General features: G+C 59.8%; 92 protein-coding genes and 10 pseudogenes. 50 read left to right on the forward strand and 52 right to left on the reverse strand.

Annotated elements, in window-relative coordinates; translation table 11 throughout:
- Positions 1-364: 364 nt before the first annotated feature.
- Positions 365-700: a hypothetical protein gene (locus F8N21_RS08400; protein WP_150641680.1), complete on the forward strand. Its 336-nt coding sequence runs from the start codon at positions 365-367 to the stop codon at positions 698-700.
- Between the two features lie 269 nt (positions 701-969).
- The gene (locus F8N21_RS08405) at positions 970-1,524 is read left to right on the forward strand and encodes a magnesium transporter (protein ID WP_150641681.1); all 555 of its coding nucleotides are present in this window, start codon (positions 970-972) and stop codon (positions 1,522-1,524) included.
- Between the two features lie 57 nt (positions 1,525-1,581).
- Here the strand turns inward: F8N21_RS08405 and F8N21_RS08410 are convergent, their stop codons facing one another.
- The 5 genes from F8N21_RS08410 to F8N21_RS08430 are packed head-to-tail and all read right to left on the reverse strand — an operon-like array spanning position 1,582 to position 6,644.
- A complete protein-coding gene (locus tag F8N21_RS08410; protein ID WP_150641768.1) occupies positions 1,582-1,899 on the reverse strand; it encodes a cytochrome C oxidase subunit IV family protein in 318 nt (105 codons plus the stop codon).
- Positions 1,900-1,937: 38 nt separating this feature from the next.
- Positions 1,938-2,651, reverse strand: a complete 714-nt coding sequence (locus F8N21_RS08415; RefSeq protein WP_150641682.1) for a heme-copper oxidase subunit III family protein — start codon at positions 2,649-2,651, stop codon at positions 1,938-1,940.
- A 6-nt stretch (positions 2,652-2,657) separates the two neighbouring features.
- Entirely contained in the window at positions 2,658-3,350 is a 693-nt protein-coding gene (locus F8N21_RS08420; RefSeq protein WP_150641683.1) for a cytochrome c oxidase subunit 3, read from the reverse strand.
- On the reverse strand, positions 3,347-5,122 hold the full coding sequence (gene ctaD / locus F8N21_RS08425; protein ID WP_150641769.1) for a cytochrome c oxidase subunit I: 1,776 nt from the start codon (positions 5,120-5,122) through the stop codon (positions 3,347-3,349). Before ctaD ends, F8N21_RS08420 begins: the two co-directional genes overlap by 4 nt.
- A gap of 49 nt (positions 5,123-5,171) precedes the next feature.
- A complete protein-coding gene (locus F8N21_RS08430; protein ID WP_150641684.1) occupies positions 5,172-6,644 on the reverse strand; it encodes a cytochrome c oxidase subunit II in 1,473 nt (490 codons plus the stop codon).
- 851 nt (positions 6,645-7,495) lie between these two features.
- Between F8N21_RS08430 and F8N21_RS08435 the strand changes: the two genes are divergently transcribed.
- From F8N21_RS08435 to F8N21_RS08445, 3 genes are read left to right on the forward strand one after another with little or no spacing between them, the layout of a single operon-like run.
- Positions 7,496-8,794 carry a sialidase family protein gene (locus F8N21_RS08435; protein WP_150641685.1) on the forward strand — a complete coding sequence of 433 codons (1,299 nt, stop codon included), beginning with the start codon at positions 7,496-7,498 and terminating at the stop codon, positions 8,792-8,794.
- The gene (locus F8N21_RS08440) at positions 8,791-9,402 is read left to right on the forward strand and encodes a hypothetical protein (RefSeq protein WP_150641686.1); all 612 of its coding nucleotides are present in this window, start codon (positions 8,791-8,793) and stop codon (positions 9,400-9,402) included. The genes F8N21_RS08435 and F8N21_RS08440 overlap by 4 nt, the downstream gene beginning before the upstream one ends.
- Positions 9,403-9,437: 35 nt before the next feature.
- On the forward strand, positions 9,438-11,474 hold the full coding sequence (locus F8N21_RS08445; protein WP_150641687.1) for an LTA synthase family protein: 2,037 nt from the start codon (positions 9,438-9,440) through the stop codon (positions 11,472-11,474).
- 126 nt (positions 11,475-11,600) lie between these two features.
- Here the strand turns inward: F8N21_RS08445 and F8N21_RS08450 are convergent.
- Positions 11,601-12,367 (reverse strand): annotated as a pseudogene (locus F8N21_RS08450) (ABC transporter ATP-binding protein).
- A 21-nt stretch (positions 12,368-12,388) separates the two neighbouring features.
- A pseudogene (locus F8N21_RS30790) lies at positions 12,389-12,526 on the reverse strand (amino acid ABC transporter permease); the annotation flags it as partial.
- 12 nt (positions 12,527-12,538) lie between these two features.
- On the opposite strand from F8N21_RS30790, the pseudogene F8N21_RS08460 reads away from it, so the two are divergent.
- Positions 12,539-13,156 (forward strand): annotated as a pseudogene (locus F8N21_RS08460) (LysR substrate-binding domain-containing protein); the annotation flags it as partial.
- A 42-nt stretch (positions 13,157-13,198) separates the two neighbouring features.
- Here F8N21_RS08460 and F8N21_RS08465 read toward each other — a convergent pair.
- Complete coding sequence (locus F8N21_RS08465; RefSeq protein ID WP_150641688.1) at positions 13,199-13,732, reverse strand: DUF3087 domain-containing protein; 534 nt, start codon at positions 13,730-13,732, stop codon at positions 13,199-13,201.
- Positions 13,733-14,194: 462 nt separating this feature from the next.
- Between F8N21_RS08465 and ppnN the strand changes: the two genes are divergently transcribed.
- The 4 genes from ppnN to F8N21_RS08485 all read left to right on the forward strand — a co-directional run bounded on the left by ppnN (position 14,195) and on the right by F8N21_RS08485 (position 18,628).
- A complete protein-coding gene (ppnN, locus tag F8N21_RS08470; RefSeq protein ID WP_150641689.1) occupies positions 14,195-15,571 on the forward strand; it encodes a nucleotide 5'-monophosphate nucleosidase PpnN in 1,377 nt (458 codons plus the stop codon).
- Positions 15,572-16,055: 484 nt separating this feature from the next.
- Positions 16,056-17,102: a class I SAM-dependent methyltransferase gene (locus F8N21_RS08475; protein ID WP_150641690.1), complete on the forward strand. Its 1,047-nt coding sequence runs from the start codon at positions 16,056-16,058 to the stop codon at positions 17,100-17,102.
- Between the two features lie 199 nt (positions 17,103-17,301).
- Positions 17,302-17,742 carry a CBS domain-containing protein gene (locus tag F8N21_RS08480; RefSeq protein WP_150641691.1) on the forward strand — a complete coding sequence of 147 codons (441 nt, stop codon included), beginning with the start codon at positions 17,302-17,304 and terminating at the stop codon, positions 17,740-17,742.
- Positions 17,743-17,788: 46 nt separating this feature from the next.
- Complete coding sequence (locus F8N21_RS08485; RefSeq protein WP_150641692.1) at positions 17,789-18,628, forward strand: NAD-dependent protein deacetylase; 840 nt, start codon at positions 17,789-17,791, stop codon at positions 18,626-18,628.
- A 6-nt stretch (positions 18,629-18,634) separates the two neighbouring features.
- On the opposite strand, the gene F8N21_RS08490 is transcribed toward F8N21_RS08485, so the two are convergent.
- A complete protein-coding gene (locus tag F8N21_RS08490; RefSeq protein ID WP_150641693.1) occupies positions 18,635-19,537 on the reverse strand; it encodes a LysR family transcriptional regulator in 903 nt (300 codons plus the stop codon).
- Between the two features lie 182 nt (positions 19,538-19,719).
- On the opposite strand from F8N21_RS08490, the gene F8N21_RS08495 reads away from it, so the two are divergent.
- The 3 genes from F8N21_RS08495 to F8N21_RS08505 are packed head-to-tail and all read left to right on the forward strand — an operon-like array spanning position 19,720 to position 22,328.
- Complete coding sequence (locus F8N21_RS08495; protein ID WP_150641694.1) at positions 19,720-20,418, forward strand: CoA transferase subunit A; 699 nt, start codon at positions 19,720-19,722, stop codon at positions 20,416-20,418.
- A gap of 51 nt (positions 20,419-20,469) precedes the next feature.
- The gene (locus F8N21_RS08500) at positions 20,470-21,132 is read left to right on the forward strand and encodes a CoA transferase subunit B (RefSeq protein ID WP_150641695.1); all 663 of its coding nucleotides are present in this window, start codon (positions 20,470-20,472) and stop codon (positions 21,130-21,132) included.
- 14 nt (positions 21,133-21,146) lie between these two features.
- On the forward strand, positions 21,147-22,328 hold the full coding sequence (locus F8N21_RS08505) for an acetyl-CoA C-acetyltransferase (RefSeq protein WP_150641696.1): 1,182 nt from the start codon (positions 21,147-21,149) through the stop codon (positions 22,326-22,328).
- A 225-nt stretch (positions 22,329-22,553) separates the two neighbouring features.
- On the opposite strand, the pseudogene F8N21_RS08510 reads toward F8N21_RS08505, so the two are convergent.
- Positions 22,554-22,931, reverse strand: a pseudogene (locus F8N21_RS08510) (LysR substrate-binding domain-containing protein); the annotation flags it as partial.
- A pseudogene (locus tag F8N21_RS08515) lies at positions 22,904-23,056 on the reverse strand (hotdog domain-containing protein); the annotation flags it as partial. The pseudogenes F8N21_RS08515 and F8N21_RS08510, both read right to left, overlap by 28 nt.
- A gap of 577 nt (positions 23,057-23,633) precedes the next feature.
- Here F8N21_RS08515 and F8N21_RS08520 point away from each other — a divergent pair.
- A pseudogene (locus F8N21_RS08520) lies at positions 23,634-23,909 on the forward strand (hypothetical protein); the annotation flags it as partial.
- A 90-nt stretch (positions 23,910-23,999) separates the two neighbouring features.
- Here F8N21_RS08520 and F8N21_RS08525 read toward each other — a convergent pair.
- Positions 24,000-25,094: a DUF1615 domain-containing protein gene (locus F8N21_RS08525; protein ID WP_150641699.1), complete on the reverse strand. Its 1,095-nt coding sequence runs from the start codon at positions 25,092-25,094 to the stop codon at positions 24,000-24,002.
- A gap of 491 nt (positions 25,095-25,585) precedes the next feature.
- Between F8N21_RS08525 and F8N21_RS08530 the strand changes: the two genes are divergently transcribed.
- Positions 25,586-27,106, forward strand: a complete 1,521-nt coding sequence (locus F8N21_RS08530; protein WP_150641700.1) for an FAD-dependent oxidoreductase — start codon at positions 25,586-25,588, stop codon at positions 27,104-27,106.
- 156 nt (positions 27,107-27,262) lie between these two features.
- On the opposite strand, the gene F8N21_RS08540 is transcribed toward F8N21_RS08530, so the two are convergent.
- Positions 27,263-27,967, reverse strand: coding sequence for a glutathione S-transferase N-terminal domain-containing protein (locus tag F8N21_RS08540; RefSeq protein WP_150641701.1), 705 nt, complete (start codon positions 27,965-27,967; stop codon positions 27,263-27,265).
- Positions 27,968-28,325: 358 nt separating this feature from the next.
- Between F8N21_RS08540 and F8N21_RS08545 the strand changes: the two genes are divergently transcribed.
- A complete protein-coding gene (locus F8N21_RS08545) occupies positions 28,326-29,000 on the forward strand; it encodes a histidine phosphatase family protein (RefSeq protein ID WP_150641702.1) in 675 nt (224 codons plus the stop codon).
- A 200-nt stretch (positions 29,001-29,200) separates the two neighbouring features.
- On the opposite strand, the gene mnmH is transcribed toward F8N21_RS08545, so the two are convergent.
- Positions 29,201-30,295, reverse strand: coding sequence for a tRNA 2-selenouridine(34) synthase MnmH (gene mnmH, locus F8N21_RS08550; RefSeq protein WP_150641703.1), 1,095 nt, complete (start codon positions 30,293-30,295; stop codon positions 29,201-29,203).
- Positions 30,295-31,329 carry a selenide, water dikinase SelD gene (gene selD, locus F8N21_RS08555; RefSeq protein WP_150641704.1) on the reverse strand — a complete coding sequence of 345 codons (1,035 nt, stop codon included), beginning with the start codon at positions 31,327-31,329 and terminating at the stop codon, positions 30,295-30,297. The genes mnmH and selD overlap by 1 nt, the downstream gene beginning before the upstream one ends.
- Before the next feature lie 572 nt (positions 31,330-31,901).
- Here selD and F8N21_RS08560 point away from each other — a divergent pair.
- Both F8N21_RS08560 and F8N21_RS08565 read left to right on the forward strand, forming a co-directional pair.
- Positions 31,902-32,288, forward strand: a complete 387-nt coding sequence (locus F8N21_RS08560) for a DUF6124 family protein (protein ID WP_150641770.1) — start codon at positions 31,902-31,904, stop codon at positions 32,286-32,288.
- A 331-nt stretch (positions 32,289-32,619) separates the two neighbouring features.
- Complete coding sequence (locus tag F8N21_RS08565; RefSeq protein WP_150641705.1) at positions 32,620-32,847, forward strand: DUF6555 family protein; 228 nt, start codon at positions 32,620-32,622, stop codon at positions 32,845-32,847.
- An 80-nt stretch (positions 32,848-32,927) separates the two neighbouring features.
- On the opposite strand, the gene F8N21_RS08570 is transcribed toward F8N21_RS08565, so the two are convergent.
- From F8N21_RS08570 to glcC, 7 genes and pseudogenes are all read right to left on the reverse strand, one after another.
- Complete coding sequence (locus tag F8N21_RS08570; RefSeq protein WP_150641706.1) at positions 32,928-33,095, reverse strand: metallothionein; 168 nt, start codon at positions 33,093-33,095, stop codon at positions 32,928-32,930.
- Positions 33,096-33,206: 111 nt separating this feature from the next.
- Positions 33,207-34,463, reverse strand: coding sequence for an OprD family porin (locus tag F8N21_RS08575; protein ID WP_150641707.1), 1,257 nt, complete (start codon positions 34,461-34,463; stop codon positions 33,207-33,209).
- On the reverse strand, positions 34,448-34,960 hold the full coding sequence (locus F8N21_RS08580; protein ID WP_150641708.1) for a gamma carbonic anhydrase family protein: 513 nt from the start codon (positions 34,958-34,960) through the stop codon (positions 34,448-34,450). Before F8N21_RS08580 ends, F8N21_RS08575 begins: the two co-directional genes overlap by 16 nt.
- Before the next feature lie 25 nt (positions 34,961-34,985).
- Positions 34,986-36,170: a CaiB/BaiF CoA transferase family protein gene (locus tag F8N21_RS08585; RefSeq protein ID WP_150641709.1), complete on the reverse strand. Its 1,185-nt coding sequence runs from the start codon at positions 36,168-36,170 to the stop codon at positions 34,986-34,988.
- 38 nt (positions 36,171-36,208) lie between these two features.
- A pseudogene (locus F8N21_RS08590) lies at positions 36,209-37,138 on the reverse strand (hydroxymethylglutaryl-CoA lyase).
- Between the two features lie 270 nt (positions 37,139-37,408).
- Complete coding sequence (locus F8N21_RS08595; protein ID WP_150641771.1) at positions 37,409-38,308, reverse strand: LysR substrate-binding domain-containing protein; 900 nt, start codon at positions 38,306-38,308, stop codon at positions 37,409-37,411.
- 2 nt (positions 38,309-38,310) lie between these two features.
- Positions 38,311-39,078 carry a transcriptional regulator GlcC gene (glcC, locus tag F8N21_RS08600; RefSeq protein WP_150641710.1) on the reverse strand — a complete coding sequence of 256 codons (768 nt, stop codon included), beginning with the start codon at positions 39,076-39,078 and terminating at the stop codon, positions 38,311-38,313.
- 243 nt (positions 39,079-39,321) lie between these two features.
- Between glcC and glcD the strand changes: the two genes are divergently transcribed.
- From glcD to F8N21_RS08640, 8 genes are all read left to right on the forward strand, one after another.
- Complete coding sequence (gene glcD / locus F8N21_RS08605) at positions 39,322-40,821, forward strand: glycolate oxidase subunit GlcD (protein WP_150641711.1); 1,500 nt, start codon at positions 39,322-39,324, stop codon at positions 40,819-40,821.
- A complete protein-coding gene (gene glcE, locus F8N21_RS08610; protein ID WP_150641712.1) occupies positions 40,821-41,885 on the forward strand; it encodes a glycolate oxidase subunit GlcE in 1,065 nt (354 codons plus the stop codon). The genes glcD and glcE overlap by 1 nt, the downstream gene beginning before the upstream one ends.
- A 3-nt stretch (positions 41,886-41,888) precedes the next feature.
- Positions 41,889-43,106: a glycolate oxidase subunit GlcF gene (glcF, locus tag F8N21_RS08615; protein ID WP_150641713.1), complete on the forward strand. Its 1,218-nt coding sequence runs from the start codon at positions 41,889-41,891 to the stop codon at positions 43,104-43,106.
- 21 nt (positions 43,107-43,127) lie between these two features.
- Positions 43,128-43,529: a heme-binding protein gene (locus F8N21_RS08620; protein ID WP_150641714.1), complete on the forward strand. Its 402-nt coding sequence runs from the start codon at positions 43,128-43,130 to the stop codon at positions 43,527-43,529.
- Positions 43,530-43,595: 66 nt separating this feature from the next.
- Positions 43,596-45,776: a malate synthase G gene (locus tag F8N21_RS08625; RefSeq protein WP_150641715.1), complete on the forward strand. Its 2,181-nt coding sequence runs from the start codon at positions 43,596-43,598 to the stop codon at positions 45,774-45,776.
- A 365-nt stretch (positions 45,777-46,141) separates the two neighbouring features.
- Positions 46,142-46,579: a thiol-disulfide oxidoreductase DCC family protein gene (locus F8N21_RS08630; protein WP_150641716.1), complete on the forward strand. Its 438-nt coding sequence runs from the start codon at positions 46,142-46,144 to the stop codon at positions 46,577-46,579.
- A gap of 91 nt (positions 46,580-46,670) precedes the next feature.
- Positions 46,671-47,468, forward strand: coding sequence for a hypothetical protein (locus F8N21_RS08635; RefSeq protein ID WP_150641717.1), 798 nt, complete (start codon positions 46,671-46,673; stop codon positions 47,466-47,468).
- Positions 47,469-47,590: 122 nt separating this feature from the next.
- Positions 47,591-48,172 carry a hypothetical protein gene (locus tag F8N21_RS08640; RefSeq protein WP_150641718.1) on the forward strand — a complete coding sequence of 194 codons (582 nt, stop codon included), beginning with the start codon at positions 47,591-47,593 and terminating at the stop codon, positions 48,170-48,172.
- Positions 48,173-48,204: 32 nt separating this feature from the next.
- Here F8N21_RS08640 and F8N21_RS08645 read toward each other — a convergent pair whose 3' ends face one another.
- Positions 48,205-48,921 carry an alpha/beta hydrolase gene (locus tag F8N21_RS08645; protein ID WP_150641719.1) on the reverse strand — a complete coding sequence of 239 codons (717 nt, stop codon included), beginning with the start codon at positions 48,919-48,921 and terminating at the stop codon, positions 48,205-48,207.
- Positions 48,922-49,205: 284 nt separating this feature from the next.
- Entirely contained in the window at positions 49,206-49,985 is a 780-nt protein-coding gene (locus F8N21_RS08650) for an ABC transporter substrate-binding protein (protein WP_150641720.1), read from the reverse strand.
- 165 nt (positions 49,986-50,150) lie between these two features.
- On the opposite strand from F8N21_RS08650, the gene F8N21_RS08655 reads away from it, so the two are divergent.
- Positions 50,151-50,807 (forward strand): type 1 glutamine amidotransferase, encoded by a 657-nt coding sequence (locus tag F8N21_RS08655; RefSeq protein ID WP_150641721.1) that lies wholly within the window; start codon positions 50,151-50,153, stop codon positions 50,805-50,807.
- A gap of 403 nt (positions 50,808-51,210) precedes the next feature.
- On the opposite strand, the gene cobF is transcribed toward F8N21_RS08655, so the two are convergent.
- Entirely contained in the window at positions 51,211-51,972 is a 762-nt protein-coding gene (cobF, locus tag F8N21_RS08660; RefSeq protein WP_150641722.1) for a precorrin-6A synthase (deacetylating), read from the reverse strand.
- Positions 51,969-52,556 (reverse strand): histidine phosphatase family protein, encoded by a 588-nt coding sequence (locus F8N21_RS08665; RefSeq protein WP_150641723.1) that lies wholly within the window; start codon positions 52,554-52,556, stop codon positions 51,969-51,971. The genes cobF and F8N21_RS08665 overlap by 4 nt, the downstream gene beginning before the upstream one ends.
- Before the next feature lie 205 nt (positions 52,557-52,761).
- Here F8N21_RS08665 and F8N21_RS08670 point away from each other — a divergent pair, with 205 nt between their 5' ends.
- Positions 52,762-54,159, forward strand: coding sequence for a VOC family protein (locus F8N21_RS08670; protein WP_191624250.1), 1,398 nt, complete (start codon positions 52,762-52,764; stop codon positions 54,157-54,159).
- 185 nt (positions 54,160-54,344) lie between these two features.
- On the opposite strand, the gene F8N21_RS08675 is transcribed toward F8N21_RS08670, so the two are convergent.
- From F8N21_RS08675 to F8N21_RS08690, 4 genes and pseudogenes are all read right to left on the reverse strand, one after another.
- On the reverse strand, positions 54,345-55,430 hold the full coding sequence (locus F8N21_RS08675; protein ID WP_150641725.1) for a lipocalin-like domain-containing protein: 1,086 nt from the start codon (positions 55,428-55,430) through the stop codon (positions 54,345-54,347).
- Positions 55,420-57,900: an FtsX-like permease family protein gene (locus F8N21_RS08680; RefSeq protein ID WP_150641726.1), complete on the reverse strand. Its 2,481-nt coding sequence runs from the start codon at positions 57,898-57,900 to the stop codon at positions 55,420-55,422. Before F8N21_RS08680 ends, F8N21_RS08675 begins: the two co-directional genes overlap by 11 nt.
- Before the next feature lies 1 nt (position 57,901).
- Positions 57,902-58,570, reverse strand: a complete 669-nt coding sequence (locus F8N21_RS08685; protein WP_150641727.1) for an ABC transporter ATP-binding protein — start codon at positions 58,568-58,570, stop codon at positions 57,902-57,904.
- Between the two features lie 229 nt (positions 58,571-58,799).
- Positions 58,800-60,353, reverse strand: a pseudogene (locus tag F8N21_RS08690) (RHS repeat-associated core domain-containing protein); the annotation flags it as partial.
- A 551-nt stretch (positions 60,354-60,904) separates the two neighbouring features.
- Between F8N21_RS08690 and F8N21_RS08695 the strand changes: the two are divergent.
- The 7 genes and pseudogenes from F8N21_RS08695 to F8N21_RS08725 form a co-directional block, all read left to right on the forward strand.
- Positions 60,905-61,034, forward strand: a pseudogene (locus F8N21_RS08695) (glycosyltransferase family 2 protein); the annotation flags it as partial.
- Between the two features lie 12 nt (positions 61,035-61,046).
- Positions 61,047-62,066, forward strand: a complete 1,020-nt coding sequence (locus F8N21_RS08700) for a polysaccharide deacetylase family protein (RefSeq protein ID WP_150641729.1) — start codon at positions 61,047-61,049, stop codon at positions 62,064-62,066.
- Positions 62,067-62,146: 80 nt separating this feature from the next.
- Complete coding sequence (locus F8N21_RS08705) at positions 62,147-62,953, forward strand: carbohydrate deacetylase (RefSeq protein ID WP_150641730.1); 807 nt, start codon at positions 62,147-62,149, stop codon at positions 62,951-62,953.
- A gap of 134 nt (positions 62,954-63,087) precedes the next feature.
- The gene (locus F8N21_RS08710; protein ID WP_150641731.1) at positions 63,088-63,618 is read left to right on the forward strand and encodes an iron transporter; all 531 of its coding nucleotides are present in this window, start codon (positions 63,088-63,090) and stop codon (positions 63,616-63,618) included.
- Positions 63,619-63,981 (forward strand): cupredoxin domain-containing protein, encoded by a 363-nt coding sequence (locus F8N21_RS08715; protein WP_150641732.1) that lies wholly within the window; start codon positions 63,619-63,621, stop codon positions 63,979-63,981.
- A 38-nt stretch (positions 63,982-64,019) separates the two neighbouring features.
- Positions 64,020-64,874 (forward strand): FTR1 family iron permease, encoded by an 855-nt coding sequence (locus F8N21_RS08720; protein ID WP_150641733.1) that lies wholly within the window; start codon positions 64,020-64,022, stop codon positions 64,872-64,874.
- Positions 64,862-66,238, forward strand: coding sequence for a 4Fe-4S binding protein (locus F8N21_RS08725; RefSeq protein ID WP_150641734.1), 1,377 nt, complete (start codon positions 64,862-64,864; stop codon positions 66,236-66,238). The genes F8N21_RS08720 and F8N21_RS08725 overlap by 13 nt, the downstream gene beginning before the upstream one ends.
- Positions 66,239-66,492: 254 nt before the next feature.
- Here the strand turns inward: F8N21_RS08725 and F8N21_RS08730 are convergent, their stop codons facing one another.
- The 12 genes from F8N21_RS08730 to F8N21_RS08785 form a co-directional block, all read right to left on the reverse strand.
- Positions 66,493-68,112: a methyl-accepting chemotaxis protein gene (locus F8N21_RS08730; protein ID WP_150641735.1), complete on the reverse strand. Its 1,620-nt coding sequence runs from the start codon at positions 68,110-68,112 to the stop codon at positions 66,493-66,495.
- Between the two features lie 47 nt (positions 68,113-68,159).
- Positions 68,160-68,855 (reverse strand): anaerobic ribonucleoside-triphosphate reductase activating protein, encoded by a 696-nt coding sequence (locus F8N21_RS08735; RefSeq protein ID WP_224788186.1) that lies wholly within the window; start codon positions 68,853-68,855, stop codon positions 68,160-68,162.
- On the reverse strand, positions 68,852-69,019 hold the full coding sequence (nrdD, locus tag F8N21_RS31275; RefSeq protein ID WP_150641736.1) for an anaerobic ribonucleoside-triphosphate reductase: 168 nt from the start codon (positions 69,017-69,019) through the stop codon (positions 68,852-68,854). Before nrdD ends, F8N21_RS08735 begins: the two co-directional genes overlap by 4 nt.
- Before the next feature lie 31 nt (positions 69,020-69,050).
- A complete protein-coding gene (locus F8N21_RS08745; RefSeq protein ID WP_150641737.1) occupies positions 69,051-71,066 on the reverse strand; it encodes a ribonucleoside triphosphate reductase in 2,016 nt (671 codons plus the stop codon).
- Between the two features lie 338 nt (positions 71,067-71,404).
- Positions 71,405-72,397: a GTP 3',8-cyclase MoaA gene (moaA, locus tag F8N21_RS08750; protein WP_150641738.1), complete on the reverse strand. Its 993-nt coding sequence runs from the start codon at positions 72,395-72,397 to the stop codon at positions 71,405-71,407.
- A 25-nt stretch (positions 72,398-72,422) separates the two neighbouring features.
- On the reverse strand, positions 72,423-73,397 hold the full coding sequence (locus F8N21_RS08755) for a peptidylprolyl isomerase (RefSeq protein WP_150641739.1): 975 nt from the start codon (positions 73,395-73,397) through the stop codon (positions 72,423-72,425).
- A gap of 10 nt (positions 73,398-73,407) precedes the next feature.
- The gene (gene narI / locus F8N21_RS08760; protein WP_150641740.1) at positions 73,408-74,088 is read right to left on the reverse strand and encodes a respiratory nitrate reductase subunit gamma; all 681 of its coding nucleotides are present in this window, start codon (positions 74,086-74,088) and stop codon (positions 73,408-73,410) included.
- Complete coding sequence (narJ, locus tag F8N21_RS08765) at positions 74,081-74,836, reverse strand: nitrate reductase molybdenum cofactor assembly chaperone (RefSeq protein ID WP_150641741.1); 756 nt, start codon at positions 74,834-74,836, stop codon at positions 74,081-74,083. Before narJ ends, narI begins: the two co-directional genes overlap by 8 nt.
- Before the next feature lie 2 nt (positions 74,837-74,838).
- A complete protein-coding gene (narH, locus tag F8N21_RS08770; RefSeq protein WP_150641742.1) occupies positions 74,839-76,377 on the reverse strand; it encodes a nitrate reductase subunit beta in 1,539 nt (512 codons plus the stop codon).
- 11 nt (positions 76,378-76,388) lie between these two features.
- Positions 76,389-80,156 (reverse strand): nitrate reductase subunit alpha, encoded by a 3,768-nt coding sequence (locus F8N21_RS08775; protein ID WP_150641743.1) that lies wholly within the window; start codon positions 80,154-80,156, stop codon positions 76,389-76,391.
- A 69-nt stretch (positions 80,157-80,225) separates the two neighbouring features.
- The gene (locus F8N21_RS08780; RefSeq protein ID WP_150641744.1) at positions 80,226-81,623 is read right to left on the reverse strand and encodes a NarK family nitrate/nitrite MFS transporter; all 1,398 of its coding nucleotides are present in this window, start codon (positions 81,621-81,623) and stop codon (positions 80,226-80,228) included.
- Complete coding sequence (locus F8N21_RS08785; RefSeq protein WP_150641745.1) at positions 81,601-82,905, reverse strand: MFS transporter; 1,305 nt, start codon at positions 82,903-82,905, stop codon at positions 81,601-81,603. Before F8N21_RS08785 ends, F8N21_RS08780 begins: the two co-directional genes overlap by 23 nt.
- 326 nt (positions 82,906-83,231) lie before the next feature.
- Here F8N21_RS08785 and F8N21_RS08790 point away from each other — a divergent pair, with 326 nt between their 5' ends.
- From F8N21_RS08790 to F8N21_RS08805, 4 genes are all read left to right on the forward strand, one after another.
- Positions 83,232-85,034 carry a HAMP domain-containing protein gene (locus tag F8N21_RS08790; RefSeq protein WP_150641746.1) on the forward strand — a complete coding sequence of 601 codons (1,803 nt, stop codon included), beginning with the start codon at positions 83,232-83,234 and terminating at the stop codon, positions 85,032-85,034.
- Complete coding sequence (gene narL, locus F8N21_RS08795; protein ID WP_150641747.1) at positions 85,031-85,678, forward strand: two-component system response regulator NarL; 648 nt, start codon at positions 85,031-85,033, stop codon at positions 85,676-85,678. The genes F8N21_RS08790 and narL overlap by 4 nt, the downstream gene beginning before the upstream one ends.
- An 86-nt stretch (positions 85,679-85,764) precedes the next feature.
- A complete protein-coding gene (locus F8N21_RS08800; protein ID WP_150641748.1) occupies positions 85,765-86,442 on the forward strand; it encodes a Crp/Fnr family transcriptional regulator in 678 nt (225 codons plus the stop codon).
- An 86-nt stretch (positions 86,443-86,528) separates the two neighbouring features.
- Positions 86,529-86,939: a putative zinc-binding protein gene (locus tag F8N21_RS08805; RefSeq protein WP_150641749.1), complete on the forward strand. Its 411-nt coding sequence runs from the start codon at positions 86,529-86,531 to the stop codon at positions 86,937-86,939.
- A gap of 233 nt (positions 86,940-87,172) precedes the next feature.
- Here the strand turns inward: F8N21_RS08805 and F8N21_RS08815 are convergent.
- Positions 87,173-87,607 (reverse strand): annotated as a pseudogene (locus F8N21_RS08815) (phosphomethylpyrimidine synthase ThiC); the annotation flags it as partial.
- A 557-nt stretch (positions 87,608-88,164) separates the two neighbouring features.
- Here F8N21_RS08815 and F8N21_RS30415 point away from each other — a divergent pair.
- From F8N21_RS30415 to F8N21_RS08850, 8 genes are all read left to right on the forward strand, one after another.
- A complete protein-coding gene (locus F8N21_RS30415) occupies positions 88,165-88,341 on the forward strand; it encodes a hypothetical protein (protein WP_191624252.1) in 177 nt (58 codons plus the stop codon).
- A 479-nt stretch (positions 88,342-88,820) separates the two neighbouring features.
- Complete coding sequence (locus tag F8N21_RS08820) at positions 88,821-89,648, forward strand: YcaO-like family protein (protein ID WP_191624254.1); 828 nt, start codon at positions 88,821-88,823, stop codon at positions 89,646-89,648.
- Entirely contained in the window at positions 89,629-90,330 is a 702-nt protein-coding gene (locus tag F8N21_RS08825) for a TfuA-like protein (RefSeq protein WP_150641751.1), read from the forward strand. Before F8N21_RS08820 ends, F8N21_RS08825 begins: the two co-directional genes overlap by 20 nt.
- Positions 90,305-91,075, forward strand: a complete 771-nt coding sequence (locus F8N21_RS08830; protein WP_150641752.1) for a hypothetical protein — start codon at positions 90,305-90,307, stop codon at positions 91,073-91,075. Before F8N21_RS08825 ends, F8N21_RS08830 begins: the two co-directional genes overlap by 26 nt.
- A 3-nt stretch (positions 91,076-91,078) precedes the next feature.
- Positions 91,079-91,351, forward strand: coding sequence for a MoaD/ThiS family protein (locus tag F8N21_RS08835; protein WP_150641753.1), 273 nt, complete (start codon positions 91,079-91,081; stop codon positions 91,349-91,351).
- A 1-nt stretch (position 91,352) separates the two neighbouring features.
- Complete coding sequence (gene moeB / locus F8N21_RS08840; protein WP_150641754.1) at positions 91,353-92,489, forward strand: HesA/MoeB/ThiF family protein; 1,137 nt, start codon at positions 91,353-91,355, stop codon at positions 92,487-92,489.
- A 36-nt stretch (positions 92,490-92,525) separates the two neighbouring features.
- The gene (locus F8N21_RS08845) at positions 92,526-93,830 is read left to right on the forward strand and encodes an MFS transporter (RefSeq protein WP_150641755.1); all 1,305 of its coding nucleotides are present in this window, start codon (positions 92,526-92,528) and stop codon (positions 93,828-93,830) included.
- Positions 93,831-93,878: 48 nt separating this feature from the next.
- A complete protein-coding gene (locus F8N21_RS08850; RefSeq protein WP_150641756.1) occupies positions 93,879-95,078 on the forward strand; it encodes a spermidine synthase in 1,200 nt (399 codons plus the stop codon).
- 304 nt (positions 95,079-95,382) lie between these two features.
- Here F8N21_RS08850 and ubiT read toward each other — a convergent pair whose 3' ends face one another.
- The 7 genes from ubiT to norR form a co-directional block, all read right to left on the reverse strand.
- The gene (gene ubiT / locus F8N21_RS08855; protein WP_150641757.1) at positions 95,383-95,853 is read right to left on the reverse strand and encodes a ubiquinone anaerobic biosynthesis accessory factor UbiT; all 471 of its coding nucleotides are present in this window, start codon (positions 95,851-95,853) and stop codon (positions 95,383-95,385) included.
- A complete protein-coding gene (locus tag F8N21_RS08860) occupies positions 95,847-96,737 on the reverse strand; it encodes a U32 family peptidase (RefSeq protein WP_150641758.1) in 891 nt (296 codons plus the stop codon). Before F8N21_RS08860 ends, ubiT begins: the two co-directional genes overlap by 7 nt.
- Before the next feature lie 10 nt (positions 96,738-96,747).
- Positions 96,748-97,743: a ubiquinone anaerobic biosynthesis protein UbiU gene (gene ubiU, locus F8N21_RS08865; RefSeq protein ID WP_150641759.1), complete on the reverse strand. Its 996-nt coding sequence runs from the start codon at positions 97,741-97,743 to the stop codon at positions 96,748-96,750.
- Positions 97,744-97,874: 131 nt separating this feature from the next.
- On the reverse strand, positions 97,875-99,110 hold the full coding sequence (gene glp / locus F8N21_RS08870; RefSeq protein ID WP_150641760.1) for a gephyrin-like molybdotransferase Glp: 1,236 nt from the start codon (positions 99,108-99,110) through the stop codon (positions 97,875-97,877).
- Positions 99,107-99,661, reverse strand: a complete 555-nt coding sequence (moaB, locus tag F8N21_RS08875; RefSeq protein WP_150641761.1) for a molybdenum cofactor biosynthesis protein B — start codon at positions 99,659-99,661, stop codon at positions 99,107-99,109. Before moaB ends, glp begins: the two co-directional genes overlap by 4 nt.
- A gap of 376 nt (positions 99,662-100,037) precedes the next feature.
- Complete coding sequence (gene pdxH / locus F8N21_RS08880; RefSeq protein WP_150641762.1) at positions 100,038-100,685, reverse strand: pyridoxamine 5'-phosphate oxidase; 648 nt, start codon at positions 100,683-100,685, stop codon at positions 100,038-100,040.
- Positions 100,686-100,785: 100 nt separating this feature from the next.
- Positions 100,786-102,315, reverse strand: a complete 1,530-nt coding sequence (norR, locus tag F8N21_RS08885; protein ID WP_150641763.1) for a nitric oxide reductase transcriptional regulator NorR — start codon at positions 102,313-102,315, stop codon at positions 100,786-100,788.
- Between the two features lie 152 nt (positions 102,316-102,467).
- Between norR and ytfE the strand changes: the two genes are divergently transcribed.
- Entirely contained in the window at positions 102,468-103,142 is a 675-nt protein-coding gene (ytfE, locus tag F8N21_RS08890; protein WP_150641764.1) for an iron-sulfur cluster repair protein YtfE, read from the forward strand.
- Positions 103,143-103,219: 77 nt separating this feature from the next.
- On the opposite strand, the gene F8N21_RS08895 is transcribed toward ytfE, so the two are convergent.
- Both F8N21_RS08895 and F8N21_RS08900 read right to left on the reverse strand, forming a co-directional pair.
- Positions 103,220-103,660: a hypothetical protein gene (locus F8N21_RS08895; RefSeq protein WP_150641765.1), complete on the reverse strand. Its 441-nt coding sequence runs from the start codon at positions 103,658-103,660 to the stop codon at positions 103,220-103,222.
- Positions 103,661-103,685: 25 nt separating this feature from the next.
- Entirely contained in the window at positions 103,686-104,876 is a 1,191-nt protein-coding gene (locus tag F8N21_RS08900; RefSeq protein ID WP_150641766.1) for an NnrS family protein, read from the reverse strand.
- A 729-nt stretch (positions 104,877-105,605) separates the two neighbouring features.
- Here F8N21_RS08900 and F8N21_RS08905 point away from each other — a divergent pair.
- Entirely contained in the window at positions 105,606-106,289 is a 684-nt protein-coding gene (locus F8N21_RS08905) for a Crp/Fnr family transcriptional regulator (protein ID WP_150641767.1), read from the forward strand.
- 5 nt (positions 106,290-106,294) lie between these two features.
- The gene (locus F8N21_RS08910; protein ID WP_150641773.1) at positions 106,295-106,486 is read left to right on the forward strand and encodes a protein DnrP; all 192 of its coding nucleotides are present in this window, start codon (positions 106,295-106,297) and stop codon (positions 106,484-106,486) included.
- Positions 106,487-106,719: the final 233 nt, after the last annotated feature.

The raw sequence follows: 106,719 nt of genomic DNA on the forward strand, positions 1-106,719 counted from the left end.
GCCTGCGAGGCTGCGTCCGGCCGCGAAGCGGTCGTAAAATCAGGCAACACGCTTTTTCAGGTAAACCGCGGGCACAGGATTTGCGACGACTGCGTCCTCGAACGCAGCCTCGCAGGCTCGGCAGCTGCTACGGATTCAGCCCTACGCCGTATTTCAAAGTTGTGTAGATACCTGTGCCGAGATGAGATGGGATGGGATGGGATGGGATGGGAGCTTCTCTGATAACGGATGGACAGGCAAGCGAGTCAGAGACTTGCTGTATCGATTTCCCGTGCGGCATTGACCAGTCAGTTGAACATTCAGGTCTAGAATTGAGTAGGCGCTGGTGTTACAGCGTCCAACAGTCCACATCAGAGGTTCCCCCATGAGTACCCTGACGATCGAAGGCTGGTGCAAAGCCAGCGGTGCGCAAAAGTCCACCCCGGTGGGCGAAATCCATTTTTACGTCGATGGCGATCTCCATCTGCGTCTGGAGCAGGCCGAAGAACACCTGGAAAAGACCCACGACTCTGAAGTCATGGTCGATGTCGATATGAATACACTGGACTTGAAACTGCCGGAGGGATACGGCCCTCTATCCGACTGCCAGATGCGTGTCTATTTGCATGAGGAGCGTGGCCATTTCCATCTGGTCGGGCATCAGGCGAGTGATAGCAGCTTGATCTATACCAACGCGGTTCTGGTTGCTCAGCTAATTTAGCCGTTACTCGGTCCAGGTGCACGGACGCGCCAGTCGTGACAGGCAGGAATCGGCCCAGAGTGTGTAAAAGCGTTCGTCGGGGTGCGCCAGGCCCTAATGCTGTTTTTAGACCTTGACGCCGCCAACCCTGCATGCCGGGGGTGCTATACTTCTTTCGGATTGCATGAAGTGTGCAACGTTGCCCACGGGTACAGATACCAACTGCAAATCTCAGTCAAGGGCTGCAAGACAGAGGAGGTCTACAGCAAACACGAGATGGGAGGTGTGGCATGAATCGACACTATTACATCAGTGACAATCTCGACGATCTTGAAACCGTTGAAAATGAATTGGAAGCCAACGGCATCAATTCCGAACAGATTCATGTGCTCAGTGAACAAGTTGCTGATGTTGAACAACATCACCTCCACGAAGTTAACTCGTTAATGAAACAGGATGTTGTTCGCGATGGCGAGATTGGTGCGGTGATCGGTGTGCCACTCGCGGCGCTGGTCCTTGGCGGCGCCTGGTGGATGGGTTGGACCGAATCCGCCGCAGGCTGGGTGCCTTTTATATTCCTGGCCATTGTTGTATTGGGCTTCTGCATCTGGGAAGGCGGCTTTTTGGGGATCCAGGTGCCGAACACTCACTTCCGCAGTTTTAAACAGGTGGTAGACGAGGGCAAACATATCTTCTTCGTGGATGTCGACCCCGATCAGGAACCGGTATTGGACCGGGTAATCGAACATCATCCAATGCTGAAGATCGCCGGCACGGGAACGGCAGCCCCCCACTGGACAGTCGCCTGGCTGCAGAGATGGCATCAGTTCAAGCGAACGATATAAAGCCATTTCACTTGTTGCGCGCTAGCCCCTGGAGACTCAAGGCCATCCGGAAGTTTCCTATTGGCCGAAGAAAACTACCCGGCTGAGGAAAACATAGTCCGCCTCGGAGACCATCAGTCCGACGAGCACCAGTAAACACAATGGTGGCATCAATATGGCGTAGACCAAGCTCAACCGTTCCCAGGCCATATGCATGAAGATGGAGACAATCAAACCGGCCTTCAACAACATGAAAGTGATAATCAGGGACCACCTGAGGTAGCCCTGGAAGTGAAAATAGTCGACAAGATACGACATCGTGCTGAGGACGAATAACAGCCCCCAGATTTTAAGGTACAAACTGATTGGATGTTGCTGACCCTGAGCATGCGCCATCATCAGTGCTCCTCTTCAGAACCTGTTGCCTCTCAGACCTACCATAAATAGAAGAATGCAAAAATAAACACCCACACCAAGTCCACGAAGTGCCAGTAAAGCCCGGCTATCTCGACGATCTGATAGTTTCCGGAGCGCTCATAATCACCCCGCAATACTTTCAGCGCCACAATGCTGAGGTAGACGACGCCGAGTGACACATGCAGCCCGTGGAAACCGGTAATCATGAAAAAGCTGGCACCGAATTGCGCCGCCCCCATGGGGTTCCCCCAGGGACGCACCCCTTCTGCGATGAGCTTGCTCCATTCAAATGCCTGCATGCCGACGAAGGTCGCACCCAAGGCTGCGGTCGCCAGCATCAGCGCAGTGGTTTTCGCGCGATCACGGCGATAGGCGAAATTAACTGCCATGGCCATGGTGCCACTGCTGCTGATCAGCACAAAGGTCATGATGGCGATCAGAATAAGCGGGATGTCTTTACCGCCGATCGTCAATGCGAACACTTCACTGGGATTCGGCCAGGGGGTGGTGATGGTCATGCGTACCGACATGTAGCCGATTAAAAAACAGGTGAATATAAACGTATCGCTGAGCAGGAATATCCACATCATCGCCTTGCCCCAGGGGACCTGCTTGAAAGCCTCCCTATCCGAGGACCAGTCGCTGGCGATGCCCTGCCATCCCGGTGCAGGCAGCGAGCTTGATGGATTGGCTGAACTGGACTCGTCTGGGACTGGAGGGTGCGATGCCATGGCTCTTCACCTCAGGCCGCAGAATCTGGCGATGGCTTCATAGGTTTGCGGTGTGCTGGTCAGCAGAGCGAATAGCACAAACCAAAGACCCAACAAGTAATGCCAATAGATGGCACAGAGCTCTACGCTGGCGCTGAGTTGCGGCAGCGGCACACGATGCAGGAATTTAGCGAAGGTTCTGCTCCAGGCTATCAGCCCGCCCAGCAGGTGGAGCCCATGCAGGCCGGTCAACAGGTAGAAGAAACTGTTGGCCGGATTGCTGGCGACAAAGTAGCCCCAGGCGACAAACTGCTGCCAGACCCAGACTTGTCCCGCCAGAAAGGCAATTGCAAAGACGCCCCCCAATGCAAAGCCAATGACAGTTGCGCCCATTCGATCCCGTCGGGCGGCCATACGCGACCACTGCAGTGCGATGCAACTGAATACCAGAAAAGCCGAATTCAGCCATAGCTGCCGTGGATTGGCTAACGGCGCCAGGGGCTCTGTCAGGGGTAGCCAGTCGGCCATTTGCGAGCGGGCGATAAAGGCGATCAGGAAGAGAAAGAATAACGAGCTCACCACGCCCAGAAACAAGCGCAGGCCTATCTTTGCGGTTTGGCGCCTATCGGCACCCTCGGCGGCCTGAATACCTTCAGGATCGCGATTCCAGCTGCCGCCGGGGTCAGCGCCGTCGGCGTTTCTCAATAGCAGTCTGTTCATGTTTTTACGTCCGCTATCCTGGTTCCGGCATTGAGTTGCCGCATATGCTCCAGCTCCTCGGCGGAGACTGTTTGTGCAACGAAATCCTGTTCTATCCCCGGCACACTGTAGTCATAGGCCCAGCGATGCACGACTGGCAGCTCGGTTCCCCAGTTACCGTGTATCGGCGGGGTATTCGGCGTTTGCCATTCCAGACTGGCCGCGCCCCAAGGGTTACTGCCCGCAGGCTTGCCTTTAAATACACTCCAGGCCAGGTTGAACAGGAACAGCAGTTGGGAAACGGCAACGGTCAATGCGACCACCGTAATGAAGGCATTCAAATCTTGCGCCGACTGCGGGATGAACTCGTAGTTTTCAAAGGCGTAGTAGCGGCGTGGCATGCCCTGGAAACCCAGGTAGTGCATGGGGAAGAAGATGGCGTAGGTGCCCAGAAAGGTAATCCAGAAATGCAGCTTGCCCAGGGTCTCGTTCGTCATGCGCCCGGTTACTTTCGGGAACCAATGATAAATGCCGCCGAACACCACCAGTACCGGTGCGACTCCCATGACCATATGAAAATGGGCTACGACGAAATAGGTGTCCGAGAGCGGAATATCCACGATCACATTGCCGAGAAACAACCCGGTCAGACCGCCCACCAGAAAGGTGACGATAAAGCCCAGGGCAAACAGCATCGGCACGGTCAGATGGATGTCGCCCTGCCACAGGGTCAGCACCCAGTTGTAGACTTTCAGTGCGGTCGGCACCGCGATGATCAAGGTGGTGACGGCGAAGAAAAACCCAAAGTAGGGGTTCATTCCGCTGACATACATATGGTGCGCCCAGACCACAAAGCTGAGCACGCCAATCGCAATAATGGCCCACACCATCATTCGATAGCCGAAGATATTTTTACGCGCATGCGTGCTGATCAAGTCGGAGACCAGACCAAACGCGGGGAGAGCAACGATGTAGACTTCCGGGTGGCCGAAGAACCAGAATAGATGCTGGAATAATATCGGGCTGCCACCTTGGTGATCGAGCTGCTGCCCCAGCGAGATCATCGCCGGCATAAAGAAGCTGGTGCCCAACAGTTTGTCAAACAGCATCATGACCGCACTGACCAACAACGCCGGAAAGGCCAGCAAGGCCATGATCGAGGCCATGAAGATTCCCCATACGGAGAGCGGCATGCGAAACAATGTCATGCCGTGCGTGCGCGCCTGCAACACCGTGGTTACATAGTTCAACCCGCCCATGGTGGTTGCGACAATAAAAATCGCCAGTGAGACGAGCATCAGTACGATGCCCCACTCGGTCCCCGGTGTCCCCTGAGAAATCACCTGTGGCGGATAGAGCGTCCAGCCCCCACCGGTGGGGCCGCCAGGGACGAAGAAACTGGAGAGCAACACCAGTACCGCCAGCAGGTAGAACCAGTAACTCAGCATGTTGACATAGGGGAAAACCATGTCGCGGGCACCCACCATCAGTGGGATCAGATAGTTGCCGAAGCCACCCAGAAACAAAGCCGTCAGCAAATAAATGACCATGATCATGCCGTGCATGGTCATCGCCTGATAGTAAGCACTGGCGTCCATGAACTCCAGACTACCGGGGAAGCCTATCTGCATGCGCATCAAGCCGGACAACACCACGGCTATAATCCCCACGAAGATAGCCGTCAGGGAATATTGAACGGCTATGACCTTGTGGTCCTGACTCCAGATATATTTGGTCAGGAAACTCTTGGGTTCGTGCAGTACGTCTGTTTCGGCATGCTCCGCATAGGCCATCACGTCATCCTCCTGCTGAAGTTTCAGTGTGTTTCTGGCTGCTTTACGGCTACTTCCCTGGCTCCGCCTTGCTCGCATCAGCGTCGGCATTCGCTTTGGATTTGATAAAAGCGATCAGTGCGTTCAACTCCTCATCGCTCGGAGTAAAGGCCGGCATGACGGCTGCATAGCCCTTGACGATTTTTGCACTCGGATGAAGAACCGAATCTTTTATGTAGCCCTCATCGGCCTTTATCGTCGTACCGTCGGCAAGGGTTTGTGTATTGCCATACAGGCCCTGCCAGCTGGGGCCGACGCCCTTACTGCCATCGACACTGTGACAGGCCAGACAACCGAGCGACTCGGCCAGCCGCTGGCCCTGCGCCGCCAAGTCGTCACCTGGGCCCGACGCTTCGTTGGCAGAAGGCTCATCGTCTTGCCGCGCAGCACCCTGTGATTTGATCAGGGCGACGAGAGCACCCAATTCATCTCCAGTGAGAGTATAGGCCACCATGACCGGCGGGTAACCCTGTACCAGTCGGGCCTTCGGATCGAGGATCGACTCTTTCAGGTAGGCCTCATCGACCAGCACACTGGTGCCATCGGCAAGCTGTTCAGTGCGGCCGTACAGGCCCTTCCATCCCGGGCCGAGACTGGCGCTGCCATCCTGGCTATGGCAGGCACTGCAGCCGAGGTTTTCGACCAACAGACGGCCTTTTTCCAGCACGCTGTCCCGACTGGGCTTGGCCGCTGTCGTTAATGTCTGCGCAAAAGTCGGTTGGCTGTTCAGCCATTGATCGAAGACGTTCTGTTCTTCCACGATCATATGACCGCGCATGTTGAAATGGCCTACGCCACAATATTCAGCGCAAAGGACTTCATATTTCCCGGTTTTAGTCGGGGTAAACCAAAAGTGCGACACCATCCCTGGCACCATATCCATCTTGCTGCGAATTTGCGGTACATAGAAATTGTGCAGCACATCTTTAGAACGCAGTAAAACTTTCACCGGCTGATCGAGCGGAAGGCGAACTTCATTATTTTTTATAAGCACATCGTCCTGCCCGGCAGGATCCTTGGGATCAAGGCCGAGGGGATTGGCGGAATCAACAAACCTGATATCCGATTTGCCCAGCTTCCCGTCCTGGCCGGAAAAGCGAAAGGCCCACTGCCACTGCTGGGCGACCACTTCAAGTTCATACGCATTTTTCGGCACCCGGATGAAATCACTGTAAACAACCAGACCTGGCGCCAACATCGCGGCAATACCTACCGAGGTCACGATAATCAACCATAATTCCAACTTTTTATTTTCTGGCTGGTAAGCCGCCCTGGAACCCTCCTTGTGACGATAACGCACCACGGCTACTGCCATAAATACCGTGATGGCAATGAAGAATATCCCGCTAATGATCAGGGTAATGAACAGGGTGGTGTCTATTGACCCCCAGTTGGAAGCTGCCGGTGTCGCATGCCAAGGCGCGAGTATGTGGAACAGCACTGACGCAACAATGATTAGAATCAAGATAATTGCTATTGCCATTTTCTCTTCATCCTATTCCTGTTACTCAATGACGCCCAAGCAGGATAGACAAGTACCACCGATCCTGACGACAAAGTCAGCAAGAAGTATAGTGCATGGACGGAACACGCGCTTTTTCTGAAAAAGCTGAGGCCCGGATATTCCAATTCCAGCGTAAAGCTTATCGTTTAAAATCTATTCGCTATCTATAACTGTAAATATTCAGCATCACGTCTACCGGAACTAAATGGGGCTGATGACTTGTTTCCGATCAGTCAAAATGATTAGGGAGTCTCTGAAAAAGACGGTCCGGCTGAACTACCGGATCGCATCCTCATCCACCTCAAGCTGCTCGAGGGTGACTTCGGTGTGCCAGTCAGTTAAGCATTGGAGATGGCAAAACCGTGTTGACGGAAAGCTCAGGGTGTGAAGCCGACCGGAGGCAATGGCCCTGATGAATGCCTGAGCACCGCAGGAATGGGGATATACACCGACCAAACGCCAAGATCAAAAGATCGCAGCCTTCGGCAGCTCCTACAGGGGGATTTTGTACATCCGCGAGCGACAGGCCGGCTGCCAGGCCGTCTGCATTGCGAGCAAGTCGGATCGGCGCACCGTCGCCTCTCACAAGATCAAAATCGGCATAAAAAATCGCAGATCACCGCCCGTCGAAACTCAGTTTTGGATCAACGGTCAGCCGCCTTCTGAAAGCTACAAGCTGTTGATTTACAAATAATTTCTGCTGCAGACTGGGGTGAGCCAGGTCCTCACAAACATTTACTTACAAAGCCGGAGCTCGTTAAAGACCGAGTCTGTAACTTCAAGTGTTAGGTTGCGGGGCTAATCGGGCCAAGAGATGCTCAGCTTTAATTATGCGCATCAAACTACCCAGCCTTACTGCCTTCTGTGCTTACCTTGCGCTTTCTTGCCTGTTTGCGGGCGCATGGTTTACCCATCCTGCTGCTACGCATTCTTCCTTTGCCCTGATGAATCCGGCGATGGCTGTGGCTGAACAAGTGGCCAAGCCCATTTATACCAGCCGTTTCGCCTCGTCCGGGCTGGTGGACTTCGTGCATTCCTCGGCGGTAACAGCCTTGCCTGACGGTAGCCTGATGGCGGTCTGGTTCGCCGGTTCTCGCGAAGGCTCAGCCGACGTGCAGGTGCGCTCTGCCCTTTTCAACGCGAAAACCAGCGAGTGGGGTGCGGAACAGGTATTGGCGACTCGGGATTCGACTCAACAAGGCACTCGAAAATACATTCGAAAACTGGGCAACCCGATCATTGCACTGGCGCCGGACAAGCGCCTCTGGTTGTTCTACGTGTCCGTGTCCATGGGTGGCTGGGCTGGCAGTGCGGTTAATGTGATGGTCTCGGACGACTATGGTCGCCAATGGTCCGCGCCACGCCAATTGATCACTTCACCCTTTCTGAATATCAGCACCCTGGTCCGGTCGGCACCGGTGTTTCATGCCGACGGCTCCATCGGTTTACCGGTCTACCACGAATTTCTGGGCAAGTTTGCCGAGTACCTCTACTTGAGCGCAGACGGGGATGTGATCGATAAATTCCGCATCAGCCGCGGCAATAATTCATTGCAGCCGACGGTAGTTCCGCTGGATGGACAGCGCGGCATCGCCTTGTTGCGCTATGCCGGCGACACCCACCACCGTGTGCTGGCGACCCGCACTGATGATGCCGGACAAACCTGGAGTGAGCCTTATCCCCTCGATCCATCGAATCCGAATTCCTCGTTGGCGGCCGTCGCGACTCCCGAACATGGCTTGCTGGTGGCGCTCAATGACCTGCAGGAGGGGCGCTTCAAGTTGAGTCTTTACGGTACCGACGCAAAAATGGACGATTGGCGCTCATTGCGCGACCTGGACAAATCACCTGATTCACAGGGTGCTCCTTTTTCACCCGAGGCTTACAAGGAAATCATTGGCAATGAGTTTCGCGGCTCCAGTGGCGCGCTTCGCCAGCCGCTGGAGGCCCAGTTCCTGAATAACCTCGACGACCGGGTATGTACTGATCAAGAGTGCAAGTTCGAATATGAATACCCGTACTTCATCCGAAGTCCCGACGGTCTGTATCACTTGGTGTATTCCTGGAACAACACCTTCATCAAGCACGTCACCTTCAATGAGGCGTGGCTGTCCGAGCGTCTCAAATGATTAACCTGTGGCAAGCCCATATCAGCTTCGCAATGATCATCTTCCTGTTGCTGCCTTCTTTGGGTTTAAACAAGGCTTGGCGTATCGCGCTGTTGGTCGCATTGCTGGCAGCCAGCTTCATACCGCTGGACGGGTTGTCGCTGGCCGCTTACTTGCGCAGCCACATCGATGACCTTGCGATCACGTCACTGGTGTTCATGGGGTGGGGCTGTTTGCGTCGACTGGGTTTCTTGCCGCCTGCGCAACAGGGTCAAACCAGTGTATTGATCCTCTTTGCCGCGATGGCCTTGGCCCTGTACCCGGCAACCCTGGGTTTGAGTTATCTGGACCCCTATCGGTTTGGCTACAGCCCGCGCCCCATGTTGATCTTCGTCGCACTGCTGACGTTAAGCCTGTTTTACCTGCGCAACGGCCTGGCAGTCGTGATGCTGGCCAGCGCGACCCTGGCCTTCGTCGCCGGGATAAAACCTTCGCAAAACTACTGGGATTACCTGGTTGATCCGCTGCTGGGTCTGTATTGCTGCGCGGCACTGCTGATGCTTGCTACGCGCGGGACCTATGGTTCGCTGATCAAGCGGCGCGGCTCAGTGCGAAACGTATCCGTTTGAGATTCAACGGCATTTTTTTTCACAGGGGAACATGGATGGGTTGGCTGCAATCGAGACGTTTGCATTACTGGCTAGGCGCAACAGCGATAATGTTTGCGCTGTTTGCACTGCTACGGGTGGTGTTCTTTTTCGGCTTTTCCGGTTTCGACGCCAAAGCCCTGATCGGCGAAGATGCCGTCCTGGAAACCTTGGGCATCGGCTTTCGTTTCGATCTGCGCCTGGCCATTCTGGTGATGCTGCCGCTGGCGTTGCCGGCCTGGATTCCTCGCTGGAATCTTGTCGGCAGCCGCCTGCTTCGCCGGATCGCACGCACGTATCTATTGGCATCCCTGAGCGTCCTGCTGCTGATCTATATCATCGATTTTGGCCATTACGCGTACCTGGGCGTGAGGATCAACGCCACCGTGCTGCGCTTCATCGAGGATGCGCAAATATCCCGTGACATGGTCTGGCAAACCTACCCGGTTATCTGGATCTCACTGGGCTGGCTGGCAACGGTCGCGCTGGTGACCCTGGCCCTGGTGCGTCTGGAACGCGTGACGCTGGACCGCCCCCGCAAGCCCATTCACCCGATCTCCGCCATTTGGGGTGGCGCGGTGATGGTCGTGCTGGTGCTGCTGGGTATTTTGGGCCGTGTCGAAAACATGAACCTCGAAAACCCTGTCCCGTTGCGCTGGAGCGATGCGTTCTACTCGGGCAATGATCGGATCGCTGCGTTGGGCCTGAACCCGGTGATTTTCCTCTACGACACGGTCAAGGTCGGCCAGTCGCGCTATGACGAAGCGCAGGTGCGCGAACACTATACGGTCATGGCCAAGTACCTGGGGGTCGACCAGCCCGACCCGCAAACCCTTGATTTCGTCCGTCACCAGACGCCACAACCCTACAAAATACCGGGCTCCCGGCCACCGAACGTGATGTTCGTCATGCTTGAGTCGCTGGGTACCAGCGCCGTCGGGGCCTATGGCAACCCGATCAATCCGACGCCCAATCTCGATCGCCTGGCCACCCAGAGCTGGTTCTTCGAGCACTTCTATGTTCCGGTCACCGGGACCGCAAAAACCGTCTGGGCCAGCATTACCGGGGTGCCTGACGTAACGCGTCAGCAAACCGCGACGCGTAATCCGCTGATCACCAAGCAGCACACACTGATCAATGCCTTCACCGGTTATGAGAAGATCTACACCATCGGCGGCAACTCCGGCTGGGCCAATATGAATGCCTTGATTCAGCAAAGCATCGACGGAGTTCGTTTGTTCCAGGAGCGGGACTGGAAATCCCCAGTGGTGGATGTCTGGGGAATTTCAGATCTGGATCTGTTCAAGGAAACCGACAAGATCCTGCAAGCACTGCCCAAGGACAAACCGTTCTTTGCGTATGTACAGACTGCCGGTAACCATCGTCCCTTCACGATTCCCAAAAGCAATGATGGATTCGAGGTCAAGCACCCTACCCTGGCGCAAGTACAGGCCGCAGGATCGCGCAGTGTCGAGCAGTACAATGCAGTGCGCTTGCTGGACTTCAACATCGGACGCTTGATGGAAATCGCCAAAGAAGGCGGCTACTACGACAACACCATTTTCGTGCTGTTTGGCGACCATAACACCCGTATCGCCGAGATCCCGTTCCTGGCACCGGCTTATGAGCAACTGGGCCTGGAAAGCAATGCGGTGCCGATGATCATCCACGCGCCTGGCTTGCTCGGGACGCGTAACGTCAAGGAAGCGGTCGGCCTGGTGGACTTGCTGCCAACCGTGGCGGGCATGGCCGGCCTTGAGTTTCGCAACAGCGGCATGGGTCGTGATATACAGCAGCCCGCGCCCGAGGGTGAACGCGTGGTGCCGTTGGTATTACATGAGGGCACGTTCCCGGTAATTGCCGGCGTTACTCAACACTATATGCTGCAGATGCAGCACGACGGCAGCTCGCCGACGCTCCACGACCTGGCCTCGCTGACGCCGATGGACGACGTGGCTCGGCAAAACCCTGAAGAGTTCAAACGCCTGGAGCAGCTGACCCGCGCCATGCATGAAACCTCAAGGTTGATGTTGTACCAGAACGTGCGACAGTGACTGCGAGTGCCAGCCAACCCGCGCCCGCAGTCTGCGGCAGCTCAGTGGATCGATGCAGGGTTGGGACGGTCTGGTATTCACCCCTGTTTTCGCCAAAGTGCCGGGTACCGAAGATTGGCTGCACAGTCACTTGAGGCTACCCGCCAAAAACTGCTTCAGTCGCTCACTCCTGGGTTATCAAGCACGCTGCTCGGTGATCCCTGCTCTTCAACCCGCCCCTGATGCAAAAAGATCACGTGGTTGGAGACATGCCTGGCGAAGGCCATTTCGTGGGTCACCACCACCATGGTCCGGCCCTCCTCCGCCAGTTGTTGCATCACCTTGAGCACCTCGCCCACCAGTTCGGGGTCCAGCGCTGAAGTCGGCTCGTCGAACAGCATTACCTGAGGCTCCATCGCCAGTGCTCGCGCAATAGCAACGCGTTGTTGCTGTCCGCCGGACAGGTGCGCGGGGTATTGACCGGCAACCTTGTCGGTCAAACCGACCTTGGACAAATAGTGGCGTGCGCGCTCCAGTGCTTCGCTGCGGCTGATGCCCAACACGTGCATCGGGCACTCGATGATGTTTTCCAGCACCGTCATGTGGCTCCACAGATTGAAGTGCTGAAACACCATCGCCAGCTTGCTGCGCATCGCCTGCAGCTGTTTCGGATCGGCGATACACAGCTCGCCCCTGGAATTCTTGCGGGTGCGCAGCTCTTCGGCGTTGACAATAGTGCGTCCGGCCGAGGGCTGTTCGAGGTGGTTGATACAGCGCAAAAAGGTACTTTTACCGGAGCCGGAAGAACCAATGATGCTGATCACATCGCCGGCCCTGGCTTTGAGCGACACACCCTTGAGCACTTCGTGTCTGCCATAGTTCTTGTAAATATCTTCGACCACCAATGGATACATCCGGGCAACTCCAGTCAGGGATCAATAGGTACGAGGCTTGAGGTAAGCCAGCCAATGCTGTTCGCCGCGACGGAACAGCCAGATGAAAAAGAACGCGCTGCAGGCGTAGAGCACCCCGGCAATCCCGAATGCGCTGAACGAGGCATAGGTCGCCGAGTTGTGGTATTGGACTTTCGAGAGCGTATGCCTGAAGTCCGGCTGGAGTTGTTCGAAAGCCTGATGGCGGTTGCCCAGCCACTGCTGCGCGATGGCAGCATGGATTTTGCGATTGGCCAGCTGCACCCTTCCCAAGCGACCCGGGAATTTGCCTGCGAAACATTGCTCGATTACCAGACCTCGGTTCTGGTCCGCCAGGGTCATCCACGCCAGGGCTGTCGCTCGATCCATGAGCTGCTGGAGCAGAACTGGACCTTGAACTATGCGCCGGATGGCCACGATGCGCTGATGCAGGAACTGTTCTGGAAGCATGGCGCGCACATCGATGAGCAACGCATCGTTCGGGCCCATTCATTGGCGATCTTGCAGATGATGGTCGAGCGGGCCGACATGTGCACCTGGGGGCCATCGATTGTGAGTATTGCCCCGCCATTTCTGGGGCGGGTGGTGTCCTTGTCACTGGCCGAACAGTTCGAGCCCAGACAACTGAGCATCGTCACTCGGCGCAATGGCGCATTGAGCAATGCGGCGATCTGTTTCACCGAATGCCTGTTGCAGGTCATTCGGCGCCATGCCCGCTCTGCCAGAAAGGAAGATCGACAACTCTTTGAAACGCTGCGCCTGCTGGTTTGAGCCCTATCGGGATCAGCGACAGCAGACGCTGTAGCGCAGTATTTACCGGGTCGCAGGGATCTTCTTCACCGCATCAATCCAGTCAGGATCCAGTCGAGACTGTTCGGTATCGATGGCTAGCGCCTCCATGCGCGCCTTGTGCTGGTCGATCTCGCGCACCATCTGGCTGAGGGAGCTGGAGTTGCCATCCAGCTGGTGCATCTGCGTGATACCCAGATGATAAAAGCGCAGCAGTTTCATCGCCGCCGGATCATCGACCAGCGCGCCGGCAGTCACGTGATGCATGACATTAGTGATGCGCATCAGGCTACGCTTGAGTTGCCAGCCATAGACGGCCGCTGCCATCCACGGCTGCGCCCAGAATCTGACCCGCATCAGCATCACACCCAGCAGCAGCGCGGCGATCACCCCACCCAGGTTCAAATGGAAATTATCGCCGCCGGGTTCGCCGAACAGCATCACCGCCAGGGTCGACAGGACCATCGCCAGCAGCACAAAGCCCAGGGCAATGAACAGCGTGCTGCGTCGGGTCTGGCGTCGATAGGTTTCAGGATTCCACTGTTTGATCTCGAACATCACGCCTGCTGGACCCCTTTGTCGAGTTGATAATACGATTGCCGGGCATTATCCCCTGTAGGGACGCACATAGACACGCTTAATGATTTGGCATAGTTTTCAAAGACCTTGCCCTGGGTGCTGGAGTGCTCAGGCAAAGTTTTTTTTGCCATGACACAGGCTTGCCCACGCCAAAGCCGGGAGCGTTACCGTAGGATGATCTGCGCAGAGCGAAGTAGCAGGCACCATCAGGATCAGCTATAGAGTGAGGGACACTGTGCGAATTGGGGAAAGTCCATATGCAACCAGCCAATCGAGCGGCACCCTCCGGATAGCAGCGACCACCGGAACTCACCCCGTTTTTTGCTTTCCCATCCTGTCGTCAAAAAGAATATCTCGCTACGCGCGACCGCGTTTGCTGCCCACTATCTTCATGTCACTGAGCTGCACTGGCTCAGTGGCATTGTTCACAGGGAATCTAGAATGCCCCAAAGACAAGTAATCAATGCATCGGTAAGCCCTAAAGGCAGCCTGGAAACGCTGTCCCAACGTGAAGTCCAACAACTGAGCGAAGCTGGCTCAGGCAGTATCTACAAGCTGTTTCGCCAATGCGCCCTGGCCATCCTCAACACGGGCACCCACATCGACAACGCCAAGACCATTCTCGAGGCCTATGAGGACTTCGAGGTGCGCATCCACCAGCAGGATCGTGGAGTTCGCCTGGAGCTGCTCAACGCGCCCGCGGACGCCTTCGTCGATGGCGAGATGATCGCCAGCACCCGGGAAATGCTGTTCAGCGCGCTGCGCGACATCGTCTATACCGAAAACGAACTGGACAGCCCGCGCATTGATCTGAGCTGCTCCCAAGGCATCACAGACTACGTCTTCCACCTGCTGCGCAACGCCCGCACCCTGCGTCCAGGTGTCGAGCCGAAATTGGTAGTGTGCTGGGGCGGGCACTCAATCAACACCGAAGAATACAAGTACACCAAGAAGGTCGGTCACGAACTCGGCCTGCGCCGCCTGGATGTCTGCACCGGCTGTGGACCTGGCGTGATGAAGGGGCCGATGAAAGGCGCCACCATCGCCCACGCCAAGCAGCGCATGACCGGTGGCCGATACCTGGGCCTGACTGAACCTGGCATCATCGCCGCCGAGGCGCCTAATCCGATCGTCAACGAACTGGTGATCCTTCCGGACATCGAGAAGCGCCTTGAAGCATTCGTTCGAGTGGGTCACGGCGTCATCATTTTCCCGGGTGGCGCCGGCACCGCCGAGGAATTCCTTTACCTGCTCGGCATCCTGATGCATCCGGACAACCGCGATCTGCCCTTCCCTGTCATCCTGACCGGGCCGAAGAATGCGGCGCCCTATCTCGAGCAATTGCACGCTTTCGTCGGCGCTACCCTGGGCGAAGAAGCACAGAGTCACTACCAGGTCATCATCGACGATCCGGCTGAAGTTGCCCGGCAAATGACCGAGGGGCTAAAGGCAGTCAAACAGTTCCGCCGAGAGCGCAACGATGCCTTCCATTTCAACTGGCTGTTGAAGATCGAGGAAGGCTTCCAGCGCCCGTTCGACCCGACACACGCCAATATGGCCAACCTTGCGCTCAAACGCGACCTGCCGCCCCACGAACTGGCGGCCAACCTGCGCCGGGCCTTTTCCGGGATCGTTGCCGGCAATGTGAAAGACAAAGGCATTCGTCTTATCGAGCAGCATGGCCCCTACAAGATCCATGGCGATGCGGCCGTCCTGCAGCCTCTGGACCACTTGCTGCAGGCCTTCGTGCGACAGCACCGGATGAAGCTGCCGGGCGGCGCGGCGTATGTGCCTTGCTATCGGGTGGTTACCGGATAAACGGCGGGGGATATGATTGGCTTGGCCCCGTAGCAGCTGCCGAGCCCGCGAGGCTGCGTTCGAGGACGCAGTCCTCGCAAAATCCTCCGCCTCCAGTTTCCTTAGAAAGACTTCATCGCCTGATTTAACGCCCGCTTCGCGGTCGAACGCAGCCTCGCGGGGCTCGGCAGCTGCTACGAGCCAGACATCCGGCACGACGCAGACAAGCCCCCGCTACTACACTGAAACTGCCCTACACAAGAAGTGCTCAGGAGCTTATCGCCGTTCGCAATGGACCTGTGAGGGTTTGAGTTCACAGTGACATCGGACAGGACGACGCTATGGCGTCCCACTCGTCCCGGACCTGCATTGGGTCCGGGAGCTCGCGCAGCAGACGGTTTCCCGACCCTGCGCTGTCGCCCTGATCATCTATCCAGCCACCGCCGAGCAGGTTGTTGATCAAACAACTCCAGTGGACAGTGGCGCGCTGCAGGAGGACAGGCAAATGGACGAGGCCAAACTTAATGATTTCATGGGCAAACTAGTATCAGATATGGGCGGCGCGGCGATGCTCGCCAACATGATTCTTGGCGAAGAACTCGGACTGTACCGGGCCATGGCCGACAGCCAACCCATCACCCCAGAAACGCTCGCCGACCGTACCGGTTGCAATGCACGACTGCTCCGTGAGTGGCTCAGCGCCCATGCAGCTTCCGGTTACATGGAGCACAAAGACGGGCAGTTCCGCCTGCCCGAGGAGCAAGCCCTGGCATTGGCGATCGAGGATTCTCCAGTCTATGCAGCGGGTGGCGCCTCGGTGATCGCCGCGTTGTTCCATGACAAGGACAAACTGGTCACCGCCATGCGCGGCAATGGCGCCCTTTCCTGGGGTGATCACCATCCGTGTATGTTCAACGGTACGGAACGCTTCTTCCGGCCTGGCTATCGGGCGCACCTGATAGCCGAGTGGTTGCCGGCCCTGAACGGAGTGGTCGACAAGCTCAAGGCCGGGGCCAAGGTCGCAGACATCGGCTGCGGGCACGGCGCATCGACAGTGATCATGGCCCAGGCCTTCCCCGCATCACGTTTCGTCGGCGTCGACTTCCACGCACCCTCCATCAGCACCGCGAAGCAACGTGCGCAAGAAGGCGGCGTCGCGGATCGCACCAGCTTCATTCAGGGCACCGCCAAGGACTACCCTGACAACGATTACGATCTGATCTGCTACTTCGATTGCCTGCACGACATGGGCGACCCGGTCGGCGCTGCCCGGCATGCGTCGAGAGCACTCAAGCCGGACGGTACGGTGCTGCTGGTGGAACCGTTCGCCAACGATACCCTCGACGAAAACATGACCCCGGTGGGGCGTTTGTTCTACGCCGCGTCGACCTTTATCTGCACGCCGAACTCGCTGTCCCAGGAAGTCGGCCTGGGTCTGGGTGCGCAAGCCGGAGAGGCGCGCTTGCGCGAGGTATTCACCGAGGCCGGGTTCAAGCATTTCCGCCGGGCTACGCAAACCCCGTTCAACCTGATCCTCGAGGCGCGCAAGTAACCGGAGGTTCCACATCCGTGGCATGGCGCTGATGACGGGCGGCACCATGCCCGGGTGTCCGCGGGAAAACCGCTCGATGACGTTTTTCTAGCTGATGGGTGCCGCTTTGGTCCTTGCCCTGCCGGCTCATCTCTAGGATTCTGTATAAACCATCAGGGCGGTTCGCGGCCGCCCCATGTACCGCACTGGAGAGGCCTGCATGAAAACCGTAGCCGAACTACTGAAGTTGAAGGTCAAGCACAACCAGCAAGTCCATACCATCCCCCCGCATCACACGGTGCTGGAAGCGCTGATGGTCATGGCCGAAAAAAACGTCGGTGCCCTGCCGGTGGTGGAAGAAGGCCTGGTGGTCGGCATGATCAGCGAGCGCGACTATGCCCGCAAGCTGGTCCTGCATGGACTGTCTTCGGTCCGCACGCCGGTCAGCACCATCATGAGCGCCCCCGTCATCACGGTGGATTCCCACCAGACTGTCGAGAGCTGCATGGGGATCATGACCGACAGCCACTTGCGCCACTTGCCGGTGGTGGAAAACGGCCAACTGCTCGGCTTGCTGTCCATCGGTGACCTGGTCAAGGAAGCCATTGCCGAACAGGCCGACCTGATCCGACAGCTGGAGCAGTACATTCGCGGGGAATAGGCTGCGCGAAAGTGCTTCAACTCCGGTATTGGCAGCGGTGCTCAATATGACCGATAGACTTGACTGCGAGCCTCTCGAAAAACTTTGCCACTTGATGGCGGAACAACCCTTCCTGATTCTCACCGGCGCCGGCATCAGCACGTCTTCGGGAATCCCGGACTACCGCGACACCGAGGGCGTGCGTCGCGGCAAAGCGCCAATGATGTATCAAGAGTTCCTCAGCGCGCCCGCGGCGCGACGGCGTTATTGGGCGCGGGCGATGCTCGGCTGGCCGCGGATCCGCCAGGCTCGACCCAATGCCGCCCACCAGGCGCTGGCCAGTTTGCAGTCCCGGCAACGGATCGCCGGGCTGATCACGCAAAACGTCGACACCTTGCATGATCAAGCCGGCAGCCAGGATGTGATCGAGTTGCACGGCAGTCTGCATCGAGTGGTGTGCCTGGACTGCGCGCAGCGTACCGATCGCCATGCCATCCAGCTCCTTATGGAAGCCCGCAACCCTTATCTGGCTGGCGTCGACGCCGTTCAGGCACCTGACGGCGATACCCTGCTCGACCCGGCTTTCGAAGCCCGCTTCCAGGTTCCCCGTTGCCCCCGCTGCGACGGCGGACGGCTTAAGCCAGACGTGGTGTTTTTTGGCGAAAACGTCGCCCAGGCGACTGCCGCCATGGCCATACAGTGTGTCGAACAGGCCGCCGGGTTGTTGGTGGTAGGTTCCTCGCTGATGGCTTACTCGGCGTTTCGCCTGTGCCGGGCAATCGTCGAGCAACATAAGCCGCTGATCGCCATCAACCTGGGCAAGACCCGCGCCGACGATCTGCTGGACCTGAAAATCGAAGCGTCATGCGAACAGCTGTTGCCACTGATCGCTGAACGCCTGGCGTGACCCGTCTCAAACCAGACCGGGAAAGCGCTCCCCCAACCGTTCATCCTGCAAGATATCAAACAGCGCCTGGGCCGCCGCCGACAACTCATGCCCCGGTTTGGTCAGCACGCCGATGGCTCTGGTCAGCGGGTCGCGCAGAGTGATGCAGCGCGCGCCCAGTTCGTGCATCTGCCCGGCACACAAGGCCGGCACCGCGCTCACACCCAGGCCACTGGCAACCATCCGCCCGACCGTCGCCAACTGGTGACTCTCCAGTTCCACCGGCAGTTTCATGTTGCGTGCCTGCAGATGCTCCTCGAGCATGACCCGTACCGTCGAGGGCCTTTGCAAGGTAATGAACGGCAGTTTCAGCAAGGATTGCCAGTCGGTTTCACCGCAGTCGGCCAACGGCGAATCACTCGGCACCACGGCCACGAAGCGATCGATATACAAGGGCGTGAACGCCAGCGAGGAGCTCTGCTGCGGTTCGAAGGCCACCCCCAACTCCACCTGTCGGTCGCGGACCATTTCCAGCACCTGCTCGTTGATCACGTCGTTGACCGTGACGTTGACGTGGGGGTAACGCGAACGAAAGGTTTTCAGGATCGACGGCAACAGATTGCCGGCAAAGGAAGGCATCGCGGCGAGGGTCACGCGGCCCCGCTGCAGGGTAAAGCGTTGGCGCAGTTCGTCCTCGGCATTGTCCCAATCGGCAATCAGCCGCCGGGCCAGCGGCAGTAGCGCCTCGCCTTCCGGGGTCAGTGCGACATTGCGCGTGGTTCGGCTGAACAACCGCCCACCCAGCCCTTCTTCCAATGCCTTGATCGTCAGACTCAGGGCTGACTGGGACAGGTGCAGGCGCTCGCAGGCCACGGCAAAGCTGAGGCTGTGGGCCACGGCAAGAAATGCTCGGATCTGTTTAACCGTCATATCGATATCCCAACGCTTTTGTCTTGAGGCTTGCAGCTTGCAGCTTGCAGCTTGCAGCTGATTATTCTATTTTATCTATTAATCACACTTAAAAATCAACTTAACAAATGAATTTCGCAGAGCAACACTCTTTGCCATACGGCTAGCCAGCCGCCCACAAAGAATAAAAGAGGATGGTGCATATGGCAGGTTTCGATAAGCGCGTGGCTTCCTACGAGGAAGCATTGGCCGGTCTGGAAGACGGCATGACCGTGATTTCCGGTGGATTCGGTCTGTGTGGCATCCCGGAAAACCTGATCGCCGAGATCAAGCGCAAAGGCACTCGCGATCTCACCGTGGTCTCGAACAACTGCGGCGTCGACGGCTTTGGTCTCGGTGTGCTGCTGGAAGACCGGCAGATCCGCAAAGTGGTCGCCTCCTACGTCGGTGAAAACGCCCTGTTCGAGAAGCAACTGCTCAGCGGCGAAATCGAAGTCGTCCTGACCCCCCAAGGCACCCTGGCGGAAAAAATGCGCGCTGGCGGCGCTGGCATCCCGGCGTTCTTTACCGCCACCGGCTACGGCACTCCGGTTGCCGACGGCAAGGAAACCCGCGAATTCAAGGGTCGCCCGTACCTGATGGAAGAATCCATCACCGGTGACTTCGCCATCGTCAAAGGCTGGAAAGCCGATCACTTCGGCAACGTCATCTATCGCCACACCGCACAGAACTTCAACCCGCTGGCCGCCACCGCCGGCAAGATCACCGTGGTCGAAGTCGAAGAAATCGTCGAACCGGGCGAGCTGGACCCAACGCAGATTCACACCCCTGGCATCTACGTTGACCGGGTCATTTGCGGAACCTTCGAGAAGCGCATCGAACAGCGCACCGTACGTTCCTGATCCCTGCCCATCCAGCCCGAAGCTCTTGATAACAGAGCATGGAGAACAATAATGGCTCTTACCCGCGAACAAATGGCTCAGCGCGTCGCCCGCGAAATGCAGGACGGCTACTACGTGAACCTCGGCATCGGCATCCCGACCCTGGTCGCCAACTACATCCCCGAAGGCATGGAAGTCATGCTGCAATCGGAAAACGGCCTGCTCGGCATGGGTTCATTCCCACGGGAAAATGAAGTCGACGCCGACATGATCAACGCCGGCAAACAGACCGTCACCGCGCGGATCGGCGCGTCGATCTTCTCTTCCGCCGAGTCCTTCGCGATGATTCGCGGCGGCCATATCGATCTCACCGTGCTCGGTGCCTTTGAAGTCGACGTGCAAGGTAACATCGCCTCCTGGATGATCCCCGGAAAACTGGTCAAGGGCATGGGCGGCGCGATGGACCTGGTGGCCGGTGCCGACAACATCATCGTCACCATGACCCACGCTTCCAAGGACGGCGAGTCGAAACTGCTGTCGCGTTGCAGCCTGCCGCTGACTGGCGCCAACTGCATCAAACGCGTGCTGACCGACCTGGCCTATCTGGAAATCCATGACGGCGCGTTCATCCTCAAGGAACGCGCGCCCGGCGTCAGCGTCGAGGAAATCGTCAGCAAGACCGCCGGCAAACTGATCGTGCCTGAGCACGTTCCAGAAATGCAATTCAGCGCCTGATGAGGAGTGATTCGATGCAAGAAGTCGTGATTGTCGCCGCAACCCGTACTGCCGTCGGCAGCTTTCAGGGTTCGCTGGCCAGCATTCCCGCTCCGGAGCTCGGCGCGGCGGTGATCCGCCGTCTGCTGGAGCAGACCGGTTTGAACCCCAGCGAAGTGGATGAAGTCATCCTCGGCCAGGTACTCACCGCCGGCAGCGGCCAGAACCCTGCACGCCAGGCCGTGATCCTGGCCGGCCTGCCCCACGCCGTGCCCGCGCTGACCCTGAACAAAGTCTGCGGCTCGGGCCTCAAGGCCCTGCACCTGGGCGCCCAGGCGATCCGTTGCGGCGATGCGCAAGTGGTCATCGCCGGCGGCATGGAAAACATGAGCCTGGCGCCGTACGTCTTGCCGGCTGCCCGCACCGGCCTGCGCATGGGCCACGCCAAGATGATCGACAGCATGATCAGCGACGGCCTGTGGGATGCGTTCAACGACTACCACATGGGCATCACCGCCGAGAACATCGTCGACAAATACAGCATCAGCCGTGAAGAGCAGGATGCCTTCGCCGCCGCTTCGCAGCAAAAGGCTACGGCCGCCATCGAAGCCGGTCGCTTCGCTGACGAAATCACCCCGATCCTGATCCCGCAACGCAAAGGCGATCCAGTGTCCTTCGCGGTCGACGAACAACCCCGCGCCGAGACCACCGCCGCCTCCCTGGCCAAGCTCAAACCGGCGTTCAAGAAAGACGGCAGCGTCACCGCCGGCAACGCCTCCAGCCTCAACGATGGCGCCGCTGCCGTACTGCTGATGAGCGCCGACAAAGCCAAGGAACTGGGCCTGCCGGTTCTGGCGCGGATCGCCAGCTACGCCAACGCCGGCGTCGACCCGGCGATCATGGGCATCGGCCCGGTATCGGCCACCCGTCTGTGCCTGAAAAAGGCCGGCTGGAGCCTCGGCGAGCTGGACTTGATCGAAGCCAACGAAGCCTTTGCCGCCCAGGCACTGGCAGTCGGCAAGGAGCTGGAGTGGGACGCGAGCAAGGTCAACGTCAATGGCGGCGCGATTGCTCTGGGTCACCCGATCGGTGCATCGGGATGCCGGATTCTGGTGTCCCTGCTGCATGAAATGATCAAGCGGGATGCCAAGAAAGGCCTCGCCACCTTGTGCATCGGTGGCGGCCAGGGTGTAGCGCTGGCGATCGAGCGGGCGTAAGCCTGCAAGGGTTCAACAGGTAAAGTCAGGATCCACGAAATCCGGCTTTGCCTGGCAAGAAACCAGGCGCGACTCCGGTCGCGCCTGGCCTGGATGCCCTCCGAGCCTATTGGCTCAACGACAGCCCTCGATCTTCCTGGCCCATAGGTATCTACACATCTTTTTGGTCTAGCTCCCGTAGCAGCTGCCGAGCCTGCGAGGCTGCGTTCGACCGCGAAGCGGTCGTTAAATCAGGCAACGGGGGTTCTGCTCAGCAATTCCCCGCTCGTCATCAAGTTCAAACTCAGCCTGCAGCATCGCAACAAACGCATCGCGAGCAGGATGGTGCGTCGAATGCTCGTGCCAGTAAAACAGGTTATCGATGGCCGTGAGTTCTTGAAATTCATAACCGGCCCAGCCGGAACTCTGTCCGTATTGCTCAAAGATGCCTCGGGGAACCAGGGCGACACCCGCGCCTGCACTGACACATCCGGCGATGGCCCCATAGCTGGCGATGCTGACGATAGGCTGATCTTGACCCCGCCGGGCCAGCCAGCGCTCCAGCGCCGCTCGATAGGGACATCCCGTTGGCCACATGAAGATGGCCTTGCCCTGCATGTCCGCCCCACCTGCAGGCTGACAGTGGCAAAGGCCATCTGGCGGCCGCGTTTGGAATGTTCGAGGCGTACTTCCAGCCACTCGCCAACGTGCGCCGCGCCGAGGTAATCCAAAGTCATACTGGCGGTAATATGAATTGATGTGTAGTGCAAATCTGCGGAGGCGGCCATTGAGATCAGTAATGTAAATCCAGGGGTATAAGCCAAGGCTCGAAATACAAGCCCTTGCCCGAATGCCGGTCAGTTAACCGTCTTTTTTTGAGCGTACGGTTTCGGATGTTCGTCAGGCTCTGAATCCACCCCTCACCCCCGAAACGTCGGACCGCCCCAAGGGGGCGAGGGGACTGATCTTCAGTGTTTTCCAAGCTGCTGCGACCTGTAAGACCGTGTCGATTATGGATTCAATGTATTACTTTCAGGTCGCAGCAGGTCCTCAGAAACCCACGGACTGTTCCCTCGCCCCCTTGGGGCGGTCCGACGTTTCGGGAGGGTTAGGGTGAGGGGTGGATTTCAGATTAGAACACAGCGTCCGGATCTAACTTTTCCTTAGCTAACTGACATTGGCCACTGCCTGATTTAAAGACCGTCCCCCTCGCTCACTCCCATCACTCCCGTCGATGTTCACCATCGACCCAATGAAGTTCTCATAAAAATCCTGTCGCGTAACATCAGCTCCATACCCACTTATGACACCCCGGAGCACACCACCATGAAACGCCAAATCCTTCTCAGCATCGCTTTCTCGGTACTTGCAGCCAACGCTTTTGCCGCGTCCTCGGTTCAGCCAGTCATCGCTGAAGGTGGCTCCGATCGCCTGATCGAAAACCGCGTTGCCGAAGGTGGCTCCGATCGCCTGATCGAAAACCGCGTTGCCGAAGGTGGTTCCGATCGCCTGATCGAAAACCGCGTTGCTGAAGGTGGTTCCGATCGCCTGATCGAAAACCGCGTTGCTGAAGGTGGTTCGGATCGTCTGACTCAGAATCAAAACCATGCATGAATAGCCTTACTGCAATACTCAACCCAAAAGCCCGGCTTGCTCAGCCGGGCTTTTTTTATGGATGATCCGTTCGCCCGGTCAACGCCCCGCAGCCCTTTTCATGCAGCGTTGATGACGCTCATCAACCCGTTTGGCGAACCAGGCGGTGGTGAGTTTGCGGGTGATTTTCGGGCTTTGCAGGACGATACCCGGCAGCACCGCACGCGGCAGGGGTTTGCCTTCGGCTTGCTCGGCCAGGGCGAAGACTCGCCGGTAGAGCGTGCTGTCTTCGAATTCCAGGCTGTCGCCCTGCTCCAGCTGGCGCCTGATCGTCGGGTTGCGCAGGCCCAATTGCTTGCCCAGGGTGCGCACCGCCAGTTCCGTGGTGCCAGGCATGATTGAACCGTGGCGAATCAGGTCGCCATCGAGTGCCAGGGGGATGCCCGTGGCGCGAGTGACGGCATTCTGGAACGCGGCGTTGCGGCTGGCGTACCAACCGGCATTGAAATCAGCGAAGCGGTACAGTGGTTTGGTGTAACTCACCGGATAACCCAGCAGGTGCGCGACACCGAAGTACATACCACCGCGCCGGCTGAACACTTCACGGCGTATCGAGCCTTCCATGGGATAGGGATAGTCCTGGGCCTGGCTTTCGGCAAAGTCGATACTGACTTGCATCGGCCCGCCGGTATGCACCGGATTGAAACTGCCGAAAAGGGTGCGCCCCATTGGCACCATGCCGATGAAGTCGTCGAAAATGCCGCTGAGTTCCTTTTCGGTACGGGCGGCATTCAGGCGCTCGCTGTAGCTCTTGCCGTTTGACGAGCGAGCCATCAAGGCACCATTGACCAATAAACCGGGGACATGCACCGCTGTCGCTCGGCGATCGATTTCCTCCCGGGCGATTTTCCCCAAGCCCGGCACCGCGGGATCGACCTGGAAAGTCGACTCCTGTTCGGTGACTGCCAGCACCGAACAGAGGTTTTCCGTGGTCGGCGGGATGCCTTGCGCGGCGAAGGCTGCATAGATGTCGGTGGCCCAGCCCTCGCGGTCAACAGTCTTCGCCGGTAAGAGCCGAACAATCTTCGCCTTCACTTCGGCCGGTCGCGCCGGCGGCTCCTGGGTGCGCTGGCTGCCGCAGCCGGCCAGCACCAGCAAGGTGGCGATACCCATGATTAATCGATTTGCGCGCATGTTTCCCCGAATAAGCTGTTGGGCCAATGGGGCGACTATGAACAAAGCCGCCGCGGATATCGACCCTGGAGTCGAACGGCTGTTCAATATCAGGTGTCTGCTCCATGCCCTGGCAGTGGAAAAGAAGATGCTGTTGTACTTCAATTGAGTTTCTGAGGACTGCGCGCACTGCCTCCCGGTTAACGCTATGACAAGCCAGACACGAGACCTTTGTGGCGAGGGGGCTTGCCCCCGCTCGGCTGCGAAGCAGTCGCAAAGCCTGCGGATGCGGTCTACCTGAAAAACCGAAATTGCAGATTTTAGGGCCGCTTCGCAACCCCGCGGGGGCAAGCCCCCTCGCCACAGTTCAGCGCTCGGCTCTTCTTTCTTAAACTATCTGATATTCACTCTTTCTCCCGTAGACCCTTTTACACTGGGGGTGAGCTGCTCAACGGACAACATAGGCAACACAATCCACCCCACGGAATTGATCTCAACCCGAGAACAACGACATGAACCGCTGCGACGTTCTGATCATTGGCGCCGGGCCGACCGGTCTGGTTCTGGCACTCTGGCTCAGCAAGCTGGGGATCAAGGTGCGAATCCTCGACAAGACCTCGGCGCCCGGCACCACATCGCGCGCCCTGGCGGTGCAAGCGCGAACCCTCGAACTCTACCGCCAGCTCGACCTTACAGATGCCATCCAGCAAGCCGGCCACAAAGTGCTGGCGGCGAATTTCTGGGTCAAGGGCAAACAGACTGCGCGCCTGCCCCTCGAAACCATCGGCAAGGGCCTGACACCCTATTCGTTCCTCGAAATATATCCTCAGGATCAACACGAACAGCTGCTGATCGAACGCCTGGAGAGGTTCGGCGTTTCGGTCGAGCGCGAAACCGAGCTCAAGGGTTTCACCGAGGCCGACGGTTGCGTCATGGCCCACATGCTCAACGCCCAAGGGCTGGAAGAAACCTGCGAGGCCCGTTACCTGGCCGGCTGCGACGGCGCCCGCTCGACCGTGCGCAAGACCCTCAATACCGGCTTCCCCGGCGGCACCTATCAGCAGGTGTTCTACGTGGCCGACGTGGACGCGCAAGGTCCGGCAATCAATGGCGAACTGCATGTGGATCTCGACGAAGCGGACTTCCTTGCCGTCTTCCCCCTGGCCGGCTCTGGACGTGCGCGGCTGATCGGCACGGTCCGCGACGAGCGTGCCGAACACGCCGAGACTCTCAAGTTCGAGGACGTCAGTCGCCGGGCGATCGAGCATCTGCAGGTCCAGGTGCTCAAGGTGAACTGGTTCTCGACTTATCGCGTGCATCATCGGGTGGCCGAGCACTTCCGCACGGGCCGAGCGTTCCTGCTCGGCGACGCGGCGCATGTCCACAGCCCGGCTGGCGGCCAGGGCATGAACACCGGGATTGGCGACGCAATCAATCTCGCCTGGAAACTCGCCGCGGTGCTGACCGGCAAAGCCTCGGACAGTCTGCTCGACACCTATGAAACCGAGCGCATCGGATTTGCCCGACGGCTGGTGGCAACCACCGACCGGGTGTTCAGTTTCGTCACCGCCGATGGGCCGATTGCCGGTCTGGTGCGGACCCGCCTTGCGCCGCTGCTGATCCCCAAAGTCACTTCACTGGAAGCGGTGCGCGAGTATCTGTTCCGGACGATTTCGCAGATCACCCTGAACTATCGAGAAATGCCTCTGAGCAGCGGCAGCGCTGGCGAGGTGCATAGCGGTGATCGGTTGCCCTGGGTGCCGGATAACGATTGCGATAACTTCCACTCGCTGACGAGCTTGTCCTGGCAGGTCCATGTGTATGGGCTTGCCAGTGACCCACTGGTTGCCTGGTGCCTGGATCACGGCGTGGCGCTGCACATCTTTCAGTGGAAAGAGGCCCATGAAGCGGCCGGCCTTGCGCGCAACGCCTACTATCTGCTGCGGCCCGACACCTACGTAGCGCTCGCGGAACTGTCCAGCGATCCAAAGGTTCTCGACCGTTACTTCAGCGAACGCGGGATTCAACCATAAGCGCTTGAAGATCGCTGAGCGTACCGTCCACAGTCACCGCCGAACGCTTCTATTCGAATCTCGGCTTCAGGGCGGTACGCGACAGTTACCACGCAGATGAACGTACCATCATCATGGAGCGGGAGCTGGATAACGGAGATCGCCCCTCTCTCATGATTAAAGTTGTCTGGGGATTTCCAGACCGCGCACAACCGCCGGCCGCGCCACGAAGCGCTCCAGCACCCGCAATACGTTGGGGTAGTTGTTGATCCCCACCAGATCCCCCGCTTCATAAAACCCGATCAGATTACGCACCCAGGGAAAGGTGGCGATATCGGCGATGGTGTAGCGATCGCCCATGATCCAGTTGCGCCCGGTGAGTTGCTGTTCAAGCACATTCAGCAAGCGCTGGCTCTGCGTGACAAAACGGTCGCGGGGGCGCTTGTCTTCGAAAGACTGGCCGGCGAATTTATGGAAGAAGCCGACCTGGCCGAACATCGGGCCGATACCCGACATCTGGAACATCAGCCACTGGATCGTCTCGTAGCGCGCCGCCGACTCTTGCGCCAGCAGTTGCCCGCTCTTGTCGGCGAGGTAGATCAGAATCGCCCCGGACTCGAACAATGCCAGCGGTTGATCACCGGGGCCGTGGGGGTCGATGATTGCCGGGATCTTGTTGTTGGGGTTGAGCGAGAGAAACTCGGGGGACAGCTGGTCATTGCTGTCGAAAGCCACATGGTGCGGCTCGTAGGGCAGGCCGATCTCTTCGAGCATGATCGACACCTTGACGCCATTGGGAGTCGGCAAGGAATACAGCTGGATCCATTCAGGATACTGCGCGGGCCATTTCTGTGTGATGGGAAAAGCAGAAAGATCGGTCATGGTGTACTTCCCCTGACAGTAAGGATTGCTGAGGGCAGGCCCTCGCGGTGAAGTGATAATAGGTCGACATTTATTGCAATAACCCACCGGACCGTCAACCACGGGCCATTGCGCCTGCCCCCTTCTTAATTCCGACACATATTGTCGATAACCTTGCTATCCACCACGCTCCAGCCCGGATAAAGTGCTGTAGATTGGCGGAAATCGAACCAAAAGGCTTCAACGGACTCTGAAAAGTATCCTTTTGGTCATCGAACCGAACAACACCCTCAACGACATGGAAAACCACGCAGAGCCGGGAGCTCGCAGTGGACAGGTTTGTCAACCTCAATCGAAAGCGCTGAAGATCAACAATTCAATGAAGATCCCCCCGAATTTCGTCAAACGCCTGAAAAACCGACCCTATATAGCGTTGTCCGCGCTACTGGTGGCCGGTGCGTTGTTCCTGGCGCTGGAGGCCCGCGAAAGCCGTGCCCAACCGGCAGACGGAGTTCAGACCCTGGTATTCCTGCGCCATGCGGAAAAACCCGCCGGTGGCCTCGGGCAGCTCAACTGCCAGGGGCTGAACCGTGCCATTGGTCTGGCCACCCTGCTCCCGGAAAAGTTCGGCAAGGCCAATTATGTGTTTGCCGCCAACCCGACCCGCAACGTCGAGGAAGGCGAACAGGACAATTCCTACAGCTATATCAGACCGCTGATGACCATCAGTCCCAGCGCGATAAAGCTCGGGCTGCCGGTAAACATCAACTTCTCGGCCAACGACACCAGCGATCTGGCTGACGAATTGCTGGAAGACAAGTACCACAACTCGACCATCTACACCGCCTGGTCCCACGGCTACCTGCCCGAACTGATCAACAAAGTCGCTGAAGAAGCCATCGGCAAAAAACAGACCATCACCGATGACTGGAAATCCAGCGATTTCGACTCGTTGTACGTACTGACGCTGACCTGGCACAACGGCAAGGCGACTTTGCTCAGCCACAGCTACAAGCAAGGCCTGGACGACGGGGCAAAGGATTGCCCGACCTGATCGGTCGGCGGGGTTGAGCGCGATGATTGCATCGCGCTTGAGGGCCAATCGCGAGCAAGCTCGCTCCTACAGTGGACCGAGTCCAGCCGCCAGCTTGGCGATCAACACTCGATCTAATGTGGGAGCGACGGTGCGGCGATCCGACCTGCTCGCGATGGAGCCGGAAGCCCCCAACACCTGCCCGCATTCAATCACCCAGATCATCTACGACGCTCACGCAGATACTCGAGCACGGCCGCCTGCCCGCCGACGAACTCGATCCGCTCGCCTTTGCTCTCACGCTGAAAGGCATACATCGGGTCGTAGTACTCACTCAGCAAGCCTTCGATCCAGGCGCGGTGCTGATCCACCGCCCCACTACTGGCCTGCAGCGCCAATGCCGCTTCCATGAGCGCCAGCATTCGCTGGTGACGCTCGCCGCCCAGACGCTTGTGGATGTTGTTCAAGCTCGCCAGCAAGCGTTCGGAAAACAGTGCAAAACCCTGTTCGCCATGCACCGCGATAAACTCGGCACTCAGGTCGATCACGTAATCGCGCAGGATCCGCTCGACCCGCCCTTGCAGGCTGTCTTCGAGCCAGACCATGGGGAAGCGCTGCATGCCCTGATACAGCGGCAGGGGCAAGGCGCAGCTGCCGACCATGCGACTCTCATCTTCCAGCACGAACTGCTCGATGCCCCTGGCGCGCTTCTTCAGCACATCCACAGCCAAGCGGTTTTCAAAATCGATGTTTGAGGGTTGACCTGTTGCGCGCTTGCCGAAGCTGGAGCCGCGATGATTAGCGTAGCCTTCCAGGTCCAGGCCGCTCCTCAACTGCGTGAGCAGTTCGGTCTTGCCGGTGCCGGTCATGCCGCCGAGCAAAATAAAATCGCACTGCGCGACCGCTTGATCCACCGTCTCCAGCAAGAAAGTGCGCATTGCCTTGTAGCCACCGGCAACTCGCGGGTAGTCGATGCCGGCCTCGTCCTTGAGCCATTGCTGGGCGATCTGTGAACGCATGCCACCGCGAAAACAATACAAGTAACCATCGGGATGGGCCCGGGCAAAATCAGCCCAGGCCTGGATGCGTTCGGCCTTGATGTCGCCGGACACCAACTGATGACCGAGGACGATGGCCGCCTGCTGACCATGCTCTTTGTAACAAGTACCCACCCGCTGCCGTTCGTTGTCGGTCATCAGCGGCAGGTTGATCACCCCGGGAAAGGCGCCCTTGGCGAACTCGACCGGGGCACGGGTATCCATCATTGGCCGGTCGTTGAGAAAGATGTCGCGGTAATCAGTGGTGTCTATGGGCATCAGAACACCTCTACCGCGTTAGTCTGTCGGGCAACCAGTTCACCGATCGGCTCAAGGCTCAGGCCCAGCTCGGCGGCAACCGCGAGGAACTGCTGGTTGCCCTCGGGAGTCACCGCCACCAGCAAACCGCCACTGGTCTGCGGATCGCACAATACCCGCTTGTGCAACTCTTGAAGGCGCCCGACCTTGCCGGCATAGCTGTCGAAGTTGCGCAGGGTTCCGCCTGGCACACAGCCCAGATCGAGATAGTACTCGACCCCTGGCAGGCGCGGCACGCGTTCGTATTCGATGCGTGCGGTCACGCCACTGCCATCGGCCATTTCCACCAGGTGCCCGAGCAGGCCAAAACCGGTGACATCAGTCATGGCTGTCACGCCCGCCAGCTTGCCAAAGCGGCTGCCGGGTTTGTTCAGGGTGCACATCCAGTCGCGAGCCAGTCCGACATCGGCATCGCGTAGCTTGCCCTTCTTCTCTGCCGTGGTGAGGACGCCGATGCCCAGGGGTTTGGTCAGGTACAACAGGCAACCGGCGGTGGCGGTGTCGTTGCGCTTCATATGGCGTTTTTCCACCAGACCGGTGACGGCCAGGCCGAAGATCGGCTCCGGCGCATCGATCGAATGCCCGCCGGCCAGCGGGATCCCCGCCTCGTCGCAGATCGAACGGCCGCCACGTATCACTTCCCGAGCAATTTCCGGCGCCAGCACGTTGACCGGCCAACCCAGGATCGCAATCGCCATCAACGGATCACCGCCCATGGCATAGATGTCGCTGATGGCATTGGTCGCGGCAATACGTCCGAAATCGAACGGATCGTCGACGATCGGCATAAAGAAGTCAGTGGTCGACACCACACCGCGTTCTTCGTCGATGGCATACACCGCCGCATCATCGCGGGAGGCATTGCCGACCCAGAGCTGCGGATCGAGATTCTGTGCACCACTGCCGGCCAGAATCACCTCCAATACCTGGGGCGAAATCTTGCAGCCGCAGCCTGCGCCATGGCTGTACTGGGTCAGGCGAATCGGCTCGTTCATGGGGTGCACCTCGTTAAGTCAAGGTGAGTGATTCTACAGCAACGTCGTCCTGCAGGAGTTGCTGCAAGCCGGGATGTTGGGTGGTTAGCCGGGGGAGCCAGGATCAAAATCAAAAGATCGCAGGCTTCGCCAGCTCCTACGCCAACCGCGTACAACCGTGATTGCTCGGGTGTACGCAAATCCCCGTGTAGGAGCTGCCGCAGGCTGCGATCTTTTGATCTTGCTCTTCGACGGCCTTCAAAATCGCCAAAAGATCGCAGGCTTCGCCAGCTCCTACGCCACCTTGCATAGCTGCCTACAACTGCGCCAGAATCCGCCGGCTTGTGCGCCGTGCTGCCCGTCTCTATCGTTTCCCTGTCACTGTCAATGCAGCGACCGGGTTTGGTAGCCCGAGTTTATCAAGGCGCACAGCGCCGACGTTTCCAATCAGTTGGCGCTTTTCTGTCGTCTGCTGTTTTGTTATGGCGGCTGTGCGTAGGGCGCCCTCGGGCGCGCTGGGTTCCTTGATACCTGGTCTATCAACCTGCGTACAGTCGCCACCCTATCGTTTGGTAGCAATAGGCCGCGACTCCATTCATCAAGGAGCGTCTCCATGTTCAAAGTACCCCCCCAATCCCCCTGAAACCGAAAGCACCTCGCCCTACACTTCCCTCGATCCAAAAAAGCTCCACCAAGCCGCTGAGCGCGCCCTCGATTTCCACCTGCTGCCGCATTGCGAATCCAAACAAAAACCCATCCCGCCATCGCCGAACATCTTCACCGTGGTCGACGGCATCGATACCGAGCGCCTGTTGGTCAACCTCAGCGAAACCCTGGCCTCGGCCAATGTGATGGTCAGCGACCTGGCATTCGAACTGGAGGGCTCGCGCCGGCATTTCGCGCTGGGTGTTCAGCAGATGATCGAGCTGAGTGAGTTATTGGCGAATCGGGCACTGGATAAGGTCGATCCACGGATATAGTGAAGTAGCAGGTCAGACCCGGCCACTTCGCCTGGCACTGATCCTGTGGGAGCGGGCTTGCTCGCGATGACGGTTTAACATTCAAAAATCATGTGACTGCCGGTCCGCTATCGCGAGCAAGCTCGCTCCCACATTGGGTCTGTGGTGTTTTGTAGATCATTTTCCCTTGCATGCGAAAAAACCCAAACGGATACCCATCGAATAAAAACAAACCCGTTTGGAAACCCATGAACAACGACATCTAACAAGATGTTTCCATCCGCCATTTCGAGTGAATTTTCCGTGGCACCAAGGATCACTTGATTTAACAATAGGGAGGAATAGCGGATCTATGAACAACGCAAAACTTTTCATCATCGAATACACACTGCACGGCACGCCAAAGTCTTTCATCATCCGCCTGGACAAAATGGACAATGCAGAGGCCTGGCACTGGGCGAGTTGTGATGCGGGGGTCGGCCGGATCGGTCGGTTCGGCCTGGAGAAAGTGAAAAAAACCAGCAAACCGGTGGCCGAGAAATTCGGCATCGAAAACGTCACGTGGCGACCGACCAGTTGATTGTCGATTCCGCACGCCGGACGGCAGGCCAATCAGCGCCTGCCGTACCAGGCTCCCTTTTCAAGCAGCAATCAGCAGCGTCAGCCGTGAGCACCCTTGGCACACTTGCAGCCGGTTGAAGCGCACGCTTCTCCATTGGGGTGATGATCGGCACACGCCTGGCAGCAATAGTGTTTGCCGTGGCGGACGATGGAATGCTCGCCGATTTTGCAGTTGCAGTCTTTGCAGGCACAGATGTCATTTGCCATGAGTTCGACTCCATGGTTGTGGTCGTCAAGGCAAGCTTAGCAGTCGCCTCTTAATCAGCGACCACCCTTTGGCGAACCAGGTCCCTGACGATTCTACTCCTGCTGATCGACTCAAAAATTCAAGGCGTAGGTCAGAATCACTCGATGCTCATCGGCGCTATCGGCGTAATTGGAGCGGTTGGTTGCATAACGCCAACGCACTCCCAGGTTTTTCAAAGGCCCGCCCTGAACCACATACCCAAGGTCAGTAGCCCGCTCCCATTCATGACCCGTTTCGCCGCTGGCGCGCAGGCCGACCGCCTTTGTGGTGCGGATACGGCTGGCATCGACATCGTCACCCTTGACGTAACGCAGGCCGGAGGTCAGACCCGGAACGCCGAGCGTGGCGAAGTCATAGTCGTAACGCGCGTGCCAGACCCGTTCATTGGCCATGGCGAAGGTGCTGACCTGCATTTCACTGAATAGATAGGTATCGCTGCCACCCACATAGGCATACGCGGTATCGCCGGAGACCTTCTGATAGCCACCACTGAGGGTGTGGCCAGCCACGGAATAACCCAGGTTGCTGCTGATAGTCCGATTATCCACCTCGCCGACCAGTTGCCGGCCGGCTTCCCTGGCATCGAAATAGCGCAATTCGACAAATGCCTTGCCCGGGCCGAGCGCCTGGCTGAATTTCAAGCCGTAGAAGTCCCGGCGAAAGAAATCTTCCAGAACGCTGGAATGAAAACTGAGGCTCAGGTTCGGCAGCACTTGATAATCGGCGCCAGCGTAAACAAGGCGATCGCTGTTGACGCTGGTCGAATAAGCCCCTTGCTGGCTCATGATGGTCAGCTCTTCGGAGTTGGAAGAGTCGCGTTGCTTTACCGAATCGACTTCACCCAGGGTCAATGTCAGCGAATCAATATCCTTCGATACCCACTGCGCGCCGTTAAATATCTGTGGAAACAAACGGCTGGTGTTGGAGGCCAACAGCGGTAACTGCGGGCTCAAGCCACCGACTTGCAGCAGGCTGTCGGCAAACCTGGCCTTGGCTGTCACCGCCGCTTTTGAATACTCATCTTCGGCGCGCCTGTTCGAGTCTCTGGGCAACAGGCCCGAACCGCTACGGTCAGGACTGGAGTCGAGTTTCAGGCCCAACATGCCGATGGCATCGATACCAAAGCCCACGGGACCCTCGGTGAAACCGGATTGCAATCGCAGGATAAAGCCCTGCGCCCACTCTTCACGCTTCGATTGCGGAGCACCACTGTCACGAAAATCCCGGCTGAAATAGAAGTTTCGAAGTTCCAGGCTGCCCTTGCCCTCTTCGATAAAACCGGCAAAGGCTCCACCGGTAAAACTGCACAGCGTTAAAGCAACGGACAGGCTGTTTGCGCTCGCGCGATGTAGTCACGGGCGTTTTCACGGAACCTGCCGATATCCGCCGCGCTCAGCTCGCGTACGACCTTGGCCGGCGTCCCGAGAATCAACGAGTTGTCCGGGAACACCTTGCCTTCGGTCACCAGGGCACCGGCGCCGACCAGGCAGTTCTTGCCAATCACCGCACCGTTAAGCACCACCGCCTGAATACCGATCAGGCTGCCATCGCCCACGCTACAACCATGGAGCATGGCCTGATGACCGATGGTCACTTCCACACCAATGGTCAGCGCGAATCCCGGATCGCTGTGCAGCACCGCGCCTTCCTGGACATTGCTGCCGGCGCCGATGGCGATGATTTCGTTGTCACCGCGCAGCACCGCTTGCGGCCAGACGCTGGAACCTTCGGCGAGTACCACCTTGCCAATCACTGTCGCCGCCTCGGCGACGTAAACGCTGGGGTGGATGTCCGGTTGGTGGTCGTCATACTGATAAATAGCCATGTGCAATCCCCCGCTGAGTCAGCGTTCAGTCATCGGTCTTGAATACGCCAGCGGCGCGTAATTCTTCGATCTGGCTCGCGCTGTAGCCCAGCTCCAGCATCACCTGGCGGGTGTGTTCGCCGATTCGCGGAATCGAGCAACGGGGTTGCAGGCGCTGCCCGTCCAGTGACAGCGGCAGCAACGGCATCTCGGTATGGGAACCGTCTTCCAGCTCCAGGCTGGCCAGGCCGCCGCTCTCTTTGAGGTGCTCATCGTCGAATAGCTCTTCGGGTCGGCGAATGGGCGCGAAGGGAATGCCATTGGCTTCCAGCAGCAGCGCGAAAGGTTGCGCCTCCATCGTCGCGAACACCTCGCCCAGATGGGCCAGCAGTCGTGGCCGCTGCAGGACCCGATCATTGTTGGTAGCCAGGCTCGGGTCATCGAGCAAGGCCTGCTGACCGAGCAGATTGCATAACATGGTCCACTGCCCTTCGCCGGTCGCAGCGACGAACATCTGCTCCTGGCCGGCGAACTCGAACACATCGTAGATGGCCCAGGCGCTGATACGGTTGGGCATGGGCGCGGCGGCTTCGCCGGTGACCACGAACTGCTGCATATGCTGGGCCGAGAGCAGCACGCAGTTTTCGTAAAGCGCGCTCTGTACCTCCTTGCCGACTCCGGTCTTGTGCCGTTCGATGATCGCCGCCAGAACCCCGATGGCACCAAACATGCCACCCATGATGTCGTTCACCGAACTGCCAGCACGTAATGGCCGGCCTACCGGCCCGGTCATATAGGCCAGGCCGGCCATCATCTGCACCACTTCATCCAGCGCCAGGCGCTTATCGTAGGGGCCGTTGAGAAAGCCTTTATGGGAGGCGTAGATGAGTTTCGGATTGCGCGCGCGCAACGACTCATAATCCAGGCCCAGGTCCTTCATGCGGCCAGGCTTGAAGTTCTCGATGAACACATCGGCGGTGTCGATCAGACCTAGCGCCGCTTCACGGCCGTTGGGGTCGTTGACGTCGATGAAGATGCTTTTCTTGTTGCGGTTGAAGGTGCGGAAGAACCCGGCACCGGCCCCCAGCAAACGCCGGGTGCCGTCGCCGCGCAAAGGTTCGATCTTGATCACTTCGGCACCGAGGTCGCCGAGGATCATGCCGCAGGTCGGCCCCATGACCATATGGGAAATTTCAACGACGCGGATTCCGTCGAGAGGGAGTGTCGACATGATGCTTGTCTCCATAAGAGAGGCTTGAACAAGGGGCGTCAGGCGCTGGCGTGAGCCGGGGCAAAGTTCTTTGGCAAACCGGCACGGGCGATATAGCCGTAGAGCGGTTCACCCGGCAGGGAGTGCTCAAGCAAGGCGCGCGTGGCGATCAGCTGTTCGAGATCGATGCCGGTGTCGTAACCCATGCTGGCGAGCATGAAGATCAGGTCTTCAGTGACCGTATTGCCCGACGCGCCTGGAGCAAACGGGCAACCGCCAAGGCCGGCCAGGGAGGAGTCCAGCTCGCGGATACCGTTTTGCACCGCCACCAGACTATTGGCCAGGGCCAGCCCGCGGGTGTCATGGAAGTGCGCGGCCAACAACTTGTCGCCGGCGATTTCACGGATGGCGATCAGCGTCTCCGCCACTTGGCCGGGCGTGGCGTACCCGGTGGTGTCACCGAGGGACACCGCATCGCAACCGGTCTGCAGCACATGCCGGGTCAGCGCGCACAGGTCGGCAAGCGGCACGGCACCCTGCCGCGTGCAGCCGAACGCCACAGACATGCCGGCGATCATTTGAACCTGGTGCTGGCCTGACTGGCTGCGCAGTTCACACATACGGGCAAACTCCTCGACCATCTACAATGGCGTACGCCGCACGTTGGCCAGGCTGTGGGCAGCGCTCACTGAAATTGGCGCGACGATCCGGTGGGCACCGGATTCCAGGGCGTTTTCAGCACCGCGAAGGTTGGGCGCGAGAACGCTGACAATCAAATCGGGAAAACTCAGGGCATGGCGGACCACTTCACTGGCATCAGCCATTTGCGGGAGCAGTTTGGCGGGTACGAACGAGGCGACTTCCATATACCGCACGCCAGCGGTATAAGCGGCGTCGATCCATTTGCACTTGTCGATGGTCGGCATGACCTGTTGCAGGCTTTGCAAGCCATCGCGCATGCCGACTTCGTTGATTATTATTTTGGTCATCAGGCGTCTCTCAAGGCTGTGTTGCGTTGAGGGCAGACTAGGCAGACACCGGCATTGGGAAAAGACGTTATTCACGGGTTGATCCATCGTGAAGCGCGATGGATCGGAGGGAGGGCATGGGACGCCAGACTTTCGGCGCCGACGAGACCGCCAAGATCGCAGCCTGCGGCAGCTCCTACGGGTTTTTGCGTACACCTGATATTTTTCGCGTGTACTGAATCGGCGTAGGAGCTGCCGCAGGCTGCGATCTTTTGGGGGGCACTCGGTGCTTCAGGGAGCCGGCACCCGCGCCAACAAATGATTCAACAACCGCCGCGCCGACAAGGACAAGGCATCCACATCGCGAACGCAGATGACAAACTCACCATGAGCCCAGTCATCTTCCAGGGGAATCACCTGCAAGTTGAACAACTCGGCATATCGCTCGACCGCCTCCAGGGGAAACACTCCCAGCGCAAGCCCGAACTGGACCAGCCGGTACGCGGCATCGAAGGTTGAAACGTGGGTGCGAAACCGCAGCTCGCGCCCCTCCTGGGCTGCGGTGCGCTGCATGTAGGTGTTCAGGGTGGCGAAGGACGACAACCCCAGATGGTCGTAATCGAGGGTTTCATGAAAGGCGATGCTGCTGCGCCCGGCCAGCGGATGGCTGGCATTGACCACCACCGCCAGATGGTCGGTGCGGAAGGGAATGAACTGCAGATCGCCGACAGCCATGGACTTGCGACAGATCCCCAGGTCCGCATTGCCCTCCAGCACCCCGCGCACCACATCCGGGCTGAAGCGCTCTTCTATATCGACCTGAATGTGTTCGTTGGCCGCCAGAAACTCGGAGAGTTCTTCCGGGAGGAACTCCATGATCGCCGAGATATTGGCCAGGATGCGCACATGCCCACGCCCGCCCTCGGCATATTCGCTCAGTTCGCCCTGGAGTTTTTCCAGGCCACGCATCAATTGCCGGGCATGGCGCAGCAGCGCCTGCCCCGCTGGCGTTGGCACCACGCCGCGCTTGCTGCGCAGCAGCATTGGCGTGCCGACAGTCGCCTCGAGATCGGCGATGCGCTTGCTCACGGCCGAAGGAGCAATGAACTCGCGTTCGCTGGCCTTGGCGATGGTGCCTTCTTCACAGACCGCAATGAACAGCCGCAGTGACACCGGATCGATATGCCACATGCTCATGCCCACCCCTCAAGCCGCAGCGTCGCTCGAACCAGGCGCTGCTCTTCGTTTTCGATTTCCTTGAGGTTCTCGCAAATGCTCTGGATATGGGCGATGGCCGCCTTGCGCGCCTGCTCGGGCAAGCGCCCGGTGACCGCGTTGTAGAGCCGCGCATGCTGGCGGTCGATCTGGCGTTTTTGCGGTTCGCGGTGATAGAGGTTGTTGACCGAGGCGAACACCGAATTGAGCAGCAGGTCGGTCAATGAGCGCAGGGTCTGCACCAGTACCGGATTGTGCGAGGCCTCGCAGATCGCCAGGTGGAAAGCATGATCCAGCCGGGCATGAGCCGAGGCATCGAGCGACTGCGTGTGGGCCTCGACCAGGGCCTGGTAGCTGCGGGTGATCAACACGAAGTCCGCCTCGGTGCCGCGCAAGGCGGCCAGTCGAGCGGACTCGCCTTCCAGCAGGCTGCGCACTTCGAACAGATCGTAGAGGGTGCGTGGCTGTGAGCTGAACAAGTGCATCAAGGGCGACGTCGGGGTGTGCCCCGACAGCTGGGCGACAAACGAGCCCTTGCCCTGCTCGGTCTCGATGATCCCTCTGGCGCGCAGCAACTTGAGGCCCTCGCGCAGCGCGGTACGCGACACCCCGAGCTTTTCCGTCAACCGGCGTTCGGAAGGCAGCAGCTGACCGGTCTTGAGCACCCCGTCGACAATCAAGCGCTCGATACGCTCGCACACCACATCCGCGACTTGCGGGGAACGACCGGATTCACTGCTGCTCATGCCACCTCCAACTGGTATGACCAGTGATATCGCTAAAACCAACTATGTTGATCAAGGCCTTTAAGTATCTGAAATCATTGGGCTTTAATCGAAACTATTAAATTAACCTGAAGAAAAACTGGTTCGACCAGCTCCACAACACATGGACAGTAATTCCCCCGAGGCCAATGATGCAAGTCTGCCGTTCCCATGAACGGGTCTAAAATAGACCTTATAAAAACAACTCAGGGTCATCAGCCACCCATGAACATTCTCTACGACGAACGCGTCGACGGCGCACTGCCTGACGTTGACAAGGGTGCCCTGCTGCAGGCGCTGCAAGAGCGCTTGCCCGATCTGGATATCCTGCACCGCGAGGAGGAACTCAAGCCTTACGAGTGCGACGGTCTGTCCGCCTACCGCACCACGCCAATGCTGGTGGTGCTGCCACGCACTATCGAACAGGTAGAAGGCCTGCTCAAGCTGTGTCATGAGCGCCGGGTACCGGTGGTCGCACGCGGCGCCGGCACCGGGCTTTCCGGTGGTGCGCTGCCGTTGGAGAAAGGCGTGCTGCTGGTAATGGCGCGCTTCAACTGCATTGTGCACATCGACCCCGCCGCCCGCAGCGCCCGCGTGCAACCCGGCGTACGCAACCTGGCGATCTCCCAGGCCGCGGCGCCCTTCGGTTTGTATTACGCGCCGGACCCCTCCTCGCAGATCGCTTGCTCCATTGGCGGCAATGTGGCGGAGAACGCCGGTGGCGTGCACTGCCTGAAGTACGGGCTGACCGTGCATAACCTGCTCAAGGTCGAAATCCTCACGGTCGAAGGCGAACGGTTGACCCTGGGCAGCGACGCCCTGGACTCACCGGGTTTTGATTTGCTGGCGCTGTTCACCGGCTCCGAAGGCATGCTCGGGATCATCACCGAAGTCACGGTCAAACTGCTGCCCAAACCGCAAATCGCCAAAGTGCTGCTGGCCGCCTTCGACTCCGTGGAAAAAGCCGGCCGCGCGGTCGGCGACATCATTGCTGCGGGCATCATTCCCGGTGGCCTGGAGATGATGGACAACCTGGCGATTCGCGCCGCTGAAGACTTCATTCATGCCGGTTACCCGGTCGAAGCCGAGGCCATTCTGCTCTGTGAACTGGATGGGGTCGAAGCGGATGTCCACGACGATTGCGACCGAGTGCGTGCGGTACTTGAAAACGCTGGCGCCACCGAAGTCCGTCAGGCCCGCGACGAAGCCGAACGGGTGCGCTTCTGGGCCGGACGCAAGAACGCCTTTCCGGCGGTGGGACGGCTGTCGCCGGACTACTACTGCATGGACGGCACCATCCCGCGGCGCGAACTCCCCGGGGTGCTCAGAGGCATCGCCGCATTGGCCGCCGAATACAACTTGCGAGTCGCCAACGTGTTTCATGCCGGTGACGGCAACATGCACCCGCTGATTCTGTTCGATGCCAATCAGCCTGGCGAACTGGATCGCACCGAAGCCCTCGGCGGCAAGATCCTCGAACTGTGCGTCAAGGTCGGCGGCAGCATCACCGGCGAGCACGGAGTCGGCCGGGAAAAAATCAACCAGATGTGCGCCCAGTTCAACAGCGATGAGCTGACCCTGTTTCATGCGGTCAAGGCCGCCTTTGACCCCAGCGGTCTGCTCAATCCCGGCAAGAACATTCCGACCCTGCACCGCTGCGCCGAATTCGGCGCCATGCACGTGCACATGGGCAAACTGCCCTTCCCCGAGCTGGAGCGCTTCTGATGGGTGCCGAACAGAATATCGATGGCAGTGCGGCACTGCTGGAGCAGGTCAATCAGGCGTTCGCCAGCGCCACGCCGTTGCTGATCCAGGGCTCCAACAGCAAGGCCTTCCTCGGCCGCCCGGTCGCCGGCGAAATACTCGACACTCGCGGGCATAACGGCATCGTCAGCTACGACCCGACCGAACTGGTGATCACCGCCCGCGCCGGTACCACGCTGAGTGAACTATCCGCCGCGCTGGAAGCCGCCGGGCAGATGCTGCCCTGCGAACCGCCGTCTTTCGGCGAGGGTGCGACCCTCGGCGGCATGGTCGCCGCCGGTTTGTCCGGCCCGCGCCGGCCCTGGTCCGGCTCGGTGCGTGATTTCGTCCTCGGCACCCGGGTGATCACCGGTTTGGGCAAGCACCTGCGCTTCGGCGGCGAGGTGATGAAAAACGTCGCCGGCTACGATCTGTCGCGCTTGCTGGTGGGCAGCTATGGCTGCCTGGGACTGCTGACCGAAGTGTCGCTCAAGGTCCTGCCCAAGCCGCGCCTGTGCGCCAGCTTCTCTCTGGAAATGGACAGCGCCCGGGCCTTGGCCAAGCTTGCCGAATGGGGTCAGCAGCCGCTGCCCATCAGCGCCGCCAGCCATGACGGCGAGCGTCTGCATCTGCGCCTGGAAGGGGGCGAAGGTTCGGTGGCGGCTGCCCATGATCGCCTCGGTGGCGAGCCGCTCGACCCCGGATACTGGAACGAATTGAATGAACAGCGCCTGGGCTTTTTCGACGAAGGCCAGCCGCTGTGGCGTCTGTCAGTGCCCAACAACACCGGTCTGCTCGACCTGCCCGGCGATCAGCTGATCGATTGGGGCGGCGCCCAGCGCTGGTTGAAATCCGACGCCGATGCCAGCGTTATCCGCTCGATCGCCCAAGAGGCCGGCGGCCACGCGACCTGCTACAGCCACGCGCTCATCGACAGCCCGTTTCAGCCGTTGCCCCCGGCGTTGCTGCGCTACCACCGGCAACTCAAGGCGCAACTCGACCCGCAAGGGATCTTCAACCCGGGCCGAATGTACGCGGAGCTCTGAACCATGCAGACCACCTTGAGCGAACAGGCCAAGCGCCTGCCCCGCGCCGAAGAAGCCGAAAGCATTCTGCGCACCTGCGTGCACTGCGGCTTCTGCAATGCCACCTGCCCGACTTATCAACTGCTTGGCGATGAACTGGACGGCCCGCGGGGACGGATCTACCTGATCAAGCAGGTGCTGGAAGGCCATGAGCCGACCGCGAAGACTCAACTGCACCTGGATCGCTGCCTGTCGTGCCGCAACTGTGAAACCACCTGCCCCTCCGGCGTGGACTACCACAACCTGCTGGACATCGGCCGCGCGGTGGTCGACGCCGCCGTGCCGCGCCCTCTCGGCCAGACGCTGCTGCGCGAGAGCCTGCGCGCGGTGGTGCCCAACCCGGGCCTGTTCAAGTCGTTGATCAACACCGGATCAGCCTTTCGCCCGCTGCTGCCCGAGGTACTCCAGGTCAAGTTGCCGCGCACCGTGCACCCGCCCAAGCCGCGGCCAATCACCCGACATGCACGGCAGGTACTGATGCTCGAAGGCTGCGTGCAACCGAGCCTGTCGCCCAATACCAATGCCGCCACGGCGCGAGTCCTCGACCGTCTTGGCATCAGCGTCACACCCATCAGCCAGGCCGGATGCTGCGGCGCCGTGGACTACCACTTGAATGCGCAAAAGGCCGGGCTCGATCGCGCCCGGCGCAACATCGACGCCTGGTGGCCGAGCATCGAAAACGGTGCCGAAGCCATAGTGCAGACAGCCAGTGGTTGTGGCGCTTTCGTCAAGGATTACGGCCATCTGCTGGAACAGGATCCGGCCTATGCGGCCAAGGCCAAGCGGGTCAGCACCCTGGCCAGGGATCTGGTGGAGGTGCTGCGTGACGAGCCACTGGAGCAACTCCAGGTCAACGCGGCAACCCGGATCGCCTTCCATTGCCCCTGCACCCTGCAACACGCGCAAAAGCTCGGCGGTGCGGTGGAAGAGCTGCTGACTCGGCTGGGCTTCAACCTCACCCAGGTGCCCGACAGCCATTTGTGCTGCGGCTCGGCGGGCACCTATTCGCTGACCCAGCCGGAGCTGTCCCGACAGCTGCGCGACAACAAGCTCAACGCCCTGGAAAGCGGCAAACCCGAGGTGATCGTCACCGCCAACATCGGCTGCCAGACCCACCTCGACGGTGCCGGCCGAACCCCTGTCAGGCACTGGATCGAACTGGTCGAAGCTGCCCTGCCTTAATCGAACCCCTGGAGCATCCCCATGAAAACTAAAGCCGTATTGAGCCAGACCGAAGTCAGTCAGATCCTCGCCGCCGCCCGCAGCGAAGCCCAGAACAATCAGTGGGCGGTGACCATCGTCATCGTCGACGACGGCGGCCACCCACTGGCCCTTGAGCGTCTCGATGGCTGCGCAGCGATTGGCGCCTACATCGCCACGGAAAAAGCCCGCACCTCGGCCCTCGGCCGGCGCGAGTCCAAGGGCTACGAAGACATGGTCAACGGTGGCCGCAGCGCCTTTCTTTCGGCACCTCTGCTGACCTCGCTGGAAGGCGGCGTGCCGATCATCGTCGATGGCCAGGTGATCGGCGCGGTCGGGGTGTCCGGGGTCAAGGCCGAGCAGGACGCCCAAGTGGCCAAGGCCGGCGCCCAAGCCCTGAATTGACCGCTTATTCACCAAGCCAGCAGCGCCTTGTGCGCTGAATCGACCACGACTGATGGAGACTCTGTGATGCCCGCTTTCGTCAACTGCCAGCGCCTTAGGGTGGCGGCGACCCTGCAACGCTTCATCGATGATGAAGTCCTCCCAGGTACCGGCCTCGATCAACCAACCTTCTGGAGCGGCTTCGATGCGCTGGTGCATGAGCTGGCTCCGCAAAACCGCGCCTTGCTCGCCGAGCGCGATCGGCTGCAGAGCGAACTGGACACCTGGCACCGTGCTCATCCGGGACCGGTGAGCGACATGCCGGCCTATCGCAGTTTTCTCGACAGCATCGGCTACTTGCAGCCGCAACCCGCTCAAGTGCTGGTCAGCACGGCCAATGTCGATAGCGAAATCAGCAGCCAGGCCGGGCCGCAGCTTGTGGTCCCGGCGGTGAACGCCCGTTATGCGCTGAATGCGGCCAATGCCCGCTGGGGTTCGCTGTATGACGCGTTGTACGGCACCGATGTGCTGTCCAATGAAGGCGGCGCAGCGCCAGGCGCGACTTATAACCCGGTGCGCGGGACGAAAGTCATCGCCTTTGGGCGGGCTTTTCTCGATGAGATCGCGCCTTTGACCACTGGCTCCCATGCCGATGCGAGCAGCTACCGGATTGAGTCCGGCCAGCTGCAAGTGATCCTCAAAGACGCCAGTCAAACCACTCTGCTGCAGCCTGAAAAATATGTCGGCTATCAGGGCCAGGCAGCGCAACCCACTGCCATCCTGCTGAAGAACCATGGCCTGCACGTGGAAATCCAGATCGACCCGGCCAGCACCATCGGCCGTGCCGACAACGCCGGGGTGAAAGACCTGCTGATCGAGGCGGCGCTGTCGACCATCATCGATTGCGAAGACTCGGTCGCCGCGGTCGACGCCGACGACAAAGTGCAGGTGTATCGCAACTGGCTGGGTCTGATGAAGGGTGACCTGAAGGAGGATCTGGAAAAGAACGGCAAAACCATCACTCGCCGCCTCAATCCGGATCGAGAGTACAGCACTGCCGATGGCAGCTCCCTGACGCTGCACGGGCGCTCGCTGCTGTTCATTCGTAACGTGGGCCATCTGATGACCAGCCCGGCGATTCTTGACAGCGAAGGCCTTGAGATTCCGGAGGGCATCCTCGACGGCGTGGTCACCAGCTTGATTGCCGTGCATGACCTCAAGCGTCGCGGCAACTCGCGCAGTGGCAGCGTCTATATCGTCAAACCGAAGATGCATGGCCCTGCCGAAGTGACGTTTGCCGAGCAGCTGTTCAGTCGCATTGAGGACCTGCTGAATCTGCCACGGCACACCCTAAAGATGGGGATCATGGACGAAGAGCGCCGCACCAGCATCAACCTCAAGGCCTGCATCGCCGCCGCCTCGTCGCGGGTGGCCTTTATCAATACCGGTTTCCTCGACCGTACCGGTGACGAGCTGCATAGCGCCATGGAAGCCGGCGCCATGCTGCGCAAGGGCGACATGAAGAACAGCGCCTGGATCCAGGCCTACGAACGCAACAATGTGCTGGTGGGTTTGAACTGCGGCCTGCGCGGCCGGGCGCAGATCGGCAAAGGCATGTGGGCCATGCCCGACCGGATGGCCGACATGCTCGAACAGAAAATCGCCCACCCCAAGGCCGGAGCCAATATTGCCTGGGTGCCGTCGCCCACGGCAGCCACCCTGCACGCCCTGCATTATCACAAGGTCGATGTCCGCGCGGTGCAAGAAGCCCTGGAACAAATCGATCTGGCGGCCGTCAGCGAGGAAATTCTCAACGACCTGCTCACTGTTCCGGTGGCCACTTCGAGCCAATGGTCAGCCGAGGAGATTCGCGAGGAAGTCGAGAACAACGCCCAGGGCCTGCTCGGCTATGTGGTGCGCTGGGTCGAGCAAGGTATCGGCTGCTCCAAGGTGCCGGACATTCATGATGTCGGGCTGATGGAAGACCGCGCGACCCTGCGCATTTCCAGCCAGCACATCGCCAACTGGCTGCGGCATGGGGTGATCGACCAGACACAGACCCTGGAGATCCTGCATCGCATGGCCCGGGTGGTCGATCAGCAGAATGCCGGGGATCCGCTTTACCACCCCATGGCCGCCGACTTCGACGGATCACTGGCCTTTCAAGCGGCCTGCGCGCTGGTGTTCCAGGGTTGTGAACAACCCAATGGCTACACCGAGCCGATGCTGCACAAGTTCCGGGCGGCGTTCAAGGGGGCTCGGCGCTGAGACAGTTGAGAGCATCAAGCACCGCTAAAAGATCGCAGCCTGCGGCAGCTCCTACGCCGACCGAGTACACCCGCGAGGTTGGGGGTGTACGCAATCCCTGTAGGAGCTGCCGCAGGCTGCGATCTTTTGCCGATCTGACATGCACCGAAAATCTCGGGTTTACCGCGTCATCGTTCATCGCGAGCAGGCTCGCGATGAGGCCCTCGCAGGCAACACATTTCCTGGCGAACGCATCTGGACATATAGACAGCCACGCCCAAGGGTGAAATACCGTGCCTAAGCCGAGTATGCTGTGACGACGCCACTACCCTGGATATGCAAGACTGGCCATGAAGTCTGACGCTCAATCCCCATCAAGGCACCGGATGACCACCAGCACCCCGCCCTGGCTGCAACCGGGCGACCGTGTCGTATTGTTCGACGGTGTCTGCAAGTTATGCAACGGCTCGGCGCGATTCCTGATCCGGCATGACCGCCACAGGATGATCAAGCTGGCGTCCATGCAATCGGTCGAAGGACAAGCCCTGCTGGCCTGGTTCTGCTTGCCGACCGAGCGTTTCGAGAGCATGGCCTTCATTGAAAACAACCAACTGTATGTGCGCTCCGAGGCGTTTGTGCGGGTCATGAAGCATCTGCCCCAACCCTGGCCTCTGCTGAGCGTGATCAGCATCATTCCCAAAGCGATCAGAGACTGGTGCTACGACCGTATCGCGCAGAATCGTTACCGGCTGTTCGGACGCTACCCTGTTTGCCAGTTGCCCAGCCCGGATCATAAAGGACGTTTCCTGGATGATCGGGACTGAAGCGGTATCCAGGAGAGCAGCGCCCCCACATAAATCGCCGAGCTCATTACAACCTTGAGCTTGGCGGCCTATCAACCTCAGGTATTGTTCAGTGCTGATTCTCAAACTGTTGGTGGTCCCTGGATTTTTATTGCTGGTTTCCCTGGCCGGCAGACGCTGGGGGCCCAGCGTTGGCGGATGGCTGGCGGGGTTCCCGGTGGTGGTCGGGCCGATTCTGTTTTTCCTCGCCATCGAACAAGGTCAAGTGTTCGCCGCCCAGGCCTCGGTTGCGGCACTCCTGGCGGTGTTTGCGATGATCGCGTTCAGCATCGTCTACGCCCAGGTCGCGCAAAAGCTGGCATGGCCCTGGGCATTGTCGATCGCCGTGGCGGTCTGGGCCGTGGCGGCCGCGGTACTCTCGTGGGTCCCCTCTTCCATCGTGTTCTCGATCCTCTTTGCGGCCACCGCGCTGCTCGCCGCGCCACACTTGTTTCCAGCCGTGCAACCGCTGGCGGTAGCGCCTGCGCCCAAGTCCGACAAACTTTTCTATCGCATGCTCGCCGGCGCGCTGCTGACGCTGGCGGTGACCACGCTGGCCAGCACCGTGGGCGAACGCTGGAGCGGGTTTCTCGCGGTGTTCCCGGTGCTCGGCAGCGTACTGGCGGTGTTCTCCCATCAAAGCCGCGGCCCGGCGTTTACCGCCGCGTTGCTCAGAGCCACGGCTACCGGTTTGTATTCGTTCGCGGCGTTTTGCCTGGTGCTGGCGCTGGCATTGCCGAAGTTGGGATTGCTGGCCTTTGTGCTGGCAGTCACGGTTTCATTGCTGGTGTTGGCTGGCAGCAAGCACCGGGTGGCCCGACATTCGAAAAACGCCTACACCACAGCCACTGGCCGACAGCCGAGACCTTGAGGAATGATGCCAGCGACCACCGCCAATGGAGAGGCACCGCCGTTCGGAACATCGCGCTGGAGTGAGTCACCACGACCATGGGATGATCGCGCCCCCCGCGTGATCACCCCTGGAGAGTTTGAATGTCATTGTTTGGGAAAAAAGCCGCTGCCTTGTTCTTCGCAGCGATTACCAGCTTCGGCGCCATAAGCGCCCATGGGGCCACCCAGCCAGCGGCAAATACCTCGACCGCACAAGAAATCTTCGCCCTGGGCGGCAAATTCGCCTTCAACCTGCCTGAGGGCTTCGAGGCCAACCCGTTGCCCCCTGGCGACTCGGCCAGCGGCACTGCCGGGGCGATGGGGACCATGTACACCAACCCAACCAGCAAGACCGTGGTCATGGTCGCCGAAACCCTGCGCACCGATGGTGTGCAAATCAAAGACAACGACAGCCAGTTCCTCGATAGCGCAGTGGAAAGTTTCCTGGAGAAACAAGACACGACCTTGCCCGACTTCAAGAAAACCGGCGAAAACAAACTGACCATCAAAGGCCTTGGCCTGCGCCAGGTCGACAGCACCGCGACCATGGGCGGCGGCAAAACCCTGGGCACTACGTTACTGGCCGGCTCAGGCATTCGCATCCTGGTGATCCAGATCATCTCCCGTGCCGATAATCCCACTGGGCATGCGGCACTGGTCAGGCAGATTACCGGCGGAAAATAACCAGGCGCGCAGTGGCTGACAGCGCTTTTTATTTACTGATTGATGCGCTGCAACCAGCTGTTCAGATCCTGCATCTCAGTAGCATTGATGCTGTGACCCATTCCCGGATAGGCATGGAACTCAGGCTTCAGGGACAGGCTTTTCAGCAGGCTGTCGGCATCGCTGCCATCGCTGTAGGGAAGCAGCCGATCGGCCGTGCCGTGGCCGATAAAAATCGCCAGGGATTCGAGTTTTTTGTCGGGTTTGAGCTGAGACTGCAACACGGGTAAAACCCGGCCACTCAACGCCGCGATCCCGCGCACCAGCTGTGGATGGCGCAGGCCCACCTCGTAGGACATCATTGCCCCCTGGCTGAAACCCAGCAGAAAAACCTTGTCGCTTTGGGTGTGATATTTCGCGGTGGCCTGGGCGATGAAGTCGACGAGCAGCCTGGCACTGCTGCTCAGGTCATCGGTCTCGCCGTCGTATGCCCCCTCGCCTTTCTTGTGAAACCACTGATAACTGTCGGCATCCAGTGCCTGCGGCGCGCGTACGGAAACCACCGTGTACCCGGCTGGCAGCTCATCCTTGATGCCGAACAGATCCTCCTCATTGCTGCCATAACCATGCAGCACAATCACCAGCGGCTGGTTGCGTGAGTCAGGGTCGGCCTGCTCCAGATACTGCAGTGGCAGATCGGTTTGCAGCGCGGTTTGCGGGTGTGCGGCGGTGGATACCAACAGCAGCGCCATGGCCAAAAACTTCAACATAGTCCTTCCTTTACTGCACAGCGGGTTCGCGCCAGAGCCTAGCACTGTGAGGCGGGATCACGAAGGTTCTTCAACTGGACACTGTGGGAGCGGGCTTGAACCCCGTAGCAGCTGCCGAAGGCTGCGTTCAGGCCGGGGTCGCGCTCGACCGCAGCAGTCGCAAATCCTGCTTGCACGGATTGTCTGGAATACCGCAGTGCCTGATTTTACGACCGCTTCGCGGCCGAACGCAGCCTTCGGCAGCTGCTACGGACCGCGTGACCGGCATTGGGGCTTGCCCGCGATTACTCGCCGTACACGTCGAACTTGAAGTACTTGTCTTGCACTTGCTTGTACTTGCCGTTGGCGCGGATTTCGGTGATGGCGGTGTTGAATTTCTCCGCCAGCTCCTTATCGCCTTTGCGCACGGCGATGCCGGCGCCGCCACCGAAGTACTTCGGATCGTTGGATTCCGGGCCAACGAAAGCGAAGCCTTTACCAGCGTCGGTTTTCAGGAACCCGTCATCGAGGTTGACCGCGTCGGCCAGCAGCGCATCGAGACGACCGGAGACCATGTCCAGGTTGGCTTCCTGCTGAGAGCCATAGCGCACCAGGATGACACCGGCCGGCTGCAGCACTTCAGTGGCAAAGCGGTCGTGGGTACTGGCCCGCAGCACGCCGACTTTCTTGCCCTTGAGTTCGGTCAACGGGTCCTTGATATCGGTGCCGGCCTTCATCACGAAGCGCGCCGGAGTGTGATAGTACTTGATGGTGAAATCGACGTTCTTCTTGCGGTCGTCGGTGATGGTCATGGACGACAGGATCGCGTCGATTTTCTTGACCTTGAGCGCCGGGATCAGGCCATCGAACTCCTGCTCGACCCAGGTGCACTTGGCTTTCATCTGCTCACACAGCGCGTCGCCGATGTCCACGTCGAAGCCGGTGAGTTTGCCGTCGGGGGTTTTCATCGAGAATGGCGGGTAACCGGCTTCAATACCGATGCGGATCGGTTTGGCATCCTCGGCCACGGCGGACAGGGACAATACGGACAGTGCCAGGGCACCGAACATTGCTGATTTCTTCATCTGTAGCTCCTGGAGGCGGAGATTCTTGTTTGGCAGATAATTCGATTGGCAGAAATCGAAGTGACCGGCAGTCTAGAGAGACGCAACAGCAGCCAATTGTGTCGATGCGACATTTAGTTATAAAGAAATCACGATCATGTCACAGACTGAAACAGAGGAATCGCAGTGTCGAACAATCCGACTTCGCTGAGCCTGATCCAGCACCATCCTGCCGAAGGACCGGGCGCCATCGGCCACTGGGCCAAGGCCCGGGGGGTAACCCTGAAGGTCTTTCGCGCCGACCTTGGCGAACTGCCAGCTGTCGGCGGCGCGCCGGTGATCATTCTGGGCGGGCCGTACGAAGCCAACGCCGGGCCGGATTGGCTGGGGGAGGAACGTCGCTGGTTGGCAGCTTGCCTGGCTCAGGACGCGCCGGTATTTGCGATCTGCCTGGGTGCGCAATTGCTGGCGCGGGCTCTGGGCGGGGATGTGCGGCGTATGGCCGAGACCGAGACCGGCTGGACCGAGGTGAGCTTTGCCGATGGCCGTTTATTGAAGGTGCTGGAATGGCACGAGGATGCGATCGAGCTGCCGCCGGATGCGCGGTTATTGGCCAGCAGTGCCCGCTGCGAGCAGCAGATGTACTCGGTCGGCCCGACGCGAGTCGGTCTGCAGTTTCATCCGGAGTGGAACGCTGAGTCGGTGGCGCAACTCAATGCGCACTTTGCCGAGGAGTCCCCCCTGCCCCGGGATCAGGATGACAGCGTCGCCCATGGGCAAGTCTTTGACTGGCTGCAAGGGACGCTGGATGAGTGGTGGGCGGTGCAGAGGGTTGCCGGTTAATCAGCGGCTATGCGGCGCGGCCGAAAAGATCGCTGCCTGCGGCAGCTCCTACGCCGACCGTGTCCATCCGTAACTGCGGTGTACGCCAATCCCCTGTAGGAGCTGCCGCAGGCTGCGATCTTTTGATCTTGATCTTCGACGGTCTTTAAAATCGCTTTTTCGACTATCAACATTCACAACCGATAACTGCACTCACCGGCCGTTCGACTACCCGACGGTATTCGGTTTGCCGCCGTCGGTGTATCGGGAGCGGTTTGGGGGTGGGGTCAAGGTTGGGTAATGGGGAGTGTTTGAGGGCCCATCGCGAGCAAGCTCGCTCCCACAGGTACTGCGCAAATCCCTTGTGGGAGCGAGCTTGCTCGCGATGAGGCCAGGACAGACAACGTGGCTTCCTGCTCGATGCTCAATCCCCAGGCTTTCGCAACAAATAGGTATCCATGATCCAGCCATTGGCCAGCCGTGCCGCTTTGCGCACCCGCTCGATCTCGTCGGCCACATCCTTGAGCTTGCCGGCGATCAGGATTTCATCCGGTGTGCCCAGGTAAGCCCCCCAGTAGATATCCAGATCCTGGTCGGCCACCCGCTGATAGGAATCCTCGGCATCGAGCATCACCACCAGGCTGTCGGCGTCGCTGACCAGCCCGGCCGCGAGCCTGCGCCCGGTGGTGATTTCCACCGAGCGACCGATGCTGTTCAATGGCACTTTATGTTGTGCCGCCAGCGCCTGGACACTGGTGATGCCAGGGATGACCTCGAAGTCGAAGGTGCAGCGGCCACCAGCCAGGATCGTCTGGAGAATGCGGATGGTGCTGTCGTACAACGCCGGGTCGCCCCACACCAGAAACGCCGCACATTCGTCGTCGGCCATTTCGTCGTTGATCAGCCGTTCGAAGGTCTGCTGCTTGTCGCGGTTCAGATCATGCACGCTCGCGGTGTAGTCCACTTCGCCACGCACTCGCTCGGGGCTGTGGGCCTCGACAAAACGGTAGTCGCGCCCGGTGATATAGCGCTCGCAGATGTCATGCCGCAGGTCGGTGAGCTTGTCCTTGCTGCGGCCTTTATCCATGATAAAAAACACGTCGACCCGATTCAGCGCGTTGACCGCCTGCATCGTGATGTATTCAGGGTTACCGGCACCGATGCCGATGATCAGGATTTTCTTCATGGGGTCATGGTCTCCGTGGCTGAGCGGTGTTCCTGCAACCGCAGGCGCCAGCGTCCGTTGAAGCGCAATTCGGTGGCCGACAACGGCTCGACATCGATCACATTGAAGGCCGCAGGCGGGCACTGCATGACGTGCATGATCGCTGCCCGGATAACGAACGGGTGAGTAATCGCAAGGAAGTGTCCGGGGGTACTGCGCAACGTCTCCAGCCAATCCGCCACTCGCGCGCAAAGTTGTTCGATCGACTCGCCGCCGTGGGGCGCGCAACGGCTGTCGGTCAACCAGGCTTGAAGTGCCTCGGGTTCATGTTTTTGCAGGTCATCGATGGGCACGCCCTGCCAACGGCCCATGGCGCAATCCGCCAGCGCGGGGACGATCTGCATCTGCGCGCCGAACAGCTCGGCGGTTTGCCGGGCCCGAGCCTCAGGCGCACTGAGCAATTGCGGTGGTCGTTTGAAGTCGCCGGCCCGAGAGCCCCGCGCCACTTGCCAATCCATTTCGAGCGACTCGTCTAGGGCAAAACGCGCCAGCTTCCGGGCATCGGTGCGAGCATGGCAGATCAGGGTCAAACGGGTGGCTTGCACGGTAAAACACTCAGATTATGGCAATCGCTGGATTTGTATCATGTTTCGAGGAAAGCTTCAGGGTTCTCCACATACCAGGAGAGCAGTCTTTTGCAGAATGAAGTTCGGAAGAAACTTCGTTTGTCAGCGTCCCTTGCCCCGGACAGAATCGGCCAACGAAAAACCCTTTGAACCCACGATTTTCATTGCGCCAGGAATTCTGTCTATGAGCATCCAGAGCTTTGTCAGCCCTGACCTGATCCGCCAAGGTTTTTCGCGGGCGATGTCGGCCATGTATCGCGAAGAGGTGCCTCTGTATGGCGCGCTAATGGAGCTGGTGGCGCAGACCAACGCCCAGGTGCTGCGCAGCGACCACCGCGTTGCGCAACAGCTGCGCAACACCGGGGAAATCGAACGCCTGGACCTTGAGCGCCATGGCGCGATCCGCGTCGGCACCGCCGGGGAACTGGCGACCATCAGCCGCTTGTTTGCGGTGATGGGCATGCAGCCGGTGGGCTACTACGACCTGACACCCGCCGGAGTACCGGTCCACTCCACCGCGTTCCGCGCGGTGCATGAAGCCTCGCTGCAGATCAGTCCGTTCCGGGTGTTCACCTCGTTGCTGCGCCTGGAACTGATCGAAAACCCCGAGCTGCGCGAGTTCGCCCGGTCGGTCCTGGCCAGACGCTCGATCTTCACCCCGGGCGCGCTGGCCCTGATCGACAAATCCGAAAACCAGGGCGGGCTTGACGAACAAGACGCCGAGGCATTCGTCGAGCAGGCGCTGGAAACCTTTCGCTGGCACCACAGCGCAACCGTCACCGCCAAGCAGTATCGGCAGTTGAGCGCGCAGCACCGGCTGGTCGCCGATGTGGTGGCCTTCAAAGGCCCGCACATCAATCACCTGACCCCGCGCACCCTCGACATCGACAAGGTCCAGGCGCAAATGCCCGAGCATGGCATTACCCCCAAGGCCGTGATCGAAGGCCCGCCGCGGCGTGAGTGCCCGATCCTGCTGCGCCAGACCAGCTTCAAGGCCCTTGAAGAACCCATCGCCTTCATCGACCAGGCTCAGAGCTGCGACAGCCACAGTGCCCGCTTCGGCGAAATCGAACAACGTGGCGCAGCCCTCACTCCGGCGGGTCGGACGCTGTACGACCGCTTGCTGAATGCCGCTCGCGATGAACTGAAGGATTTCCCCAACGAAAAAAATGCCCAGCGCTACAACGCACTGCTGCAAGCGCACTTCGCCGAGTTTCCGGATTCCTGGGCCGGCATGCGCGAACAAGGGCTGGCCTACTTCCGCTACTTTGTTACCGAACAGGGGCTGGCCGCGAGTGGCGCCCTGTCGGCTTCAGAGACCCTGGAGGGATTGCTCAGCCGCAACTACATTCGTTTCGAACCACTGGTCTACGAGGATTTTTTACCGGTCAGTGCGGCAGGCATCTTCCAGTCCAACCTGGGTGACGATGGGCAAAATCACTACGCCGGCCGATCGAACCAGCAGGAATTCGAAAAGGCTCTGGGTCGTTCGACCCTCAATGAACTGGCGCTGTATGCCGAGACTCAACGGCGCTCGATCCTGGAATGCTGCGCGGCACTCGATCTGCCGCCGCTGGTGTGAGGAGAGTTCGCCCAGCGCGCTGGCCTGGCAATCCATGCACCGGTAAAGAGCCAATACACTGGGCGAACAGAGTTATTTTAATTGAACGTACACAATAAGTCCGCGTAGAAAATCTGAATAAATCTGGACACAATATTTCCAGTCTGAACTCACCAGGGTGAACATTCAGAGCAGCTCGCATCGATTCAATACCCGGTCATTTCCAGATACCCGCTGCCGGCATGACTGCCACTCAACTGCACCGGGCCTTCCCAATAAGCAATCCGCAGCGCCATCCAGGCTTGGGGATTGAGTGCCTGCACGGTGATGTCCAGGCCTTTGCCGGGGATCTTGATCGACCAGCGAGTCGGCATCTCGCGCCCCGCCACCGCAGTGAAGTCCAGCGGGGCGAGGTTGATGGCGTCCCTGGTCAGAATCTCGGTGCGGCCATCGGCAGTAATCCAGGTTCCGGTCAGGTAGGCACTGCCATCCTTTTCCCGCACCCGAAACAGCATCAACTGCTCAGCGTTATCCAGGTGCAGGGAAAACCAGTCCCAGCCGGTTTGCTCGGCGGTCAACGGCTGGCTGCTCCACTCGCGATCGAGCCAGGCGGGGCCGCTGACCTGCCAGGTCTGGCCATCAATCTCAAGGCTGCCCTGTGCCTGGAAAAACGGCTGGCTGTAGTAGTACGACGCCTGGCCGTGCTCGGATTTCCGGCTGTAACCCTGCTCGCCTTGCAGCACCGGGGATTTGCTCGAGGTCAGGTGCAGTTGATAGCTGAAACCGTGTCCGCTGGCGTGCAGTTGCATATCGGCCAAGGGGTTTGCCGAGCCGGACTGGCTGCGCAAACTCCAGTCATCGATCCAGGCGTTGAACGGAGCGCCAGTGACTCCGGCCTGCCCTACCCCGCCGCGGGCGTAACGTTCAGCGGCAAGATGCTGGCTGGCCGAGGTTACTGCGGCATGGCCGAGCCAGACTGTCTGGCTGCCCCAGCCAGGTTGCTCGGGCCCGGCTTTCAGTGCGTTGCGAAACAGGGTCCATTGCACACCAAAACTGCGGCCCTGAGCGTCCTTGAGGTTGGCGGTGAGGTACCACCACTCGATGCGAAAGCCGTCGTGGGGCCCGTGGTCGGCGGGAAAGCTGAAGGTTTTGCCGGGAACCACCGGGGTGAACTCAGCGGCCTCGCTGCCCAGTCCGGCAAAACTTTCGGGTTGTTTCGGCGTGTCATCGCAACCACTCAGTTGCCACAGCAGCACCAGCAGCATGCCAAACCACAGCCGCTTAATCTTCATGGGCAAAGGTCCTGAGCAGATCGGCCGGCTGGCTGCGGTAGAGTTTGAACAATGGCCAGGCCGACGCCAGCAAGGTCGCCAACAACGCCAGGGTGGTCAATTGCAGCAGTTGCAGCGGGAAGATCCGCAGTGGCAGGCGCCAGCCAAAGGCCTGGACATTGATCACCGAGTTCAGGCACCACGCCAGCAGGATTCCCAGCGGCAACGCCAGCAGCAAGGTCAGCACCGCCAACAACCAGGTCTGACCCAGATTGAGCAGCATCAGTTGCCGCCGGGTTACACCCAATGCCCATAACGGCGCCAGTTGACCGAGGCGACTCTGGCTCTGGGTCAGCAGGCTGATGAACAGCGCGACCCCGGCCACCCCCAGGGTCAGGCTGTTGAGCGCAGCGGTGGCGGTAAAGGTGCGTTCGAACACTTGAATGGACCAGCCCTTGAGCTGCGCCTGATCGACGATGCGGTTGTCGGCCAGGGCAAAGCGTGCTTGCAGGGCTTGCACCAGCGGCGTTACGGACGCGGGGTCGATGCGCAGGTTGAAACGACTCGGCGCCAGTTGCGACCAGTAACGTTGCAGGTGCCCGACATTGACCAGTAAATGCCCTTTCGGATTGCCATAGTCGGCATAGATCCCGACGATGCGCGGCGACCACTGACCTTGCGGCGTTGGAATCACCAGCCGATCACCCAATTGCACCTTCAGGCGACGGGCCAGTTGTTCACTGAGCATCAGCGTGTCGTCGTCGACCAGTCGATCCCAGGGATCGTCTCCCAGCGCTTGCAGCAGCGGCCAGTGCTGGCGATAGCTCGGGTGATCGATGACGCCGTACAGCTCCACGGGCCAGCCTTGCAGCTGGATCGACACCTGCCAGCTGGGCAATACCGCAGAGACCAGCGGTTGCTGGCTTAACCAGGTTTGAAGCTGCCGAGACTGAGTGGGACTGACTGGATTGATATACAGCTCGGCAGTCAGGCGTTGTTCGAGCCAGTCGCCGAAGGTCTGGCGAAAGCCGGCAGTCATGCTGCCGGCACCGATGTTGGCAGCCAGCGCCAGCAACAGCGCCATCAATGCCAGACTCAGGGCCGGCAATTGCTGCCGGCAATCGGCAATAAACCACTGCGCCAACACCGAGCGACTGCGCCCGCGCACCAGGCTCAGCAGCCCATCGAGCAGCACTGGCAAGCTCAGCGCCGCCGCCAGCAACAGACCGGCCATCAACACAAAACCGGCAGTCAGACTGTCGCCAAGCCACCAGGCCAGAAGCCCCACCGCAGCGGCAATCGCCGCCACCCAACCCTGGCGTCGCAACCAGCGGGCATGGGTCTGATGCCAGGCTTGCGGGTTGGCCAGCGCGAGCAACGGCAGGCGCGCCGCACGCAATAAACTGTTGGCACCGGCCAGCAATGCCCCCAGCAGACTCAAGCCCACCCCACTGAGCCACCAGAGCGGGCCGAGGCTCAACTGCCCCGCCACCTCGGCCCCGTACAGCCCGCGCAGGCTGGCGGCGACGTCCGGCAACAACACACCAGCAAGCAAATACCCACTGACCACCCCGGCAATCCCGCCCAGCAAGGCCAGGCCACCGAGTTCAACGCTCAGGCTGAAAATCAACATGCGCGCACTGACCCCGCAGGCCCGCAGGGTTCTCAGCAGGCCACGGCGCTGTTCCAGGGCCAGGCCGATGGCGGCATGGACGATAAACAGACCGACCACGAACGACAGAAAACCCAAGGCATCGAGGTTCAGGTGAAAGCTTTCGGTCAGGCGCGACAGGTTGTTTTCTTCACCGCTGCGCTTGAGCACTAACTGCCCGGCAAACGCTTCAGGCAACCGCGGCCGAGTCGCCGCGAATTCCTTGGGCAGCAACAGCCGCGAGAGCTGTTGTGGCATCCCCAGCAGCTGTTGCGCAAAGCCGATATCCACCAGCAGCACCCCTGGCGCCATGTCGACCTGGCTATGCAGCGGCGGCAGGCGTTGGCCATCTACCGTAAAAGGTTGGTCGCCCTCGCGAAAACCCAGGGCCTGCAAGGTTTGCGCAGCGATCCAGGTGCTGCCGGGCGGGCTGATGAAGTCGACCATCCGCGCCAGCTCCAGCGTCTGCCCGGCCACCGCCGACCCGGTGGGTAGCGACAGTGGTTCGATGCCGATCAATTGCAGACGTTGATCTTCCCGCCCCTTGAGCGACAGCCGCGCTTGCAACAGCGGCGACACCGGCCAACCGGCTCGCCGCAGGCTGATGAACAAGGTTTGCGCGAAGGTCGCGCCATTCGGTGCAGCGAGACTGGCCTGGGGTTCGCCGCCAATCAACTGGCTGGCCCGGGCGTAGCTTTCTCGGGCCTGACTGTTCAACGCTTGTACCCCGGTCAACAGACTGGTGGCCAGCCAGAGCCCGGTCAGCACACTGAAAAACTGCACCGGATGCTGCCGCCAATGACTCAGCAAGGCCCGCAGCGCGCCCTGGAAAACCCGCACCTCAGCCCCCGCCCGCGCCGAGCAGACGCCCGTTATGCAACACCACTCTTTGCGCCAGGCGAGCCGCGACCCGCGGACTGTGGGTGACCATCAGCAGGCTGGTGGGGCTGTCGACGAGCAGCTCCAGGAGCAACTGCAGCACTTGATCGCTGGTGCTTTCATCGAGACTGCCGGTAGGTTCATCGGCCAGCAGCAGGCCCGGACGCGACGCCAACGCACGCCCCAGCGCCACCCGTTGTTGCTGGCCGCCAGAGAGCTGTTCGGGATAGCGCCTGAGCAAGTCGCCGAGCCCCAGCCGCTCAACCAGTTGCGCCTGCCAGAGCGGCTCGAGGCGCCCGGCCAGGCGTGCCTGAAAGGCCAGGTTGTCCTCGACCCGCAGGCTGCTGATCAGGTTGAATTGCTGGAACACCAGGCCCACTTCGGTACGCCGCCAGTTGGCCAGTTGCGCCTCGTTCATCCGCTCCAGCGAGTGCCCGCCAATGCGGATGCTGCCGCTATCCACCTGGTCCAGCCCGGCGATCAGGTGCAGCAAGGTGCTCTTGCCACTGCCCGATTCGCCCATCAGTGCCAGGCTGCTGCCCTGTTGCAACTGCAAGTCAACCCCTTGCAGCACCGCCAGCGGGCCTTGCGGGGTCGCATAGCTCTTGAACACGCCTTGCACCTGAAGCATGGGGCACACTCGATTGACCGAAGCTGAAGCCAAGGATAGCGGGTGTGGCTGAGCGAGGCGTCAGTGGCGCTCACAAGACCTTGCATTGGTCAGAATTTACTTCGGCACTCCGTAATGCCAGGTAGGAGCGAGCTTGCTCGCGATGGACTCAAGAGCTGCGCGCTTAATCAGAAAACACTCGTTATCGTTAACGTCCATCGCGAGCAAGCTCGCTCCTGCAAGGGGCATCCGGTGCAAATGCGTCAACCCCGGACGGATTCACCCAGCCCGTCGGGTTCGGGGTGTACAGGTAGCCGTTCAACCCGTCCGGCGTCAGGTAGCGGCCGATGTGCGGATCGTAGTAGCGATGGCGGTTGTAGTGCAGACCGGTTTCCGCATCGAAGTACTGGCCCTGGAAGCGCAGTGGATTGTCGACCTGTGGTTCGCTGCCCAGGCTGGCGAGTTGGCCGTAAGCCTGGTATTTCGCCGACCAGACGATCTCGCCGTTGTAGTTGGTGAGTTCCAGCGGTGTACCGAGGTGGTCGAGGTGGTAGTAAAACAGGCAGGCCTTTAACGGACCCTCTCCATCGAGCAGGGCCAATGGCCGCAAGCTGCCGGGTTCGTAGAGGTAGCGGCGGTAGTGATGCCTGCCGCGTTCGGCAATGAGTTGCTGGCCTTGCCAGAGAAATTCGGTGCTGTGGCCATCGACGGTTTTGCCGATACGGCGGCCGAACGCGTCGTAGCGGTAGCTCACGCAACGGCCGTCCGGCAGGCTCACGCCAATCAGTCGATGCCGGCAGTCGTAGCGGTATTCGGTGACCCGTGTCCCGGCGGTGCCGCGCCATTCGCGGATCAGATTGCCGTAAGCATCGTAGTCGTAATGGTGGTCGCCTTGCATCACCAGACGGTTGTCCTGGATCGTGGTCGGGCCGTGCATCTGCAGGTTGCCGGCGGGGTCGTGGGCGAAGTGTTCCGGGCGTTCGCCGCGGGAATGGCGGACGCGGGTCAGACGATTCAGCGCATCGTAGTAATAACTGCGCTGGCCGTGACGACTGTCCGCGATGGAAGCCAGGTTGCCATTGACCGCATAACCGTAATGGCGCAGGTACAGCGGTCGGGCCTGCCGGGTGATTTCATGGACTTGCAGACGCCCCTGCTCGTTGTAGTGGTACTGGCTGAGCAGCAGGCCTTGCTGGCGTTGCTCCTCGCGACCAGCACTGAATTGGTGGCTGGTCAGCCGTTCGCCATTGAGGTCGATGGCAACCAGCGCGCCGCCCGGGGCATGGTGGTAATCGAGTATGCCGTGGTCCGGCAGGCGCAGGCGGTCAAGCCGGCCGCAGGGGTCGTAGCGATAACGCAAGGTGGCAGGCCCCTGGTGTTCGGTGATCAGCCGGTCTTGCAGATCGTACTGGAATTCCAGCGGCCACTGACCCTCATCGACACTCACCAATCGGCCGAGACTGTCGTAACGGTAATGAATCTTGCTGCCGTCGGCCAGGGTCTTGAGCAGCAACCGCCCTTGAGTGTCGCGTTCATATCCCGTGAGCAATTGACTGCCGTCGGTGCCAAACTCGGTTTTCTCCAGCAGATGACCCCTTCGGTCGTAGGCATACGCTGTGCGCCGGCCAGATCCAGACGCTTGCCGGATCAGACCGTTGGCGTCGTACTGGAGCTGATAACGTTCGCCGGACGAATTTTCGATCTCGCTGAGCAGCAAGCGTGAGTCGTCGTAACGGTAGCGCAGTTGCGTGCCATCCGGATTGATCCGACGACTGACCAGGGGCAGGTCGTCGGCGTATTCATGGCAGGCAGTCAGCTCGTTCATCCGCAATCCCTCGCGCAGGTGTATAGGACGCAAGACTTTGCAGGGGATCGTTGGGAAATGGAGTCGGGGAAATTCGAGAGGGCGGGTAGGAGATTTCTTTAAATCAAACGGCAACATTCAACAAGCGTAATGGAGGCCAGTCAGTAACTTGAGTGCGACATTCGCATCCCACCATCAAAGCGCAGCCTGTTGTTTCATCGCAAAGCGCGTCAATAAACAGGTGACCAAAATCTGACACACCCCCGTCGTTGAGAGCCATGCCAATCAAGCTATACAACCGTTCGTCGCTTGAGCTGGCCGACTATTTTTTGGTACATATTCGTTCAAACCCGCTACACAAAGCGCCTGATGACAAAACGCCTGAAACCCGGCGAGTTGCGAATCACGTAGAACATGCCATTTCGTTGACACGTTTTTTTCCAGGCTGGTCTATACCCACTTCATCAGTCAAATTCCAGTCATTGCCGCGCCCAACGAAGCCCGGCATGTCGAGGATAACTGTGGACCTTTGCCGGCCCAGGACTATTCGGCAGCACCGTTTGCCCAAACCTTTTCGCCTCGCCACCTTGCTACTGGTGACCCTTGCCGGGATGAGCGTCGGTTTGCAGTTCCTGCGTGGCCAGCGTTTATCGCGAATGGAGTCCTGAGCAGAATCGATGAGAGTGCCGTCCCATGTCGATCAAGCAAATGTTCAAGCGCACCAGTGGCTGGCTGTACCTCAACTCGTCGCTGGGACGCCGCCAGCTGCGAGGCGCCGGAGTGATCCTGATGTTGCACCGGGTGCTCGTCGACGACCGCAGCGCCGAGTTGCCCCATCGCAATGAGTTGTGCGTCGGCCCGCGCGCCTTCGAGCAACTCCTGCGATGGCTCAAGTACCATTTCGACTGCGTGACGCTGATGGACTTGCTGCACGCCGACGCCCAGGGGAACGCTTCGGCGCGGCCGAAAGTCGCCCTGACCTTCGACGATGGCTGGCGTGACAATGCACTGAACGCCTTTCCGCTGCTGCTGGAGCATCGGGTGCCGGCGAGTATTTTCCTGTCCACCGACTTCATTGGCAGCCGCCAGCGCTTCTGGTGGGAAAGCCTGGGTGAAACACTCTGGGGCAGCTATGGCAGCGACTCGCGTCAACGCCTGCTCAAACACCTGCAACGCATCGGCCGGCCATTGCCCGCGGCGTTCCTCGACGATGGCAACCAATGGCAACGCAGCCTGGCCTTGGCCAACTATTTGCAAAGTCTGAAAAGCCTGGCACCCCAGGACCTCAACCGCCTCACCGACGCTTGCCCGATCGAGTCGTTGCCCCAGGCACTGGACTGGCAGCAAGTGCGCATCCTGGAACGCTCCGGACTGATCAGCTTCGGTCCCCATGGTGCCAGCCACTCGATCCTTACCGGACTCGACGACACGCGCCTGGACCAGGAACTGAGCCGCAGCCACGACGCCTTGCGGCGAGGCTGCCAACAACCGTTGCCGGTCTATTGCTACCCCAATGGCGATCATGATCATCGAGTCCGCCAACGCCTGGCCGCGCACCGCTACGCCTTTGCCCTGGGCTCCAGCGCCGGGATCTATCGCGGCAATGGCGACCCACTGGCGCTGCCACGCATCGGCGTCAGCCAGCGTAATGCCAGCCGCCCTTCGCTGCTGGCCTGGCGCATCAGCCAGGGCGATCCCCATGAACCGCAATAACGATCTGCATCACCTTGTGCCGAGCATGGACACGCGCGCCAAACCTGTCGTTACCCGTCCAACCCCACTGGAGGATCACCATGCCTCAGCACGTCATAGTCAACGCTGACGACTTCGGCCTCAGCGAGAAGGAGAACGCGGTGATCCTGCGGGCATTCCAGACCGGTTTGATCAGCTCCGCAACCGCGATGGCGAACATGCCGGCGTTTCCCGCCGCCTGCGCCATGGCCCACCATCCCCTGCTGCAGGGGCGGATCGGCCTGCACTTCAACCTCACTTACGGGCGTCCGCTGAGCGAAGCGATTCTCGAACAACCGGCGTTCTGTAGCCCCAGCGGCGAATTCGATCTGGACCTGTCGCGCCACAGCCTGTGGCTTGGCCGCCAGGCCCGGCAAGCGGTGCTGGAGGAGCTGGAAGCACAATGGCAACGCTGCCTGGAGTTCGGTGTGCAGCCCAGTCACCTGGATTCGCACCAGCACGTACACACTATCTGGCCCATCGGCGAAATAGTCGCGCGCTTCGCCGCCAGGCAGTGTGTGGCGCTGCGTCTGGCGCATAACCTTGGGCAAAATATCGGCACCGGCAAGCGCCTGTTCAAGACCTTGCTCAACCGGCGCCTGCGCAGCCTCGCCGGCGCAACCGCCGACCACGTCTGCACCCCGGCCGATCTGCGCAATGCCGCGCCGCCGGTTGACGGTCTGCTGGAAGTGGTCATTCATCCCCACCTGCTGGGTGCGGATTTCGGCGATGCCGATCTGAACCCGGGGGAATCCTTGAGCCAGGTGCTGGAGAGTCGTCTGTCGGGGGTTCCGCGGGTTCCCTACAGCGTGGCGGGTAAAACCCTGACGGCAGCGGTCGGGATATTCGATAGTCCGGGCTCGGCCTGATTGCTTCGGCTTAAACCAGAGATTTTTGCTGCTGTGACATCGTCGATCTGCGCAAAAATTGACAATAATCATTATTATTCGCAAGAAACCTTCCTAGACTCGGACTCCTACTCGTCAGTGCCCAGGAAGACCTCATGCGTACCACCTTTTCGCTGTCGCTCGCCGTACTGTTGCTGGCTCCCCTGGCCCAGGCCAAGGAGTACCCGATTGGCGAGCCGCAATTGTGTCCGGGGCTGGAAGTCGCGGCGGTGTATCTGCAGCCGATCGAGATGGCGCCTGCCGGCATGATGCGCGCCACGGCGGAATCCGACGTGCATCTGGAAGCCGACATTCGCGCCACCGCGGACAATCGACAGGGCTTTCAGGAAGGCAGTTTCGTGCCCTACCTGAATGTCTCTTTCAACCTGAAGAAACAGGGCAGCGCCACCGAACTCAAGGGCGACTTCCATGCCATGGTGGCCAATGACGGTCCGCACTACGGCGATAATGTGAAGTTGCTTGGCCCGGGCAAATACCAACTGACCTTCAGCGTCCTGCCACCCGGCGGTCACGGTTCCCTGGGTCGCCACACCGACAAGGAAACCGGCGTGGCGCCATGGTTCGAGCGTTGTGAGCTGCACTACGAGTTCATCTACGCCGGGATCGGCAAGAAAGGCGGCTATTGAATGAACCCTACGCTGCCCCGGCATCGCGGACGATCAAGGTTTGGCCGGGCCTGGCTGTTGCTGGCCTGGACGATCACGCCATTGGCCGCCCATGCCCAATTGCCGACTTATGAGCTGACCATGCGCGACGGGCACTTCACCCCGGCATTGCTGGAGGTGCCGGCCGGGCAACGTTTCAAGATCGTCCTGAAAAACATCGGCCAGGGGCCGGCAGAGTTCGAGAGCACGCCATTGCGGGTGGAAAAAGTCCTGTCGCCGGGGGTGACCACCTTCGTGGTCATTCACCCCTTGCGACCTGGTCACTATCCGTTCTTCGACGAGTTCAATCTGCAATTGCCCGAAGGCGGCATCCTCGCCAAATAACCGGGCCGTCCACGGAGTTTTCCATCAAGGCGCTTTCCATGAATCAATCAATGTTCATCGTCTGGCGCGAAAGCGTCGAGGCGCTGCTGGTGATCGGCATTCTCCAGGCCTGGGTCAGCCAGCAAAGCCATGGCAATCGGCTGCTCAGATACCTGTGGGCCGGCGTGGTGCTGGGGTTGATGTTGTCTGGGTTGCTGGCGGTGCTGATTCTGTTTGCCGGCGAGGCCATGAGCGGATCGACCAGCGAATGGTTCCAGGCCGCTCTGGCGCTGGTTGCCAGCCTGCTGATCGTGCAAATGGTCGGCTGGATGCATCACCACGCACGGACCCTCAAGCAGGATCTGCGCCGCCACGCCGACGGCCATCTGGCCAGGCAAGGCGGCCTCGGGCTGTTGCTGCTGGCGATGCTTGCGGTCAGTCGTGAAGGCAGCGAAACCGTGGTCTTTCTCTATGGCGCCGGGGCTCAGTTGCGCGGCCCGCAGCTCGGCTTGTTCGCCTTTGGCGGGTTGGCGGGACTGGTGCTGGCGGGATTGACCGTCGTCCTGCTGCAGAGCAGCCGCCGGTTCATTTCATGGCCCAGGTTTTTTGCCCTCAGCGAAGCCCTGCTGCTGATGCTCGGCGCGGCCCTACTGGTCAGCGGCATCGAGCGCATCGGCGGGCAACTGCTGGCCCTGGAGGTGCCGGAGATAATCTATGGCGTGTTTGGCGAAGCGCTTTGGGACAGCAACGCGTTGCTCAGCGACAGCCACGGCCTGGGTAGTTTCCTCGCCGGCTTTGCCGGTTATCGAGCGAGCCCCAGTTGCGCGACCCTGATGGTGCTGATCGGTTACTGGCTGATCGTTGCTGGCTGGTTGCGCAAGCGCCCGCTGGAAAAAGCCCCATGCCCGAGCTGAGTCGGCGCAATCTCTGGCTGCAGCGCCTGGGCGACGGGATGCGCCGCCATGCGCCGTTGATTCGTGCTGTGCAATGGCTGGTGGTGCTGTTCTACGGACTGCTGCTGTTGCTACCGGCGCTGCTGCCACTGCCAGACAGCCAGGCGCGGATCCTCGACAACCTGACCCTGCTCGCGCAGTTTCTGTTCTGGGGCATCTGGTGGCCGTTTGTGCTGCTGTCGATGGTGCTGTTCGGCCGCCTCTGGTGCGGCGTGCTGTGCCCGGAAGGCTCGCTGAGCGAATGGGCCAGCCGCTACGGCAAAGGTCTTGGCGTACCGCGCTGGCTGCGCTGGGGCGGTTGGCCAACCCTGGCGTTCTGCCTGACCACCCTCTACGGCCAGTTGATCAGCGTCTATGACTACGCCCAGGCCGCCCTGCTGATACTGGGCGGCTCTACGGTCGCAGCGGTCATCGTCGGCCTGCTGTTCGCCCGCGGCAAACGGGTCTGGTGCCGTTACCTGTGCCCGGTCAGCGGAGTCTTCGCCCTGCTCGCCCGACTGGCTCCGGTGCATTTTCAGGTGGACGAACAGCGCTGGCTGGAAAACCCCGCGCCAAGACTGCCGCCACCCAACTGCGCACCCTTGCTCGATATCCGACGTATGCAAGGCGCCAGCGATTGCCATGCCTGCGGACGCTGCAGTGGACAACGCAGCGCGGTGCAGTTGATCGCCCGCTCCAGCAACCAGGAAATCCTGCAGTCTAGCGCCAGCACACTGTCAGTCTGGGATGCACGCCTGCTGCTGTTCGGGGTGATCGGTCTGGCCATGGGCGGATTCCAGTGGACCATCAGCCCCTGGTTCGTCGCCCTCAAACAACAGCTGGCCTCATGGCTGGTTGAACAGGACCTGCTCTGGCCCTTGCAGGACAACGCCCCCTGGTGGCTGCTCACCCACTACCCGCAACTCAACGACAGCTTCAGCTGGCTCGACGGCTTTAGCATCGTCGCCTACCTGGGCTTGAGCTCGGTGTTGCTGGGCACGGCCTTGCTGATTCTGTTGCGTCTGACGGCGCGACTGGCGGGAACTCCGGCGCTCTACTCACCCCTGGCCCTGACCCTCACACCCCTTGGCGGCGCCGGACTGTTTCTCGGGCTGTCGGCGACTACCGTGAAGTTGCTGCGCTATGAGGGCTTGCTGCTGGAGTGGGTACAACCGGCAAGAGCATCGTTGTTGATGGCGGCGATGGCGTGGAGTTTGGTGTTGGGGTGGAAGGTGCTGGGGCGTGAGGGAGTTTCGTTGACCCCGCGGATGGCGGGCAGTGGGTGCCTGTTATTGGCTAATGGGTTGGTGGGGTATGGTTGGTGGTTGCAGTTTTGGGGGTGGTGACACCTATCAAAATCAAAAGATCGCAGCCTTCGGCAGCTCCTACAGGGGATTGCGGACACCCAGGACATTGCAGGTGCACTCGGTCGGCGTAGGAGCTGGCGAAGCCTGCGATCTTTTCTGCCGCCAACATCAAAAGATCGCAGCCTTCGGCAGCTCCTACAGTGGGATTGGGTACATCCGCGGGAGGCAGATCGGCTGTCAGGCCGCCATCGCGAGCAAGCTCGCTCCCACAGTGGATCGGCGCCACACACGGTCTAGATCTTAAAACGCGCCACTGTCGTGTGCAACGCCCCCGCCATCTCCGCCAGCTCCTGACCGGCCGTATTGGTATGTTGAGCACCGAGCAAGACCTGCTCGGAAAAATTACGAATACCGACCAGATTGCGATCCACTTCACGCGCCACCAATGCCTGCTGCTCAGTGGCGCTGGCAATCATCATGTTGCGCTCATTGATCTGCGAAATAGACCGGGTAATCTCGTCCAGGGCATCACCCGAACGCTGTGCGACTTCAAGAGTTGCGAGCACCAGGTTGCTGCTGCTTTGCATCGCGCTGACCACATGGCCGGTGTCCAGACGGATATTGCCAATCATCTGCTCGATTTCCTGAGTAGACACCTGAGTACGATGGGCCAACGCCCGGACCTCGTCGGCGACTACCGCAAAACCTCGTCCGGCATCGCCTGCGCGAGCCGCTTCAATCGCAGCGTTGAGGGCCAGCAAATTGGTTTGATCGGCAATGCTGCGAATCACATCCAGAACCTTGCTGATATCCTGTACCCGGCCGGCCAAGTGTTGAATGCGCGCCGAGGTATCGGTCACACCGGCGGCCAGTTCGCCTATCGAGGCAACCGTTTCCTGAACCTGTTCACGCCCGCGCTGGGCGGTCAGCTCGGATTCTCGGGAGGCTTCAGAAGTGCTGACCGCATTGCGCGCCACCTCGTCGACCGCAGCGGTCATCTGGTTCACCGCCGTTGCAGCCTGCTCGATCTCGAGTCCCTGCAATTGCAAATTGCTGCTGGTCTGGCTGCTGACCGCGCTCAGCTCCTCGGAAGAACAGGCAACCCGATCAACCGAGGCGGCGATATGCCTGACCATCACATTCAAGCTCCGCTGCATCTGATGCATATTCATCATCAGGCTGCCACCATCGGTTGGGCGCAGAGGCACTTGAATCGTCAGGTCGCCCTGAGCGATTTGATTCAAGACTCGCGCTGCAATATCTGGCTCGCCACCCAAGGGCCTGGTCACACTGCGCGTCACGATGACCGCGACGGCGATGACCAGGGCCAGACAGAATAAAAACAATCCCAGCATGTTACGCCGGGCATCGTTATAGAGATCTTGCGCCACCCTTTCACGGTCGGCGAATAGTTGTCCTTGCAGGGTCATCAGCCCATCCAGACTGCCATAGACCTCAAGTTCGGCGGGAATGACTTTTTGTTTAAGCTGCGCCATCGCTTCATCGAGGGCACCTTGGCGGATCAGAGCCTGCACCTGGGTGAACGCAACGACATAGGCCTCGCGATGCTTTTTCAGGGTTGCATAGGCAACTTTGCCTTCGGGTGAATAGAACAACGGTTCCAGGGTTTCGAGCGCCGTCGTAATACGTTTTTTCGTGCTGTCGACAGACTGCTGAACCTGCTGGTTGTCCTTATCGATCAGCAAATCCCGGGTGTTCCTGGCGTTATCGCGCACGCCTGTGGCAATGACCATGATCGGGCTGATTTTCGGCCAGTCCTGTTGGACGATAACAACCGACTGATCTTTCAGCGTGGCCAGGTCGTGCAGTGCATACAATGCCAGGCCCATCAGCGCCAGCGGTGCAATGGCAAAACCCAGCAAAATGCGTTTGGCGGTACTGAGTCTGGCCATGTCAAATGCTCCCCGATTAATACCTTGATCATCATCCATGGCAACGCCTAGCCTCGTAATACAAACTGCGGAAACAACTCACGCATGGCCGCCCATAGTTCGGCCTGCTCGACCTGTGCGGAAATACTCGACAAATGCGGATCGAGCATGCGCGCAGTCCTGACCAGTTGCACGGCAAATCGTTTGACGCCTAGTGCGCTCAGCCGCCGGGCCAGGATCAACAGGCGCGCAGGGTCGAACAAGTGCCAATGCACCGTGGTGCGGCACTCATAGTCGACACCGCTGGCCAGCAGATACTCCAGGCTGCGCCAGTTGGCGGTGCCGCTGCCGGCGATGCGGGTGATGGTCTGGCAATCTTCGGGCAAGGCCTTGATATCGAATCCGATCCAATCGGCCTCCATCACCACCTTGGCAAAGGCCGCCGGTTTGATCCCGGCGCTGTGCAAGCCGATGCGAAAGCCCATCTTGCGCACTTCATCCATGGCGCCGGCCAGGCCGTCCTGCAGCGTCGGTTCACCACCGCTGAACACCACGGCATCGAGCAAGCCCTGGCGCCGTTGCAGAAACGTCAGCACCCGACACCAATCCACTTCTTCGCTGCCGCGCGGCGGGATCAGTTGCGGGTTATGGCAATAGCGGCAGCGCCAGGCGCACCCCTGGCAAAACAGTACACAGGCCAGCTGCCCCGGATAGTCGAGGGTGGTCAGGGGCACCATGCCCCCGACCCGAAGCGTTCGACTCATTGGCGCCCGGCCAGCGCCGCGCTTTCAGTGAAGTGAACCCGCTCGCGGTGCTCGGACTGCTTGCCCGGATTGAACGCCGCTACCGGGCGGTGATAGCCCATCACTCGGGTCCAGACTTCGCAGCGTTGACGTTGTGCCAGGGGCAGGGTTTGCGATGCATTCATGATGAAGTTCCTTGCAGTTGAGTGAATCGAATCAATGAGCGGTGCCGAGGTTTTGCTCGCGCAGCAGCAGGACCTCGTCGCATTTCGGGCAGAATTCATGTTCGCCATCGAGGTAACCATGCACCGGGCAGATGGAGAAGGTCGGAGTCACGGTCAGGTACGGCAGGCGGAAACGTCCGAGGGCTTTGCGCACCAGTTGCTTGCAGGCCTCGGTCGAGGAAATCCGCTCGGCCATGTACAGATGCAGTACGGTGCCGCCGGTGTACTTGCATTGCAGTTCGTCCTGAAGCTCCAGCGCCTCGAAGGGATCGTCGGTGAAACCCACCGGCAGTTGCGAGGAGTTTGTGTAGTACGGCGCCTCGACGCTGCCGGCCTGGAGAATGTCGGGGTAACGCTTGCGATCTTCCTTGGCGAAGCGGTAAGTGGTGCCTTCGGCCGGAGTCGCTTCGAGGTTGTACATGTGGCCGGTTTCCTCCTGGAATCGCAGCAAGGTGGCGCGCACATGGTCCAGCAGATCCAGGGCAAATTGCCGGCCTTTCTCGGTGTGCATGCCCTGCTCGTCGCCGGTGTAATTGCGCAGCATTTCATGCATGCCGTTGAGGCCGATGGTGGAGAAGTGGTTGCGCAAGGTGCCCAGGTAACGCTTGGTGTAGGGATATAGACCGGCATCCATATGGTGCTGGATCACCTTGCGCTTGACCTCCAGGCTCTCCATCGCCAGTTCCATCAGGGTGTCCAGGCGCTTCAGCAAGCCGCTGGTGTCGCCCTTGAAGACATAGCCCAGGCGCGCACAGTTGATGGTGACCACCCCCAGCGAGCCGGTCTGTTCCGCCGAGCCGAACAGGCCGCCGCCGCGCTTGAGCAGCTCGCGCACATCCAGTTGCAGGCGGCAGCACATCGAGCGCACCTGATTGGGCTGCAGATCGGAGTTGAGGAAGTTCTGGAAATACGGCAAGCCGTAACGCGCGGTCATCTCGAACAGGCGGTCGGCGTTTTCACTGTCCCAGGGGAAGTCATGGGTAATGTTGTAGGTCGGTATCGGGAAGGTGAACACCCGCCCTTTCGCATCGCCGGCCTGCATCACTTCGATGTAGGCGCGGTTGAGCAGGTCCATTTCGACTTGCAGGTCGCCATAGGCAAACGGCATTTCCTCACCGCCGATGCTGGGAATCTGTTCGCGCAGATCCTGCGGGCAGACCCAGTCGAAGGTCAGGTTGGTAAAGGGTGTCTGGGTGCCCCAGCGCGAGGGCACGTTGAGGTTGTAGATGAATTCCTGGATCGCCTGACGCACTTCCTGGAAGCTCAGCTTGTCCTGCCGCACATAGGGCGCCAGATAGGTATCGAACGAGCTGAACGCCTGGGCGCCGGCCCACTCGTTTTGCAGGGTGCCGAGGAAATTCACCATCTGCCCCAGAGCGCTGCTCAGGTGTTTCGGCGGACCGGCTTCGACGCGCCCGGGAACCCCGTTCAGGCCCTCGTGCAACAGGGTGCGCAGCGACCAGCCAGCACAGTAGCCGGCGAGCATGTCCAGATCGTGCACATGCAAATCCGCCTCGCGGTGAGCAGTGCCGATCGCCTCGCTGTAGACCTCGTCCAGCCAATAGTTGGCGGTGACCTTGCCCGACACGTTCAGCACCAGCCCGCCCAGGGAATAACCCTGGTTGGCATTGGCCTGGACCCGCCAGTCATCCCGGTCCAGGTACTCGTTCATCGAAGTCGCCACCTCGACCATGGTCCTGCGGTCACGGCGCAAGCGCCCGTGCTGTTCGCGGTAGACGATGTAAGCGCGCATGGCGAGGAAATAACCGGCATCCATCAGGACCCGTTCGACCCGATCCTGAATCTGCTCGACATTCACTCGCGCCTGCCCTTCCAGACGGGCCAGTACCGCGTTGAGCAACCCCTCGGCCTCGGGTTCGGCGTATTCGCCAGTGGCCTTGCCGGCGGCGATCAACGCCTGGCGGATCTTGTCCGCATCAAAGGCAACCAGACTGCCATCGCGCTTGTGCAAGCGGTTACACCCTACTGAGATCAGCGTGCTCTGCATTTGGTCTCCAGACACTACATATAGATGTTTTAGAAGCTATAGACACAACATGCAGTGAAGACTACGGACAAAGCACCGATCTGCAATTGATCGACGTCAAGAATTCGCGGACAAAAAAAGCCGCCAGCGGCGGCTTGGTAAAAGGATTTCTGGCTTTGCACATTCCCTCGTAGCAGCTGGCGAGCTTTGCGAGCCTGCGTTCGGCTACGAAGCAGTCGTAAAATCAGGCACTGCGGTATTCAGGTTAACCGCGCTGATCTGATTTGCGACTGCTTCGCAGTCGAACGCAGCCTCGCAAAGCTCGGCAGCTGCTACGGGACCGAGCCATTATCTCGACATCACCCCCCGCTGACACTCATGAACCGCAAGATCTGCACCGCCCCTTCCGGATTGAAATCATGGCGCAACGGCTTTCCGCGCAGGGCCTTTTGCACTGCGTTGATCAGCGGTTGGTCATCCAGCGGGTAACGGCGCAGCAAGCCGCGCAAATCCAGCGAGTCCTCCTGCCCCAGGCACAGCAGCAACCGCCCTTCGACGGTCATCCGTATCCGGTTGCAGCTGCCGCAGAAGTTGTGGCTGTTGGGTGAAATGAAACCGATCCGGGTATCCGGATGGCGTTCCAGGCGTACATAACGCGCAGGCCCGCCGCTGCTCTCGGTACTGTCGAGCAAGCCATGACGGCTGGCGATCAGCGCCCGCACCTCGTCGCTGGAACAAAACGACTCGCCCCGGGAACGCCCGACTTCGCCCAAGGGCATTTCTTCGATAAAGCTGATATCGATTTTTTGCTCGATGGCGTACTGCACCAAGTCCAGGACCTCATCGAAGTTGCGGCCTTTCATCACCACGCAATTGAGTTTGATCCGCTCAAAGCCGGCACTGCGCGCCGCTTCGATACCGTCGAGTACCTGATCGAGATCACCATTGCGGGTAATCGCGCGAAATTTCTGGCCATCCAGGCTATCGAGGCTGATGTTCATCCGTTTGACCCCGGCTTCGGTCAACGGCCGGGCCAGGCGGCCGAGCTGCGAGCCGTTGCTGGTCATCACCAGTTCGCGCAACCCGGGCAAGGCGGCAATGTTGCGACACAGCCCGACGATACCCGGGCGAATCAGCGGCTCGCCGCCGGTCAGGCGGATCTTGCGCACTCCCAGGCCGACGAACAGGGTCGCCAGGCGCTGCAGTTCTTCGAGCGTCAGAACCTGCTGACGCGGCAGGAAGGTCATGTTTTTCGCCATGCAATACACACAGCGAAAATCACAACGATCGGTCACCGACATCCGCAGATAATCGATCTGCCGTCCAAAACCATCCTGCATGACACTGCTCATCAGATTTCCCCGGTTGGCCTGGTGCTTACTGCACCAGCGGTGAGTCGGCGCCCTGCAAGTGGATACCGCGAATATCCGCAGCACCGATCAGGGTTTGCAGGTATTGCACCAGGGCTTTTTGCCAGACGCCCTGCTGCAACTGCGTACGGATCGCCGTCGAGACCACCTCATAGGGCAATGGCATGCCTTCGATGCGCTGATCGACACTGACTACATGCCAGCCGTAACGACTCTCCAGCGGTTTACTGGCCACTCCCGGCGCCAGAGTGAACAGCTGGCGTTCCAGCTCGGGCACGGTCTGGCCCTTGCTGATCTGCCCCAGGGAGCCGCCCTGGGCCTTCGATGGACAGGCCGAGTAGTTCAGCGCCAGCTGGGAAAAGCTGCCGGGGAAATCCGTCAGGCGCTGCAGCAGGACTTCCGCCTGATCGTGCGCCAGGCCGCGGGCCTCGGCATCCTGCGGGTCACATTCGAGCAGAATGTGCCGAATCGCCAGCAACGGCGCGCTATGGAAGCGTGCGCGATTGTTTTCGTAGTAACGAAGACTGGTCTCCTCATCGCACTGCGGGACCAGCACCTCCTGTTCAAGCAACAACCGGGTGGCCGCCTCCTCTTCGTTCTCACCGGCAGCAATCTGCAACGACAGGCCGAGTTCGGCGATTCGCTGCTGCAACAACTCGCGGATCACCAACGCCCGGGCGGCCAGATAGACCGCCTCCTCGCGGCTTTCGGCCGGGTGATATTGCAGCTCCTGGGCCATGGCCTCGGGGCTGATCGATACCTCGTTGACGCTGATGATCGGCCACTCCTGCTCGCTGCTGGCGATCAGTTGCGCCGCAGCGCCGTCGCCAGCTGCCGCAGGTTCAACCGGCAGCGCTTCAAATTGCACTGCCCCGGCCGGCGCGACGTCGACCACGTCTGGCGCTACAGACTCCGCTTTTGTTGAAGAACCGCAGCCACCGCTGCCCCCTTTACCGCCGCCACATCCACATCCACCTGACATGATTTTCTCCTCAGATTTTCTGCCGAACGATTTGATAACGCCGTCCCAGGTACCAGATCGGTGCACTGACCATGTGTACAAGACGGGTGAAGGGGAACAGCACAAACAGGCTCAAGCCGAGAAACACGTGCAGCTTGTAGATCAAGCCGACCGGCGCGATGGCCGCCGCTGCTTCCACCGGACGCAACAACACAGTGTTCTGTGCCCAATCGGCGAGCATCACCATCACCGAGCCATCCATATGCGCGGTGGATGCGCCAATGGTCAGCAGACCCATCAGCAACTGCGCCAGCAGTACCAGCAGCACCACAATGTCCGAGGTACTGGAGGTGGCACGGACCCGAGGGTCACTCAGCCGCCGATTGACCAGCATCACCAGGCCGACCAGGCACAGCAGGCCAAAGAAGCCGCCAGAGACCATCGCCATTAGCTGCTTGTTCTCGGTGCTGATCACATGGTGATAGATCGATGCCGGGGTCAGCAGACCAACGAAGTGCCCGGCCAGCACGAACAACACACCGACATGGAAGAGGTTGCTCGCCACGCGCATTCCGCGCTGGTTGAGCATCTGGCTGGAGCCAGCCTTCCAGGTGTACTGCGACAGATCGAAGCGCGCCCAGCTGCCGATCAGGCAAACCGCCAGGGCGACGTAGGGATAGATCCCGAATAACAACAGATTCCATTTAGACATTGTCCACCTCCTTGGCTGGCACGGCGGCCGGCCCTTCTTGCTGAAAGTCCACCCAGTGCAACGGCACCGGGCTTTCCTCGCGGGCCTTGCCCGGGGCGCTTGGCAGCGAACTGCAACGGTCCTGCTGTTCGGCCTGGAGAAAGTCCACGGCCTCCTCTTCCCAGATCTTGTCGAGGGCTTCGAGGGAGTCGTCGCGAGGCTCCGCGGCGACCTGTGCCCGCAGGTCGGCCACGGCCTGATGAGGCTCGGCCCCGGCAATCTGCAGCAGTGCCCGGAAGCAGCTGGCATAAGCGCTTTCGCGCTCCTCCAGACGTGCCGCGAGCAACGCCAGCAAATGCGAAACATCCGCCAGGCCCTCGCGGGCCTCGAGGTCTTCGCGGGTGGAGAGGTACTCCAGGTACAGCGGGATGTAGTCCGGCAGCTCCTTGACGCCGATGGCAAACCCGGCCTCTTCGTACTGCGCCATCATGTCGACCATGGCCTGGCCACGGTCGCGGGATTCGCCGTGGACATGCTCGAACAGCAGCAGCGACAGCGAGCGCCCGCGGCCGAACAGCGCACCGTAGTGCTCCTGTCCGTCCATCAGGTCATTGGCGCAGATCAGCTCGAGCAACTCGAACAGCGCGCCACGCTGCGTGGGGCTGATTTCCCGGGACTGGATAATCGCCTGCTCCAGTTCGTCACGGCCGGCGACCAAGGTCTCGGTCGGGTAATCGAGCAGCAGCGAAATCACTTTGAGAATGCGCATGCTCATTCCTCCCACAACTGGACGGTTTTCAGGATGTCGCGGCGGTTGGCCTTCTTGGCGCCGAACATGTTGTTGTCGGAGCTGCCGCTACAGCCGCTGCCGAAACTGAAACCGCAGCCCGAGCGTTCGGCAAAGGCGTCACTCATGGCGTCTTCACGGTGGGCGCTGGGCACCACGAAACGGTCTTCGTAGTTGGCGATCGCCAGGTAGCGATACATCTCTTCGACCTGGGCCACGCTCAAGCCGACATCCTCCAGCACTTGCAGATCCTGGACGCCGTCGACTTGCTCGGAACGTTTGTAGGCGCGCATCGCCAGCAAGCGTTTAAGCGCACGCTTGACCGGTTTCTCATCGCCCGCGGTCAGCAGGTTAGCCAGGTAGCGCAAGGGAATCCGCAGGCTGTCGACATCCGGGATCACCCCGTTCATGCCCACGGTGCCAGCCGTGGCGGCATTCTGGATCGGTGACAGCGGCGGTACGTACCAGACCATTGGCAAGGTGCGGTATTCCGGGTGCAGCGGCAGTGCCAGTTTCCAGTCCACTGCCATTTTGTACACCGGCGAACGCTGCGCGGCATCGATCACCGACTGCGGCACACCGTCGGCCAGAGCCTGGCGAATCACCGCCGGGTCATTCGGGTCAAGGAAGATCTCCAGTTGTTTCTCGTACAGATCCTGCTCATTTGGGGTGCTTGCCACTTCGCTGATGCGGTCGGCGTCATACAGCAGCACACCGAGGTAGCGAATCCGCCCGACACAGGTTTCCGCGCAAACGGTCGGCATCCCGGCTTCAATACGCGGGTAGCAGAAGATGCACTTCTCGGACTTGCCGCTTTTCCAGTTGAAGTAGATCTTCTTGTACGGGCAGCCGCTGATGCACATCCGCCAGCCGCGGCATTTCTCCTGGTCGATCAGGACAATCCCGTCTTCCTCGCGCTTGTAGATCGCTCCGCTCGGGCAGGCTGCTGCGCACGTCGGGTTGAGGCAGTGCTCGCACAGACGCGGCAGATACATCATGAAAGTATTTTCATACTCGCCGTAGATGTCGGCCTGGATCTTGTCGAAGTTCTTGTCCTTGCGGCGCTTGGCGAATTCGGTGCCGAGGATTTCTTCCCAGTTCGGGCCCCACTCGATTTTTTCCATGCGCTTGCCGGAAATCAGCGAACGCGGCCGTGCGGTCGGCTGGTGTTCACCCAGCGGCGCGGTGTGCAGATGCTGGTAGTCGAAGTCGAACGGTTCGTAGTAATCGTCGAGACTCGGCAGGTCCGGGTTGGCGAAAATGTTCGCCAACACGCGGAATTTGCCGCCGATGCGCGGGTTGATCGTGCCGTTGGCATTGCGGATCCAGCCGCCTTTCCACTTGTCCTGGTTTTCCCATTCTTTCGGGTAGCCGATCCCGGGTTTCGATTCGACGTTGTTGAACCAGGCGTATTCCATGCCTTCGCGGCTGGTCCAGACGTTTTTGCAGGTGATTGAGCAAGTGTGACAACCGATGCACTTGTCCAGGTTCAGAACCATGCCGATCTGTGAGCGAATTTTCATGACAGTTCTCCTCAATCCATCTCAGTCGGCAAAGGCTGCGGCAGGTCATCGCCTGTCGTACCATCGAGCCAATCGACTTTGGCCATCTTGCGCACCACGACGAATTCATCGCGGTTGCAACCGACGGTGCCGTAATAATTGAAACCGTAGGCCTGCTGGGCGTAGCCGCCGATCATATGGGTCGGCTTGAGCACCACCCGGGTGACCGAGTTGTGATGGCCGCCACGGGTCTTGGTGGTTTCCGAACCGGGCACGTTCACGATCCGTTCCTGGGCGTGGTACATCATCACCATGCCGTCCTTGACTCGTTGGCTGACTACCGCACGGGCGGTCAGTGCACCGTTGATGTTGAAGCACTCGATCCAGTCGTTGTCCTCGATACCGGCGCGTTTCGCGTCGTTCTCCGAGAGCCAGACAATCGGCCCGCCACGGCTGAGGGTGAGCATCAGCAAGTTGTCGCTGTAGGTGCTGTGGATGCCCCATTTCTGGTGCGGAGTGATCCAGTTCAGGACGATTTCGATCTCGCCGTTGCTGCGCTTGCCTTTCACCCCTTCGATGGTCCGGGTGTTGACCGGTGGCCGGTAACTCATCAACTGCTCGCCGAACGCCTGCATCCACGGGTGATCCTGGTAGAACTGCTGGCGACCGGTGATGGTGCGCCATGGGATCCCTTCATGAACGTTGGTGTAGCCGGCGTTGTAGCTGACGTGATCGTCTTCGAGACCCGACCAGGTCGGACTGGAAATGATCTTGCGCGGCTGTGCCTGGATGTCGCGGAAACGAATCGCTTCGTGGGCCTTGGACAGCGCCAGGTGGCTGTGGTCGATACCGGTGAATTCCGACAGCGCGGCCCAGGCCTTGACGGCTACCTGGCCGTTGGTTTCCGGGGCCAGGGACAGAATCACTTCAGCGGCATCGATTGCCGTGTCGATTTTCGGCCGACCCTGGCTGATACCGTCGTCGCGTTCTTTGTGATTGAGTTCACCGAGGAACTTCACTTCGTCATCAGTGTTCCAGTTGATGCCCTTGCCACCGTTGCCGTGTTTTTCCAGCAATGGCCCAAGCGAGGAGAACTGCTTGTAGATGTTCGGGTAGTCACGCTCCACCACATGCAGGTTCGGTGCGTTCTTGCCCGGCTCCGGTGCCACGCCGGCGCTTTTCCAGTCGGTGCCGCCAAATGGCTGGGCCAGTTCGCCGACACTGTCGTGCATCAGCGGGATGGTCACCAGGTCCTGTTCAACCCCCAGGTGCCCGACCGCCATGCTGGAGAATGCCTTGGCGATGCCTTTGTAGATCTCCCAGTCGGAACGCGATTCCCAGGCCGGGTCAATGGCCGCCGACAAGGGGTGAATGAACGGATGCATGTCCGAGGTGTTCATGTCGTCTTTTTCGTACCAGGTCGCGGTCGGCAACACGATGTCGGAATAGACGCAGGTCGAGGACATGCGGAAGTCCAGGGTGGTGACCAGATCGAGCTTGCCGATGGCGCCCTCGTCGACCCATTCGGCTTCTTGCGGCTTGCAGTCGCCGACCTTGCCGATGTCTTCGTTCATCACACCGTTCTTGGTGCCGAGCAGGTACTTGAGCATGTACTCGTGGCCTTTGCCCGAGGAGCCCAGCAGGTTGGAACGCCAGATAAACATGTTGCGCGGGAAGTTCACCGGGCTGTCCGGCTGTTCGCAGGAGAAGCGCAGGGAACCGTCCTGCAGCGACTTGACCACGTAGTCCTTGGGGTCCATGCCGGCAGCTGCGGCATCGCGGCAGATATGCAGCGGGTTGGTATTGAGTTGCGGTGCGCTGGGCAACCAGCCGGCGCGTTCGGCGCGGATGTTGTAGTCCAGGGCATGTTCGGGGAACTGGCTTTTGTCGGCCAGTGGCGAGAGCACGTCGTGCATGCTCATTTTCTCGTGGCGCCATTGCGAGCTATGGGCGTAGAAGAAGCTGGTGCCGTTCATTTGACGTGGCGGACGGTTCCAGTCCAGGCCGAACGCCAGTGGCAGCCAACCGCATTGCGGACGGAGTTTTTCCTGACCGACGTAGTGCGCCCAACCGCCACCGGTCTGGCCGACACAACCGCAGAGCATGAGCATATTGATCAGCCCGCGGTAGTTCATGTCCATGTGGTACCAGTGGTTCATCGCCGCGCCGACGATGATCATCGAGCGCCCCTTGGTCTTGTCGGCGTTGTCGGCGAACTCACGGGCGATCTGGATGGCTTTCTCACGGCTGACGCCGGTGATCTGCTCCTGCCAGGCCGGGGTGCCGGGCACGCCGGCGTCGTTGTAATCCTTGGCCACGTTAGCGCCGCCGAGGCCACGATCGATGGCCAGGTTGGCTGCCGACAGATCGAACACAGTGGCGACTTTCGCCACGCTGCCGTCCGCCAGAACCACGTTGTGCACCGGGACGCGACGGTATTGCACGGCATCGCCAGCGACGTGCTGGAAGTGCTCGTGGGACTCGCCGGCAAAATACGGGAACGCCACTTCGGCGACGTCGTCACCGATCAGGCTCAGCTTCAGATCGATCTCACGGCCTTCGCCGCCTTCACGAGGGAGGATGTTCCACTTGCCCTTCTCGCCCCAGCGATAACCGATGGAGCCTTGGGGTGAAACCAGCTCACCACTGACATCCAGGGCGATGGTTTTCCATTCCGGGTTGTTTTCCTGGCCGAGGTTGTCGGTCAGGTCACTGGCACGCAGGAACCGGTCCGGCTGGTAACCGGCACCGGGTGCCACGTCGACCATTTGCTTGAGCAGCACCAGCACCGGCAAGTCGGTGAAGCGCTTGGCGTAGTCGGTGAAATAGGCGCTCGGCTTGTCCAGGTGGAATTCTTTGAAGATCACATGGTTGAACGCCTGGGCCAGCGCCGCATCGGTGCCCTGCTTGGGGTTCAACCACAGATCGGTGAGCTTGGCCACTTCCGAGTAATCCGGAGTGATGGCGACGGTCTTGGTGCCCTTGTAGCGGACCTCCGTGAAAAAGTGCGCATCCGGGGTCCGGGTCTGGGGAACGTTGGAGCCCCAGGCAATGATGTAGTTGGAGTTGTACCAGTCGGCCGATTCCGGCACGTCGGTCTGCTCGCCCCAGACCATGGGCGAAGCCGGTGGCAAGTCGCAGTACCAGTCATAGAAGCTCAGGCAGGCGCCGCCGATCAACGACAGGTAACGCGAACCCGCCGCGTAGCTGACCATCGACATGGCCGGAATCGGCGAGAAGCCGACGATCCGGTCAGGACCGTATTGCTTAATGGTGTAGACGTTGGACGCGGCGATGATCTCGTTGACTTCTTCCCAGTTGGAACGAATGAAACCACCCATGCCACGCTTGCTTTTATAGGAGTCGGCCTTGACCTTGTCTTCGACGATGCTGGCCCAGGCTTCCACCGGTTCCATGGTCTGCCGCGCGTCGCGCCAGAGCTTGAGCAATGGCTTGCGGATTTTCGGGTACTTGAGCCGGTTGGCGCTGTAGATGTACCAGCTGTAACTGGCACCACGGGGACAGCCACGGGGCTCATGGTTAGGCAGATCGTTACGGGTACGCGGGTAGTCGGTCTGCTGGGTTTCCCAGGTAATCAGACCGTTTTTGACGTAGATTTTCCACGAGCAGGAACCGGTGCAGTTCACCCCGTGGGTGGAGCGCACGATCTTGTCGTACTGCCAGCGGGAACGGTAAACGTTCTCCCAATCGCGGGACTCTTTGCGGGTTTCTCCATGACCTTCGGAGAACTCGCCTTGCTTGCGATTGAAAAACCGCAACTGATCCAGTAAATGACTCACGGTGTATACCTCTCAGGCTTTGTCGCGGAGTCTGTGCCCCGCCCACGCAATAGTTGGATTCGGGTCGGCTTAGCAGGGTGTCGCAGCGCCTTTGCGCGCGTACCACCACCAGGTCACCACAATGCAGCTCAGGTAAAAGCCGACGAACATGTAGAAGGCCATCTCCGGGCCGCCGGTCTGGGCCATCGAAGTGCCAAAGGATTTGGGAATGAAGAACGCGCCGAAGGCACCCATCGCCGAGCTGAAGCCGAGCACTGCGGCCGACTCCTTGCCGGCGTTCTTCAGGGCTTGTTCACGAACGGCCGGCGATTGCCCGGCAGACTCTTTTTCATGCTGGGTGCGGAAGATCACTGGGATCATCCGGAAGGTGGAGCCGTTGCCGATGCCAGTGGTCACGAACAGCAGCATGAACATGCCGAGATAGCCGTAGAAGTTGCCGGGCTCACCGTTCTGCGGCAGGAAGTGCATCACGGCGAAGACCATCACGATCATCGCCACGAAGTTCCACAGGGTCACCTTGGCGCCGCCAAGCTTGTCCGCCAGCCAGCCGCCCAATGGACGCACCAGGGCACCGACCAGGGGACCGAGGAAGGCGAATTTCAGGGCGATGACATCCGGGAAGGAAGTCTTGATCAGCAGCGGAAAGGCCGCGGAGAAGCCGATGAACGAACCGAAGGTCGCCAGGTACAACCAGCACATCAGCCAGTTGTGCTTGCGCTTGAAGATCACCGCCTGTTCGCTGAACGAGGCCCGGGCGCTGGACAGGTCGTTCATGCCGAACCAGGCAATCAGCGTCACCGCGATAATGAATGGCACCCAGATGAACCCGGCATTCTGCAGCCACAACTGGCCACCGTCCGGCAGTACTTGCGGCGATCCGCCCATGAAGCCGAATACACCGAAGGTGATCACCAGCGGCACACAGAACTGCATCACCGAGACGCCCAGGTTACCCAGCCCGGCATTCAGGCCAAGGGCCGTACCCTGCTGGGACTTGGGATAGAAGAAGCTGATGTTGGACATGCTCGAGGCGAAGTTGCCGCCGCCAAAACCGCAGAGCAAGGCAATCAACACGAACACACTGTAAGAGGTGCTCGGGTCCTGTACGGCGAAGCCCATCCAGATCGATGGCAGCAACAGCGATGCGGTGCTCAGGGCGGTCCAGCGGCGGCCACCGAAGATCGGCACCATGAACGAATAGAAAATCCGCAAGGTCGCCCCGGACAGCCCCGGCAACGCCGCCAGCCAGAACAACTGGTCGGTGGTGAAGCTGAAGCCGATGGCGTTCAGGCGCACGATCACCGTGCTCCAGACCATCCACACGGCAAAGGCCAGCAACAGCGCGGGAATGGAAATCCACAGGTTGCGCGTGGCGGTCAGTTTGCCGCTACGCCCCCAGAACGCTGGGTCTTCCGGGCGCCAGTCATGAATGACCGGGCCTGAATCAGGCTTTTGCAGAACGGACATGTTCTTCTCCTAGGGCAATGCTGGAAATCGGGGAAGGGGTCAGCAGCGGCTCTTTACCAAACACCGGGCTTTTGCGAATTTCGCTGAAGTACATCCAGGTGAGGGAGACCCAGACCACGCCGTACATCAACATGAAGCAGGAGGAGCGCACGCCGGTCAGGTCCACCAGGGCGCCGAACAGAATCGGCAAGACAAAACCGCCGAGGCCGCCGGCGAGGCCGACGATACCGGACACCGCACCCATGTTTTTCGGGTAGTCGTTGGCGATGTATTTGAAAACCGAGGCTTTGCCGAAGGCGAAGGCGATGCCCATGATGAACAGCAGCACGGTGAACAGCGTGGCGTTCAGGCCGATATGGAAATCCATCGGGCCATTGATGGTCTGCACTTGCAGTTGGGTCTGGGGATAGGAGAGCAGGAACAGGCAGACCCAGCTCACCCACAACACCCACCAGGTCACGCTCTGCGCGCCCCAGCGATCCGACATCCAGCCGCCGACGGCGCGCAGCACACCGCCGGGCAGGGAAAAGCAGGCCGCCAGCAGCGCCGCGCTTTGCAGATTGAAGCCGTATTCCTGGACGTAGTACTTGGTCATCCACAAGGCCAGGCCAACGTAGCCGCCAAAGACGATCGAGTAGTACTGGCAGTAGCGCCACACCGCCGGATCCTTCAGTGCGCTCAGTTGCTCACGCAAGCTGGCGCCAGTGGCACTGCGATGGCTCTTGTTTTCCGTGGTCAGGAACCAGAACAGCAGCGCGGTGATAAACAGGATCGCGCTGAAGACTTTCGGTACCAGCTGCCAGCTGCCGGCGGCGATCAGCGCCGGGGCGAGAAACTTGGTCACCGCCGCACCGGCGTTACCGGCGCCGAAGATGCCCATGGCGAAGCCCTGGTTCTGCTTGTCGAACCATTTGGCGACGTAGGCAATCCCCACTGAAAACGAGCCGCCGGCGAGGCCGACGAACAAGCCCAGCACCAGGAACTGCCAGTAGGCCGTGGCGTGGCTGATCAGGTACAGCGGCGCCACGCAGGCCAGCATCAGCAGGCAGAACACGCTGCGCCCGCCGAAGCGGTCGGTCAGCAGGCCCAGCGGCAAACGCACCAGCGAGCCAGTCAACACCGGGGTCGCGGCCAGCAGGCCGAACTGGGTTTCATTGAGCTGGAGAAGCTCCTTGATCGGCACGCCGAGCACGGCAAACATCATCCAGACCATAAAGCACACGGTGAAGGCCAGGGTACTCATACCCAGCACCAGACCTTGTTGTACGCGCGGTTCGGCCACAATGCTCTCCAGTCAGTTAGCCATGGCCGCAGACTAAAGAGGCGCCCCCTGCAAAAACTTGATCCACGTCAACGAAGCCCGAGGGGGTAAAGGCCTATGCTGGCCCTGTCTACCTCTAAGGTGGTAGTTCTGAAAGCCAGCCAAACCCTTTATTTATCAATGTATTAATCTTGTTTGCCGAAGCTTTTACGGACACGGAGCGGCCGACAACTCTTTAGAGGTAGTGCGCCCGGGATCGGCTGCAAAACCATTGCTCGCCTTAATCTGGAGCTGCACATGCTCTGCTTGCGCAACCACTTCCTGCTTATTGCAGCGGATCGACACTGATGCTGAACTGGCTGCGCAGCTCCCTGCCCGCTCGCGCCGGGCTCGCGGTGATCCTGATCGCCGTACTGGCGCTCGCCAGCTCGATGAGCGCCGGGCTGATCGCCTGGTTCAGCCAGGGCGACGCGGCCGCGATCAACACCGCCGGTTCCGTGCGCATGGAGACCTACCACCTGAGCTGGAAACTGGCCTCGGGGGCAACCGCCGAAGAAATCGCCAGGGTCACCCAGAGTTTGCAACAGCGACTCAACAGCCATTCGCTCAAGGCGGTACTGGAAGACGGCCCGAACACCTTGCTGCAGGCCAGCTACCAGCAAATCCAGCAGCGCTGGAATGACGATTTGCGCCCGGCGCTGGAGCGCGGTGACTCGGCGCTGTTCCAGGCCAGTGCCCTGCCCTTCGTCGAACAACTGAACCAGTTCGTCAGCCTGTTGCAGCAACAAAGCGAACACAAACAAGGCTGGCAGCAGGCGATCCAGGGCATGGCGCTGTTCACCACCATGATCATTCTGCTGATCGGTTTGTACGAGCTGCAGAACGGCGTGGTCATGCCCCTGCAGGAGTTGGTGCATGCCACCCAGCGCTTTCGTGTTGGGGATTTCAAAGTGCGGGTCAACCATCGGTCGCAAGATGAGCTGGGTCAGCTGGCCTTGAGTTTCAACGCCATGGCCGAGACGATCGAAGACTCGCACCGCACCCTCGAGAGTCAGGTCCAGCAAAAGACCCTGAACCTGCAACAGGCCAATGCCGCCCTTGAGCTGCTGTATCAAAGCAGCCGCAGCCTGGCCACCCGCCTGGCCAATGCCGAAGGGCTGGACGAGTTGATCCGGCGCTTCCAGCAACGCCTGCCGGGCCTGCGCCTGTTGCTGTGCCTGCAAGGACAACTGCAGGCCCCGGCCCAGCAATTGCTCTCCCTGCATGGCGAGAACAGCCGCGAGGTCTGCGCCAGCAGCGATTGCGCGACCTGCGAGAAGCACCAAAAAGCCAGCCCGCAAACCTTCAGCATCAGTAATCAGGGCAATGAACTGGGTGAGCTCAAGGCGCATTTTGTCGACGGTCATCAGGCGCAAACCTGGGAAACCGAACTGATTCAGGCGCTGGCCAACCTGATCGGCACCTCGCTCTCGCTCAAGCGCCAGCGCGAACAGGATCATCGCCTGCTGCTGCTTGAAGAGCGCACCATCATCGCCCGGGAACTGCACGACTCACTGGCCCAGGCGCTGTCTTACATGAAGCTGCAAGTCAGCCGTATGCAGACCCTGATGCGCCGTGGCGAACCGGTGGAAACCCTGGAAACCGTCACTGCCGAACTGCGCGAAGGACTGAACAATGCCTACCGCCAGTTGCGCGAGCTGCTGACCACCTTTCGCCTGCAGATTCACGACGCGGGGCTGGTGGAGGAACTCAAGGACACCGCTCAGGAGTTTTCCCGCCGGGGCGATTTCCAGGTGCACCTGCACGTCGATACGCTGGCCTTCGAGCTGTCGGCCAGCGAGCAAATCCATATTCTGCAGATCACTCGCGAGGCGCTCTCCAATTGCCTGCGCCACGCCCATGCGCAAAATGCCTGGCTGCAACTGCGTCAGGACGGAGAGACCGTCAGGCTCTCGATCGAAGATGACGGACGGGGCTTTGGCGGCGATGTCGACCAACGCGAACACCACGGCCTGAACATCATGAATGAGCGTGCTCGCAGCCTGCGTGGGCAGCTGCAGATAGTTTCCCGGACGCCCCAGGGCACCCTCGTCCAACTGGAATTCCAGCCGGAGTTTCTCGGACAGCAAACACAAGGTAGCGTGTCATGACCACTCCCCTGCAACACCGAATTCTGCTGGTAGACGACCATCCGATGATGCGCAACGGCATCCGCCAGATGCTCGAACTGGAAGAGGATTTCCTGATCGTCGGTGAAGCCGGCAATGGTGAAGAAGCATTAACCCTTATCGAGCCGCTGCAGCCGGACCTGGTGTTGCTCGACAACAACATGCCGCAGATGAATGGTCTGGAAACCCTGCGTCACTTGCGGGCCATGCACTACCGCGGAAAAGTGCTGCTGTTCACCGTGTCGGACGCCGAAGACGATATTCGCGATGCCCTGCGTCTGGACGCCGACGGCTACCTGCTCAAGGACATGGAGCCCGAACTGTTGATCCAGTACATCCGCGATGCCCTGAACGGCGCACTGGTGATCAGCCCCGGCCTGACCCAGGTCATGGCCCAGGCACTGCGTTCGCCGCCACGGCTGGCGGTGGTCGAACTGACCGAGCGCGAGCGCCAGGTGCTGAAAACCATTGCCAGCGGTTTCAGCAACAAAGTCATCGGCCACAAGCTCGGTATCACCGAAGGCACGGTCAAGGTCCATGTGAAAAACCTGCTGCACAAACTCGGTTTGCGTTCACGGGTAGAGGCTGCGGTGTGGGCCATGGAGCATCTACGCAGTGCAAACTGACAGGCATCCCTCTTTCGAGGTAGACCGGCGGAGGCATAGGCCCCGCGGTCCGCGCTCTTTACTATGACTGTCAGCGGAGGTACCCCATGCTGACCCATCCTTCAATTGTTTTAATCTTGCGCCGGCACCATTTGTTCAGCCAATTGCCGGAAAAGGTTTTCCAGGACGTCTGCGCCCTGGCCAATCTGAAACGCCTGAGCTGTCATGCCACCCTTATGCATCAGGGCGATCCGGCCAAGCGCTTTTTCCTGCTGGTCAGCGGTCAGATCAAGTTGCATCGGGTCACCGGTGAAGGCCAGGAGAATCTGGTGGAGATCATTCATGCCGGGCAAACCTTCGCCGAAGCCTTGCTGTTCAGTCAGGCCCGACTCTACCCGGTGAGCGCCACGGCGCTGAAGGACAGTGTGCTGGTCAGTATCGAAGGCGCTCACTACCGCACCGCCCTGGAGGACCAGCCGAAAATCTGCCTGGCGATCCTCGCGAGCATGAGCATTCACCTGCACCAGCGACTCAAGGACATCGATACCCTGACCCTCGCCAACGCCAGCCGCCGGGTCATCAACTTCCTGTTCCAGGAACGCGACCCGGTCAACGGGCAGATTGTCCTGCAGGTGTCCAAACGCCTGGTGGCCTCGAAACTGGGGATTCAGCCGGAAACCTTCTCGCGGATATTGCATCGCCTGGTCGAGGGCGGCCTGATCGCGATGGAGCGGCGCCATATCAGCATCCTCGCCGAAGAGGACCTGGCCGCTTACCAGCAGTAACCGGGCGACCTGCAGCCTTGACCAGGGTCAAGGCGCGATGCCGCCAGCCATGCACACTGACAGAGTCCCCTCTGTGGAGAACCCTCATGTCCGATTCGAACCTGCCTTTGGTCTATTCCTGTTCCGGTTGCTCGAACGTCGCGCAACTGGCCAACACCCTGGCCCTGCGCCTGGATCGCGCCGGCCTGGCGGAGATGTCGTGCATCGTCGGGGTCGGCGGGCATGTGGCGTCGCTGGTCAACAAGGCGCGCTCGGGACGCCTGATCCTCGCGCTGGACGGCTGCCCGCTGCAATGCGTCGAAGGCTGCCTGAACCAGCACGACCTGCACGCCGATGTGCACCTGATTCTGAGCGAGCATGGACTGCGCAAGCGCTATGGCGAGGATTGCAGCGAGCAGCAGAGTGATGAATTGTTTGAAGAGGTCAGGCGGTTGATTGGTGGGGAGGATCTGGAGGAAGAAGACCGGATGATCGAAGCCACCGGGACGATGGTTTGAGGTCTTGATGCAATGAAAATTTAATGTGGGAGCGACGGTGCGGCGACCCGACTTGCTCGCGATAGGTGCCTGACATTCAACATTGATGTCGCCTGACACTCCGCTATCGCGAGCAAGCTCGCACCCACACTAGATCGACGTCCAACACAAATTATGTACACAGAGCAGAACCAATGTGGGAGCGGGCTTGCTCGCGATGACGGCAGTACAGTCACCGCCAATCTCGGCTCAAATCAAACCTTTTGGTACAACTGACTGCCTTCTTTCTTGAACCGCTCGGACTGTTCCGCCATGCCTTGCGCCATGTCTACATCGACTGCTTCAATCAACTGGTTGGCCGCGTATTCACGGACTTCCTGGGTGATTTTCATCGAGCAGAACTTCGGCCCGCACATGGAGCAGAAGTGCGCGACCTTGGCCGAATCCTTCGGCAGGGTTTCATCGTGGTACGACCGTGCGGTATCCGGATCCAGACCGAGGTTGAACTGGTCTTCCCAACGGAATTCGAAGCGCGCCTTGCTCAAGGCGTTGTCGCGAATCTGCGCGCCCGGATGCCCTTTGGCCAAGTCCGCCGCATGGGCGGCGATCTTGTAGGTGATGATCCCGGTCTTCACATCATCCTTGTTCGGCAGGCCCAAGTGTTCCTTCCGCGTGACGTAGCAGAGCAGCCATCCATGGTGGCGGCAACGTAATAAACCAACTTCGACCAAAACATTATTTTTGGCCCATATGCTTTGCCATTTCGGTCTAAATTGATCATTTCCCATGTTCGCGCCCCTTCGGAAACTCTTGCGGAAACTCTTGTGAATGCATACCGCTTTATAAATGACCGAAGGGACTGCCATTTTTCATTCAGATTTTTTTTGAAGTCAGCTCAACCGACACTGCAAACCTAGTCTTGGCTGAGACAATGCGTCAAGAACTTAAAAAATTTTCAGAAATTACTTACGGAAATTTCGAAGATCGATCCTAAGACAGCAAGATACTTACCCTAAGGATCTGTAAGCCAATTCCTACAATCCAGCCAATTACTCTCCATCGGTACAATTCAGGGCACATTGTTGGCGGATGTTTTCCAAGCAACTCGCCAGCACTTCGCGGAGATATAAAATCGCAACATCTTGAAACCAATATTGGTTTGACGTGAGCTCCACCCTCTGCAAAACCTTATAGGTGTTGCGCAACAAACTTTCTCAAACGCAATGCTACGGACAGGATAAATAAAATGGACTCCCTAGTTAATGATGTAACCTTCGAGCTTGAACTGGACGCAGAAACTGCGGAGAAGTTCTCCGTCATTCTGAACGATGAAAGCCTGATGCACGCCGGTTTTGTGGCACATCAGTCGAACAACAACGTGTTGACGCTGGCTCTGGCCGAAGACGTTAAAATCGCAGCCTGAAAAAACGGGAGGGAAATTATTCCCTCCCGCTTTCTATTGTGCCGAACATGATGCTTGCTTATACCTTTCATCACTCAGAGGTGACCCTTTATGCAAAGGCTTAGTTCGAGCCTTCGTCGCCGCAGTGCCGAAGAAACATTAAAGATCATCGTCAACGATATAGCCCCGCGCTTGGGCATTACCCGAGTGACCGACACAACCTGGCTGGACCGCATCGGCATTCCGGTGTTTGCCAGTATACGACCCGATGCATTGAAGGGTTCGCTGTGCGTAAACGCTGGCAAAGGTCTCAGATCAGCAGAAGCCAAGATCGGCGCGTACATGGAAGCCATCGAGTTCAGCCTTGCGCAATACAACACCGCGCAACTGAAACTGTTAAAGACCACGCCGAGACAACTCATTGAAAGCCACGAAGGACGAATAGCTTTCAATCAGTTCTGCATGTTGTACGGTTTCTCTGCCGACGCCGACTCGCCATCATGGCCATCGAAGTTGAAGATGTATTGCGCAAGCAAAAGGTGCTTGCACCCGCCGAACTGGTGTTCATTCCCTACCCCGAAAACCCCGGGCAACGACTCTTCGGGGAAAGCTCCAGTGGCCTGGCTTCAGGTAATGACTTGGTGGAAGCCTCGGTACACGCTGTTTGCGAACTCATGGAGCGCGATGTTCAAGCCTTTAATCACCTGCATGACCGCTCCTGCCTCGTCAATCTGGACCGCTACAGCGCAGAAACCGACGCCCTGATCAATAAAATCGATGACGCGGGGTTGAGCCTGTCGGTTCGTTACACCGAGAACTGTTTTGGCCTGGTTTACTTTCAGACTTTTATCATGGAAGAGTCCTCACAAGCGCCCATCTCTGTGGCCACCGGTTCAGGGTTGCATCCCATCAAGGAAATCGCCTTGATCCGGGCCATCTGCGAGGCGGCCCAAAGCCGTTTAAGCCACATCCACGGAGGCCGGGACGACATCATCGAGCGCGTCAAATACTTCGAGAAGAAGGGCCGTTCGGTCGAAATTCAGGCCATCTCACGCTTGCGTACCGTGGCCACCTCCCGGGACCAGATGATCGATTACTCCTCCATCGACTGCCAGGAAGCCGCGATCCCCACGATCGAATCGGCATGGGAGTTGCTCATCGAGCGGTTGCAGCGCGTCGGGTTCAGTACCGTGCTAAGGGTCCTGCTCAGCAAAGCGACGGACGACATCACTGTGGTCAGAATCATTATTCCGGGGCTTGAAGCCTTTGAACCCGGTTTGAAAAGGGTCGGTCCGAGGTTACTTACGTATGTCAAACAAAGCGCTTGAGGTATGCACGCTGTTTGCGGGCCCCTCCCTGCAAGGAATAGACAGTCAATTACTGTGCGGTGGCGGCCTGGTGTTGCGCCCGCCCGTCAAACGCGGCGACATCGAACACCTGGTGGCGCAATCGCCCCCCTCGAACCTCGCCATTGTCGATGGCGTGTTCCATGCACACCCTGCCGTCGGCCATGCCGAGATACTCGACGCCCTGGGCGCGGGTTGGCGCATTTGGGGATTGTCGTCCATGGGGGCCATTCGCGCCTGTGAAATGGATACGCTGGGAATGACAGGCTTTGGTGAAGTGTATCGACAATTCGCCAACGATCCGGACATGTCCAACGACGAAGTGACCCTGATACATCAAGCACAAGAGCCTTTTCTTTCACTCAGCGAACCACTTATTCATATCAGGCAGTTCTTAAGACACTGGACGACTGAGCAGATCATTACGCCAGCACAAGAACAACACCTACTTCACTACCTGAAAAAAATGTGGTACGGATATCGAACACTAAATTGTTTGAAAGAAGCCTTGCTGGCACTCCCTATCGCGGAGCAACAAATAGACAGTGCCCTGGCCAACTTTTCTGCCTACAGAATAAAGAGCCTGGACTTGATCGATTTTCTCAAACTGCAACCATGGACGAGGACGGTAAATCAGAATGTCGCCATCAGAGATATTGTGTGAAATAAACGGCTTGCCTTTTGTGCACCCCATGTTCAATAGCATAAAACTTTTAACGCTCGTCGCCGTTGTACGTAAAAATATCGAGGGAGGTGAGTTACCTTTAGCCAACTATTTGCAACCAGACTTTGCCACCACCCTGTATAACCGGCACGTCGAAGGTGCACCCGCGTTTCCGCCCCATCAAGCGCTCGGTAACGCCGAGCAGATCATGTTGGCCGAAGCGAAGAGCAACCTCAAAGCCTTGCTGCCAGAATGGACCAGATTATTGGACCTGCCGGTTAATATACATAAGTTGCTGACTCAACAAGTCAGCCTGACCAATCCCGTGCTGCCGCAACAAATGTTTCTGGGCGAAGCCGCGTTTACCAGCATGACGGACCTTGAAGAATTACTGGTGCATGAACTGTCCCATATCTGGTCCAGTTTGATCGCTGAGATTTACGACTTCCAGCTCAAGGACAGTTCGAACAACTACATACTGCCATCAGGAACCGGCGGCAAGAACCCTAGGGGTGTCTTGCTGGCTTGCCTGTTTGCGGTCAGCGCCGTGAACTACCACCAGCGGTTGCTGGCCAGCGGTTCCGTGCGAGCTCGTCCCGAACGACTCGACTACTTGCACCAGTATTTCCTCAAAAGTCTGGCCACTCTCCAGGCTTCGGCCGAACTGTCCGAAATCGGAAAGCTGATCACCTCCAGGCTGGATGCGTTTTCCAGCGACCTGACAACTGACACCGTTCAAGGATGACCCATGGCCGTCGTACACTTTCCCCGGCAGTTCATGTCCTACACCGATCAGCATAAAACACACGCCACTGAGGGCTTGTGTGTCAGCGATGTACTGAACAATCTGACCGCACGGTTTCCCGACCTGATTGGCCCGGTCTTCTCTGAGGACCTGTACCCGCTGCCGTTCGTGGGGTTGTTCGTCGACGGCATGCCCGTGACCAGTGAGCATGACCGCCGTTGTCCCCTGGACAGTAACGCGCAATTGATCCTGATCAACGCAGTGGCAGGTGGCTGACATGCAATGCAACCTGAAGACGGACACCTCCCGTTACGCCCGCCAAATCATCCTCAGCGAGGTCGGCGCTCTGGGGCAGCAGCGCCTCAAAGACAGCAAGGTGCTGGTGGTCGGCGCCGGGGGGCTGGGTTGCCCGGTACTCCTGTACCTGGCAGGTGCTGGCGTCGGGACGATCGGCATCGTTGATAACGACATCGTCGACGTGAGCAATCTGCACCGACAAATTCTCTATGCGATTGCCGATGTAGGCGACCTGAAAGTGTTGGCAGCCAAGCGCCGCATCAACCAGTTGAACCCCGACATCGTCGTCCACACCGTTGCCACGGTGCTGAACCCGGACAACGTCCTGTCGCTGCTGGCGGAATACGACATCATCGTCGACGCCACTGATAACTTCGCCGCCAAATACCTCATCAGTGACGCCTGTATCGAGTGTGAAAAACCGATGGTCTATGCCTCAATCAGCCAGTTCGAGGGGCAGGTGTCGGTATTTAATTATTACAACCGGCACACCCAACAACGGGGGCCGTGCTTCCGGGATCTGTTCGAAACACCGCCGCCACCGCACTTGACACAAAACTGTTCGGAAGCGGGCGTTCTTGGCGTCATACCTGGCTTGCTCGGTTGCTTTCAGGCCAATGAAGTACTCAAGCTCATCCTCCGTGCCGGGGAGCCCTTGAGCGGGCAATTGTTGTCTATCGACTGCCTGGACAACACCTTTCACCTGTTGAACATCAACAAAAAAACACGGGACCGGCCCCCTGCGAGAACGCTTGGCGCCACGACCACGCCTGCGTGGCGCGACAGCGACTGGCTGTCACCCGACACACTGCATGACTGGATAGCGACACAAGCGCCATTTCAATTGGTCGATGTGCGCGATGTCAGCGAGCATCAGCAAGGTTCGCTGGGCGGCAGACTGATTCCGCTCAAAGACATCATCAAGCGCCAGGAAGAACTCGATACCGCCCGCCGAATCGTTTTCTATTGCAAATCCGGCGTCAGGAGCAAGGCGGCCCTGCTGGCAGTTCGCACCGTCAGCCAGGAAGCGGAACTCTATAGCCTTGAGGGTGGCATCGAGCGATATCTGGCGATTTATCCTGATGAATGTTACCCCGTCGTTTTTGAACGCCCCTGATTGCGCAGTCACCCTATCCGGATCAAAGGTACGTCAATGAGTGCAAATTTTTCAGGCATTACGTGGGGCTTTCCCGGCATCGACCGGCGTCTGCTGAAAGTGCAATTCAGCTTTTTGCTGATGGTTCTGGGGGGGCGGTGCAATCAACTGGCGGTGGCCTGGTGGGCCTTGCAGGAAACAGGCTCTGCGCTCTATTTTGCCAATATGATTGCCTGTTCCATCGCGGCGGAGGTGTTAGCCAAACCCCTGCTGGGATGGCTGGGGGACAAGTACAACAAAATCCTGATCATCAAGCTGGCCTCATGGATCAGCCTGCTGACAGCGCTGTTGATGGTGGTGCTGTCCGTCACGGGGTCGTTCAACCCCTGGACGGTGGGCGCGCTAATGATGATCAGCAGTGCGATCGTCGGCGTGCGCGACCCTCTCCAGGCGTCGATCATTCCTTTGTTTGCAGACGACGATAAAGTCTCCCTGGCCTTTCGGACCAAAAGCGTGATGTCGTCCTTTTCCATTCTGCTGGGGCCGGTACTGGCCAGCGGGTTGATTTACGGGTTCGGTATCACGTTCGCCCTTGCCGCCGATTTTTTTGCGATTCTCATCGCCGGGGCGTTGATCGCGACCATCCCGAGCCACATCGGTGCCACTGGCCAAGGCGAAAAAGCCCCGGGTGCCAGCGGCTTCAGCATGATCTATTCCGGCTTCAAAGTGGTGTACGGAGTGAAAGTCGAATTTTACCTGGCCATCATTGCAATGCTGATCAACTTTGCCCTGTTTCCGTTCTTCACCATCCTGATCCCACTATACGTAAAGGACGTCATCCAGTACCCGGTCACTTATATCGGTCTTCTGGATTCGTGCTTCGGGCTGGGCATTCTGGCGGGCAGTTACAAGATCATCGGCTGGTTATCCGACCGGGTCCCCCGTGACATGTGTGTGTCCGCAGGTTTTGCATTACTGGGGTGCAACCTGGTGGTAGTCGGCACCGTTTCATCGTCGTTCATCGTACCCGCGGCCTTTTTCTGCGGCGGCGTCGGCCTGATGTTGATCAACATCCCCACCTCCGCTGTGAGGTTGCTGGCGACGCCCAAGCTCCATCGCAACCGGATTTTTGCCACGGTTTCATTTCTGTCTGCGGCGGCCAGCCCCTTGGGCAGTTTTGCGATGAACACCCTGATCGCCTATCTGGGGGTCGCACTGACAATCACGCTGCTGGGCGTCATGGTGCTGCTGTTGTCTCTGCTGGTCTTTCTGGTACCCGATTTCAAAACTTTCATGCGTTCCCCGGATACGCAGCTCAATGATGCCTATCTGGACAAATACCCTGAAGCGTTTGCGCACTGATGTGCCTCGCCGTACCCCCGCCTCTTACAAACGGAGTTGCCTTTCACCATGCCGGACTTCAAGGATCGACCTGAATCTGCTCGACATGAACAGATCTTCTGCGGCCAATATTATGACGACATGGGCTGTACCGGTTTCCTGGGGGATCCGTCCAAGGATCAAATCTCGGTTCTGATGCTGGGGCTTTCGGACGGTGTGGCGCTGGCGCCGATCGCAGCCAGCACCAGAGTGGCCAGTCTGTTGGCCGTTGATCTGGACGAGACCGCACTCGTGCGCAGCCTCGACAACCGGAACCGACTTGCAGCGCATATCGACTTTGACAGTGTGGTCGCCGATGCCGCGCACTTTCTGGTCGTCACCCCCGACCGGTACGACGTCATTATTATTGTCGACCTCTACACCCAGAGCGGTTATGCCCCGATCGTGTTTGATCACGGGTTCCACCAACTATTGAAGAGCCACCTCAATCCCCTCGGTCACGTGGTGTTCAACGGTTTTGGCGTCCCCATGAACCTGGACCCGTTCAACGGCCCTGCGCCCCAAGCTTGGCTCGCCCACCGCCTGAACGACAGCTGGGGCGACATTCATTACCTGCCCCACCGACGCAATGCGACGTTCATTATCGGGCCACCGCCATCAACCACACCGCGCACCGCACCTGCCCTGGAGTCTTTATGCGCCAGTGACCGGCTCTTTATGGACATCATGTGCCTTCGCCTGCGCTATCTGACACCCACGGTTATCCGTCACGCGCCGCTTGCGCCCCCGGCGTTGGACTTCGTCGGGATTGATCTGGAGGTGCAAAAACGCTGGACGGACTCGTTACCGGCCTTGTCTGCGCTGCTTCCTGCCTCGCTGAAGCTGAGCAAGCCCAACGATCTTCGCGTGTTACTGGATGACCCGCACGCTTGCCAAGCGCTGCAAGAGCGATTATTGAAGGACAAATCGTCGCTGCGTACCACGCTGGCGTTGCTGATCGCAGGCGAAGTCAACTTCTCGGACCGCGATATGTCATGGCTCCCCGACTGGGTCGTCGCGACACTGGAGAGCAGCGTCGAGATCCACCCACGAGACTGGCTGGAGGGTTTACTCCCTTACGCCTATGGCGTCATTATCCACAGAACCCGGGGAGATGTGTCCAAAGTGGAAGGTTTTCGACGGGCGCTAGCCCGATTGTCACCGAGTGTTTCCCTCACGCCCAGCGATAATGAACCCACAAGCGCTTACGCTGCCACACGCAAACCATAGAACACCTTCAGGCTTTCAGGCGTACCCGCGAACTGGCGGGGAATTTCATCGTTCGGTAGGTGGCGTTCGTGGATCGTATACCTCCTACAGAGGGCTTCGCGCTTACAAGGTTATTGCGGGGATACGCGGTCGGTGAGCTGGCGCAGCCTGCGATCTTTTGGCGGTTTCGGAGATGCCGAAGAGCAAAATCAAAAGATCGCAGCCTGCGGCAGCTCCTACGGGTGTTGCGTACACCCATAACATTGCAGGTGTACGCGGTCGGTGTAGGAGCTGCCGAAGGCTGCGATCTTTTGATCTGATGGAGCTACCCCGTCGCCAACCCCTTCCCCGCCCGTTCCAGATTGCGCCATAACCAAACCGGCAGGACATCCGGATCAAGGCTGTCGATCAGGTTCTTCAACCCCAGCCCCAGCTCAGTATCACCCTCGATCACCAGACGCCGACGAAAAAACAGCGTATCAGGATCTTCCTGACGGCTGGCCAGCAGCAAAAACTCCCGCCAGTTGCCGCTGATGGTCACCTGCGCCTCAGCGCGCTCGGCGATCTGCAAGCCGCTATTTCCCAGAGTCAGATACCAGGACAGACCCAGGTCGGGGATCCGCAGGCACAGCCAGCGTCCGCGCAACAGTTCGAACCCGCCATCACGCAACGGCTCGGCGAGGCAACGATTGAGCCCCTGCTGCAATGCCAGGCGCTGCACGGCAAAGGGCACCCGGCGAACCAGCGGCAACAGCCGGTCGGCACCTTTCAACAGCCATTTTTTTCGGTTCAGCACAGGCCGACCTCCTCGACTCGCAACATGCCGGCCTGGCCATGCCAGTAACCATTGCAACCTTCGACGAACAGCGGCGGCGTCTCGCCCAGACGCACCCGTTGAAACGCCGCGACCACCTCGGCCATGCCCTCGGCACGCGGGCTCAAGCGCAAAATATCGGCACCGCAGGCCACCAGTCCGGAATAATCCGCCAGCAGATTGGTCACCTCGGCGGACATCGTCTGGATGCCATTCAAGGTGAACAGCGCCTGGCCTTCCTGGCTGGTCAGGGCCATGCCGTCGGGGTAGTTGATGCAGCAAAACTGACAGTCGTCCTTCGGCCGGTTTTCCGCCCGGGCGGTGAAGCAGCGCGCGGAATAGGCCAGAGGCAAATGCCCATACGCAAAGATCTCGACTTCCGGCACCGCACGACCCAGTTCGCGCACCTGCTCGATCACATCGGCAATCAGCGCCGCCGAGCACTCCACCGGCGGTACCCAGCGAGTCATGCCACTGTCCATCAGTTGGCTCAGCGAATGACCGTTGTACAAATTCAATGCCGGACCACCGACAAAAGGCAATTTACGTTCGGCCATCAGCTGCACCGCGCCCATGTCGTTGGCCTCCACCAGTAACTCGCCGTTGTCGCACAGGCGGCGCAGGCTGGAGAGCTCGGACGCCGCTTCGATCAGCGTCAGGCTGGATATCACCAGCTGCGCCTGGCTGCACTGCTGCAGCTCGCGACCCAGGCCAAGCCACTGGTCCAGGGAAAACGCCCGGCGTTTCGAGCACACGGTTTCACCCAGGTAAATCACATCCAGGGGCAAGGCCGACATCTCGGCGTAAAAGTTGCTGAGTTGCTGTTTGTCCCAGTAAAACAGGACCGGTCCCAGACTGAGCTTCATGTCCCGTCCCTCATTGCCATGATCGATGATAAGCACCCAGCGTGGTCTGGCTGCCTTCGGACAAACCGGCCAGCACCCGACGCCATTCATCCTTGACCCGAAAGTTGCCGGGCGAGCCGCGATGGGCATCCAGGGCGGCGCGCCAGACGCGGGTGACTTGTTCCACATAGGCCGGACTGCGCTGGCGACCCTCGATTTTCACCGCTTCGACACCGATGGCCGTCAATTCCGGCAGCAGGTCGAGGGTGTCGAGGCTGGTGGGCTCTTCCAGCGCATGGAAGCGCTTGCCATCGACCAGGAAGCGCCCCTTGCACAGGGTCGGATACCCGGCTGGCTCGTCCGGGGTGTAGCGGTCGATCAGCACCTCACTGAGGCGCGCAGTCAAACCTTGAGCGTCCTCGCTCCAGCGCACCGCCTTGGCCGGCGAACAGACGCCGCACAGGTTTGGCGATTCGCCGGTGATGTAGGAAGAAAGATGGCAACGTCCTTCGGCCATGATGCACAAGCTGCCGAAACCGAAGACTTCAATCGGCACCGGGCTGCTGGCGGCGACGTGGCGCACCTGGGCCAACGACAGCACCCGCGGCAACACGGCGCGGCGAATACCGTAGCGCTGCGCATAGAAGCCCAGCGCCGCGGCATGGGTCGCCGAGCCCTGGACAGACAAGTGCAACGCCAGTTTCGGGAAACGTTGACTGGCGTAGTTGAGCACCCCGGGGTCGGCGGCGATCAGTGCATCCACGCCGAAATCGGCGGCGCGATCCACCGCCCGTTGCCAGCGCTCCCAGCCCTTGGGCTGAGGGTAGGTGTTGACTGCAACATAGAGCTTGCGATTATGTTGGCGAATGAACGCGACCGCGGCGTCGAACTGTTTGTCGTCCATATTCAGCCCGGCGAAATGCCGGGCATTGGTGTCATCACGAAAACCGACGTAGACGGCATCGGCGCCTTGGCGTACTGCCGCCTTGAGCGCAGGCAGGTTCCCTGCCGGGCAGACCAGTTGCATGGGTAATCCTCATCAAAGAGCTCGTCTCGACCATCGGCTGGCAGCTGTCGCCTGCAGGCTCAGAGCGGTCGAAAATCCGCTGCCAGTCTAGCGAGACCGACAGCCACGACCTTGACGGCAATCAATTGCGCTCAATGCATCAACTCGGCAAAGGACAGGAACCGGACCTTGTCGTGCTTGAGCACTCGCTGCTCGCACTCGACCACGGCCAGCCCGTCGGCCCAACAGGCGGCGCTCAACATCGCCGAGCTTTGCTGAGGGTGCAGCTCCACGCTCAATTGGCCGTCGGCACCCGGGCTCAGCCTGGCCCGCAGGTACTGTCGACGCTTGTTGCGCTGCAGCCAGTCGAACCCTGCCGGCACGGCCAATGGCAGCGGCAGCACCTCCTCCACACCCTGGGCCCTGAGCAGGAACGGACGCACCACCACCAAAGCGGTCACCAGCGCCGCCGACGGATTGCCCGGCATGCCGATCCAGGGTTTGCCGGCCACCTCGCCAAAGGCCAGGGGTTTGCCCGGCTGGATCGCCAGCCGCCAGAAGTCCAGGCTGCCGAGTTCCTCGATCGCCTGTTTGAGATGGTCTTCCTCGCCCACCGAGACCCCGCCCGAGGTCAGCAGCAGATCGCATTCAGAAGAGGCCAGGGTCAAGGCATCGCGGCTGGCCGTCAATTCATCGGCCATGACCCCGTAGTCATGCACCTCGACGCCCCAGCCGCGCAACAACGCGGCGAGGCAGTAACGATTACTGTTGTAAATCTGCCCCGGCGCCAATGGCTCGCCCGGCTCACGCAATTCATCGCCACTGCTGAGCAGGCATACCCGCAGCGCCCGATAGACCTCGACCTGCGCCACCCCTGCTCCGGCCAGCAGTCCCAGTTCCTGGGCGCGCAAGCGCTTGCCGGCCTTGAGCAGCAAATGCCCGTGACGGATTTCTTCGCCCTCCTTGCGCACATGCTCGCCAACACTTGCCGGCGGACACCAGACGCGTTCGCCCTCGACCCGGCAACGCTCTTGCGGGACCACGGTATCGGCACCCGCTGGCAGCGGCGCGCCGGTAAAGATTCGCACCGCCTGCTGCGCCAGCAACGCTGAAGCCTCGCCATCCCCCGCGGCAACCCGCCCAACCACCGACAGATAACCTCCCGCCTGGGGTAGATCAGCCGCCTTGAATGCGTAGCCATCCATGGCACTGTTGTCCCAGGCTGGCAGGTTTACCGGCGAATGAATGTCCGCCGCCAGCACCCGTCCCAGGCATTGCTCCAGGGGGATTTTTTGTACGGGGGGCGGTGGTGGGGCCTTGTCCAGCAGACGGGCAATGGCTTCGTCTACCGGCATCAGCTTGCCGCTGTCGCACACCGGGCCGCTCATGAGCGTGCCTCACAAGCGGCGATGACCTGCTGCAGCTGCGGCTTCAAATGCGCGGCGAAATTGCATGGGCCAGTGCGACTGTCCAGTTGTTCCAGGAGGATCTTATTCCAGGCGGTTCGGCACGCACCCGGCGAACCAGGCACACAGCACACCAGCACGCCGTTGCTCATCCCGGCCAGTGCCCGGGACTGCAGGCTGGACATGCCGATTTCCGCCAGGGAGACCTGGCGGAACAGTTCGCCAAAGCCTTCCACATGCTTGTCCAGCAATGGCAGAACGGCTTGCGGGGTGTTGTCGCGCGAGGTAAATCCGGTGCCGCCGGTCATCAGTACCACTTGTACCTGAGGGTCGGCGATCCAGTGGGAGAGTTTTGCGCGGATCTGATAAATATCGTCCTTGACCAGATCACGGTCGATCAGCACATGCCCTGCGGTTTGCAGCAGATCCGTCAGAGTCTGTCCCGAGGTGTCGGTATCGAAGGTGCGCGTATCGCTGATGGTCAGCACGGCGATGTTCAGGGGTTGAAAAGTGCGTTGCGCAAGATGGGCCATATCCAAGCCTTCCTGTTGATAAGGGTATGGCCCAGCGTGAACCGTAATGTGGATGGAGCCTATTCCTCCGAGGAGGTACCTCGACTGGGGGAATGGGGTGAATACGGGTAGGAACAGTCGGATTTGGATGCTGTGTTCTGATCTGAAATCCACCCCTCACCCCAGCCCTCTCCCCAGGGGGGCGAGGGAGCAGATTGTGGGTTTCTGAAGATGTGCTGCGACCTGAGCGTAATTCGTTGAATCCATAATCGACCCGGTCTCACAGGTCGCAGCAACTCGATAGACACTCAAGATCAGCTCCCTCTCCCCTCTGGGGCGGTCCGACGTTTCGGGAGGGTTGGGGTGAGGGGTGGATTTTGAGTCGGGCATCAATCCCTCAAGGCGCCAACCGATTACGCTGCCACCCCCCCTTGCTCAATCGGTAATCAAAACGATCATGCAAGCGGTCGGGGCGTCCTTGCCAGAACTCCAGGCGTTCCGGATGCAGGCAGTAACCACCCCAGCCATCAGGTCGCGGCAGGGCCTGGCCGACGAAGCGCAGCCCGGTTGCCGCCAGCAAGGATTCCAGCTCCGCGCGGCTGGCCACCGGACGGCTTTGCGGCGAAGCCCAGGCGCCGAGGCGACTGGCCAGGGGCCGGGAGTTGAAGTATTCATCCGAGAGCTGCGGGTCGAGCCTGGACACCCGGCCCTCAATCCGCACCTGACGCTCCAGCGCTGGCCAGAAAAAGGTCATGGCTGCATGAGGATTGCCGGCCATTTCCTGCCCTTTGTCACTCTGGTAATTACCGAAAAAAGTGAAGCCTTCATCGCTCAAGCCCTTGAGCAGCAGGATCCGGCAATGCGGGCGCCCCTGGTTGTCGACTGTCGCCAGGGCCATGCTGTTGGCCTCGACCGGCGCGCTCTCGGTGTCGCGGGCCAGTTGCAGCCACTGGCGGAACAAGGCCAGTGGATCGTCCAGGGTCAGATCGTCCTGCAGGCCATCCAGGGTGTAATTGCGGCGCATATCAGCCAGGGAAAGGGGCATGGCGGTGATCTCCGGTAGGTACACCTCAGTGTGCGAGCCCTTGCGCGACGCCACCTTGACCAACATCAACTCGGAGCATTAATGATGTGCCGTCTTCCCTCTATTTGAGCCGCAGGCGTCGGGCCAGTTTGTGCAGGTTGCTTGGATCGATTTCCAGCAGCCGCGCGGCGCTGGCCCAGTTCTCCCCGGACAGGCTCAAGGCGTGGAGGATTTTCTTCCGTTGGTAATCGTCAACGGCTTCGCCCAGGGGCTGGAATGGCAGGTCAGAGGCATCGTCCATTGGCAGTTCGGCAACCAGACCCGGCGCACCGATCGCGCTGTCGAGATCCAGCAGCTCAGCCTCGAGGGTCATGATCTGGCTGCGACTGGTGCCGCGGCTCAGTTGCTTCAACGCCGCTCGACTGATCACGTGTTCCAGCTCCCGCACATTGCCCGGCCAGGCGTAACCCAGCAACGCCCGCTCGGCCGCCGGCGACAGGCGCAAACCGCGCAGGCCGAGGCGCGCCCGATTGAGCTCAAGGAAGTACCCGGCGAGCATCAACACATCATTGCCGCGCTCGCGCAGGGGCGGAATCGGCACCGGATACACCGAGAGACGGTGATACAGGTCGGCGCGAAACAGGCCATCGCGAATGCTGTCCGGCAGATGGCGGTTGGTCGCGGCGATGATTCGCACATCGACATGCAACGGCTTGTCGGCACCCAGGCGCTGGATCTCACCGTTTTGCAACGTGCGCAGCAATTTGGCCTGTACCGCCAGCGGCAATTCGCCGACCTCGTCGAGAAACAGCGTGCCGCCATTGGCCGCATCGAAACGTCCGGCACGATCGCTGGTAGCGCCGGAAAATGCGCCTTTGACGTGCCCGAACAATTCGCTCTCCGCCAGCGACTCCGGCAAGGCGGCGCAATTGACATGCACCAGGGGCTTGTGACGGCGCCGTGAAAGACGGTGCAAGCGCCGGGCGAACAGCTCTTTACCGACCCCGGTTTCACCCAGCAGCAATACCGGCAGTTCGGAGTCGGCCAACACCTCCAGCTCATTGAGTAGCTGGTGCAGCACCTCGCTCTGACCGAGAATCTCGCCTTCTTCCGCCGGCATCCGCACGTCCTGGGTATCGCTGCGAGACAGACGCAGGCTGCGGTTCTCCTGTTCGAGCCGGGTCACCCGCACGGCGGCCTCGATTTGCAAGGTACAACGCTTGAGCTCTTCGCGCGCATGGCTGTCGAAGGTCCCGGCATGCAGGGCATCAAGGGTGATCGCCCCCCAGATCCGGCCTTCCACATACAGGCTCACGCCCATGCAGTCATGCACCGGCAGCGGTTCGCCGACATGGCTGTCGAGCAAGCCGTCATAGGGATCCGGCAGGCGGCTGTCGGGTTCGAACCAGGTCGGCTCGCGCGAGGCCATGATCGCCGCCAGTCGCGGGTGCTGGGCGATGACAAAACGCCGTCCCAGCGCTTCGTGAACCAGCCCCACCGTCGCCACCGGCCGCAGGCTGTCGTCATCCAGGCGCAGCAATCCCACCGCGCCACTGTTGAAGTATTCGCGCAGGGTCTGGACCAGCCGTTGCAATCGCACCGCATTGGGCAGCTCGACGATCAAGTCGGCTGCCAGGCTTTCACGCAACATGGTAGTAATTACCCTCTATGGTTCCATTCACCCTATGCCGTCAGGGTACTGATCACCACAACAATAAATTAATCGAGTATTTTCAATAGCTTAAATATGGCATGCGGGATGCAATAGAACCGGGGAACCTGTGAAATATAAAAGGAACCCCGATGAGCCTGAACCTTCTGGAACAAAGTCTCGGCCAACTGGCCTGCGACATCCCCGGCGCCACCCGGACTTTTCACACCTACAATCTGGACTTCTGTTGCGGCGGGCAAAAAAGCCTGCGCGAAGCCGCCCTTGGCAAAGGCCTCGATCCGCAGCTGATTGCCGATGCCCTGCTCGCCCTGCAAGACGCCGGTGAAACCCAGCACGACTGGCGCAACGAACCCGAGGAACTGCTGATCGCCCACCTGCTGGCGCGCTACCACGCCCGTCACCGCGAGCAGCTGCCGGAACTAATCCGCCTGGCCCGCCGCGTCGAGCAGGTACATGGTGCGCGCGCCAGCTGCCCGAACGGCCTGGCCGACCACCTGCAGGACATGCAGCAGGAACTCGAAGGGCACATGCTCAAGGAAGAACAAGTGCTCTTCCCGATGATTCAACAGGGCATGGGCCCGCAGGCCTCGCCACCGATCCGGGTGCTGCGTTTTGAACATGATCAACATGGCGAAGCCCTGGAGAGACTGCTCGCCCTGACCGACAACATCACCCCGCCTGTCGATGCCTGCAACACCTGGCGCGCGCTTTACCGGGGGTTGCTGGAGTTTCGTGATGACCTGATGCAGCACATCCATCTGGAAAACAACGTGCTGTTCGTCAAGGCCATCAGCCCTCGCGATTGATCGATTGCCGGCAACTGCAAACCCGCGCCAGCCAACCGGTTGACGCGGGTTTTTTCTTGAGCGGGACGAACCGGGTGTCAGCCGTGCCAATAGAACATGGCCTTGGCCAGGATCACGATCACCAGCATGTGCCCGAGGATGCTGCGGCGAATCCAGGTAGCGCGAGCCGGGGTCAGCCGTGCGTGTGTGAGCAGGTACGCCAGCAGCAGGTAATGACCGATGATGCTCAAGGCCAGAACGATCTTCAGGCTCAACAGCGTGCCGAAACTGCTCGCCAGTGGCTGACTCAAGGCTGCGCGGTGCTGCCACGCCAGACCAATGCCGGCGCCGTACAACAGCAATACCACGCCATGCAGCACCTTGCGCGAGCGCACCGCTATCGCCTGATCCGCTGGCAGCTGCGCAGCTTGCGCCAGCTGCTGGCGCGCGGAGTGCCAGATGAACACTTCGAAAAACAGCGTGCCAATAAAGGCGATCGCGGCCAGCAAGTGGGTGACCAGCAAAATGGGATAGATCACCGACAGCCTCCGTTAATTCGCCTGCTCATCCTGGATGGCCGTCAACCCGGCCACGCAGCAGCATCGGTCCGTAGCGCCAGACATACAGCGCGAACGCCAACGCCCAGCATACAGCCGCCAGCCATAACCCAAGCACCGGCAACACCATGACCAGCAGCACCCGGCTCAGACACGCCAGGTTCAGCAGAATGAACGCCAGGGTCATCCCCGACGGTGGTTCCAGTGGACGCCCGGTATGGCCCAGGCTGACCCGGGCGATCATCGCCAGAATCAAGCCGCCCATGGCCCCTATCGTCAGGCAATGCACCGCCAGACTGGGGTTCAGCGGCACACCGAAATGCCACAGCGCCATGCCCAGGCAGGCCACGGCCAACCAGCCATAGGCCAGGTGCAACGACCAGAGCAACGGCACTCGCCAGAGCGCCCGATCGTGCCAGCGAACCAGACGCACCAGATGCCCCGCCGCCAATACGGCGAACAACAGGCCGACCACTGGATTTGGGGAAAGCGCGGGGCCTGCGGCATATAGCGCTGCCACCAGGGCCGAGCCCACCAGCAGCACGCTATCCAGCCAGGGCCAGGGCTTTACGCTATCGACCCGGCCGAGGCCGCGCTGGGTGAAGAACGGTATGACCCGCCCGCCGATCAAGCCCATCATCGCCGCCGCCAGCCAGATCCCGGTCAATACGCTCTGACGCTGCCAGGCTTCGTTGCCTGGGAGCAGGCCGTATATGGACAAGCCGTCAGCTACGGCCAGTAGCAGCAACACCGCGACAATCGGGTAGTTACGTTTCTGCCGCACCTTCCACAGGGTAAAGCCCATGAGCCCTGCCACCGCCAGCGGAAACGCCAATTCCAGAACCGCCAGCAATGGCCATGGCGCACTCGCCAGCCAGGCCAGACGCGCCCCCAGCCACAGCAACGCCAGCACCGCCAGCGGCTTGCCGCTGATGCCGGGGCGTCCGCTCCAGGTCTGTACGGCGGTCAGCAGGAAGCCGGCGATAATTGCCAGGGCAAAGCCGAACAACAGCTCATGCCGATGCCAGGCCAGCCATCCGCCTGCCGGATGCCAGCCACTGATCGCGCCACTGAAGGCCGCCACCCAGAGGGGCACAGCCAGCAACGCCAAGAGGCAGCCCGCCAGGAAAAACGGCCGAAAGGCCAGACGTAACAGCGGCATAATCGCCATCGCGGTACGGCGGTCAAGTACTTGCATAAAACCACTCCTTTACCTTGCTGCCGGAGGATAAATCCCGGTCCGATCATCGGGTATTACCGATGAGTTGCAGTTGTCACAGATCAAGCTTGAGACGGCCAGGGGTTAACGTGGCTGTCCGTGTCGAACTATGGCGTGCAAGGGGCGTGCCCTGATCTCGATCCAGGGTTAAGTGTTGCCAGTCAGTTAAGGATTTCTAGCCCCGCACATTCCCCGTAGCAGCTGGCGAAGCCTGCGTCCCCGTAGCAGCTGCCGAGCTTTGCGAGGCTGCGTTCGGCCGCGAAGCGGCCGTAAATACTGAGTCCTCGGTTTACCTGAAGTACCGCGGTGCTTGATTTTACGACTGCTGCAGCCGAACGCAGCCTCCGGCAGCTGCTACGGTTCGCGTCCCGCCTTAACTGCCCGTCACCACAAGGTGTGATGCCGCCGGGTACAAATGACCATTTCGTGGTTATTTGTACCCTGATGCCCGTGGTCTTTATTACCACGCCCTTCCAACAACCCCCGCAATGACAGCCCTCCAGGCATGGCCCGAGTCTTGCTCTTCCCTCAGCACTCTTATCGTCAATTTCGATCCCTCGCTAACCCGGAGTCGTCATGAAAAAAGTGATCCAGCCCCTGGCATGGTTTGTAGTGTTAACCTCAATGGTGGCCGTGGCCAGTGGCGTCTCTCTAGGACTCGTCTGACTGTATAGCCGATCCCCTCCTCAGCCATCAGGATGAATTTTTATGGTGCTTCATCGCGTCCATCACCAGATTCTGCGCAGTCATCATTTATTCGAGCCGCTGAATGAAGAGCAACTCGATGAGTTGATGAGTACCAGTCACTTGCTGAGCATCGACAAGGGCGTGCCGCTGTTCCGCCAGGGCGAGCCGGCCGACTCGTTCTATTTCGTGATCGCCGGTGCGGTGAAGATCTACCGACTGACGCCCGACGGCCAGGAAAAGGTCTTTGAAGTCATCGGCGATCGGCAAACCTTCGCCGAGGCGATGATGCTGATGGACACCCCCAACTATGTGGCGTCGGCCGAGGCGATCTGTCCCACCCAGCTTTACCGGATCTCCAACAACACCTACATGCGCCTGCTGCAGAGCAATAGTCGGCTGACTTTCGCCCTGCTCGGCAAGCTGTGCGTGCGCCTGCATCAGCGGGTCAACGAGATCGAAACCCTGTCGCTGAAAAACGCCACCCACCGGGTCGTGCGTTATCTGCTGACGCAGCTGGTGCGTCAGCAAACCGTTGACAGCCAGTTCGAACTGCCGATGGCCAAGCAATTGATTGCCGGGCATCTGTCGATCCAGCCGGAGACGTTCTCGCGGATCATCCGCCGCTTGATCGATGAAAAGATCATCACTCAGGATGGCCGCCAGATCACCATTCTTGATCGTCTGCGCCTGGAACAGTTCGAGTGAGCGGCATGCCCATCTGCCTGTATTGCCAACACGCCAACCCGTCGCAGGAATCCGAATGCCGCCAGTGCGGCATGCCCCTGCCGGCACTGGCTCAACACGCCGAAGAACGCCGGCTGCGCCGATTCAAGTGGTTCTGCGTCGGCCTGACGATCTTCTGCGTCGCGATGTTCTTCTGGCTGCCGCGCAGCATCTCCTGAGCGGCGCCACATTTCTCAAACCCGAGTATATGCCCATCCTCCGTCAACTGGCACGGCTTGATCCCCGTAGCAACTGCCGAAGCCTGCGTCCCCGTAGCAGCTGCCGAGCTTTGCGAGGCTGCGTTCGGCTGCGAAGCGGCCATAAATCCTGAGTCCTCGGTTTTTCTGAGACACCGCAGTGGTGATTTTACGACTGCTTCGCAGCCGAACGCAGCCTCGCAAGCTCGGCAGCT

Source organism: Pseudomonas fluorescens, from assembly GCF_902497895.1.
GTDB classification, from domain to species: domain Bacteria; phylum Pseudomonadota; class Gammaproteobacteria; order Pseudomonadales; family Pseudomonadaceae; genus Aquipseudomonas; species Aquipseudomonas fluorescens_BP.

Coding starts and splice junctions, on each gene's coding strand:
- F8N21_RS08700 (WP_150641729.1), top strand. CDS start 61,047: ATGTCGATCAAGCAAATGTTCAAGCGCACCAGTGGCTGGCTGTACCTC.
- F8N21_RS08800 (WP_150641748.1), top strand. CDS start 85,765: ATGCTGACCCATCCTTCAATTGTTTTAATCTTGCGCCGGCACCATTTG.
- F8N21_RS08530 (WP_150641700.1), top strand. CDS start 25,586: ATGAACCGCTGCGACGTTCTGATCATTGGCGCCGGGCCGACCGGTCTG.
- glcF (WP_150641713.1), top strand. CDS start 41,889: ATGCAGACCACCTTGAGCGAACAGGCCAAGCGCCTGCCCCGCGCCGAA.
- nrdD (WP_150641736.1), bottom strand. CDS start 69,019: ATGAATGCATCGCAAACCCTGCCCCTGGCACAACGTCAACGCTGCGAA.
- F8N21_RS08725 (WP_150641734.1), top strand. CDS start 64,862: ATGCCCGAGCTGAGTCGGCGCAATCTCTGGCTGCAGCGCCTGGGCGAC.
- F8N21_RS08780 (WP_150641744.1), bottom strand. CDS start 81,623: ATGTCCGTTCTGCAAAAGCCTGATTCAGGCCCGGTCATTCATGACTGG.
- F8N21_RS08645 (WP_150641719.1), bottom strand. CDS start 48,921: ATGTTGAAGTTTTTGGCCATGGCGCTGCTGTTGGTATCCACCGCCGCA.
- ytfE (WP_150641764.1), top strand. CDS start 102,468: ATGAGCCTGAACCTTCTGGAACAAAGTCTCGGCCAACTGGCCTGCGAC.
- ppnN (WP_150641689.1), top strand. CDS start 14,195: ATGCCCCAAAGACAAGTAATCAATGCATCGGTAAGCCCTAAAGGCAGC.
- F8N21_RS08580 (WP_150641708.1), bottom strand. CDS start 34,960: ATGGCTATTTATCAGTATGACGACCACCAACCGGACATCCACCCCAGC.
- F8N21_RS08480 (WP_150641691.1), top strand. CDS start 17,302: ATGAAAACCGTAGCCGAACTACTGAAGTTGAAGGTCAAGCACAACCAG.
- glcC (WP_150641710.1), bottom strand. CDS start 39,078: ATGAGCAGCAGTGAATCCGGTCGTTCCCCGCAAGTCGCGGATGTGGTG.
- F8N21_RS08830 (WP_150641752.1), top strand. CDS start 90,305: ATGTCGCCATCAGAGATATTGTGTGAAATAAACGGCTTGCCTTTTGTG.
- ctaD (WP_150641769.1), bottom strand. CDS start 5,122: ATGGCCTATGCGGAGCATGCCGAAACAGACGTACTGCACGAACCCAAG.
- F8N21_RS08490 (WP_150641693.1), bottom strand. CDS start 19,537: ATGACGGTTAAACAGATCCGAGCATTTCTTGCCGTGGCCCACAGCCTC.
- narL (WP_150641747.1), top strand. CDS start 85,031: ATGACCACTCCCCTGCAACACCGAATTCTGCTGGTAGACGACCATCCG.
- cobF (WP_150641722.1), bottom strand. CDS start 51,972: ATGAAGAAAATCCTGATCATCGGCATCGGTGCCGGTAACCCTGAATAC.
- F8N21_RS08545 (WP_150641702.1), top strand. CDS start 28,326: ATGAAGATCCCCCCGAATTTCGTCAAACGCCTGAAAAACCGACCCTAT.
- F8N21_RS08710 (WP_150641731.1), top strand. CDS start 63,088: ATGCGTACCACCTTTTCGCTGTCGCTCGCCGTACTGTTGCTGGCTCCC.
- F8N21_RS08675 (WP_150641725.1), bottom strand. CDS start 55,430: ATGAAGATTAAGCGGCTGTGGTTTGGCATGCTGCTGGTGCTGCTGTGG.
- F8N21_RS08910 (WP_150641773.1), top strand. CDS start 106,295: ATGCCCATCTGCCTGTATTGCCAACACGCCAACCCGTCGCAGGAATCC.
- F8N21_RS08410 (WP_150641768.1), bottom strand. CDS start 1,899: ATGGCGCATGCTCAGGGTCAGCAACATCCAATCAGTTTGTACCTTAAA.
- selD (WP_150641704.1), bottom strand. CDS start 31,329: ATGAACGAGCCGATTCGCCTGACCCAGTACAGCCATGGCGCAGGCTGC.
- F8N21_RS08670 (WP_191624250.1), top strand. CDS start 52,762: ATGAGCATCCAGAGCTTTGTCAGCCCTGACCTGATCCGCCAAGGTTTT.
- F8N21_RS08720 (WP_150641733.1), top strand. CDS start 64,020: ATGAATCAATCAATGTTCATCGTCTGGCGCGAAAGCGTCGAGGCGCTG.
- F8N21_RS08540 (WP_150641701.1), bottom strand. CDS start 27,967: ATGACCGATCTTTCTGCTTTTCCCATCACACAGAAATGGCCCGCGCAG.
- F8N21_RS08835 (WP_150641753.1), top strand. CDS start 91,079: ATGGCCGTCGTACACTTTCCCCGGCAGTTCATGTCCTACACCGATCAG.
- glcD (WP_150641711.1), top strand. CDS start 39,322: ATGAACATTCTCTACGACGAACGCGTCGACGGCGCACTGCCTGACGTT.
- F8N21_RS08845 (WP_150641755.1), top strand. CDS start 92,526: ATGAGTGCAAATTTTTCAGGCATTACGTGGGGCTTTCCCGGCATCGAC.
- F8N21_RS08440 (WP_150641686.1), top strand. CDS start 8,791: ATGATTAACCTGTGGCAAGCCCATATCAGCTTCGCAATGATCATCTTC.
- moeB (WP_150641754.1), top strand. CDS start 91,353: ATGCAATGCAACCTGAAGACGGACACCTCCCGTTACGCCCGCCAAATC.
- F8N21_RS08435 (WP_150641685.1), top strand. CDS start 7,496: ATGCGCATCAAACTACCCAGCCTTACTGCCTTCTGTGCTTACCTTGCG.
- F8N21_RS08405 (WP_150641681.1), top strand. CDS start 970: ATGAATCGACACTATTACATCAGTGACAATCTCGACGATCTTGAAACC.
- F8N21_RS08465 (WP_150641688.1), bottom strand. CDS start 13,732: ATGTTCGAGATCAAACAGTGGAATCCTGAAACCTATCGACGCCAGACC.
- F8N21_RS08730 (WP_150641735.1), bottom strand. CDS start 68,112: ATGGCCAGACTCAGTACCGCCAAACGCATTTTGCTGGGTTTTGCCATT.
- F8N21_RS08850 (WP_150641756.1), top strand. CDS start 93,879: ATGCCGGACTTCAAGGATCGACCTGAATCTGCTCGACATGAACAGATC.
- F8N21_RS08745 (WP_150641737.1), bottom strand. CDS start 71,066: ATGCAGAGCACGCTGATCTCAGTAGGGTGTAACCGCTTGCACAAGCGC.
- F8N21_RS08445 (WP_150641687.1), top strand. CDS start 9,438: ATGGGTTGGCTGCAATCGAGACGTTTGCATTACTGGCTAGGCGCAACA.
- F8N21_RS08620 (WP_150641714.1), top strand. CDS start 43,128: ATGAAAACTAAAGCCGTATTGAGCCAGACCGAAGTCAGTCAGATCCTC.
- pdxH (WP_150641762.1), bottom strand. CDS start 100,685: ATGCCCCTTTCCCTGGCTGATATGCGCCGCAATTACACCCTGGATGGC.
- glp (WP_150641760.1), bottom strand. CDS start 99,110: ATGAGCGGCCCGGTGTGCGACAGCGGCAAGCTGATGCCGGTAGACGAA.
- F8N21_RS08685 (WP_150641727.1), bottom strand. CDS start 58,570: ATGCTTCAGGTGCAAGGCGTGTTCAAGAGCTATGCGACCCCGCAAGGC.
- F8N21_RS08485 (WP_150641692.1), top strand. CDS start 17,789: ATGACCGATAGACTTGACTGCGAGCCTCTCGAAAAACTTTGCCACTTG.
- F8N21_RS08505 (WP_150641696.1), top strand. CDS start 21,147: ATGCAAGAAGTCGTGATTGTCGCCGCAACCCGTACTGCCGTCGGCAGC.
- F8N21_RS08755 (WP_150641739.1), bottom strand. CDS start 73,397: ATGTCAGGTGGATGTGGATGTGGCGGCGGTAAAGGGGGCAGCGGTGGC.
- narI (WP_150641740.1), bottom strand. CDS start 74,088: ATGTCTAAATGGAATCTGTTGTTATTCGGGATCTATCCCTACGTCGCC.
- F8N21_RS08715 (WP_150641732.1), top strand. CDS start 63,619: ATGAACCCTACGCTGCCCCGGCATCGCGGACGATCAAGGTTTGGCCGG.
- glcE (WP_150641712.1), top strand. CDS start 40,821: ATGGGTGCCGAACAGAATATCGATGGCAGTGCGGCACTGCTGGAGCAG.
- F8N21_RS08565 (WP_150641705.1), top strand. CDS start 32,620: ATGAACAACGCAAAACTTTTCATCATCGAATACACACTGCACGGCACG.
- mnmH (WP_150641703.1), bottom strand. CDS start 30,295: ATGCCCATAGACACCACTGATTACCGCGACATCTTTCTCAACGACCGG.
- ubiU (WP_150641759.1), bottom strand. CDS start 97,743: ATGCAACTGGTCTGCCCGGCAGGGAACCTGCCTGCGCTCAAGGCGGCA.
- F8N21_RS08705 (WP_150641730.1), top strand. CDS start 62,147: ATGCCTCAGCACGTCATAGTCAACGCTGACGACTTCGGCCTCAGCGAG.
- norR (WP_150641763.1), bottom strand. CDS start 102,315: ATGTTGCGTGAAAGCCTGGCAGCCGACTTGATCGTCGAGCTGCCCAAT.
- F8N21_RS08430 (WP_150641684.1), bottom strand. CDS start 6,644: ATGGCAATAGCAATTATCTTGATTCTAATCATTGTTGCGTCAGTGCTG.
- F8N21_RS08790 (WP_150641746.1), top strand. CDS start 83,232: ATGCTGAACTGGCTGCGCAGCTCCCTGCCCGCTCGCGCCGGGCTCGCG.
- F8N21_RS08625 (WP_150641715.1), top strand. CDS start 43,596: ATGCCCGCTTTCGTCAACTGCCAGCGCCTTAGGGTGGCGGCGACCCTG.
- moaB (WP_150641761.1), bottom strand. CDS start 99,661: ATGGCCCATCTTGCGCAACGCACTTTTCAACCCCTGAACATCGCCGTG.
- F8N21_RS08475 (WP_150641690.1), top strand. CDS start 16,056: ATGGACGAGGCCAAACTTAATGATTTCATGGGCAAACTAGTATCAGAT.
- moaA (WP_150641738.1), bottom strand. CDS start 72,397: ATGAGCAGTGTCATGCAGGATGGTTTTGGACGGCAGATCGATTATCTG.
- F8N21_RS08400 (WP_150641680.1), top strand. CDS start 365: ATGAGTACCCTGACGATCGAAGGCTGGTGCAAAGCCAGCGGTGCGCAA.
- narJ (WP_150641741.1), bottom strand. CDS start 74,836: ATGCGCATTCTCAAAGTGATTTCGCTGCTGCTCGATTACCCGACCGAG.
- F8N21_RS08630 (WP_150641716.1), top strand. CDS start 46,142: ATGACCACCAGCACCCCGCCCTGGCTGCAACCGGGCGACCGTGTCGTA.
- F8N21_RS08495 (WP_150641694.1), top strand. CDS start 19,720: ATGGCAGGTTTCGATAAGCGCGTGGCTTCCTACGAGGAAGCATTGGCC.
- F8N21_RS08585 (WP_150641709.1), bottom strand. CDS start 36,170: ATGTCGACACTCCCTCTCGACGGAATCCGCGTCGTTGAAATTTCCCAT.
- F8N21_RS08640 (WP_150641718.1), top strand. CDS start 47,591: ATGTCATTGTTTGGGAAAAAAGCCGCTGCCTTGTTCTTCGCAGCGATT.
- narH (WP_150641742.1), bottom strand. CDS start 76,377: ATGAAAATTCGCTCACAGATCGGCATGGTTCTGAACCTGGACAAGTGC.
- F8N21_RS08900 (WP_150641766.1), bottom strand. CDS start 104,876: ATGCAAGTACTTGACCGCCGTACCGCGATGGCGATTATGCCGCTGTTA.
- F8N21_RS08570 (WP_150641706.1), bottom strand. CDS start 33,095: ATGGCAAATGACATCTGTGCCTGCAAAGACTGCAACTGCAAAATCGGC.
- F8N21_RS08650 (WP_150641720.1), bottom strand. CDS start 49,985: ATGAAGAAATCAGCAATGTTCGGTGCCCTGGCACTGTCCGTATTGTCC.
- F8N21_RS08420 (WP_150641683.1), bottom strand. CDS start 3,350: ATGAACAGACTGCTATTGAGAAACGCCGACGGCGCTGACCCCGGCGGC.
- F8N21_RS08805 (WP_150641749.1), top strand. CDS start 86,529: ATGTCCGATTCGAACCTGCCTTTGGTCTATTCCTGTTCCGGTTGCTCG.
- F8N21_RS08500 (WP_150641695.1), top strand. CDS start 20,470: ATGGCTCTTACCCGCGAACAAATGGCTCAGCGCGTCGCCCGCGAAATG.
- F8N21_RS08825 (WP_150641751.1), top strand. CDS start 89,629: ATGTCAAACAAAGCGCTTGAGGTATGCACGCTGTTTGCGGGCCCCTCC.
- F8N21_RS08415 (WP_150641682.1), bottom strand. CDS start 2,651: ATGGCATCGCACCCTCCAGTCCCAGACGAGTCCAGTTCAGCCAATCCA.
- F8N21_RS08525 (WP_150641699.1), bottom strand. CDS start 25,094: ATGCGCGCAAATCGATTAATCATGGGTATCGCCACCTTGCTGGTGCTG.
- F8N21_RS08735 (WP_224788186.1), bottom strand. CDS start 68,855: ATGAGTCGAACGCTTCGGGTCGGGGGCATGGTGCCCCTGACCACCCTC.
- F8N21_RS08595 (WP_150641771.1), bottom strand. CDS start 38,308: ATGTGGCATATCGATCCGGTGTCACTGCGGCTGTTCATTGCGGTCTGT.
- F8N21_RS08905 (WP_150641767.1), top strand. CDS start 105,606: ATGGTGCTTCATCGCGTCCATCACCAGATTCTGCGCAGTCATCATTTA.
- F8N21_RS08860 (WP_150641758.1), bottom strand. CDS start 96,737: ATGAAGCTCAGTCTGGGACCGGTCCTGTTTTACTGGGACAAACAGCAA.
- F8N21_RS30415 (WP_191624252.1), top strand. CDS start 88,165: ATGGACTCCCTAGTTAATGATGTAACCTTCGAGCTTGAACTGGACGCA.
- F8N21_RS08820 (WP_191624254.1), top strand. CDS start 88,821: ATGGCCATCGAAGTTGAAGATGTATTGCGCAAGCAAAAGGTGCTTGCA.